General features: G+C 55.6%; 108 protein-coding genes, 4 tRNA genes and 10 pseudogenes (2 of these 122 running past the window's edge). 71 read left to right on the plus strand and 51 right to left on the minus strand.

Annotated features, from left to right (window positions below; translation table 11 throughout):
• The 14 genes from BFP96_RS04200 to BFP96_RS04250 all read left to right on the plus strand — a co-directional run.
• Window positions 1–25, plus strand: partial view of an ATPase, T2SS/T4P/T4SS family gene (locus BFP96_RS04200; RefSeq protein WP_065935664.1) — the 3' portion only. 917 nt of this gene lie to the left of the window's left edge; 25 of the gene's 942 nt are visible here — the last part of the coding sequence; the start codon falls outside the window, past its left edge; it ends in the stop codon at window positions 23–25.
• Window positions 15–1,331, plus strand: a complete 1,317-nt coding sequence (gene pilV / locus BFP96_RS04205; protein ID WP_065935665.1) for a shufflon system plasmid conjugative transfer pilus tip adhesin PilV — start codon at window positions 15–17, stop codon at window positions 1,329–1,331. Before BFP96_RS04200 ends, pilV (BFP96_RS04205) begins: the two co-directional genes overlap by 11 nt.
• Complete coding sequence (locus BFP96_RS30045; protein WP_139113342.1) at window positions 1,264–1,701, plus strand: hypothetical protein; 438 nt, start codon at window positions 1,264–1,266, stop codon at window positions 1,699–1,701. Before pilV (BFP96_RS04205) ends, BFP96_RS30045 begins: the two co-directional genes overlap by 68 nt.
• A gap of 57 nt (window positions 1,702–1,758) precedes the next feature.
• On the plus strand, window positions 1,759–2,199 hold the full coding sequence (gene pilM, locus BFP96_RS04210; protein WP_065935666.1) for a type IV pilus biogenesis protein PilM: 441 nt from the start codon (window positions 1,759–1,761) through the stop codon (window positions 2,197–2,199).
• Window positions 2,200–3,131: 932 nt separating this feature from the next.
• Window positions 3,132–3,431 carry a hypothetical protein gene (locus BFP96_RS28770; protein WP_083216578.1) on the plus strand — a complete coding sequence of 100 codons (300 nt, stop codon included), beginning with the start codon at window positions 3,132–3,134 and terminating at the stop codon, window positions 3,429–3,431.
• A gap of 304 nt (window positions 3,432–3,735) precedes the next feature.
• Window positions 3,736–3,987, plus strand: coding sequence for a hypothetical protein (locus BFP96_RS04215; protein WP_065935667.1), 252 nt, complete (start codon window positions 3,736–3,738; stop codon window positions 3,985–3,987).
• Between the two features lie 96 nt (window positions 3,988–4,083).
• Complete coding sequence (locus BFP96_RS04220) at window positions 4,084–4,587, plus strand: STY4534 family ICE replication protein (RefSeq protein ID WP_065935668.1); 504 nt, start codon at window positions 4,084–4,086, stop codon at window positions 4,585–4,587.
• Window positions 4,588–4,683: 96 nt separating this feature from the next.
• Window positions 4,684–5,001, plus strand: coding sequence for a hypothetical protein (locus BFP96_RS04225; RefSeq protein WP_065935669.1), 318 nt, complete (start codon window positions 4,684–4,686; stop codon window positions 4,999–5,001).
• Between the two features lie 286 nt (window positions 5,002–5,287).
• Window positions 5,288–5,623: a hypothetical protein gene (locus BFP96_RS28775; RefSeq protein ID WP_083216579.1), complete on the plus strand. Its 336-nt coding sequence runs from the start codon at window positions 5,288–5,290 to the stop codon at window positions 5,621–5,623.
• 77 nt (window positions 5,624–5,700) lie between these two features.
• Window positions 5,701–6,306 carry a DUF3275 family protein gene (locus BFP96_RS04230; RefSeq protein WP_065935670.1) on the plus strand — a complete coding sequence of 202 codons (606 nt, stop codon included), beginning with the start codon at window positions 5,701–5,703 and terminating at the stop codon, window positions 6,304–6,306.
• Between the two features lie 84 nt (window positions 6,307–6,390).
• Window positions 6,391–6,672, plus strand: a complete 282-nt coding sequence (locus tag BFP96_RS04235; RefSeq protein WP_065935671.1) for a hypothetical protein — start codon at window positions 6,391–6,393, stop codon at window positions 6,670–6,672.
• A 72-nt stretch (window positions 6,673–6,744) separates the two neighbouring features.
• The gene (locus BFP96_RS04240) at window positions 6,745–7,344 is read left to right on the plus strand and encodes a hypothetical protein (RefSeq protein WP_065935672.1); all 600 of its coding nucleotides are present in this window, start codon (window positions 6,745–6,747) and stop codon (window positions 7,342–7,344) included.
• Window positions 7,345–7,366: 22 nt separating this feature from the next.
• Window positions 7,367–8,824: a DUF6094 domain-containing protein gene (locus BFP96_RS04245; protein WP_065935673.1), complete on the plus strand. Its 1,458-nt coding sequence runs from the start codon at window positions 7,367–7,369 to the stop codon at window positions 8,822–8,824.
• Between the two features lie 104 nt (window positions 8,825–8,928).
• The gene (locus BFP96_RS04250) at window positions 8,929–11,169 is read left to right on the plus strand and encodes a DEAD/DEAH box helicase (protein ID WP_065935674.1); all 2,241 of its coding nucleotides are present in this window, start codon (window positions 8,929–8,931) and stop codon (window positions 11,167–11,169) included.
• 497 nt (window positions 11,170–11,666) lie between these two features.
• Here the strand turns inward: BFP96_RS04250 and BFP96_RS04255 are convergent, their stop codons facing one another.
• The 4 genes and pseudogenes from BFP96_RS04255 to BFP96_RS04265 form a co-directional block, all read right to left on the minus strand.
• Entirely contained in the window at window positions 11,667–12,218 is a 552-nt protein-coding gene (locus tag BFP96_RS04255) for a GNAT family N-acetyltransferase (protein WP_065935675.1), read from the minus strand.
• Window positions 12,219–12,651: 433 nt separating this feature from the next.
• Complete coding sequence (locus BFP96_RS31665) at window positions 12,652–13,515, minus strand: methyl-accepting chemotaxis protein (RefSeq protein ID WP_371914761.1); 864 nt, start codon at window positions 13,513–13,515, stop codon at window positions 12,652–12,654.
• Window positions 13,513–14,292, minus strand: a pseudogene (locus BFP96_RS31670) (MCP four helix bundle domain-containing protein); the annotation flags it as partial. The gene BFP96_RS31665 and the pseudogene BFP96_RS31670, both read right to left, overlap by 3 nt.
• 77 nt (window positions 14,293–14,369) lie before the next feature.
• A complete protein-coding gene (locus BFP96_RS04265; RefSeq protein WP_130138602.1) occupies window positions 14,370–14,810 on the minus strand; it encodes a hypothetical protein in 441 nt (146 codons plus the stop codon).
• A 529-nt stretch (window positions 14,811–15,339) separates the two neighbouring features.
• Here BFP96_RS04265 and BFP96_RS28780 point away from each other — a divergent pair.
• The 12 genes from BFP96_RS28780 (at window position 15,340) to BFP96_RS04320 (ending at window position 25,271) form a co-directional block, all read left to right on the plus strand.
• A complete protein-coding gene (locus BFP96_RS28780) occupies window positions 15,340–16,320 on the plus strand; it encodes a helix-turn-helix domain-containing protein (protein WP_083216580.1) in 981 nt (326 codons plus the stop codon).
• Window positions 16,321–16,710: 390 nt separating this feature from the next.
• The gene (locus BFP96_RS04270; protein ID WP_065935678.1) at window positions 16,711–17,427 is read left to right on the plus strand and encodes a methyl-accepting chemotaxis protein; all 717 of its coding nucleotides are present in this window, start codon (window positions 16,711–16,713) and stop codon (window positions 17,425–17,427) included.
• Between the two features lie 40 nt (window positions 17,428–17,467).
• The gene (locus BFP96_RS28785; RefSeq protein ID WP_130138608.1) at window positions 17,468–18,220 is read left to right on the plus strand and encodes a TIGR03759 family integrating conjugative element protein; all 753 of its coding nucleotides are present in this window, start codon (window positions 17,468–17,470) and stop codon (window positions 18,218–18,220) included.
• Window positions 18,205–18,762, plus strand: a complete 558-nt coding sequence (locus BFP96_RS04285; RefSeq protein ID WP_065935681.1) for a lytic transglycosylase — start codon at window positions 18,205–18,207, stop codon at window positions 18,760–18,762. Before BFP96_RS28785 ends, BFP96_RS04285 begins: the two co-directional genes overlap by 16 nt.
• Entirely contained in the window at window positions 18,759–19,262 is a 504-nt protein-coding gene (locus tag BFP96_RS04290) for an integrating conjugative element protein (protein ID WP_065935682.1), read from the plus strand. The genes BFP96_RS04285 and BFP96_RS04290 overlap by 4 nt, the downstream gene beginning before the upstream one ends.
• A 7-nt stretch (window positions 19,263–19,269) precedes the next feature.
• A complete protein-coding gene (locus BFP96_RS30050; protein ID WP_130138601.1) occupies window positions 19,270–19,554 on the plus strand; it encodes a hypothetical protein in 285 nt (94 codons plus the stop codon).
• Window positions 19,514–19,924 carry an HNH endonuclease gene (locus BFP96_RS04295; protein WP_065935683.1) on the plus strand — a complete coding sequence of 137 codons (411 nt, stop codon included), beginning with the start codon at window positions 19,514–19,516 and terminating at the stop codon, window positions 19,922–19,924. The genes BFP96_RS30050 and BFP96_RS04295 overlap by 41 nt, the downstream gene beginning before the upstream one ends.
• Window positions 19,925–19,927: 3 nt before the next feature.
• Window positions 19,928–22,144, plus strand: coding sequence for a type IV conjugative transfer system coupling protein TraD (traD, locus tag BFP96_RS04300; RefSeq protein ID WP_065935684.1), 2,217 nt, complete (start codon window positions 19,928–19,930; stop codon window positions 22,142–22,144).
• Window positions 22,145–22,162: 18 nt separating this feature from the next.
• A complete protein-coding gene (locus BFP96_RS04305; protein ID WP_065935685.1) occupies window positions 22,163–22,918 on the plus strand; it encodes a TIGR03747 family integrating conjugative element membrane protein in 756 nt (251 codons plus the stop codon).
• A gap of 397 nt (window positions 22,919–23,315) precedes the next feature.
• On the plus strand, window positions 23,316–23,909 hold the full coding sequence (locus BFP96_RS04310) for a fasciclin domain-containing protein (protein WP_012724510.1): 594 nt from the start codon (window positions 23,316–23,318) through the stop codon (window positions 23,907–23,909).
• A gap of 55 nt (window positions 23,910–23,964) precedes the next feature.
• Window positions 23,965–24,600 carry a sigma-70 family RNA polymerase sigma factor gene (locus tag BFP96_RS04315; protein ID WP_043205415.1) on the plus strand — a complete coding sequence of 212 codons (636 nt, stop codon included), beginning with the start codon at window positions 23,965–23,967 and terminating at the stop codon, window positions 24,598–24,600.
• The gene (locus BFP96_RS04320) at window positions 24,597–25,271 is read left to right on the plus strand and encodes an anti-sigma factor (RefSeq protein WP_012724508.1); all 675 of its coding nucleotides are present in this window, start codon (window positions 24,597–24,599) and stop codon (window positions 25,269–25,271) included. The genes BFP96_RS04315 and BFP96_RS04320 overlap by 4 nt, the downstream gene beginning before the upstream one ends.
• Window positions 25,272–25,475: 204 nt before the next feature.
• Here BFP96_RS04320 and BFP96_RS04325 read toward each other — a convergent pair whose 3' ends face one another.
• From BFP96_RS04325 to BFP96_RS04335, 3 genes are read right to left on the minus strand one after another with little or no spacing between them, the layout of a single operon-like run.
• Window positions 25,476–26,321 carry an SDR family NAD(P)-dependent oxidoreductase gene (locus BFP96_RS04325; RefSeq protein WP_015371099.1) on the minus strand — a complete coding sequence of 282 codons (846 nt, stop codon included), beginning with the start codon at window positions 26,319–26,321 and terminating at the stop codon, window positions 25,476–25,478.
• Window positions 26,318–28,750, minus strand: coding sequence for a flavin-containing monooxygenase (locus tag BFP96_RS04330; RefSeq protein WP_043205928.1), 2,433 nt, complete (start codon window positions 28,748–28,750; stop codon window positions 26,318–26,320). The genes BFP96_RS04325 and BFP96_RS04330 overlap by 4 nt, the downstream gene beginning before the upstream one ends.
• Window positions 28,737–30,398 (minus strand): GMC family oxidoreductase, encoded by a 1,662-nt coding sequence (locus tag BFP96_RS04335; RefSeq protein WP_065935686.1) that lies wholly within the window; start codon window positions 30,396–30,398, stop codon window positions 28,737–28,739. The genes BFP96_RS04330 and BFP96_RS04335 overlap by 14 nt, the downstream gene beginning before the upstream one ends.
• Before the next feature lie 209 nt (window positions 30,399–30,607).
• On the opposite strand from BFP96_RS04335, the gene BFP96_RS04340 reads away from it, so the two are divergent.
• Together BFP96_RS04340 and BFP96_RS04345 are read left to right on the plus strand one after the other, a co-directional pair.
• On the plus strand, window positions 30,608–31,630 hold the full coding sequence (locus tag BFP96_RS04340; RefSeq protein WP_043205926.1) for an AraC family transcriptional regulator: 1,023 nt from the start codon (window positions 30,608–30,610) through the stop codon (window positions 31,628–31,630).
• A 574-nt stretch (window positions 31,631–32,204) separates the two neighbouring features.
• Complete coding sequence (locus tag BFP96_RS04345) at window positions 32,205–33,413, plus strand: hypothetical protein (protein WP_065935687.1); 1,209 nt, start codon at window positions 32,205–32,207, stop codon at window positions 33,411–33,413.
• Window positions 33,414–33,517: 104 nt separating this feature from the next.
• On the opposite strand, the gene BFP96_RS04350 is transcribed toward BFP96_RS04345, so the two are convergent.
• The 4 genes and pseudogenes from BFP96_RS04350 to BFP96_RS30055 form a co-directional block, all read right to left on the minus strand.
• Window positions 33,518–34,138 carry a tyrosine-type recombinase/integrase gene (locus tag BFP96_RS04350; RefSeq protein ID WP_065935688.1) on the minus strand — a complete coding sequence of 207 codons (621 nt, stop codon included), beginning with the start codon at window positions 34,136–34,138 and terminating at the stop codon, window positions 33,518–33,520.
• A 376-nt stretch (window positions 34,139–34,514) separates the two neighbouring features.
• Window positions 34,515–35,378, minus strand: coding sequence for a methyl-accepting chemotaxis protein (locus BFP96_RS31675; RefSeq protein WP_371914762.1), 864 nt, complete (start codon window positions 35,376–35,378; stop codon window positions 34,515–34,517).
• Window positions 35,370–36,152 (minus strand): annotated as a pseudogene (locus tag BFP96_RS31680) (MCP four helix bundle domain-containing protein); the annotation flags it as partial. The gene BFP96_RS31675 and the pseudogene BFP96_RS31680, both read right to left, overlap by 9 nt.
• Window positions 36,136–36,453, minus strand: coding sequence for a hypothetical protein (locus BFP96_RS30055; RefSeq protein WP_130138594.1), 318 nt, complete (start codon window positions 36,451–36,453; stop codon window positions 36,136–36,138). The pseudogene BFP96_RS31680 and the gene BFP96_RS30055, both read right to left, overlap by 17 nt.
• 160 nt (window positions 36,454–36,613) lie before the next feature.
• On the opposite strand from BFP96_RS30055, the gene BFP96_RS04360 reads away from it, so the two are divergent.
• The 13 genes and pseudogenes from BFP96_RS04360 to BFP96_RS04415 form a co-directional block, all read left to right on the plus strand.
• The gene (locus tag BFP96_RS04360) at window positions 36,614–36,925 is read left to right on the plus strand and encodes a hypothetical protein (protein WP_065935689.1); all 312 of its coding nucleotides are present in this window, start codon (window positions 36,614–36,616) and stop codon (window positions 36,923–36,925) included.
• A 151-nt stretch (window positions 36,926–37,076) separates the two neighbouring features.
• Complete coding sequence (locus tag BFP96_RS28790) at window positions 37,077–37,391, plus strand: integrative conjugative element protein, RAQPRD family (protein ID WP_242522257.1); 315 nt, start codon at window positions 37,077–37,079, stop codon at window positions 37,389–37,391.
• Window positions 37,388–37,627, plus strand: coding sequence for a TIGR03758 family integrating conjugative element protein (locus BFP96_RS04365; RefSeq protein ID WP_032877922.1), 240 nt, complete (start codon window positions 37,388–37,390; stop codon window positions 37,625–37,627). Before BFP96_RS28790 ends, BFP96_RS04365 begins: the two co-directional genes overlap by 4 nt.
• Before the next feature lie 18 nt (window positions 37,628–37,645).
• A complete protein-coding gene (locus BFP96_RS04370; RefSeq protein ID WP_065935690.1) occupies window positions 37,646–37,984 on the plus strand; it encodes a TIGR03745 family integrating conjugative element membrane protein in 339 nt (112 codons plus the stop codon).
• A gap of 12 nt (window positions 37,985–37,996) precedes the next feature.
• Window positions 37,997–38,377 (plus strand): TIGR03750 family conjugal transfer protein, encoded by a 381-nt coding sequence (locus tag BFP96_RS04375; protein WP_065935691.1) that lies wholly within the window; start codon window positions 37,997–37,999, stop codon window positions 38,375–38,377.
• On the plus strand, window positions 38,374–39,027 hold the full coding sequence (locus tag BFP96_RS04380; protein ID WP_065935692.1) for a PFL_4703 family integrating conjugative element protein: 654 nt from the start codon (window positions 38,374–38,376) through the stop codon (window positions 39,025–39,027). The genes BFP96_RS04375 and BFP96_RS04380 overlap by 4 nt, the downstream gene beginning before the upstream one ends.
• Window positions 39,027–39,929, plus strand: a complete 903-nt coding sequence (locus BFP96_RS04385; RefSeq protein ID WP_065935693.1) for a TIGR03749 family integrating conjugative element protein — start codon at window positions 39,027–39,029, stop codon at window positions 39,927–39,929. The genes BFP96_RS04380 and BFP96_RS04385 overlap by 1 nt, the downstream gene beginning before the upstream one ends.
• Window positions 39,919–41,409 (plus strand): TIGR03752 family integrating conjugative element protein, encoded by a 1,491-nt coding sequence (locus tag BFP96_RS04390; RefSeq protein ID WP_065935763.1) that lies wholly within the window; start codon window positions 39,919–39,921, stop codon window positions 41,407–41,409. The genes BFP96_RS04385 and BFP96_RS04390 overlap by 11 nt, the downstream gene beginning before the upstream one ends.
• Window positions 41,387–41,815 (plus strand): TIGR03751 family conjugal transfer lipoprotein, encoded by a 429-nt coding sequence (locus BFP96_RS04395; RefSeq protein WP_065935762.1) that lies wholly within the window; start codon window positions 41,387–41,389, stop codon window positions 41,813–41,815. The genes BFP96_RS04390 and BFP96_RS04395 overlap by 23 nt, the downstream gene beginning before the upstream one ends.
• Window positions 41,815–44,751: a conjugative transfer ATPase gene (locus BFP96_RS04400; protein WP_065935694.1), complete on the plus strand. Its 2,937-nt coding sequence runs from the start codon at window positions 41,815–41,817 to the stop codon at window positions 44,749–44,751. The genes BFP96_RS04395 and BFP96_RS04400 overlap by 1 nt, the downstream gene beginning before the upstream one ends.
• A gap of 23 nt (window positions 44,752–44,774) precedes the next feature.
• On the plus strand, window positions 44,775–45,071 hold the full coding sequence (locus tag BFP96_RS04405; RefSeq protein ID WP_065935695.1) for a hypothetical protein: 297 nt from the start codon (window positions 44,775–44,777) through the stop codon (window positions 45,069–45,071).
• Window positions 45,068–45,727, plus strand: coding sequence for a DsbA family protein (locus BFP96_RS04410; protein ID WP_065935696.1), 660 nt, complete (start codon window positions 45,068–45,070; stop codon window positions 45,725–45,727). Before BFP96_RS04405 ends, BFP96_RS04410 begins: the two co-directional genes overlap by 4 nt.
• 85 nt (window positions 45,728–45,812) lie before the next feature.
• Window positions 45,813–46,317 (plus strand): annotated as a pseudogene (locus BFP96_RS04415) (transposase); the annotation flags it as partial.
• Between the two features lie 119 nt (window positions 46,318–46,436).
• On the opposite strand, the gene BFP96_RS28795 reads toward BFP96_RS04415, so the two are convergent.
• Both BFP96_RS28795 and BFP96_RS04420 read right to left on the minus strand, forming a co-directional pair.
• Window positions 46,437–47,477 (minus strand): bifunctional transcriptional activator/DNA repair enzyme AdaA, encoded by a 1,041-nt coding sequence (locus BFP96_RS28795; RefSeq protein ID WP_242522256.1) that lies wholly within the window; start codon window positions 47,475–47,477, stop codon window positions 46,437–46,439.
• A 150-nt stretch (window positions 47,478–47,627) separates the two neighbouring features.
• Complete coding sequence (locus BFP96_RS04420) at window positions 47,628–48,449, minus strand: isocitrate lyase/PEP mutase family protein (RefSeq protein ID WP_065935698.1); 822 nt, start codon at window positions 48,447–48,449, stop codon at window positions 47,628–47,630.
• 809 nt (window positions 48,450–49,258) lie between these two features.
• On the opposite strand from BFP96_RS04420, the pseudogene BFP96_RS31685 reads away from it, so the two are divergent.
• The 6 genes and pseudogenes from BFP96_RS31685 to BFP96_RS28800 form a co-directional block, all read left to right on the plus strand.
• Window positions 49,259–50,122: pseudogene (locus BFP96_RS31685) on the plus strand (cache domain-containing protein); the annotation flags it as partial.
• Window positions 50,123–50,434: 312 nt separating this feature from the next.
• Window positions 50,435–50,980: pseudogene (locus BFP96_RS31690) on the plus strand (methyl-accepting chemotaxis protein); the annotation flags it as partial.
• 429 nt (window positions 50,981–51,409) lie between these two features.
• Entirely contained in the window at window positions 51,410–51,904 is a 495-nt protein-coding gene (locus BFP96_RS04430) for a GNAT family N-acetyltransferase (RefSeq protein ID WP_065935699.1), read from the plus strand.
• Between the two features lie 25 nt (window positions 51,905–51,929).
• Window positions 51,930–52,741 (plus strand): annotated as a pseudogene (locus BFP96_RS04435) (methyl-accepting chemotaxis protein); the annotation flags it as partial.
• A 357-nt stretch (window positions 52,742–53,098) separates the two neighbouring features.
• Entirely contained in the window at window positions 53,099–54,280 is a 1,182-nt protein-coding gene (locus tag BFP96_RS04440; RefSeq protein WP_065935700.1) for a GAF domain-containing sensor histidine kinase, read from the plus strand.
• 89 nt (window positions 54,281–54,369) lie between these two features.
• Window positions 54,370–54,549 (plus strand): annotated as a pseudogene (locus BFP96_RS28800) (IS66 family transposase); the annotation flags it as partial.
• 12 nt (window positions 54,550–54,561) lie between these two features.
• Here BFP96_RS28800 and BFP96_RS04445 read toward each other — a convergent pair.
• On the minus strand, window positions 54,562–54,963 hold the full coding sequence (locus tag BFP96_RS04445) for a tautomerase family protein (protein ID WP_065935701.1): 402 nt from the start codon (window positions 54,961–54,963) through the stop codon (window positions 54,562–54,564).
• A 102-nt stretch (window positions 54,964–55,065) separates the two neighbouring features.
• Here BFP96_RS04445 and BFP96_RS04450 point away from each other — a divergent pair, with 102 nt between their 5' ends.
• On the plus strand, window positions 55,066–55,908 hold the full coding sequence (locus tag BFP96_RS04450; protein WP_065935702.1) for a LysR family transcriptional regulator: 843 nt from the start codon (window positions 55,066–55,068) through the stop codon (window positions 55,906–55,908).
• 368 nt (window positions 55,909–56,276) lie between these two features.
• Here the strand turns inward: BFP96_RS04450 and BFP96_RS04455 are convergent, their stop codons facing one another.
• Both BFP96_RS04455 and BFP96_RS04460 read right to left on the minus strand, forming a co-directional pair.
• Entirely contained in the window at window positions 56,277–56,645 is a 369-nt protein-coding gene (locus BFP96_RS04455; RefSeq protein WP_065935703.1) for a response regulator, read from the minus strand.
• 23 nt (window positions 56,646–56,668) lie between these two features.
• A complete protein-coding gene (locus BFP96_RS04460; RefSeq protein WP_164420286.1) occupies window positions 56,669–58,111 on the minus strand; it encodes an ATPase domain-containing protein in 1,443 nt (480 codons plus the stop codon).
• A gap of 340 nt (window positions 58,112–58,451) precedes the next feature.
• Here BFP96_RS04460 and BFP96_RS31105 point away from each other — a divergent pair, with 340 nt between their 5' ends.
• Window positions 58,452–58,670, plus strand: coding sequence for a hypothetical protein (locus BFP96_RS31105; RefSeq protein ID WP_065935705.1), 219 nt, complete (start codon window positions 58,452–58,454; stop codon window positions 58,668–58,670).
• A gap of 624 nt (window positions 58,671–59,294) precedes the next feature.
• Here the strand turns inward: BFP96_RS31105 and BFP96_RS04475 are convergent.
• Window positions 59,295–59,663: a hypothetical protein gene (locus BFP96_RS04475; protein ID WP_065935707.1), complete on the minus strand. Its 369-nt coding sequence runs from the start codon at window positions 59,661–59,663 to the stop codon at window positions 59,295–59,297.
• 138 nt (window positions 59,664–59,801) lie between these two features.
• On the opposite strand from BFP96_RS04475, the gene BFP96_RS04480 reads away from it, so the two are divergent.
• Together BFP96_RS04480 and BFP96_RS04485 are read left to right on the plus strand one after the other, a co-directional pair.
• On the plus strand, window positions 59,802–60,353 hold the full coding sequence (locus BFP96_RS04480; protein WP_065935708.1) for a GNAT family N-acetyltransferase: 552 nt from the start codon (window positions 59,802–59,804) through the stop codon (window positions 60,351–60,353).
• Between the two features lie 28 nt (window positions 60,354–60,381).
• Window positions 60,382–61,325 (plus strand): annotated as a pseudogene (locus tag BFP96_RS04485) (tyrosine-type recombinase/integrase).
• Here the strand turns inward: BFP96_RS04485 and BFP96_RS04490 are convergent.
• The 5 genes and pseudogenes from BFP96_RS04490 to BFP96_RS04510 form a co-directional block, all read right to left on the minus strand.
• Window positions 61,322–61,522, minus strand: a complete 201-nt coding sequence (locus tag BFP96_RS04490) for a hypothetical protein (RefSeq protein WP_065935709.1) — start codon at window positions 61,520–61,522, stop codon at window positions 61,322–61,324. The pseudogene BFP96_RS04485 and the gene BFP96_RS04490 overlap by 4 nt on opposite strands.
• Window positions 61,523–61,527: 5 nt before the next feature.
• On the minus strand, window positions 61,528–61,830 hold the full coding sequence (locus BFP96_RS04495) for a hypothetical protein (protein ID WP_065935710.1): 303 nt from the start codon (window positions 61,828–61,830) through the stop codon (window positions 61,528–61,530).
• A gap of 478 nt (window positions 61,831–62,308) precedes the next feature.
• Window positions 62,309–62,539: a hypothetical protein gene (locus tag BFP96_RS04500; protein WP_065935711.1), complete on the minus strand. Its 231-nt coding sequence runs from the start codon at window positions 62,537–62,539 to the stop codon at window positions 62,309–62,311.
• A 436-nt stretch (window positions 62,540–62,975) separates the two neighbouring features.
• Window positions 62,976–64,892 (minus strand): methyl-accepting chemotaxis protein, encoded by a 1,917-nt coding sequence (locus BFP96_RS04505; protein WP_043205934.1) that lies wholly within the window; start codon window positions 64,890–64,892, stop codon window positions 62,976–62,978.
• A 209-nt stretch (window positions 64,893–65,101) separates the two neighbouring features.
• A pseudogene (locus tag BFP96_RS04510) lies at window positions 65,102–66,094 on the minus strand (IS66 family transposase); the annotation flags it as partial.
• 198 nt (window positions 66,095–66,292) lie between these two features.
• Here BFP96_RS04510 and BFP96_RS04515 point away from each other — a divergent pair.
• Entirely contained in the window at window positions 66,293–66,982 is a 690-nt protein-coding gene (locus tag BFP96_RS04515) for an Abi family protein (protein WP_207225380.1), read from the plus strand.
• Between the two features lie 3 nt (window positions 66,983–66,985).
• On the opposite strand, the gene BFP96_RS04520 is transcribed toward BFP96_RS04515, so the two are convergent.
• Genes BFP96_RS04520 through BFP96_RS04530 form a run of 3 tightly spaced genes read right to left on the minus strand, consistent with a single transcriptional unit; the run spans window position 66,986 to window position 69,172 of the window.
• The gene (locus tag BFP96_RS04520) at window positions 66,986–67,429 is read right to left on the minus strand and encodes an SOS response-associated peptidase family protein (RefSeq protein WP_065935712.1); all 444 of its coding nucleotides are present in this window, start codon (window positions 67,427–67,429) and stop codon (window positions 66,986–66,988) included.
• Between the two features lie 26 nt (window positions 67,430–67,455).
• On the minus strand, window positions 67,456–68,754 hold the full coding sequence (gene umuC / locus BFP96_RS04525) for a translesion error-prone DNA polymerase V subunit UmuC (RefSeq protein ID WP_065935713.1): 1,299 nt from the start codon (window positions 68,752–68,754) through the stop codon (window positions 67,456–67,458).
• Entirely contained in the window at window positions 68,744–69,172 is a 429-nt protein-coding gene (locus tag BFP96_RS04530) for a LexA family protein (RefSeq protein WP_065935714.1), read from the minus strand. The genes umuC and BFP96_RS04530 overlap by 11 nt, the downstream gene beginning before the upstream one ends.
• Window positions 69,173–69,380: 208 nt before the next feature.
• Between BFP96_RS04530 and BFP96_RS04535 the strand changes: the two genes are divergently transcribed.
• Genes BFP96_RS04535 through BFP96_RS04555 form a run of 5 tightly spaced genes read left to right on the plus strand, consistent with a single transcriptional unit; the run spans window position 69,381 to window position 74,050 of the window.
• Window positions 69,381–69,809 carry a TIGR03757 family integrating conjugative element protein gene (locus BFP96_RS04535; RefSeq protein WP_083216585.1) on the plus strand — a complete coding sequence of 143 codons (429 nt, stop codon included), beginning with the start codon at window positions 69,381–69,383 and terminating at the stop codon, window positions 69,807–69,809.
• On the plus strand, window positions 69,806–70,747 hold the full coding sequence (locus BFP96_RS04540; protein ID WP_065935715.1) for a TIGR03756 family integrating conjugative element protein: 942 nt from the start codon (window positions 69,806–69,808) through the stop codon (window positions 70,745–70,747). The genes BFP96_RS04535 and BFP96_RS04540 overlap by 4 nt, the downstream gene beginning before the upstream one ends.
• Complete coding sequence (locus BFP96_RS04545; protein WP_371321885.1) at window positions 70,744–72,129, plus strand: integrating conjugative element protein; 1,386 nt, start codon at window positions 70,744–70,746, stop codon at window positions 72,127–72,129. Before BFP96_RS04540 ends, BFP96_RS04545 begins: the two co-directional genes overlap by 4 nt.
• An 8-nt stretch (window positions 72,130–72,137) precedes the next feature.
• The gene (locus tag BFP96_RS04550; protein WP_065935716.1) at window positions 72,138–72,518 is read left to right on the plus strand and encodes a hypothetical protein; all 381 of its coding nucleotides are present in this window, start codon (window positions 72,138–72,140) and stop codon (window positions 72,516–72,518) included.
• Window positions 72,515–74,050, plus strand: a complete 1,536-nt coding sequence (locus tag BFP96_RS04555; RefSeq protein WP_065935717.1) for a conjugal transfer protein TraG N-terminal domain-containing protein — start codon at window positions 72,515–72,517, stop codon at window positions 74,048–74,050. Before BFP96_RS04550 ends, BFP96_RS04555 begins: the two co-directional genes overlap by 4 nt.
• A gap of 43 nt (window positions 74,051–74,093) precedes the next feature.
• On the opposite strand, the gene BFP96_RS04560 is transcribed toward BFP96_RS04555, so the two are convergent.
• Window positions 74,094–74,438 carry a DUF3742 family protein gene (locus tag BFP96_RS04560; protein ID WP_065935718.1) on the minus strand — a complete coding sequence of 115 codons (345 nt, stop codon included), beginning with the start codon at window positions 74,436–74,438 and terminating at the stop codon, window positions 74,094–74,096.
• Window positions 74,439–74,675: 237 nt separating this feature from the next.
• A complete protein-coding gene (locus BFP96_RS04565) occupies window positions 74,676–75,164 on the minus strand; it encodes a hypothetical protein (protein ID WP_065935719.1) in 489 nt (162 codons plus the stop codon).
• 204 nt (window positions 75,165–75,368) lie between these two features.
• Here BFP96_RS04565 and mobH point away from each other — a divergent pair, with 204 nt between their 5' ends.
• Together mobH and xerC are read left to right on the plus strand one after the other, a co-directional pair.
• On the plus strand, window positions 75,369–77,252 hold the full coding sequence (gene mobH / locus BFP96_RS04570) for a MobH family relaxase (protein WP_065935720.1): 1,884 nt from the start codon (window positions 75,369–75,371) through the stop codon (window positions 77,250–77,252).
• On the plus strand, window positions 77,249–78,568 hold the full coding sequence (gene xerC, locus BFP96_RS04575) for a site-specific integrase (RefSeq protein WP_065935721.1): 1,320 nt from the start codon (window positions 77,249–77,251) through the stop codon (window positions 78,566–78,568). Before mobH ends, xerC begins: the two co-directional genes overlap by 4 nt.
• A 169-nt stretch (window positions 78,569–78,737) precedes the next feature.
• Here xerC and BFP96_RS04580 read toward each other — a convergent pair.
• The 7 genes from BFP96_RS04580 to rluD all read right to left on the minus strand — a co-directional run bounded on the left by BFP96_RS04580 (window position 78,738) and on the right by rluD (window position 83,949).
• Window positions 78,738–78,814, minus strand: a tRNA-Pro gene (locus BFP96_RS04580).
• Window positions 78,815–79,002: 188 nt separating this feature from the next.
• Window positions 79,003–79,078, minus strand: a tRNA-Lys gene (locus tag BFP96_RS04585).
• Window positions 79,079–79,083: 5 nt separating this feature from the next.
• Window positions 79,084–79,160 (minus strand) — tRNA-Pro (locus BFP96_RS04590).
• 9 nt (window positions 79,161–79,169) lie between these two features.
• A tRNA-Asn gene (locus tag BFP96_RS04595) sits at window positions 79,170–79,245 on the minus strand.
• 319 nt (window positions 79,246–79,564) lie between these two features.
• Window positions 79,565–82,129 carry an ATP-dependent chaperone ClpB gene (clpB, locus tag BFP96_RS04600; protein WP_065887998.1) on the minus strand — a complete coding sequence of 855 codons (2,565 nt, stop codon included), beginning with the start codon at window positions 82,127–82,129 and terminating at the stop codon, window positions 79,565–79,567.
• 135 nt (window positions 82,130–82,264) lie between these two features.
• Window positions 82,265–82,990: a peptidoglycan editing factor PgeF gene (gene pgeF, locus BFP96_RS04605; protein WP_065935722.1), complete on the minus strand. Its 726-nt coding sequence runs from the start codon at window positions 82,988–82,990 to the stop codon at window positions 82,265–82,267.
• Entirely contained in the window at window positions 82,987–83,949 is a 963-nt protein-coding gene (gene rluD / locus BFP96_RS04610) for a 23S rRNA pseudouridine(1911/1915/1917) synthase RluD (RefSeq protein ID WP_065888000.1), read from the minus strand. Before rluD ends, pgeF begins: the two co-directional genes overlap by 4 nt.
• A 149-nt stretch (window positions 83,950–84,098) precedes the next feature.
• On the opposite strand from rluD, the gene BFP96_RS04615 reads away from it, so the two are divergent.
• Entirely contained in the window at window positions 84,099–85,124 is a 1,026-nt protein-coding gene (locus tag BFP96_RS04615; protein WP_065888001.1) for an outer membrane protein assembly factor BamD, read from the plus strand.
• Window positions 85,125–85,251: 127 nt separating this feature from the next.
• Entirely contained in the window at window positions 85,252–85,485 is a 234-nt protein-coding gene (locus tag BFP96_RS04620) for a PP0621 family protein (protein WP_065888002.1), read from the plus strand.
• On the opposite strand, the gene thiO is transcribed toward BFP96_RS04620, so the two are convergent.
• The 5 genes from thiO to pilV (BFP96_RS04645) all read right to left on the minus strand — a co-directional run bounded on the left by thiO (window position 85,472) and on the right by pilV (BFP96_RS04645) (window position 88,781).
• Window positions 85,472–86,581 (minus strand): glycine oxidase ThiO, encoded by a 1,110-nt coding sequence (gene thiO / locus BFP96_RS04625; protein ID WP_065891890.1) that lies wholly within the window; start codon window positions 86,579–86,581, stop codon window positions 85,472–85,474. The genes BFP96_RS04620 and thiO overlap by 14 nt on opposite strands.
• Before the next feature lie 62 nt (window positions 86,582–86,643).
• Entirely contained in the window at window positions 86,644–87,045 is a 402-nt protein-coding gene (locus BFP96_RS04630; protein ID WP_065891870.1) for a type IV pilin protein, read from the minus strand.
• Between the two features lie 11 nt (window positions 87,046–87,056).
• Entirely contained in the window at window positions 87,057–87,587 is a 531-nt protein-coding gene (locus BFP96_RS04635; protein ID WP_065935723.1) for a pilus assembly PilX family protein, read from the minus strand.
• Between the two features lie 4 nt (window positions 87,588–87,591).
• Window positions 87,592–88,299, minus strand: coding sequence for a PilW family protein (locus BFP96_RS04640; RefSeq protein WP_065891868.1), 708 nt, complete (start codon window positions 88,297–88,299; stop codon window positions 87,592–87,594).
• Window positions 88,296–88,781, minus strand: a complete 486-nt coding sequence (pilV, locus tag BFP96_RS04645) for a type IV pilus modification protein PilV (RefSeq protein ID WP_065935724.1) — start codon at window positions 88,779–88,781, stop codon at window positions 88,296–88,298. The genes BFP96_RS04640 and pilV (BFP96_RS04645) overlap by 4 nt, the downstream gene beginning before the upstream one ends.
• Window positions 88,782–88,985: 204 nt before the next feature.
• Here pilV (BFP96_RS04645) and BFP96_RS04650 point away from each other — a divergent pair.
• Window positions 88,986–89,562, plus strand: a pseudogene (locus BFP96_RS04650) (GspH/FimT family pseudopilin).
• Here the strand turns inward: BFP96_RS04650 and ispH are convergent.
• From ispH to murJ, 6 genes are all read right to left on the minus strand, one after another.
• Complete coding sequence (gene ispH, locus BFP96_RS04655; RefSeq protein ID WP_057725850.1) at window positions 89,516–90,463, minus strand: 4-hydroxy-3-methylbut-2-enyl diphosphate reductase; 948 nt, start codon at window positions 90,461–90,463, stop codon at window positions 89,516–89,518. The pseudogene BFP96_RS04650 and the gene ispH overlap by 47 nt on opposite strands.
• 101 nt (window positions 90,464–90,564) lie before the next feature.
• Window positions 90,565–91,005, minus strand: a complete 441-nt coding sequence (locus tag BFP96_RS04660; RefSeq protein WP_170875978.1) for an FKBP-type peptidyl-prolyl cis-trans isomerase — start codon at window positions 91,003–91,005, stop codon at window positions 90,565–90,567.
• 7 nt (window positions 91,006–91,012) lie between these two features.
• Complete coding sequence (gene lspA, locus BFP96_RS04665) at window positions 91,013–91,525, minus strand: signal peptidase II (RefSeq protein ID WP_065891865.1); 513 nt, start codon at window positions 91,523–91,525, stop codon at window positions 91,013–91,015.
• Complete coding sequence (gene ileS / locus BFP96_RS04670; RefSeq protein WP_065935725.1) at window positions 91,518–94,349, minus strand: isoleucine--tRNA ligase; 2,832 nt, start codon at window positions 94,347–94,349, stop codon at window positions 91,518–91,520. Before ileS ends, lspA begins: the two co-directional genes overlap by 8 nt.
• 14 nt (window positions 94,350–94,363) lie before the next feature.
• Complete coding sequence (ribF, locus tag BFP96_RS04675; protein WP_065935726.1) at window positions 94,364–95,302, minus strand: bifunctional riboflavin kinase/FAD synthetase; 939 nt, start codon at window positions 95,300–95,302, stop codon at window positions 94,364–94,366.
• Between the two features lie 119 nt (window positions 95,303–95,421).
• Complete coding sequence (murJ, locus tag BFP96_RS04680) at window positions 95,422–96,960, minus strand: murein biosynthesis integral membrane protein MurJ (protein WP_065935727.1); 1,539 nt, start codon at window positions 96,958–96,960, stop codon at window positions 95,422–95,424.
• Between the two features lie 253 nt (window positions 96,961–97,213).
• On the opposite strand from murJ, the gene rpsT reads away from it, so the two are divergent.
• Window positions 97,214–97,492: a 30S ribosomal protein S20 gene (gene rpsT / locus BFP96_RS04685; protein ID WP_003171647.1), complete on the plus strand. Its 279-nt coding sequence runs from the start codon at window positions 97,214–97,216 to the stop codon at window positions 97,490–97,492.
• Window positions 97,493–97,780: 288 nt separating this feature from the next.
• Here the strand turns inward: rpsT and BFP96_RS04690 are convergent, their stop codons facing one another.
• Window positions 97,781–98,266, minus strand: coding sequence for an FKBP-type peptidyl-prolyl cis-trans isomerase (locus BFP96_RS04690; RefSeq protein WP_003171645.1), 486 nt, complete (start codon window positions 98,264–98,266; stop codon window positions 97,781–97,783).
• On the opposite strand from BFP96_RS04690, the gene BFP96_RS04695 reads away from it, so the two are divergent.
• The 3 genes from BFP96_RS04695 (at window position 98,265) to BFP96_RS04705 (ending at window position 101,634) form a co-directional block, all read left to right on the plus strand.
• A complete protein-coding gene (locus BFP96_RS04695) occupies window positions 98,265–98,555 on the plus strand; it encodes a DUF3565 domain-containing protein (RefSeq protein ID WP_122561932.1) in 291 nt (96 codons plus the stop codon). The genes BFP96_RS04690 and BFP96_RS04695 overlap by 2 nt on opposite strands.
• A gap of 79 nt (window positions 98,556–98,634) precedes the next feature.
• Window positions 98,635–100,734 (plus strand): phosphate acetyltransferase, encoded by a 2,100-nt coding sequence (gene pta / locus BFP96_RS04700; protein WP_065888013.1) that lies wholly within the window; start codon window positions 98,635–98,637, stop codon window positions 100,732–100,734.
• The gene (locus BFP96_RS04705) at window positions 100,735–101,634 is read left to right on the plus strand and encodes an acyltransferase (protein ID WP_065888014.1); all 900 of its coding nucleotides are present in this window, start codon (window positions 100,735–100,737) and stop codon (window positions 101,632–101,634) included. It begins immediately after the preceding gene.
• A 497-nt stretch (window positions 101,635–102,131) separates the two neighbouring features.
• Here BFP96_RS04705 and cysN read toward each other — a convergent pair whose 3' ends face one another.
• The 3 genes from cysN to BFP96_RS04720 form a co-directional block, all read right to left on the minus strand.
• Window positions 102,132–104,030 (minus strand): sulfate adenylyltransferase subunit CysN, encoded by a 1,899-nt coding sequence (cysN, locus tag BFP96_RS04710; protein WP_065888015.1) that lies wholly within the window; start codon window positions 104,028–104,030, stop codon window positions 102,132–102,134.
• Window positions 104,031–104,039: 9 nt separating this feature from the next.
• On the minus strand, window positions 104,040–104,957 hold the full coding sequence (gene cysD / locus BFP96_RS04715; protein ID WP_017137614.1) for a sulfate adenylyltransferase subunit CysD: 918 nt from the start codon (window positions 104,955–104,957) through the stop codon (window positions 104,040–104,042).
• 258 nt (window positions 104,958–105,215) lie between these two features.
• Complete coding sequence (locus BFP96_RS04720) at window positions 105,216–105,974, minus strand: Nif3-like dinuclear metal center hexameric protein (RefSeq protein WP_065891506.1); 759 nt, start codon at window positions 105,972–105,974, stop codon at window positions 105,216–105,218.
• A gap of 101 nt (window positions 105,975–106,075) precedes the next feature.
• Here BFP96_RS04720 and algW point away from each other — a divergent pair, with 101 nt between their 5' ends.
• Together algW and BFP96_RS04730 are read left to right on the plus strand one after the other, a co-directional pair.
• Window positions 106,076–107,236, plus strand: coding sequence for a Do family serine endopeptidase AlgW (algW, locus tag BFP96_RS04725; RefSeq protein ID WP_057725862.1), 1,161 nt, complete (start codon window positions 106,076–106,078; stop codon window positions 107,234–107,236).
• 111 nt (window positions 107,237–107,347) lie between these two features.
• Window positions 107,348–109,444, plus strand: a complete 2,097-nt coding sequence (locus BFP96_RS04730) for a TonB-dependent siderophore receptor (RefSeq protein ID WP_065935728.1) — start codon at window positions 107,348–107,350, stop codon at window positions 109,442–109,444.
• Between the two features lie 532 nt (window positions 109,445–109,976).
• Here BFP96_RS04730 and hemH read toward each other — a convergent pair.
• Entirely contained in the window at window positions 109,977–111,002 is a 1,026-nt protein-coding gene (hemH, locus tag BFP96_RS04735; RefSeq protein ID WP_065891703.1) for a ferrochelatase, read from the minus strand.
• A gap of 14 nt (window positions 111,003–111,016) precedes the next feature.
• Window positions 111,017–111,916, minus strand: coding sequence for a TIGR01777 family oxidoreductase (locus BFP96_RS04740; protein ID WP_065891704.1), 900 nt, complete (start codon window positions 111,914–111,916; stop codon window positions 111,017–111,019).
• Between the two features lie 212 nt (window positions 111,917–112,128).
• Here BFP96_RS04740 and BFP96_RS04745 point away from each other — a divergent pair, with 212 nt between their 5' ends.
• From BFP96_RS04745 to BFP96_RS04755, 3 genes are all read left to right on the plus strand, one after another.
• Window positions 112,129–113,115, plus strand: coding sequence for an NAD(P)/FAD-dependent oxidoreductase (locus BFP96_RS04745; RefSeq protein ID WP_065891705.1), 987 nt, complete (start codon window positions 112,129–112,131; stop codon window positions 113,113–113,115).
• Window positions 113,112–113,327, plus strand: a complete 216-nt coding sequence (locus BFP96_RS04750) for a TIGR02450 family Trp-rich protein (protein WP_065891706.1) — start codon at window positions 113,112–113,114, stop codon at window positions 113,325–113,327. Before BFP96_RS04745 ends, BFP96_RS04750 begins: the two co-directional genes overlap by 4 nt.
• A 114-nt stretch (window positions 113,328–113,441) precedes the next feature.
• Window positions 113,442–113,468 carry the 5' portion of a YbgA family protein gene (locus BFP96_RS04755; RefSeq protein WP_065891707.1) on the plus strand. Its footprint extends 933 nt past the window's final position, so the window shows 27 of its 960 coding nt (coding positions 1–27); its start codon is at window positions 113,442–113,444; the stop codon falls past the right edge of the window.

Here is a 113,468-nt window from a genome sequence, read left to right on the forward strand (position 1 = left end):
AAGGAGTCTCTGGAATGACCAGTAGGAACAAGCAGCGGGGCTTCTTAAGCTTGGACATGGCGATCGGATTGGCGGTTTTCTCCGTTGTCGTCACTTTGGCGATCGCATGGCAAATCAAGCAGATGGACTCTCAGGACTATCGAATTGCTGCTGATCAACAGAGAACCATTTCAGAGGCATTGGCCAAATATCTGAAGGATAACTACAGCGTGGTGCTGGCCAACGCGGCAGCAACCGTACCGGTGCAAATAACCGTTCCGATGCTCGTCAACACCAACTACCTTCCTGCAGGTTTTAGCGCCACTAACGCTTTTGGGCAGACCATTCTCGGCCTCGCGCGGAAACCCAACCCCAATCAACTGGAAGTGATTGTGGTTACTACTGGTGGGCAGACTATTCCAGAAATGGGTATTCGAACCATCGCTGAAAATCTCGGAGGGCCTGGTGGCTTCATCTCTTCAGCCAACCCGAACATCGTCCAGGGCGTGCGGGGTGGATGGCAAGTTGCACTAAGTAACTATGCTATAGCTCCTGGCCCAGGACATACAGCTAGCGCACTTTTCCTTATGGATGGTGCGTTGGCTAATGACTATCTGTATCGAAACGCAGTGCCAAACCATCCAGAATTCAACACGATGAATACTGATATCACGATGGGTAACCACAATATTAACAACGCAGGAAATATCACAGCATCGGGCAACATAACAGCTAACGCCGACATTACAGCTCGAAACGTCAGCGCCACAGCCAATGTAAATGCCGCTACTGCAACCATTACCGGTGATACCAGCACAGGTGGTTGGTTCAGAACACGTGGTGACACAGGCTGGTACAGCGAAAAATGGGGAGGCGGAATTTATCAAAATAGCCCCAACTGGGTCCAAGTTTATAACAACAAAAACTTTTCAACCGGTGGTGAACTATGGGGTGGAAAGATAACCTCGACTGGCAAGATAACGGCCTATGATCGCATTCAGACAAATGAATATTTGTCCCTGGGAGGCTTAGCTAACGAGGGGCAACAATGCAGTGACCGAACCCTTCTTGCAAAAAGCGCCGTGGGAATAACGTTGTCCTGCGAACAAGGCATATGGAAAAGACCAGGTGGATGGGAATTCCAGCTGATCCAAGGCACCTGCCAGGCGCCTGCCAGAGGAAGTGTGACCTGCTCCCTCGGCGACACTACATGGAAGTCATGCTCTTTAACTGGCGCTTTTGGCATCGGAGATAGCGAGACTGGGTACATCTTCAGAAATGCAAGTGGATGGTTTCTCTCCACATCTCGACTTTCCTGGCCAGGTCTTTTCTATTGGAGCTGCTTCAAATAAAGCATCCATTTATAAAATTTCAAAAACGTTTTATTGTTTATTTATGGGGATTATGGCAGTGCAGACGCTTGAAAATAACGTTGAGTATAGCGCTGGAGAATTACAGACCTGGCTAAGCACCCGAAGCAGGATATGCTCAACTGTGTTATGGCGTCGCGCATTAGAAGGAAAAGAGGCATTCGAGGTCGGCGAGTTCACTTACAAGTTACACCCAACGGCCTCTGGTCGTTATTTAGTGAAAAAGATCGCCACTATGGAATTAATCAATCCACAACGCAAACCAATGAGCATCAAGCGAGCCGCAAAGTGGACTGTCATTGCGCTTGGCCTAGTAGGGATTTGCTTAACATTGATTATCCTAACGAAATAGTTTTGCTATTGACGCGTAGGTGGTAACAACCACCGTTCTGTGGATGGAGCTCTTATCATGACAATGCAATGGCTCGTTTTGATGATTGTGCTCATTGCCTCCAGCATTTTCATGGAGAACCAACATCAGGACCAACGTATATCCGACTACGCTACCCTCGACTCGCTGGGTCGCAGCTTTCTGGTGTACCGATCTGCCGCTACCGAATATGCCCAGGCCAACCCGGGCTTCAGCGGGGTACCGAGCGATTCTGCGCTCAACCTACCTGGGTGGTTTGTGAAACCTGTGGGCTTAGGTTCTTACATCTCATCAGGAACGGCCTATACTTATTTTGATGGGGTTGCACGGTCAGGCTTGCCTTCTGTGCTGGTAGACCTGACAAAGACAACTACCGTTGGTTTAAAGCATTCAGGAATGCTGATTTCACAGATAACTGGGGCAACCGGTATTGCAATTCCGTCCCCCGTTCCCGAGGGTGCGGTCGTCGCCGTCAATTAGTCTCAGTCGACCGACTTTGAAAAGCGCCGGGTTGCATAAGCTCCGGCCTATCAACATAATGATCACAACAACGTTTCCACCCCGTTGGCTACTGGCGGTCATCAGTAGCGCCCGGTGATGCGGCTTGCCTCATCACCAACCCCAAAGCACGCATAGCTCCGGGAAGGGCGTGCGGACCTGGTTCAGAGCTCTCCCTGTGTCTCCCTGTTCAAGCCAGACACGCAGCCGTCTAACTCGTGAATTGCGAGTTCAAAGGCACATAGGGCTCTGTTGAGGTTCGAAGCACCGTAGTCTAAGGGCCACACTGGTGTTGTGGCCCACACTTTTTAAAGCTCACACAATAGGTAGCCTGATCATCTTGCAAAGGATGATCAGGCTACCTATTGGTAGCTGCTTTTCCTTGCCGGTGGCCCGCCGGCGAAACGCAGGGCTCCCTTTGTGCGCGGATGCGTGCCTTATGCTAGCTGGCCTCAGCCACGATAATCGGCCAGGTGTTGGAAGTAAGACGTTCAGATCACAGCCCAGGGATCAATAACGCCTTCATCCCGCACAGGTGGTATTTTTTTCTTAAAGACGCTTCTTACTACATCCGAGAGTGACTGTTGACCCAGCTACTCTCGGTAGCTTCTCCTGTCGACCTGAACCTGCTTTGCCCTCCCCGAAATATCCCTCCCCGCTTGACACATCACCATCCCCCCTTCGATGATATGGACGTGCTTTGCTGACGTCGTCAGCATCATGCCCAGGCAGTTAGGATCTTGAAGACTGCGATACGATGTTCGTGTCAGATCCGCCCAAGACCGCTGAGCTTCTGGTAGCGCGGTCGGTCGACAATCGTCGATGGAAGCACCTTATGCAACTCACCTCGCGGGGAAATCACTTCCCCAACAGGGTCAGTGGGTTCTCCGCATTCATCCTGCAGGAGAATCACCATGTCCAAACTTGCTAATGGCTTCGGCTTCGCGCTTGGCACCATCACGCGACAATTTCTGCGTGCGGTAAAGAAAACCAGCGCTGCGCCCACAGCTATCCATACCAAAGCAGCTCCGTTGCTTCCACCGCCTTGCGTACCTGAGCGTCTCGTACGTGAGATGGATCATGTACCGGCAATAACTCGTAAAGGTGTCGACCTGAACCTTTGGTACGCGGCGAACACTCGAGTGGTCCAAAAGCCTGCTCGTAAATCGCGTAAGAAGCCGGCTGCTCCCTCGTTGGTGCCAGCAACTTGCTAAGTCTGCGCCCTTCGCCTCTGTAGGGAGCCTTCCCAACGGGAAGGTTTCCTCGGAGTTTTCCCGGTAGGGGCTTGACAAGCGACAATCGTATTTCCATGATCTGCACATGTATCGCTGACGTCGTCAGCAACATGCCCAAGTAGTCTGGATCCGCAAGACTACGATGCGGTTTTCCGCATTGATCCACTCCCAAGATCGCCATAGCTTCCGGTAGCGCGATCAGTCGACTTAGTCGATGGAAGCACCTTTCCCACCCATGACGGGCCTATCCCGTCAGGGCAGGCCTCTCACTTTTGGAGGTCTGATGAAAACTGAACTGGCTCTCTACCAGGCGTTGATTTCGATTAACGTCCCGGAACAGAAGGCAAATGCTGTTATTGAAGCTTTGGAGACCGACATGCTTTCACGTTTGGCTACCAAGGCAGATTTAACTGCTCTTGCTGCAGAGTTCAAATCTGAAATTTCTCAGCTTGAAGTCAAGCTCACCATTCGCATGGGCGTCATGTTGTCTGCAGCTGTCGGTGTAATGATCACTGCAATGAAGCTGATGCATTAAACAACCTTAAGCTCCACCCACCCTCGCGGGGAATACTTTCCCCCCTTGGGCGAAGTGTTTCTCCGCTTTCTGTTATTTCGAAACTGGAGAATCACCATGAGCACTAATCAATCCAACGAAGCAAAATTCTTCGACCTTCACACCACTGGTATCGGTTATCTCAACCGTATCCGTGAAGTGAAACCTCGCGGCAAAGGTAAGCCATTCATGGCAGTTACCGTTGCGGCACTGCGCGGGTCGATGGATGATGCCGAGTATTCCTATATCGACTGCAACGTGGTCGGCGCTGAAGCTGAAAAGCTGATTCGTCGCAGCCAAGCAGCCGTTGAAGCCGGAAAGAAGGTCCTTGTGAGCTTCCGCATCGGTGATATCTGGACCGACGCATTTACCTACGAAAAAGGCGATAAAAAAGGTCAACCTGGAGCAAGCCTCAAGGGACGCCTGTTGTTTATCGGCTGGATCAAGGTGGATGGGGTAACTGTCTATGAAGCCAAACCGAAAGACTCTGCTGAGCCCCTTCCTGCCGAGGATGGTGCTGCTGGAGATTATTCGGATGACGCCCATGGACAACCAGAACCTGAACAACGTCAATCTGCATGATTGAAATCATGGCGCCCCCTGGGCGCCTTTCAATATTCGTACCGAAGGGAACGCCTCCCTTCGGGATTGGTGATTTCCGACCCCTGGAGATAAACCATGATGATGAATCCTCAACGACTGCCGCTGCTGACCGAAATTGGTCTTTTAGCTGCTCAAGCTAGTGTTTACAGTGAGCTGGATAAACTACTTCCGAGCAACCCGGCGCTCGATCCCGATGACGACCCGCGCTACACCCTTACTTCTGACCTTTGGTTAGAGGTCCTGGATGGCGTTATCTCATTGGCAAAGATGGACCATCGAGATGAATTCACTCCCAAAAACAGCCTACTGTTATCGGAGTACGGACTTCTCAAGGAATATCGAAGAGCTCGCTGGGAGTTGGAAGATGAACTTATTCATCCCGAATACTACTAACTCGCTATTAACACACTCTGCAAACTCTGCATCAACCCCTTCAACTGCTACTTGCGCAGCGGAAATGGAGAAGGCGCAGAAATCAATTAACCTCTGGCTTTCTCAAGGGGCAGAAGCGGAAAGGATGGGCGACACGTTCTGGGCAGAGTTATCGGCCGAGAAGGTGACTAAGTACCAATCGATTCTAGCAAGCCTTCAAAAGACAGCATAAATCACACAGCTGACAATACCCCGCCGGGAACCATCTCCCGAACGGGCCAGGTGGTTTTCGCACCTGGAGATAAACATGCAAACCACCACTAACCTCGTGTCATCTGACCTGCTCAAGCTCCCGGTCGTTTTAACACCTCGGGCCTGGCAGGAAGCGGTGCATATTGAAAACCCACAGGATGCAAGTGTTGTCAGTGAGCGACTGGGCGAAGTTGTCCTGGAAGCCTATCGAGAACTGCATTTGCAACCTGACAGCACACAGATCCATTTCGGCCTCTATCGTTTATTGCCTGCCGGCAATAGCACTGATCGAGTCTGGCTGGACCTAAAACTTGACCGCATAGAATCACCGCCAGGCGTTTTCTATCTGTACATCTCACTCAATGAAGAAACTCATACTTCTTGCCCGTAATCCTTCGACATTCACAGCACTACCCAAAGCCCGACACCTGTCGGGCTTTTTTCGTTCGTAGCAGTGTGGAGCTGCCCATGATCAACATCCCCGGCCAACTGGCCATCCGTACCATCAGCGGCCGTAATGGCGAATTCAACGTCGGACGGCTTTCGACCTCTATCGGTGAGTTCGTGATCAAAGACGCACTCCTTGATCAGTACGATGAAGGCAAATACCGAGGCGACTTTCTGATAACGGAGATCCGTCCTTCGTATTACTCCACAGCAGGCCGCCTGGTCGTTGAGATCCGTGCAAAGCTGGAAAGCATGAGCCTCGACGACGTCGACAATCTGACACCAGAAGACGCCGCCAGGCTCTCGCCAAACGAGCCTGACCCTATGGATGAAGAGTCTTCTTCCAACCTCTCCAAGCCTGTGCAGCGGAATAATCTGCCCGCCGTACCGGCTACCAATAAACAGGTATCAAAAGAGGATGCCCCGTTTGGGATGACCCCGACCGGCGGAACCAACGACCTCGAGGCAGATGCCGAGTTGTTCGGCACAATCTGGCCTCTAAGCGATACAGTCAGGCTGGACACAACTGTTGATCGTCAGCAACTACGCCAACAGTGCAGTCGGCTCTCTGAGCTCGGCTATGTACACAACTTCAAACTGCAGGTATGGAATATCTCCAATACCTGACGATGCTCGCGATACGGCAAGCCAATCGGCACAACCCATGAGGGGCTCCCTCCTGGGCGCTCCTCTACTTAGCAGGAGCAGCACATGAATCCAATCTTCAATAACCTAACCCAAGAAATCCTTGAAAACATCGAAGATCAGCTCGCCAATAACGAGGTATCGACGAATGAGGAGCTTTGGGACTTCTTCGTAGAGGAGCTCGAAATGACGGCAGAACAAGCCGATGCCGCCGTTGCCCTTCGCCCCAAATACCCGGGGCAAATCTTTCTCACTGGGCACAGCCCTCTATTTCAAGACGAGACGGTCTCGTTTGACCCGAACGAAAAAACGTTCAAATCGGACGACCAGCTGTTTCCCAAGCAATAAAACTTACTGCTAACACCCCCGAGGGGCTCACCGCCCCTCGGGGCGGGTTCCCCCTCCATTATGGAGGTTCCCATGCCCAGCCCTACCCCGCTCTTCCCAATCGAGGAGTGCAATGATCTCTTCGTCGACGCTTGCGCGTGTGACGAACAACGCAACCTGGTGTTCCTCTCTGCATGGGGTCGAGACACGGCGCTGCAGGAGTTCCTGGCCAGGCTGACCCTCGGCACGACAGAAGATGGTCTAAGCCAGTTTCACATCGTTGTAGATGGCCAAAGTCTTCCTGTCTTTCCCAACATCGATCTGTTGGAAAAGCGCACCACGCGACAATTGCGCGGTACGTTATTCGGCAGCTTGATTCACCTCTGGTTGTTTGACCGACGCTGCGTACAGCCGGATCGGGCCAACCACTTCGCCTACGCCCTTCTTGAGAATGGGCAGTCACCTCATCAACGGCTTTGGCCGTTGATACAGGACACCTGTCCATTACCGCTGCTGCCCCATTGGCAGGAGCAGGTAATGGGGTTGCTCACCCAACACGACATGCTGCAGCTGTTACCAGGAACGTCCGGCGCTGTAGCGGCATGGCGTTTGTCGTTGCAACTCGACGTCCTCGAACCTGCTTTAGGCGATCTCATTCGCCAAGGGCAACTCTCAACCCACGCTCAGTTTTGAGCCTTGATCCAGGAGCCTCATCATGGCCTTGATGTTCCCACGCTTGGCGCGCAACTTCGCTCGCAATGGCTACTACCCCACTGACGAAACGACGCTGGAACGGACCCTGCAGGCGCTGGCACCCTCTCCAACCGGCAAGATGCGGATTTTTGATCCCTGTGCTGGTGAGGGTGTTGCACTGGCTGAAACGGCTCATGCGCTCGGACGTGACCGCGTAGAAACCTACGCAGTCGAGTATGACCAGGAACGTGCCAATCACTGCAAGACACTGCTGGATCGCGTGCTGCATAGCGATCTGATGGACACCATGATCAGTCGACAGGCCTTTGGCTTGCTCTGGCTCAACCCACCCTACGGTGACCTGGTCGCTGACCATGCAGGTGCCTCACAGTACCAAGGTAACGGCCGTCGGCGCCTGGAGAAGATGTTCTATCAACGGGCGCTTCCACTGCTGCAGTACGGCGGGGTAATGGTACTGATTGTTCCGCACTACGTGCTGGACGATGAGCTGTGCGGTTGGCTCTGCAATCACTTCACTGAACTGCGGATCTACAATGCCGCTGATCCAACCTTCAAGCAGGTGGTGATTTTCGGTATACGGATCCGCCGCCAGGACCTGGCTCGACCGCAAGAGGTCAAATACGTACGCGCACGGCTTCAGGCAATCGGCGCCGGCACATTGAGTGCGGAAGCGTTACCAACGAGTTGGCCATGGGAGCCCTACAGGGTTCTCCCAACATCCACTGAGCTGGAACACTTCTACCGTATTAGCCTTGAACCTGAGCAGCTAAGCGATGAGGTCAAACGCCTTCGTGGCATGTGGCCGGACTTCACACTGCATTTTGGTCAAAGCGGCGCTCAGCCACGACCTCCGGTAAGGGAACTCTCGCGTTGGCACTTGGCGTTGGCCTTGGCTGCCGGCGCGATATCCGGCGTGGTGACATCCAAAACCGGCCGAGTATTGGTGCTCAAAGGCGATACCTACAAAGATAAGGTCCGCAAGACCGAATTCACCGAGGACCAGGACGGCAACGTGTCTGAGGTAAGGATCCTGACTGATCGTTTCGTGCCCATCATTCGGGCATGGGACATGACGCCAGGCTCTGCCAACCAAGGCCGCGTGATCACTATCAGTTCATCGGCGGACACGCCGCATGAACCTGATGAGGCGGTGACACAGCCAACACTGACCCCACCACCACGAGTGACATTTGAACCGGGCTGCTTAGTGCTGACCCAGTCGGTGCACCATCTGGTGGAGCATGGACATCTCGATCCAAGCACTTACTTGCGACGGCATTTCTCCGGCGACTGGGGGGAACTGCCCAATGAAGACTGGAGCAGTACCCAACGGGCTCTGACCTCCGGGGATCGATTGTTCTCCTGTTATGACATATGCGCCGGCGATGAGACCCGGCTCTGGATCATCACCGAAGCTGACCGAAGTGCAACAACCGTGTTGCTGCCATCGGACTACTGACCCACCACGCCAACCTGGCCATCCATAAATCAACCCGCAGGGTATTCACAATACCCGTCGGGGTGTCGTGCATGCCCTGTTTCATTCCTTACGGAGAAACAAACATGAACGACCTATCAAACACCGCACGCCCACCTTTGACTATCGGCTTAACCGAATTCATCGACGAATTCGGTGATAGGTTGCTGGATTCGCTCAACCGCTCTAACCCACCGGTTTACGCTGGCAACATCAACGAAATCCGCCAACGGATCATGAACACGCTCAAACGCCAACCGTTCCCGGCGCAAGCCGAGGTTGTCCAGGCCGTCACCGCACTGCTGCTGGACCGCAACGAGCAAGCCGCTGTCATCAACGCCGAAATGGGCACAGGTAAAACCATGATGGCCATTGCTATTGCGGCCGTGATGCACGGCACTGGCTACCGTCGCACGATGGTCGTTTCACCTCCTCACCTGGTCTATAAATGGCGGCGAGAGATTCTTGAAACCATCCCAGATGCTCGGGTTTGGGTGCTCAACGGCCCCGATACCCTGGTCAAGCTGCTCAAGCTGCGTGATCAACTGGGAGATCCCTACGATGGTCGACAAGAGTTCTTCATCCTAGGGCGCGTGCGCATGCGGATGGGGTTTCACTGGCGTCCCGCGTGTTGGTCACGTCGCTCTGCTGGCGGACACCGCTTTGCAGGCTGCCCAGATTGCGGTCGACTTCTGGAGGATCTAGAAAGCAACCGGATCACTGTCGAAGAGTTTCACCGAGAGGAACGCCGTCAAAGCTGCCCTCACTGTCATGGCCAACTCTGGACGCTGATGCGTCCAGGCAAGGCTGAAAACGGAACGCGTCGGGCAACCATACTGAAGTCGATGTGCCGAATTCCGACCATCGGCCCAATACGAGCAGACAGATTGCTGAATGACTTCGGGGAGGATTTTCTCGCCTCGATGCTGATCGATAACGTCAGCGAATTCATCAACCTGATGGACGTCAAAGGCAACTTCATCTTCAGCGATCGCCAAGCCAAACGCATGGAACGTGCCATGGCCAACATTGAGTTTGGTTTTGGTGAGGGCGGTTACCAACCCACCGAGTTCATTAAGCGCTACCTACCAGACGGATATTTCGACCTGCTGGTGGTGGACGAAGGACATGAATACAAAAACAGTGGCTCGGCCCAGGGTCAGGCCATGGGTGTATTGGCAGCGAAAGCACGTAAAACCGTGCTCCTGACCGGTACCCTCATGGGTGGCTATGCCGATGATCTGTTCTACCTCCTGTTCCGAATACTTACCCGGCGCATGATCGAGGACGGTTACAAGCCAAACGCGCGCGGAAGTATGGCCCCGGCCGCGATGTCATTCATGCGCGACCACGGCGTATTGAAGGACATTTACACCGAGCGGGACAACGTGTCACACAAAACAGCCAAGGGAAAAAAACTCTCGGTGCGGACGGTGAAAGCCCCAGGCTTCGGCCCTAAAGGCATTCACCGCTTTGTGTTGCCGTTTACCGTGTTTCTGAAACTTAAAGATATCGGTGGAAACGTGTTGCCGGCGTACCAGGAAGAATTTGTCGATATCAGGATGTCTGCAGAACAAGCGTCGGCTTATCAGCAATTGGCAGGAAAACTGACACAGGAACTTCGACAAGCATTGGCCCGTCGAGACACTACCTTGCTAGGGGTAGTACTCAACGTGCTGCTGGCTTGGCCTGACTGCTGCTTTCGACCGGAGATCGTTAAGCACCCTCGTAGCAAAGACACCTTGGCGTTCCTCCCCTCGATCTTTGCAGATGAGCAAATAATGCCGAAGGAGAAAGCATTGCTCTACCTCTGCCTCATGGAGAAAGCCAAAGGCCGAAAGGTTTTGGCCTATACCGTGTACAGCGGCATTCGTGACACCACCTCTCGTCTGAAACGACTGCTGGAGCAATCTGGTTTAAAAGTAGCGGTCCTGAGGGCGTCAGTGGATACCGCCAGACGCGAGGATTGGATCCTCGACAAGGTAGACAGAGGAGTCGACGTACTGATCACTAACCCGGAGCTGGTCAAGACCGGGTTAGATTTGCTCGATTTTCCGACCATAGCTTTCCTGCAGACGGGGTACAACGTGTACACCTTGCAACAGGCAGCTCGACGGTCATGGAGGATCGGGCAGAAACAACCGGTACGAGTCGTTTTTTTTGGCTACGCACAAAGCTCGCAGACTACCTGCTTGCAGTTGATGGCAAAAAAGATCGCGGTAGCTCGCAGCACCTCGGGAGACGTACCTGAATCAGGTCTCGATTCGTTGAACCAGAATGGGGATTCGATAGAGATGGCACTTGCTAGACAATTAATCGCTGTATGATCTCAAGGCTACCTCCGGGTAGCCTTTTTCATCACATTGAGGCAACTTACCAAAAACGGCATTCAGTTTGATCCAACTGACTCGGCATCCTGCAAAGAGTCAGCCAGCTATCCACATAGTTGAGTTTTGACCTGGGAATAAGCGAAATCCCCATTGGTCGATTTAGCCTTTGCCTTTGGCGTAGTGGGCATCCCTACGACCAGGATACGCTCAGTAAAAAAATGTCACACTCGCCAAATGTAGGAGTTCAACTTTGCCATCTCAAAAAATTAATCGCGCAGTCGGTAGACAGCAATTTCTCTGCCTTTTTCCAAATCGCCCATTAGGACCGTGCTGACATCTTTCACTGTAAAAGCTGATGTAATGAGCGCATCTGTACGCCTCGATAGAAGCGCCAACGTCCACCCCCTTCAAAGGATGATATTTTTACGGCATCTTATTAGCGAGGCTATCGTTAATTAAAAGTATAAAAAAAAGCGATCGGGCATTGAGAGAGGTTATAGGTCTTTCCAGGTTTCAAAACGCTCTTGGATCTTGGGCCATTCCGGAGACGCTTTGAGCTCCAGGATAAGGCGTTCGTGTAAAGTTGCTTGAACCAGGTGTTGCCATCGCTGCTTTTCCAGTTTCACATGCATGGTGCTGCGCAAATCTTCCATGATTACTGCGCCAGCTGCTGCAAAGCGCCGGCGAGCCCTGCACCAAAATTTATCGGATGAATTGTATTGATATAGCGGCACAATCGGTAACCGGTGCTTACACCACAGATGCCACAGTGCGCCCAAGCCTATACCCTTTCGCTGCAGCGCTGGAATGACTTCGATCATATTGATGTACAGCCGATCACCGAGCGGATTGATGCAGTAATTTATGTAGCCGACGTAACTTTCACCCATTTCAATATCATCCAAATATTCAATACCTGGAAAAACAAAATGATCTCGCTGGGAGGTTTGTCGACGATTTATTAAATGCACACAAGCAGCCTGCTTATCTAAAACCTTTGACGCACGCGTTTGAATAAAAACGCGAACCGGCTCAAAAATCGACATACTTTCTATTTTCCTGAGAACTCGTGACTATAATTTGTTAGCATTTATCAAGTATTGCTTAAGGCACTTCAGAAAAAGTCGTTAATTGATCAAACTAACAAAAATTTTTGGATATCAATTAACACCACCAAGAACTATATTTAATTGAGAGCCTTAGAGAGATCATACCCATAACCCACCTCAATTAGACGAAAAGCAATGAGCAATAGGTAATACGTAGTACAATGGTTAAATCCCTCATATATCTATATGCAATCATGGCCTCCTAGCGAGGAAATAAATATTATTCCCTCTAAAGAAATGACACTCAAAATACACAATTGAATTTGAGACTGATGGTAAATAGCTAATAAAATTTTATCACCGGATCAAAACAACTTTCCGTGACGGATCATGATTTGCATCAACCTGCAAATGCGATTAAATCGCTGCGTTATAATTTAAAATGGCCAACAAGCTTGTTGAAAGATATTGCCAGCTTCGATAGTTCCTGACTCGAGGCGCTAGTTTGATTTGCTCCAGCTGCAGTCTGAGAAGATAAGTCCTGTATGTTAACAAGATTCCTGTCGATCTCTCTAGCAACTTGTGCTTGTTCTTCGGCTGCGCTTGCAATCACTAAGTTTTGTTCATTTATTCTATTCACACCTTCACTGATTTTCTCCAGCGCTAATCCTGCTTCAGTCGCTAAAGACTGAGTGCTCAATACAAGACTGCGGCTCTTACCCATAGCGCTGACAGCCTCATCGGCACCATCACGTACCCGACTGATCATAAGCTCAATTTCTCCAGTTGATGCCTGAGTCCGATGTGCTAGGGCTCGTACCTCATCGGCAACTACTGCGAAACCTCTACCCTGCTCACCAGCACGAGCTGCTTCGATAGCGGCATTCAATGCGAGAAGATTGGTTTGCTCAGCTATTCCTCGGATAACGTCTAAAACTTTAGTTATCTCATGTATTTGAGAGGCTAGGTCTTCTACAAGTTTGGTGGAATCAGTAATTACGATGGTGACGCTATCAATGCCAGCTACTGCTTGTTGGACCTGTTTTTGACCCTTGCTAGCTTCATCAGCTGTCTGACTTGAAATCATAGATGTACTTACAGCGTTGCGAGCAACTTCTTCGACTGCGGCAGTCATCTCTGTCACCGCAGTTGCTGCTTGCTGGATCTCACCGTTCTGAGTTGCAAGACCTCGAGTACTATCGTCTGTAACGGCTGTTAGCTCCTCAGCCGCGGATGCCAACTGAGCGGCGGCATCTGCAATCTGACGGACAGTTCCGATAAGATTATCTTGCATATTTGAAAGAGACTGCAAAAGCTGGCCGGTTTCATCTGTACTACTGTACTCGATAACTTGCGTTAGGTCTCCCTTAGCTACTCGACTCGCACCTGCTACAGACTTGTATATAGGGCTTGTGATTAATTTCGTCATAAACACACCCAATCCAATAGCGAGCATGACTGCAATTAGACAGCCTACAGCCCGAGCCCAAGTAAGATCCGAATAAACCTTATTAATATTCTGTCTAGATTCAGCCATCTGGCGGGTGTTGGATGCAAATATGTCAGCAATATCTTTATTTACTTTAACAAATTGCTCCGAAACATCAGTTAAAACGATTTTTTTTGCGAGATCAATGTCACCCTTTTTCAGCGCGGCAAAACTACTTTCAACAGCTTTGGTGTAAGCGGGCCAGTCGCTATCATAATTCGATGCAGCGATAGTCTCATCTTGCTGCATTGGGGTTGCTCGGTATTTTTTAAATGACTCCTCAGCTTGCGCCTTATTATTTTTATAAGCTTTAAAAAGTGACTCTAGTTCATCGGCACCAGAGCTCGTAGATGCTAAAGCAATAGCTTTGTAAATATCACGATTGGTGGCGACAGCATTTATATTAGTCTGCTGGACGAATCCCACAGACACAACAATATTCCCAACAATATTGTCTACCTGAGCATTCAGCGTGGAAAGGCCAGACTGACCCAAAACAGCCATTACGATTGTAATGATTGCACATGCGCCAAATGCCGATAGTAATTTCGCCTTTAATTTCATGTTCTTTATTACTGACATATATTTGCCACTCTTTTTTTAAAAAAGCCTTATAGGCTACTATTTAGTTCAGCATGCATAGATATGCACATAAAAACCTATTGCCTGAATCGATCAGAATTAAGCATGCCTCGCTCCACATCTTTTAAAACATCAAGCTTTGCAATAAGCTCATTCTTTGCGAGGTTGTACTCAGCAGCGTTATAACCCTCACAATCCTCAATGCAGTGTGTAAGACTTAACGCGGCCTCAACATTCTGGATTAAAAGCTTAATGCTTTCCGCTAGAAGCTTTTCCATTCGCAACGTCTGCTCCAGCACGCGACTCATATCTCTACGTGCAATCCTATGCATCAACCTACGTCTGACTACGTTATCAACATCAACATCATCATGAGTTTTCGATACAGCTAATTCAATTTTTTGATATGCCAGCTCTAAACTTTGGACAGTGATCAATGCCGAGTTCACATGTACAGAAAAGTCCTTCGACAAATCAATAAACTGCTGAACTGTATTCTCACAGCGCTGTACGTTCACAGTAAAAGCCTCACTAAGCATCACCGGTATGACTAATAAATTTTTTGCACAGATGACATTGAATAATTGAAATCATCAAATACATGTATAAGGCTAGGTACGAGAATAATTTCGTCAGACAATTTTCTTTAAAATTTTCGCTCTCTGGCATTGCGGTGAGACTAAACGACTTCAGCGTATGTCATTGCGACAGAGGAATAATATTTTTGCGTTTTTTTTAATTTTGCGCTTTTTTTGAATTACCTGTTCGATCTAAAGCATTTTAAGGCGCCCCTTACTCCTTCCTATCCAATGCTGGAACGAGTGCGCACTTGTGCAAACACGGCTGATTTGCATTCTCGAAATCACGTCATGCAAGAGTTTTTCTTTGAAAAACCTATGAAAATTGGATCCAAAAACCATGCCTTATCGCGCGGATATGATTTCAACAACATGCAACAATTTTCTTCGTTTCTTAACAAAAATTTAATTGACACGCGACCATCTTGACTATTACCTGAGAACTCACTAAGGCTTTGAGCTATAGAAAATGAACGATGCGATTTTCTCTGCATGTAGATTATCTACAGAGGATTCAGCAAGTGAATTCTTCAGCAAATTTCGCTGCAAAATTGACATAATCAAATCTTCGAACAAATTTGATTATTCTACAGCAACTTGCAAAATTGGTAATACTAGTGTCAGTCGCTCTTCAAGTTTGACAGGTTGGAGTTTCGAACAAAAGCCTGAGTTTGACGGGTTATTAATACAAACACTTGACGCAGGACGTTTAACTTGGGGCACACCGAAAAACAAATATGAGTCGAGGATAGGCTCTGTTTTCGTGATTGATCAAAGAGATCTCATTTTTTCGAAGTTTTCCCCTATGTCTAATTACACTACTATCTTTATTCAGCATGAAGATATTTTTCAGTGCCTGAAAACCTTGCTTGATCACCCCCCTAAGTCAAAAATACATTTTAAGAACTCTATTACTGCTGATTGGGTAGGAAGGTTTTTAGCTAATCTTGCCGACACTGCATTATCGCTCTCAGGAAATTATTGCTTAGCTGAAGGTCCATTTCTCTCCCACCTCAAAGAAAGCCTGATTAGCTTCGCCATTTACAATATTGAAAACAACTACTCTCAGTTAGTGCGTTCACCTGACAGTGCTGTCATACCTAAACCGCATAGCATTAAGAGCACTATCGAATATATTGACTCACACTATTCAGAAGCGCTAACCAGTCATCAACTTTCTACGCAAGCCAATATTAGTATACGAGGTTTGCAGGCGGGGTTCAAAAAATACCAAGGAACTACAATTAACAGTTACATACGTGAAGTCCGACTACTTAACGCTAGGAAAATGATTTTTGACTCAAGTTTGCTTTTGACCACTAAACAAATCGCTTTAGCTTGCGGTTTTTCAAACTACTACCTTTTTTGCAAATATTATTCATTAAGATTTTCTGAGCATCCTCAGGACTCCAACAAGCGACTGCGCGCGTCAAGTCTATTGTTAGAGTGACAATAGTTGATCTTGAAGCAATAGAGCGCTTAAGAAGTTAGACTTAAGAATATAAAACATGCAGGTCACCCCCCCCGTGACCTGCATGAAGTTGCAACTTCAGTAACTTTGCTTATCCGAGTTGTGAGCGGCAAGCTGAAAGTGGAAGTAGGTCATATATTGTAATTTACGCAACCAGTCAATGTAATCTAAGTCTGCCTGGTAGTTTTCTGACTTTGCTCCGTTAGCTCGCAGGAGTCCTTCAGAAAATAATTAACGAAGATTAGCGCCTATCCAAGGAGGCATTGAGGGCTGGCAGACGAAAAAACCATGTGTATTGGAATATGTATTTTCTACTGCGTTTAACCGAACGATCTGGGAGGGTGTTCTCGTTTTCGCGCGAGGATACCCATGAAGCTATCACGCCCATCTCGAACCATTTCAATACTCGGTGCCTGCCTGGTCGTTCTGGCGGGCATGCTGGGCTATGAGCATCATCAACTAACCAAACTCAGCACCAGCTTGGCTGCGACTGCAGACAAAGAGTCGCTCGATGCGTTGTTGACGCGGCTGGGCAAAGTCGATGAGCGACTGGACACGGTAGCCGGCAAACACCTGGTGACCAATGAGGACTTCCGAGCCGGGCAGCAGGCTTTGTCGAATCGAATTGATGCCGCACAAGCGTATGCGAAGCAGGCAACGGAGGCAGCGAAAGATATCTCTCAAAATGCTGCGTCTGCTGGGGAATTGGTAGTCCTCAAAGCTAGCGTCGAAACACTCGATAGCCGTCTTCAAGAACTCAGTCAGTCACGAATCAAACAAACCACTGCTGCTCCCCTCAAGCCCAAACCTAAGCCCGTTGTTCGCCAAACAAAGCGGCCAACACCGCCCGCTACCACCACTGTCACGCCGCAAACACCCCCTTTTACCGTTGTCGGTATCGAGTATCGCGGCGGAGAACGCTTTTTGTCCGTAGCACCGCCTGGCAGCACGCAGTTGAATCAAATTTACCTAATCCGACCTGGTGACGCTGTGGCGGGCACCGCCTGGCGCCTCAACGCTCTGGACGGAAGATCCGCACGCTTTGACGTGGCCGGAACACCTCAAACCGTAACCGTCGCGCAATAGGACCTCCTTTATGCACTCCCCTACCACTTCCTCGAAAACAATGAAGCCCAGGAACATTTTGGGTTTCATTGCAGGCTTGGCCACCTTCGCGTTTGCACACGGCTGTAATGCGGCCTCGGGGCAATCAACGTCGATCTCGAACAGTCAGAACAGTGAAGTTCACACCTCTTCTCAAGGGGCCAGTCAGACAGAAATCGCCCGCGAATGGGGTTTAACCCCCCAAGAATGGTCCCGTTTTCAAACTCTGATGGAGGGTCCTCGCGGAATCTATTCGCCAGGCCTGGATCCTCTGACAGCACTTGGCATCGAAGCGAAGTCGGAGGAGGAGCGCCGACGCTATGCAGAGCTGCAGGTGCGAGCCGAGCGGCAGCGTATCGATAAGGAACTGGCGTACCAGAGAGCCTATGACCAAGGCTTCGCACGTCTTTACCCCAATGAAAAAGTCATCCAACTATCGTCCAACCCTGCATCTGCTCCTGGCTCGGGAGCGTTAAGTGCTGTGAAAGGCACTGGACGACTGGCCGTTTTTGTTCAAGACAGTTGCAACGCATGTATTGACCGCGTCAAAGACTTACAAAACAAGAAACAGTCCTTTGATCTGTATTTCGTTGGCAGTCAAGGTGATGACGAAATAATTCGCCGCTGGGCCATCTTGGCCGGCGTCGAACCCGCCAGCGTGCGAAGCCGACAAATCACACTGAATCACGATGCAGGTCGATGGCTTGGCCTTGGACTCGGCGGTGAGCTGCCGGCCGTGGTACGCGAGGTGAATGGACAATGGCAGCGTTTGTAATTCGCGCGGCTTTAACGGCGGGGCTACTGCTTACTGCGGCATTTGCTAACGGTGCCGAGGTTCCGCCGCCGGCCTATCAGTTGATTGCCCTGCCATCTGGCGTTCCGTCCGAGGTCCTGTACTCCGTTGCACTGCAAGAGAGCGGCACCCGACTTCGCGGCCAGATCGTCCCCTGGCCCTGGACGTTGAATGTCGCCGGCGCCGGATATCGCTTTGCGACACGCAGCGATGCTTGCAGAGCGTTGATGATCGCCCTTCAGACCGCAGGGCCAAATAGAGTCGACGTCGGGCTTGGACAAACCAACATCGGTGCCAACGGCCACCGTTATAGCTATCCCTGCGAAGGGCTGGATCCGTACAAAAACCTCTCGGTTACGGCCCAGATCCTGGCTGAGCAAAAAGCCAAAGGAGGCGACTGGATCACCGCTGCTGGTCGATACCACCGCCCTGCCGGAGGCGAACCCGCTGCCCGATACCGACGAGCTTTTGCCAAACACCTCAGCCGGGTCACCGGTATCAACCTGATGGCGAATAATCCATGAATAGATTGCTGCATCTGCCTGTTTTGCTGTCTTTGGCCTCCCCCATGGCAGTGCATGCCACCTCGCTGATTGTTGTTGAAGACCGAGGGGGGGTTTCCGCTCTGCCCTACTACCAGGACTTGGCTCCAGAACCTACCGAGCAGTCAGCACAGTCAGAGAATATTGGTGTGCGTGGGCAAGGCTCGTTTCCAGTGCGCTCTGACCAACTGACACCCGGGCAGGTCCAGGGCCGCGTAATCAATGCACCTGGCCTGCAACCATTGTTTCTTGTAGGCGACGATGAAAGCTCCAGAAAGTGGTTATCACTGCGTCGCGATCAGTTACAGCAACTGCAGGCAGTTGGCCTTGTGGTTAACGTGGCCAGCGCCGAGCGGTTTGCCGAAATCCAACGATTGGCAGGAAATCTACAGTTGGTCCCGGCACCATCAAATGATCTGGCACAGCGCCTGGGAGTCCAGCATTACCCGCTGCTGATCACTGCCACAACGATCCAGCAGTGACCAGAGTATGGCCTCTCTTACGCACATCACCTTGGTTATCAAGCAACCGGATGACCCACGAGCAGGCCAGTTGCTTTTTGAACAAGTCACCTATGTCGCCAAGCTCTATGGCGGCACCGTCATCGCTCGCGTACCTGGTGACGAGGTGGAGCTATGTCAGCGGCTGAAAGAACGCCTGCCCGAAGCAGTTGAGCAAGCGAGGCAAGAGTTGGCCAATTCATCATCACGCATCAAAGGAGGATCCCGGCCACATGAAACTGACCAAGAAGCAACGCTGCGAGCTTCACGCTAAATTCGCGGGCCATTGCGCATACTGCGGTGTGCTGTTGGGTGACCGGTGGCATGCGGACCACAAGGAAGCAGTATGGCGAGAACCTGAAAGGGTGAACGGCAAGTACACCGGCGCCATCATTTTGGGGCTGCCGGAGAACCACTCCATCAGCAACATGATGCCCGCGTGCGTGCCGTGTAACTTGAGCAAGGCAGCGATGCCATTGGAGGTCTGGCGAAAGCGCATTGCTGATCACGTCAACTCCCTCAACAGCTACCACCCCATATACCGCCTGGCAAAGTCCTATGGGCTGATCGTTGAGACAGGCAAGCCAGTCGTTTTCCATTTCGAAACAGTGGGGCCACTGTCCCCGTTCACTCATAGGAAGTGATCCATGGCCACCTCCTACACCATTGAGTCGTTACTACGCCCTGCCGTCGAGCTGTACACAGTTTGCGTATGTGTCGCTGCGGCGTTGCTTTGTATTTTCGCGCCATGGGCGGTCGCTCTGACGCCATTATTCGGCATGGTTGCCGGTACAGGCTTTCTGGGTCTGGGATTCGTCCGCCTCAAGCAGGCATTGGTGGTGCTGCGTTACCGACGCAATATTCGGCGCCTGCCCCACTACACCATGACCAGCAAAGACATGCCGGTCAGCAATGAGCGGCTATTCATCGGTAAAGGCTTTCGCTGGACCCAAAAACATACTCAGCGGCTGATGGAGACTTACCTCCCAAAATACGCCGAGTATGTCGAGCCCACCTCTATCTATACCTTTGCTCGCAGAATTGAAGAGCGTTTGGAGTTCGCGCCCTTTCCACTCAAATTGCTGTCAAAGGCTACCTTGTGGGATGTGCCATTCAACCCGGCGCGTCCACTCCCTCCAGTCGGGGGCCTACCGCGCTTGCACGGTATAGAGCCGAACGAAGCGGATGTCAGCCTGCCACTGGGTGAGCGGGTTGGACACTCCCTTGTATTGGGGACTACTCGTGTTGGAAAAACCCGCCTGGCAGAGTTGTTTATCACCCAAGACATCAGACGTACCCGCCGCAGCTCCCGGCGCCGCGTTCGGATGGGGCGTCGTGTGCAACCCGTTCATCGAAGCCAGCGCAATGTAGAAATGAACCTGGACCGCGAAGTGGTGATTGTCTTCGATCCTAAAGGCGATGCAGACCTCCTGAAGCGCATGTACATCGAATGCAAGCGCGCAAACCGATTGGAGGAGTTCTACGTGTTCCACCTAGGCTGGCCCGATCACTCCGCGCGCTACAACGCCGTCGGCCGGTTTGGTCGGATCTCGGAGGTTGCAACCCGCATTGCCGGCCAACTTTCCGGGGAAGGCAATTCCGCGGCATTCCGGGAATTCGCCTGGCGTTTCGTCAACATCATTGCGCGCGCCCTAGTGGCACTGGGACGTCGGCCGGACTATGAACAGATCCTCAAGCATGTGACAAACATTGACGCGCTGTTCATCGAGTATGCGCAGAAGCACTTTGCTGAAAATGATCCCAAAGCCTGGCAAACCATCGTTGAGCTGGAAGGAAAGATCGATCGTAAGAATCTCAGTTTCGCCATGAAGGACCGACCGCTACGCGTGGTGGCCCTGGACATGTACCTCACTCAGCAACGCATCTCCGACCCAGTGATGGAGGGTCTGCGATCAGCCGTACGCTATGACAAAACCTATTTCGACAAGATCGTGGCCAGCCTTCTGCCATTGCTGGAAAAACTGACCACAGGCCGGATTGCAGAGCTGCTATCTCCCGACTACATGGATCTTGAGGATCCACGCCCAATCTTTGACTGGATGCAGATCATCCGCAAACGGGCAGTGGTCTATGTAGGCCTGGATGCCTTGTCCGATACCGAGGTTGCTGCGGCCGTGGGCAACTCGATGTTTAGCGACCTGGTGTCAGTAGCGGGCCACATATACAAATTCGGCATCGATGATGGCTTACCTGGGGCCACCGGTGGCAAGGTGGCGATTAACGTGCATGCGGACGAGTTCAACGAACTGATGGGCGATGAATTCATACCGATGATCAACAAAGGCGGTGGTGCCGGCCTGCAGGTCACGGCCTACACCCAAACCATGAGCGATATTGAGGCAAAAATCGGTAACCGGGCTAAAGCTGGCCAAGTCATTGGTAACTTCAACAACCTGTTCATGTTACGTGTACGTGAGACTGCAACCGCCGAGCTGCTGACTAACCAGTTGCCCAAGGTCCAGGTGTTTACCAGTACACCTGCGAGCAGTGCAAATGACGCTATTAACGGCAACACCGCTTTCACCTCTAACACTCACGATCAGATCCAAAGTGTCAGCGTACCGATGATCGAACCGGCGCATGTGGTTGCCCTACCCAAGGGGCAATGCTTTGCCCTGATTGAGGGCGGGAATTTGTGGAAGATTCGTATGCCGTTGCCGGCAAGCGATCCCGATGAAGTGATGCCCAAGGATCTTCAGGCTTTGGTTGAGGGCATGCGTAAAGGATCCGGAACCAGCAGCGACTGGTGGCAAGCGCCGGGATATGACGCATTAAGTGAGTCGCTTCCTGATGACTTGGTAGACGACTTCCGCCAGATGGCCAATAACGGAAAAGCCGCATAGGCTTGAAGGTACAGAGCAATGGCCGATATCGCGGAAAAAGCCCAGCGCCAACAGGAAGGTCAAAAAAACTTCCTGGGTATGCTGTTCTCTACCCCTTTTCATTTCCTGGGGGTGATGTTCGGTTCCTTGCTCGGGGCCATCGTCGTTGAATGGCTTTGCATGTACACGTTTTGGCCGGATGCCGGCTGGAAACACGCTCAGCAGATGTTCCAACACGAACTGGGCTGGCTGTCTCAGGATCTGCTGCACAGCGTTGTCATCAAAGAACCGGGGCGTACGGCAACCTGGCTGGCACAAACGGTCTATGACTGGCTGATGGTGAAAACCGGCATGCAGGACAACATAAATGCATTGACACAGTACGCTCGCTCAACATCACCACAACAAACGGGAACCTTGAACCTTCGCTTCGAACTCGGTCGGGCGATGATCAAATTCCAGGATTATGGCTTAGCCGCGCTATACACAGTCCTGACCTTCTGCGTGCGGATGGTCATTCTGACGTTGACGATTCCACTGTTCGCCCTGGCGGCGTTCACTGGCTTGGTCGATGGCCTGGTGCGGCGTGATCTACGAAAATTCGGCTCCGGCCGCGAGTCAAGTTACCTGTATCACAAAGCCCGGGGGACGATCATTCCGCTGACCATCGTGCCCTGGACGGTCTACCTGGCCATCCCCATCAGCATTAGCCCCCTTTTGATTCTGTTGCCCTGCGCCGTGCTGTTGGGTGTGTCCGTTTACATCACCGTCTCAAGCTTCAAAAAATACCTTTAGGGGCTGCCCATGCAGTGGACTCAAGAACAGCAGCCCATCACCCATTCCACGGCTGACAAGCTGCTGATTCTGGCTTTTGCCGGTACAGGCAAAACCCACACCTCACCATGCGTCCCCTCCCTCCGAGAAGTCCCCTAGTAATGGTGGTTCCTGCGAATGGTCGCAATGGATCGACTGTAGCCATTTGCGACAGGCAGCAATCGGCCAAAAGCAGCCGTGCACAAAAAACACCTTCTAGCTGGAATATGGCCACCTTGCTTAAGAAGCAGTGGTCACTGGATCGCGTAATTTCCAGATCACAAAAAAACTGAGGTACTGCATCCATTCCGAACGCCGCCACGTATATCAAACACGGACAGACCTTCCTGGCCGAATCTCCTCATAAAGGATCATCGCGATGAAAAGCATTTCGATCAAAACGCCATTGATAGTCGGCCTCCTGACCTTGGCGGCAGGTAGCGGCTTAGTGTTCAACGCGGCACAGGCAGCGACGATGAGCCACGACAGCGTAATGGTAGGCGGGCAAAGCATGTTGCCGAGCAAGGACATCGTTGATAACGCAGTAAATTCCGCAGATCACACGACCCTGGTCGCCGCTGTCAAAGCTGCCGGTCTAGTCGACACTCTCAAGGGCAAAGGTCCCTTTACCGTGTTCGCACCGGTCAATTCAGCCTTTACTGCTTTGCCCGCCGGAACCGTCGATACGTTGCTGAAGCCGGAAAACAAGGCAACCCTTAGCAAGATCCTCACTTACCACGTTGTGAGCGGCAAACTGGACATGGCCACCCTTGCCGAAAAGATCAAGGCCGGTGGCGGTAAGGCCGAACTTACCACTGTCTCAGGAGGCAAGCTGTGGGCAATGATGAATGGCCCGCACAACATCACCATCAAAGACGAGAAGGGTAACGTCGCCGACATCACCACCTATGACGTGTACCAGTCGAACGGTGTGATACAGGTCATCGATAAGGTGCTGATGCCGAAAAGTTGACTGACATCGCCGCTCGCCATCCGCAGGATTGGCGAGTTTTCCGAGGAGCCCACCCGTGAATGGAACAACAGCGCGCTGTGGGCTAACCTCTGGCTGCAATCGACATTTAGCACCTCACGACTTAATCGTTTGGAGAAAGGCTATTCCAATCGCCGACATCGACCAACTCAAACACCTTTTAGCCCAGTGCTCCCTGGGTGATCGACGCGCATTTGAAACGCTGTATCGTAGCGTGAGTCCGCGCTTGCACGGAGTGGCTTTGCGGCTCATGGGACGTTCGGATCTCGCTGAAGAGGTGCTGCAGGAAAGTTTTGTGCGCATTTGGAACAATGCTTCACGCTACCAATCCCACCTGTCCGCGCCGATGACCTGGATGATCAGCATAACGCGAAACCAGGCCATCGACCAATTGCGAAAATATCGCGACCGTCCGCTGAATGATCTCGACGCGCAGATGTTGGTCGATGACAGCCCCTCGGCACATGAGCAACTGAACAGTTCCCGTGAGGCCAGCACATTACATCGGTGCCTGGATAAGCTAGAAGGGATGCAACGCCAGTCGATCACCATTGCCTACTTTGGGGGACTCTCCTGTTCAGAGTTGGCCGAACACCTTTCAGCACCGCTAGGGTCGGTGAAGTCTTGGATACGCCGGGGCATGGAGCATCTGCGCAGGTGCCTTGAGTCATGAACTACCAAACTCCAAGTATGCGTCGCGCACTTGCCGCCGACTATGCCATCGGGTTGATGCCGCACACCGCACGCCGGCGCTTTGAGCAACTTTTACTAAAAGACTCGGAACTTCGCGCGGAACTTGCGCAATGGCAGGAATGCCTCATGAGCCTCACTGAGGCTCTGCCTGAACAACCTGTACCGGATCGTGTTTGGCGCAAAGTTACGGCTCGCATAGATCCGCAAACAATGCAGCTGCCTATGAAACGGCCTCTCTGGAACTGGCTCCGAATGACGATCGCAGCATGTTCACTCGTAGCAGCAGTATCGCTAAGCGTTATCTACAGCCGTGACGATGTACGCTACGGTGCCACGTTGTATAGCGCTGACGCACAGTCTTGGATGAGCATTGAAACGCGAGAGGACTACCTGAGAATCAAACCGCAGGCGTTAGCGAAAGTTGAAAAGGGTCGTAGCCTGCAAATGTGGCTTATTCCGCTAAGTGGCAAACCCGTGTCCCTTGGGGTGATACCGCCAGGTGGAGATGGGGAGATTAAGTTGGCCAGCGCGCAGAAAGCTCTCATGGGTGAGTCAAGCACTTTGGCCGTCAGTCTTGAACCCGATGGCGGATCGCCGACAGGACAGCCGACAGGTCCGGTGCTTTACCAGGGCGCGCTTACGGTACTGTAACTCCGTGGCGGTAAGTCTTTAAATCTTTTCGTGAGTAAACGACTCAATGATCGGTCGTCCAGAGTTCGAAGCCAGCTCAACCGACTCATGAGTAGTGAACGGCAGCTTCTGGCCGATTGCTGCCTGTCGTAACTGGCAGCAATCGGCCATCAGCAGTCATTGGTATCAAGATATTGGTTGGGGTCAAGAGGAAATTAAGCTTTCCTATTTTCCGCCGCGTGCTTGCTGGGCGAGTCGGATGGTCTCGACAATATCCGCATCCTTGAAGCCGACTGCTTCGACCACACGGCGAAATATGCCTGGCAACCATGCAACTAAAGTATTGCGCTTGGGAATAATCACAGTGTCACAACGACGCTCGATACCCTTGACGATGCTGACGATGACATCATCGAGTCCAATCATTTTCCATAGCCCCCTCTCGTTTCCGCCCCAGACCTTGTTCCCGACTGGATCAGCTTGTACAGCATCCATCATTGGGGTCCTGAAAAATGTCGGGTGCACGCATCCTACGCCGACCCCAAGATGACGTACCTCAAGTCGGACACTGTCGCACAGCGCCCAGACCCCCGCCTTGCTAGCCGCATAGTGACCGCTGAGCGGGCCATGGATGAATGCAGCCATTGATGAGATCGCCATGAGATAGCCCTTACGCTCCTTCACGTAAGGCAGCACCGCACGGAACGTACGGAAGACACCATTGAGGTTGATGTCGGTGTGGCGCTCGAATAGACGAGGTTCCATAGTGGCCATGGAGTCGACGACGTAGATGCCTGCGCCGGCAATCACCACATCGATTCCGCCAAAATGCTGAACGACCGAAGCCATGGCTGTTTCGACGCTATCCAGAGAACAGACATCTGCTTGCCAGCCAGCTGCGACATCGGTTCCGCCCAGCTCACGAGCCTTCTCATCTACAACCGCGCCATCGAGGTCAAGCAGCGCGATCCGGGCGCCTTTGGCGCGAAGCGCCTTGGCCAGAGCCAACCCAAGGCCGCCGGCACCGCCCGTGATAGCCACCACGCGGCCGTTGAGCACGTAGGGTTTCATTGCTGCTCTCCTGAGCGGGGCAGTTGCCCCTGCGCAAAACTGCCTATGGCCTGTAGCGCATTTGCCGCTGAACGCAGGTAGAACGCTTGCAATTGAAAGACGTGCCACCGCGTCATGTAGATCTCCACACGACAATCGACTCCGCTACAGATGGCGTGCTCGGCTAAGCGAGTGGAGTCGGACAGCAGCAACTCATCGTCGCCGACCTGAACCATCATCGGCGGTAGCCCTTTCAGGCTGACCTGCAGCGGCTGCTCCATCAGCTCACCGGCATACCACCTCAACCCCTGCTCCAGCCAGCCTCGACTGATCATCGGATCTTGCTTTTTGCGCGAGGACATAGAGGTGCCGCTAAGACGTGGGTCGACCATCGGCGACATCAATAACAGCGCGCCGGCAAAGCGAACGTATATGTCGCGTAGTTTTAGCGCCAGGCACAGCGCCAACGAAGCTCCGGCTGAATCACCCGCCAGGAAAATCCGTGAGGGTGTATAGCCCTGAGCCCTCAGCGCCTCGTAGCAGAGCAACGCATCATCGAGCCCCGCAGGACACGGATTCTCCGGTGCCAATCGATAATCAACCACCCACACCGACATACCCGAGCTCCTGGCAAGACGGCTTGTAATGCTCCAGTGAGTATGCGGCGACCCCACACAAAACGCCCCACCGTGCAAATACAGGATCACCCCACCGTTTTCGCCTTGCTTAGGAGCAACTACTTGCACCGGTACGTTATTGACCAATTGACGATACTGAAACACACCTTGCGTACCCGGCATCAATGCCGACAACACGCGCACCACTTTACGCTGCGCCGCAGCGCTCAAGCCCGGACCGATCAGTGAACGGAATGTGGTGCGCAAAAACAGCCTTAAGAACCCAGCACTCAGCTTTTCCTTTAGCCCCGTGGGGGCTGCTATGGTCGAACCACCGTCGAACGGACGGCTGAAACGATAGGTGTGCAAGCCTGAAAAACGAGTTAACCCGCGATAGCTGAGTGTGAAACCCGGCCAGTTAGTGCTGTTATTACCGGAGGCATCGACGTACCAGCTTTTGCAGCCGCTCCATACCGTAGCGGCCAGGCGCTGCTGAGTACGCCTGTGGAAGCGTTGATACACGCTCGAATCAACTTCGACAGTATTGGCACCCGTGTCCTTGAGCATACGCCAGCAACGCATGACATGAGAAATCTGACTCTCCAGCATATAAACGATTGAGTTGTGCCCCAAATTGGTGTTCGGTCCGTACAACATGAAGAAGTTCGGAAACTCGGGCACAGTCAACCCAAGATAGGCACGCGTACCATTGCGCCAGGCATAGTTCAGGTCCACCCCCCCACGTCCGACGATACGCATCGGCGCCAGGAACTTGGTTGCCGCAAAACCGGTGCCGTAGATGATCGCGTCCACCTCATGTCGCTCACCGTCAACGGTCTCAATACCGCTCTCGTTGACCCGCGCAATTCCCTGCGTCACCAGCTCCACATTGGACCGGCTCATGGTCTTGAAGTACTCGCTGGACAGTAGAATACGTTTGCAGCCGTACGGATAATCCGGCGTCAACTTCTGTCGCAACGACGGATCGCGCACTTGCTCGGCCAGTAATCGACGAAACGGGACCCCCACCGCCCACTTCATCAGGCCTTTGAAACGGGTGAAGGCCAGCGCGCGTGATTCGTAGCGCAGATAGATTAGAGCGCGGTAGGCGCGCATAAACCCCGGCATTCTGAGAAAAAGCGACTTTTCCCTTTCGGAGTAGGCGCGGTCCGGCCGTGGCATCAGGTGCGCCGGCGAACGCTGGAAGACTTTCAGGTGCCCGACAGTTGCGGCAATCGCCGGTACGAACTGAATCGCCGACGCACCGGTACCGACCACCGCCACCCGCTTACCGGCCAACGGATAATCATGGTCCCAGGTCGCTGAATGGAACACATGGCCCTTGAAGCGCTCCATACCCGACAGCGCGGGGAATGCCGGACGGCTGAGCTGGCCGGTACCACTGATCAACAGGGAAGCACTCAGCACCTGGCCGTCTTTTAGAATCACACGCCAGAGCGAGTTGGCTTCATCGAATTCAGCGGACAACACTTCAGCGCCAAAACGAATGGAGGGATGCAACCCGTACTTCTCTGTGCAACGACGCAGATAGGCATGAATTTCGGCCTGGGGTGCGAACACCCGGCTCCATTCCGGGTTCGGTTCGAACGAGAACGAGTACAAATGCGAAGGCACATCACACGCGGCACCGGGGTAACTGTTGTCCCTCCAGACGCCGCCAACATCGAGTTTCTTCTCCAGGATCAGAAAGTCCTTCACCCCTGCCTTTTGAAGGGCCACGGCCATACCTATGCCGGCAAACCCCGTACCGATGATAATGGCGCTCAGGGGCTTGTCCGCTTGATTATCGACTTGCGCTTCAGGCTGTGACATGAGGCACCTCTTTAGCAGCGACGGAGTTTTCGAAACGGGCGGACGAATGCGTCTGCGGGAGACCACGAATCAAGTCCACGGCCTTCTCGGCGATCATGATCGTAGGCGCATTGGTGTTGCCGCCAATCAGGGTCGGCATAATTGATGCGTCGACGATGCGCAGAGCTTGCAAGCCGTGTACGCGCAGTTGAGCGTCGACCACGGCCAATGGATCATCGCCCATTCGGCACGTGCCCACGGGGTGATAGACGCTATCGGTGCGCTCACGCAGCAGAGTGCGAATCTGCTCATCGGTTTCGACCCCTTCGGTGTACAGGGTCCGTGTGATCCACTTGGCCAGTGAAGGAGCCTGCATCAGACGACGGGTGAGTTTGAATGCCGCGACCATGTCTTCGAGATCCTGCGGATCTTTCAGAAACGCCGGATCGATCAGCGGTGCCGCTTGTGGATCGTTACTCGCCAACGTAACGCTGCCGCGACTACGCGGGCGTAATAGACAGACGTGGCACGATAACCCGTGCCCCATGCGCAAGGTACGCGCATGGTCTTCGACCGGGGCAACGACAAAATGCAATTGGATATCCGGTTTGTCTAATGTGTCGCAGGTTTTGAGAAACGCTCCCCCTTCAGCGAAGTTAGAGGTGAGCATGCCGCGACGCTCTTGGCGAAATCTCCAGATCTCCTTCAATATTTTCAGGCAGCCGCCCAGGGAAACGCCCATGGCGTCGAGGCTGTTTGTCTTGTAGACGAAGACAAAATCCGGATGATCCTGCAGGTTTTGCCCGACCCCCGGCAGTTCGTGCAACAACGGGATGCCATGGCGCTGCAACTCCACCTTCGGCCCCACGCCGGAGAGCATCAATAACTGCGGGGTCTGGAACGCACCTGCGGCAAGGATCACTTCACGCCGAGCTCGAAGGACGTAAACCTGTCCGTGTTGCAACACCTCCACACCCACAGCACGAGTACCTTCGAACAGAATGCGTTGCACTTGGGCGCGGGTTTCAACGCTCAGGTTATCGCGCACGCCAATGTGGGGCAGCAGATAAGCGCGTGCCGCACTGTAGCGCTCGCCATGTTTTTGCGTGACTTGATAGGCACCGACCCCCTCCTGCTCTGCCCCATTAAAGTCGTCGTTGAGCGGCAACCCGGTCTCGCGGGCAGCCTCCAGAAAACGTTGCTGAAAGGGGTTGTCGGAGCGCAAATCGCTGACCCATAGCGGCCCGTCTCTGCCGTGCCAGGCATCATCAAGGCGCTCGTTATGCTCACTGCGCAGGAAATACGGTAAGACGTCCTTGTACCCCCAGCCAGGATTGCCCAGAGAAGCCCAATGGTCGTAATCCCACTGATGCCCACGCACGTAAATCATGGCGTTGATCGACGAAGAGCCGCCCAACGTCTTGCCTCGCGGCTGATACCCCGTACGTCCTAGCAGCGCGGCCTGCGCAACAGTGTCGAAGGCCCAGTTGTTCACCTTGGTCGGTACCATGGCCACTGTCGCAGCAGGAATACGGACCAGACTGGACCGTCCCTCCCCTCCCGCTTCCAGCAAGCAGACGCTGGTGTCCGGATCTTCGGACAACCGTCCGGCCGCCACGCAACCAGCGGAACCTCCGCCGACGACAATGAAATCGAAAGTCTTTTTCATGGTTGTTATTCCTTGGGCAAGGCAGAGCGGCGTTTGCGGCTTCGCAAACGCGCGACCTGGCTTGACCAGGCGCTGCGGTGACCTTTTATTGTTGTTGGAACGGCGAACCGTGCGACTCAATGGTGACGCGCCTTGTTAAAGATCCGAATGCTGCAACGGGACAACTACTTTATTATTTGGGCCAATGTTTTCATCGAAGGCACCTCGGTATGAGCTTTAGGAATTTTCTTCGGGGTCCGACCAGTACCTTGCTGATGGTTGAGTTCGGCGATGAAAAAGGTTTTCGGGCTGAAAAGATTTTGCTCGGCTCGGGACTGACGTTGGCTCAATTGACCGATCCGAATTTGGAGTTAACTGCCGACCAGGAGCTGCGCGTTGCCGAAAACCTGTTGCGTTTATCAGGCCATGCTGCGGGGCTAGGTTTCGAAGTCGGCACGCGCTATCACTTCTCGACCTACGGCCTATTCGGTTACGGTCTGATTAGCAGTGCAACCGTCGGCGATGCGCTGGCCCTGGCGCTGCGCTTTTTGCCGTTGACCTACGCGTTCACGGTGGTCGCCTATGAGGAACAAGGCGATGAAGGAGTGCTGACCTTTGCCGTTCTAGGATTAGCACCGGACCTACGCGAATTTCTATTGACCCGCGACATGTCAGCGGCTGCGCTGTTGCTAAAGGAACTGGGCGGCAATGACTTCTCGTTATCACGCTTCTGCCTGAGCAAGCAGCCGCCGCCTATCCCTGACAATGTGAAAGTGCTGGGGTGTGCCCCTTCGTACGCGGCTAATAGCAACAGCTTGGCCTTTAATCGCTCTTTTCTCAGTCTCCCTTTACCTCAAGCCAACGCGGTGACTGTTTCGATGTGCGAACAGATGTGCACGCAACTGATGCAACGTCGCATCGCACACGCCGGGATGACGGCATTGGTGCAGCACTACCTGAACACCCCGGATAATGGCATGCCCGATCTATCCAGCATTTCCGAACTACTACATGTGAGCCCGCGCACACTCAAACGCAGATTAAAAGAGGAAGGGACAACATTCCGAAAACTGCTCGCCGACGTCCGCAGTCGCAACGCCATCAATCTGCTGAAGGACGGTCACAACCTGACTGAGATCGCTGAACGCTTAGGTTTCAGCGACCTGTCAAGTTTCTCCCAGGCATTCAAGCGCTGGCATGGCATATCGCCAAGTCAGTTTTCACAGCAAAAAAATAACTTTGGTAATTATTAGACAGACGAACTGTAAACACCCCAGAGCGCTTTCACGAGAGTGAATACCCACTTCTGACCGATTTTGTTGAAGACTTTGGTTTTATAAACTATTGGTATACCAACCGCTGAAAGTACCTTTTGGGCACACCGCTGCACAAAACTTAAGCTCGGCCCCCTCAAAATAATGAACTGCCCATGGCTGTATAGACAGATCCAAGCGTCAGCTTCCTCAGCTAGGACCAGACTGACCGGATGCTTTTGGCCGATGACTGCCAGTCGTCACCGGCAGCTATCGACCCTTAGCTGCCGATCAGCACCGGCAGAGTTCGGCCAGTCTCTGCTGCTCACGACAGGTGGCAGCCGGCCAAGAGCGTTCACCAAAAGCCGTCAAAATCCGAAGGTGACTCTCACGCATGGCTTTACCTTGCAAATTGAGAAAGTTTTGAGCTACCGTCACAACTGCGCTGGTGCGGCGCATTGAAACCTGAGAGGGACGCACTTTTGTACTAATGGCCCCTGTATGAAAGTCCCATTTCTATGCGGGCCGATTTTTCTGACCGTAAGGTGCCCAAGTAGGCATCAAAGGCTAAAAAATGGCGTTTTCTCTAATTCGCAGTCTTACTGCGTCCGTTGTTCGTAACGTCTCGGCATTGAAGCGTGATGCCAAGCGTCTCCAAAAAAACTCCCAGCTGGTTTTTGGTACCGAGTATCCACTCAAGGTCTGCCAGCACGCCGTAGCGGTATCTCGCGGATTCCGCTCACTTACCGATGTTGAAAATATCTCTCGACGGTTGGGACTGGATAAGAACGCACCGTTCTGGACGATTCTTGGGCGAAGCGATAACCATCAAGCAGCATTGAGTGCCCTGTACCAGCTTGGCCTTGAGTACTCAGAGAACGGCCCTGTGGTGTTCACTGGCAATCAACGACACTCTATTGTTCCAGCCCTGACATTACTGTTTGAGGAAATGAGTACACGAAAGTTGCCGGGCCTAATCCTGGTAGAAACACAGGCAGAATCAGTTCAGGAAACCCTGGTTTACGACGGGGTTAAGGCGCTAGGGTTCGACGAAATCTTTGAAGGGTTCCGCTCACTGGATTTGCGAGAAAAAAATCTTCCTGTATCGCTATGCACAGGGTCCAGATGCTGGGTTTTGGCAATTCTGAATGCTTTTGACCTCGAGATTCAGTCAAAGCTGCAACGGACTGACTGGGCAATATCTCTAGAAACGAGCGCTTTTGAAAATGCCAAGTCGCGCAGACAGGTAACCCAATCAAAGAACTTTGATGCCATTCCGTTCTACTCGGTAAAAGAGGCGGCATATCAACTGGTCTATGGTTGCGGGTGGCCTTTATGGATAGACGACAATGCTAAAATGGCTTCCTTCCCCGAAAAGCTGGATGAGGATACAGCCAAAGTTTTGCTACATCTGATTGGCGAGCTAGCAGAGCGTAACTTCTCACTTGGTGTTTCTTGTGAACATGAGAGCAGTTGGCGCCCGTACGTTGTCCTCTTCTCAAGAAACGACCCAGCCAGTGAGGTACTAGCTGGCGTTGTTCACTCATATTATTCTTGGTGTCAACCTCGCGAAAATCCAACTCCGATACTTTATGTATCAGACGGGGCATCGCCTTATGCCCCCCGATTTTTGTCGTTCGGTGGCAACACGGCAGTAGTTAATGGTCTTGACGGGATTCCTGATGGAAAGCAGCCAGGCCAGTTCTATGGCTACAAAAATGCACTTAAAGTTGTCGGCTCGCCAGAAGGTCTGACGTACATGGGTAAGCGCGTTTCTCTGTAGGGCTGAGAAGCATATGGGCTAGGTTTGGGTCGAAAAGGGACGCTCGTGAGCGTCTGTTTTTGGCCGGTTCGCGACGGTCTGACTTCGACCGTCGCTATACATGGTCAAACCTCAGTCTGTTCCGCCATTTCCAGGGCGTCATCGACCTCAATCCCCAGGTATCGCACAGTGCTCTCCAGTTTTGTATGTCCGAGCAGCAACTGAACCGCCCGCAGGTTCTTCGTCCTGCGATAGATCAGTGATGCTTTCGTACGTCTCATTGTGTGTGTGCCATACATCGCAGGATCAAGGCCTACGGCTTTAACCCAGCCTTTGACGATACGAGCGTATTGACGAGTAGATAGATGGTCTGAAGTATGCAGCCGGCTAGGAAAAAGGCAGTCCTCGCTGTGTAGCTGGGCCCGGTGTATCCAGGCCGCGAGAGCAGACCGTGTTTGCTCAGTGATCTCAAACTGCACAGGCCGCTGCGTTTTCTGCTGCATCACCATGGCTCGTGATGATACGTGCTCGCCATGAGCGACATCGCGCACGCGGAGCTTGGTTAAGTCGCAGGCTCGAAGCTTGCTGTCGATGGCCAGATCGAAGAGAGCCAGATCTCGGGTTCTTTCCGCAATTTGAAGCCTTACTCGGATGGCCCAGATATCGCTCAGTCGGAGTGGGGTTTTCTGCCCGACCAGTTTTCCTTTGTTCCAGGGCTGACGGCTGCAGGTAGCGATGATGTTCACGACAAGTCCTCCACGTGGTGAAGGACAAGGATGACTAATCAGAGCAACGGTCGCTAACCGGCCAAAAGCTGCCTCTGTTGAACGGCAGCAGCCGGCCGAGGCTGTGTAAAAACGCTTTTGAGCGCGACAGGTACTCAAAACCGGACTGTAAATCGCGCTTCTACGCCAAATTCACATCTACTGACGTGCCGATAAATTTTAGATTTAACGTAGACGCGTACACTTCAATTTTGGCCAAACGTGTCTTACACACTCTGGGCCATAAGCGGACGCATGCAAGCGACCGCTACCGGCCCTTTACGACAGGCAGCAATTTACCGGTTAGTGGGGCTTATCCGATACGAGTATGTACGGAACAGAAAGGACCGCTCATTACTCAAACTTTAAAGCGACTGATTAACACGCCAAACGATGTAGCCAAACGCGACAGTTCGTAGCTAGAGGCATTGGTTTGATGTGCTCCGGCTGCAGTTTGTGTGGAAAGATCCTGAATGTTGACCAAGTTACGATCAACCTCACGTGCAACCTGCGCCTGTTCTTCAGCGGCACTTGCGATTACAAGGTTCCTTTCACTGATGGTAGAAACACCCTCAGTTATTCGGTCAAGAGCCTGGCCAGCCTCAACGGACTGCGCCCGCGTATCGGCTGCCAGCTCTTTACTTTTATTCATCGCGAAAACGGCTTCATCAGCTCCAGAACGCACCTGTTGCATCATCGACTCGATGTCCGCCGTCGATGCTTGGGTCCGATGGGCAAGCGCGCGCACCTCATCCGCTACAACAGCGAACCCACGCCCTTGCTCCCCCGCCCTGGCCGCTTCGATGGCTGCGTTCAAGGCCAAGAGGTTAGTCTGCTCGGCAATGGCTCTGATCACATCAAGAACTTTAGTGATCTCGTTGATGCGGGTGGCAAGCACCTCAACCTTGGCAGTTGAATTTGAAATCTCATCCGCCATCAATCCAACTGAATTAACAGCTCTGCGTACCTGATCACGACCTTCTACCGCATTGCGGCTAGTTTGCTCTGAGGCTTCAGAGGCCCCCGCCGCATTTCTGGCTACTTCATCCACCGCCGCAGTCATTTCGTTCACCGCCGTCGCAGCTTGCTGAATCTCATCATTCTGCCGCGTCAAGCCGCGTGAGCTTTCTTCAGTAACCGCGTTTAGTTCTTCAGATGCAGAGGCCAATTGGTCAGCAGCGCTGCCAATTTCGCTTACCGTAGTTCGTAGGTTATTCTGCATTTTATCGAGTGCGCTCAGCAGTACACTGACTTCATCTCGTCCACTGATTACAATTTGTTTAGAAAGGTCACCATCAGCCACTTCTTCAGCGCTTCGTAACGCGATGGATAGAGGTCGAGTGATCGAACGTGTGATAATCAGTCCCAAAGCGATGGCTGCTAGGAAGGCAATTATTACTCCTATACCCAATATCCAGTAAGCACTTGTTGTCTCTGCCTTTGCTGCATCTGCTACCTCACCGCTTTGGCGATAGTTGGAAGCAATAATAACTTGAAGATTATCACTGACTCCCTTGAATGCCGGCGAGACTTTCTCCTGGAAAAACTTAGTAGCGCCATCAATATCACCTGCTTTAGCTAATTCGATTACTGTGCGTGCATTCTGCAAATAGGCTGGCCAGTTCTTTTCGAACTGATCACCTGCCGCACGCTCGTCATCAGCGAGAGAAGTCTGTCGGTACTCCTTGAAAAGTCGGTCAGCCTCTTTCTCGTTTTCAGACATGGATTGAACAGCAGCGTCGAATTTAAGATCTTCTTTTGCGTACTTATAGAGTAGAGCAGCGTGTAAAGACCTGGAATACGAAAAAACACTTGCTCGGGCATTAGCTGTATTATAAACAGAAATTAAATTATTACTCACAATGCCTTCTATTGCTTCTTTTTGCTTAGTGATACCTGAATAGCCTAAGAATCCCACTCCTAAGGTGATCATTGCGCACACTAAAAATGCAGAAATTAGTCGTGAGGAAAGCCTGGTTCTACGTAATGCGTCCATAAAGTTCTCGAAAATTATTAATTGGTTGTCCAAGCAGGGTTGGTGCAATTACTGTATCTGAAGAAAAAACCATAACTATAATTTTTATTTTATGGTCCTGGTAAATAATGTTTTTTAAGGTGGAGGCTGGGTTTTTATAATAATCAAAAGCTGAGCGAGACAACACAATAGAATTTCTATCGAGTCGATAGCGCATGCATAAATGACAGGGTTTAAATAATTTAACCCAGATTTTTAAGCGAATGTAATCCAGGTGATTGCCTACTTCAACGGCCGTAAAGGGTCGGAAGTCGTCGCTCATGAACGTCTGCTTTTGGCCGATTTCTGCCGTTCGTTACGGGCTGCAATCGGATCTCTCCAGCCAAACCTCAGAAATCACGCGCTTAGCAACAAACTATTTTAGATTGCTGGCACGCACTCATTATTGAAATCCTGGTACCTCTCTACAGTGGGTTGTCACTATGGGCCGTCAGAAATTTGAATACCACACTGAGTTCTCTCCCTTTCAGTACGTTGTCAGAACCAAAAAGCTCTTCATGTTCAAGTCCGAAGAGCCCACCACTGAACCCGACACCCAGGGTTTTCTGGAAGATTCTGAACGTCAAAGCCGCCTTGCTCAATTAGGCAGCAAAGGCTGGGAGCTGGTCAGCGTGCAGCCCGTGGTCAAAGGAGAAGTCAAGGTTGGCAATCAAAACGCCCAAGGCTGGGCTTACGGATTCGCCTTGCCCATCGGGTATCTGCTGTTCTTCAAACGCCCTATCCGCTGTGATTGATGGTGTCAGTACCGCCAGAAGAAATCCTTACAGTCCTGAATATGGTTTTCTTGCGGCGACCATAGCTTGATCACGGCAAGCTGACGGCATCAGGAATGACTAGAGCCCAGCCGTGATCCAGTACCCGCGTCTCACTGCACTCACTCGCCGAATTGCCTTGCCAGGTCTCATCGTAATTATCGGATGCAGTCTGCCTGTCTCTCATGCGGCCGCTGCTTCAGCCTCTGAACAGGCCAACTTGGACGTGATGATCCGCCAGTTAAATGCCTTGGAGGACACCGCACGTCGTAGCGCTCAAGTGGCCGACGAACCTGGCAAGCGTTACTTCTTCGATTACCAGCGCCTAGCAGGTGATATCGCCCGAATTCGTCATGGGTTGGAGGGCTATCTAACCCCATCCCGAGCCCAGCCTCGTGATCCTGTTGAGCTGTCAGGCCAATACACGACAGAAGGACGCAAGCCATGAGCATGAGCGGCGCTCAGGCTGCTGCGTTTCAAGCGGCGGGAGGGTTCCCTGCCTCGACGAGCTACCTGTTTTTCGTCGGCGTCGCTGTAGCCATCATCTTTATGTGGGGCGCCTGGGCTATCTGGAGCTGCTACCGAGGATGGGCCACTGGCAACCTTGATCGAACGATTGCCTCGACCTCGGTCGTCCGCATCCTGCTGCTTTGCATGATCCTCACCACATTTGTTCTTAGTTGACCCTATGGGAGATACACCATGACTTCATTATTAAAACCGGGCCGCATGCTGATCGGGTTGCTTGCTCTCCCCCAACTGGCCATGGCGGCTCTTCCGCAATCTCAGCCTCCTACCCGGGGGGAAGGCTCTAACCTGATGCAAACCATGCAGAACTACGCCTTTGACGGTTTTTCTTTGCTTGGCCTCATTATCTGCGCCGTCATTTTCAGTGGTGTTGCTTGGCATGCCTTCGGCACCTACCACGAAATTCAACTTGGCAAGAAGAAATGGGGAGATCTGGGGGCGACGGCCGCAGTCGGTGTCGCCATCCTCGGTGTCGCTATTTTTCTGGTCACCAAGGCTACAAATATTCTTTAAAGAGCCGTGGCCATGACAGAACTCTCAGACGATGGGACCCTGATTTTCCTTCCAGTGCGATTGAACAATCAGCCAGTCATCATGGGCGGCCTTACCGCTGATGAAATGTGGGCCACCTTGGCGTTAAGTACCGGCGCAGGGCTGTTGATCGGAATTCCGGCCGCGATATTGACCCAGATTTGGGCACTTATCATCGGCGCAGCCATGCTCTTTGCAGTCCTTGGGCTGTTTCTTGCCAGTCGTTTCTTGCGTCGGTGGAAACGCGGCAGGCCTGATACATGGCTATACCGCCAAATGCAATTGAACATCGCACGGTTTTTTCCGACCTGGAACAAAGCCCTGCTGATCACACGTTCAGGTGCGTGGACCTGCCATCGAACGGAGGTTCAATGACTTACCGTAAAAAAGTAGACGCCCAGTTGGCCCACATCAACAGCCTGCGCATGGTCATTGGCCTGCTTGTTGCCCTGGGTCTGTACATGGCTTATGGCTGGCAGAGCGCACCGCGTGACCTGACTGTTCATGTGCCTCCAGATCTGCGTTCAGGTAGCACCCGCAAGTGGTGGGATATTCCACCGGAGACGGTATACGCCTTTGGGCTGTACATTTTTCAGCAGATGAACCGTTGGCCCGTTGACGGTGAAACCGACTACGAGGACAACATTACCCGCTTGGAAAGCTACCTAACTCCCAGTTGCAAAGCCTATTTACAGAAAGATTTCGAGCTACGCCGCAATAGCGGGGAACTGCGCAAACGTGAGCGGGGTGTATTTGAAATTCCAGGCAGAGGCCTCGACGATAAGTCTGAGCAACATATTGAACAGCACAGCATCAATGACTGGACCGTCAACCTGGATATCACCGCTGACGAGCACTACGGCGGGGAGCGCGTAAAGCGGGCTTTAGCTCGCTATCCGTTAAGAATTATCCGATTCGACGTCGATCCCGAAAAAAACCCCTTCGGCCTGGCCTGGGACTGTTATAGCAGTAATCCACAACGCATCGAAGTCTCCGAAGAAACGACCAGAGCAGGAGGCAAATGATGACACGCCGCCTACTGATCATCGGGCTCTTAGCCCTTAACTTCTGCGGGTTGGCCAACGCCGTCGAAATCCTGCGCTGGGATCGTATCCCTATAGCACTGCCCTTGATCGTGGGTCAGGAGCGTATTGTCTTTGTGGACCAAAACGTACGGGTGGGTGTGCCTCGTAACCTCGTCGACAAACTGCGCGTGCAGAGCACCGGTGGTGCCCTCTACCTGTTGGCGAAAGAGCCGATTGAACCGACTCGCTTACAGCTGCAGAACATGAACTCCGGTGAGATCATGCTCGTGGATATCATCGCAACGGTAGGGAAACCGAATCAGGTCGCATCCGAGCCGGCTAAAATTGTAGCCGGGGACATTCCCGCCCCGCGTTACGGCCAAGTCAACGCCAAACCTACAAGCAACCATGCAACTTCTTCCACGGCCCAAGCCAGCGCTCAAGCCGAGGAGGATGAGGACGCGCCGAAACCGCGTCGTGAGACCCCACTTCCGGTGGTCATGACGCGCTATGCCGCACAGATGCTTTACGCGCCACTACGCACCGTTGAGCCCGTGGAGGGGATTGCTCAGATCAATCTGAAGCACGGTTTGGACCTCGCCACCCTACTGCCGACATTGCCGGTCGAAGCCTCTGCGTTGGGGTCGTGGCGGTTAGACGAGTATTGGGTCACGGCGGTGAAGCTACGTAACACAAGCGCCCAAGACCTCACATTGGATCCGCGTGACCTGATGGGTGACTTTGTCACCGCGACTTTTCAGCATCCCTACCTTGGCGCCAAAGGTGATTCCAGCGACACCTCGACGGTCTACCTGGTGACCCGTGGCCATGGTCTAGCCGAATCGTTATTGCCGGCCGCCATCAGCCAGATCGATCCGAAGGGTGGTCGTCGTGAAGAGTAATCCACTTGTTAAATACCTGGTCATACCGTTCGCGATCCTGGCGCTATACGTAGTGGTTAAATTATTCAATCGCGAAAGTGCCGATCAACAGGTTCATGCACCGGAAACGGTTGTACTTAGTACGAAGGAGGCTAAAAAGCTTGGGGTTGACGGAGATACACCCAGCGACACATTACGCACCATTGTCGTGGAAAGCAGACAACTCAAGGACCAAGTCTCCAATGCTTTGAAGAACAATGACGAGCTAAAGCAACAGAACATCGAGCTGCAAAAACGCCTGCAGAACATCGACCTCAACGTCGATAACAAACTGCAGAACGTTCAGCAAACGATGAAGCAGGAGGCGCAACAACAGAGCCAAACCCTCTTGGACACACTGCAGCAGCAGTACAATACCCTGAGCAGCAAATCGGGAAGTGGCAATGAGTCTGGATCTGATTTGCCGATCGGCTTCGGTGTTCAGCCAGGTGACGGTCAAGGCTTCAAAGGCGGACCTGGCGCGGACGTTGTTTGGATAGAGCCGCAGGACGCAACGCCGGTCGATGTCAACGGCAAGCCCATCGCTGCTGGGTCAAATCAAACGGCAAGCGGCTTTAACTTCCCGACCTCTTTTGGCGAGTCCGTGGACCGAGGACAAAATGCACTGCGCACGGGCGCTCAAAGTGTTGCGAATGAAATCTCGCCACAGGAGGCCCGCAAACAGTTGCGTAAGGTCTATACCTTGCCGCAGAACTCGACATTGATGGGTTCGGTGGCCATGTCCGCGCTGATCGGCCGGGTGCCCATTGACGGCACTGTCAACGACCCCTACCCGTTCAAGATATTGATTGGGCCGGACAATCTCACGGCCAACGGCATCGACTTGCCCGACGTCGCCGGCGCGGTGGCCAGCGGAACGGCTTCCGGCGATTGGACCCTGTCTTGCGTACGCGGTCAGATAAAAAGCCTGACGTTCGTCTTCAATGACGGCACTGTGCGCACGCTGCCACAACCTCAAGAAGAAATGAATAGCAGTCAAAATAGTAACAACCAGAACAATGGCAACCAAACCACCATTCAGGGTGGCCTGGGCTGGATAAGCGATGCCTATGGCATTCCTTGTATCAGTGGCGATCGCAAAAGCAACGCCTCGCAATACATTGGCTCGCAGGTACTGATTACCGCCGCCGGCGCAGGTGCTGCCTCCCTCATCAAGTCAGATGGAAACAGCGGCTCTTTTATAAACCCTCAGTCCGGGACCATCGGTTCTGTCGGCGGCTCGGGCAGTGAAGCCATGGGCAAAATCATTGGCCAGGGCGTCAATGACGTCTCCAGTTGGGTCAACAAACTCTACGGGCAAGCCTTCGCAGCGGTGTATGTACAACCCGGGGCAAAGATAGCTGTGCACCTGGACCTGCAACTGACCATCGATTACGAACTCAATGGCCGCAAGGTCAACTATCGCTCAGGAGCCCGTCATGTCTCGACTGCGCTTGACTAATCATGGCTTAAAACTAGGTGCATACCTGGCCATCGCCCTACTCGCCTCGGCCTGCTCCACCAACAAAGACGAATTACTCCCCCATGGGGATCGCACAATGATGGACGTTTGGGATCAAGGTTCCAGCGGCTCAAACAGCTCGAGCAGCCGCCAATTGCTCGATGCACGCCAAGATCTTCGTCGGCCTCTGGAGACGAGGGAAACAGACAACACCATGTTCACACGTACCGCACAAAACGAGATCTACAGCCAATTTAAACGCCTACCCAATCCCGACCTGGTGATGTACGTCTTTCCTCATTTAGCGGGTTCAGACCCGGCACCGATCCCAGGCTACACCACGGTGTTTCCGCTGTATCAGCGGGTGCAATACGCCATGCCTGGCGAACGCACGGAGGCATATTGATGGGTTTTTTTGAACGATTCAAAACGCGACGGGCGACAGAGCACGTGGAATCTGGCGTAACACCAGGTTCGCCGTTATCTGACGATGTGCAGGGACCAGCAATCGAGACGTTTGAGGCTGCGACAGAGCGTTACTACGAACGCCTTGCTGCCATGGGTATTCCCTCGCCGAGCGATTGGCGTAACCCAAAGAAAAAGCCAGCCACAACCGCTGATGCTGACCGTCTATACGACGTCAACCCCTCTTTCGTAGACCTACTGCCCTGGGTAGATTACCTGCCTGCAGAAAAAGCCATGCTATTGGAAGACGGCGTGTCACGCGCTGCTTTTTTTGAGCTGACACCGATTGGTACCGAAGGTCGGGATCCCGAATGGTTACGCAAGGCCCGCGACGCCCTGGAAAACGCCCTCCAGGACTCCTTCGACGAGCTTGAAACCTCACCCTGGGTGGTTCAGCTCTATGCCCAGGACGAAACCAGCTGGGACGTTTACCTTCAGCAATTGCATGACTACGTTCAACCACGCGCACAAGGCAGTGCATTCACCGAGCTTTATTTGAAGCTGATGAAGCAACACCTGGAATCCATCTCCAAACCAGGCGGGCTGTTTGAAGACACCAAGGTCAGCCAACTGCCCTGGAGGGGCCAGCAGCGCCGCGTCCGTGTTGTTGTCTACCGTCGTACCCAAGGCGCGCAAGCGGATGTGCGAGGCCAGGCGCCAGGTCCTTACCTGAAAATCATCTGTGATCGCTTGGTGGGCGGCTTGGCGAACGCCGGCATTAAAACCCATCGAATGGATGGCCACGCCATTCGCCATTGGCTGATTCATTGGTTCAATCCACGTCCCGATCATCTTGGCCCTGCCGATGCGGATATTCGCCGCTTCTACGAATTGGTGTGCAAGCAAGCACCTGCTGTTGCAGAGGGCGAGCTACCGCTCGCCAGCGGCACTGACTTCTCGCAAAACCTGTTTTATCGCGAACCACTGTCAGATATAGAGAAAGGTCTATGGTATTTCGACGGCCTTCCCCATCAGGTGGTGATGCTTGACCGCTTGCGGGATGCTCCCGAGACCGGGCACTTAACCGGTGAAACCCGAAAGGGCGGTGATGCCCTCAACGCGCTGTTCGACAAAATGCCAGAGGACACCATTCTCTGTATCACTCTCGTGATCACCCCGCAGGACATTCTCGAAGGGCATCTGGAACAACTTTCACGCAAGGCGGTTGGAGACACTCAGGCCTCGATCCTGACACGCGAAGACGTCGCCACCGCCCGTCAGTTGCTCGGGCGCAAGCACAAGCTGTACCGAGGTAGCGTAGCGTTTTACCTGCGGGGTAAAGATGATGCCCAGTTGCATGAACGCAGCTTGCAACTCAGCAGCGCATTGCTGGGTGCGGGCATGGAGCCGGTGGAGCCTCGGGATGAAGTGGCACCGCTGAACTCCTACCTTAGATGGCTACCCGGCAACTTCGACCCCAATGCGCGCAAAGCACTGGAGTGGTACGCACAACTGATGTTCGCCCAACACATTGCGAACCTGGCTCCCGTCTGGGGTAGGTCGACCGGAACCGGACACCCGGGTATTACCCTGTTTAACCGTGGGGGAGCGCCGATAACCTTCGACCCGCTGAACAAGCTGGACCGGCAGATGAACGCGCATTTGTTCATTTTCGGGCCTACGGGTTCAGGTAAATCGGCCAGCGCGACAAACATCCTTAGCCAAATCATTGCCATCTATCGGCCACGTTTGTTCATTGTGGAGGCTGGCAACAGCTTCGGCTTACTCGGTGATTTCGCCAAAAAGTTGGGGTTGACGGTAAACCGGGTTCGACTTGCCCCTGGATCGGGTGTCAGCCTCGCGCCATTCGCTGATGCCGTGAAACTCATCGAACCCAGCCAAAACGTGAAGATTATCAAAGCTGATGATCTTGAGGCGTCGGACGAACATCTGACTAGCCAGACCGAGGATGAACAACGCGACATCCTGGGCGAGATGGAAATTGCGGCCAGGCTGATGATCACCGGTGGTGAAGAAAAAGAGGATGCCCGCCTAACTCGTGCCGACCGTAGCGCCATCCGTCAATGCATACTGAATGCAGCGAAAAAATGCGTGACGGAGCAACGTATCGTTTTGCCGGAAGATATCCGTGAGGCGTTGCGAGAAATGGGCCTCGAGCCGGGTATCCCAGACGCTCGAAGCACACGATTCTTGGAAATGGCGGAAGCCTTGTCCATGTTCTGTATGGGCACCGAAGGCGACATGTTCAACCGTCCTGGAACCCCATGGCCAGAAGCGGACATTACCATTGTCGACCTGGCCACCTATGCGCGAGAAGGCTATAGCGCACAGATGGCCATCGCTTATATTTCCCTGCTCAACACGGTTAACAACATTGCCGAGCGTGATCAGTTTAAAGGCCGTCCGCTGATCTGCTTCACCGACGAAGGCCACATCCAGCTGAAGGTCCCACTCTTATCCCCATACTCCGTCAAGATCACCAAAATGTGGCGAAAGCTCGGCGCCTGGTTCTGGATGGCCACCCAGAACGTTGACGACGTGCCGCCAGAAGCCTCAGCCCTACTCAACATGATCGAATGGTGGATGTGCTTAAACATGCCGCCTGATGAGGTGGAGAAGATCGCGCGGTTTCGTGAACTGACTCCTGCACAGAAGTCGATGATGCTGTCAGCGCGTAAAGAAAGCGGCAAATTCACCGAGGGCGTCGTGTTGTCCAAAAGCATGGAAATGTTGTTCCGGGCGGTACCACCGAGTTTGTACCTGGCCCTCGCCATGACCGAGCCGGAAGAGAAAAAGCAACGCTTCGACATCATGCAAGCCAAAGGCGGCAGCGAGCTCGATGCCGCCATTGAAGTTGCTGCAACGCTTGACCGCTATCGCGGTATCGAACCTCACATCATTACTTTCCCCGAGTAAGTCACGGCCTTGGAGCGCCAAGCATGAGAGCATTGAATTCCCTGACCCAGAACCTGATAGAAAGTCTGACCCAGTTGCTTGAACAACCGGGTGAAGATGCCCTTCAAACCCTTGAGGTATGTGCCCCCGTTCTGATAGAGCAACTGCAACAGGTTTTGGTTCGCGCGGTGGATCGTCGTGACATCGAGTCCCAACTTCACGCGGTGTTAGCCAACTGGCTGCGACAGCATCCACAACCTGAAAATGCTGAGAGCGCTCTTCTTGAGGCCCTCCGTAATCAAGCGCTGCTTTCATCGAAGCCAGCCGAGGCTCGGGCATGACAGGCCTTCGCAAATACTGGGTGATGCTGGGGTGCGTTTTGGCAGGCACATCGATGGCCTGCTTAGCCCTCACTCGAAGTGAGATACCAGCCCAGCACAACACAGGCCCGTGGTTGTTTGGCCCTTCCGAAGCACGCTGGACTGTGACTGAGTTCGCGGACCTGGAGTGTCCCTACTGCAAGACGTACACACCTGCGTTGAAAACCTGGATACAGCAACAGAAGAATGTAAACCTGCAGTGGCATCACCTGCCCCTGGATGTACACGGTTCGGCAGCAGTACACGAAGCCAAGCTAGCTGAATGTGCGGGCGTACTTGGTGGCGCGCCTGCATTTTGGCAAGCCATTGACCAAATCTTAGACCGCACCAGTAGTAACGGTCAGGGTTTCAAAGGGGATCTGAACGTTGTTGGTGTTACTAACCAGACCCTATTGTCCTGTGCAGCCACCGACAAGGTGATCTCCCAGCACGTCGTGCAGCAGGCCGAGGAGGCCATCAAAGCCGGGGTTACGGCGACCCCTACTGTCATAATTAGAGACAACACGACAGGCCGCTCTATAAAGCTTGAGGGACCAAGTGATGGGGTGTTGTTGTTATCCGCTATTGATTGGCTAGCTCAGAAAAAGCAGCAGCACTCTGAAAAAGTCGACCGTTAAATCACAGATCTTTACTCCAGACGAATGTGCCACATGAGTCGATTCAACGATGACAAGACGCCGGCACTCGGTGACGACCAGGCTAAAAAGCCTGTTGGCAGAGCAGGTACTTCACTCGATTGGCGGCCTGTATGAAGTCGAGCGAAACGCCAAGGAAATGAGCGAGGAAGATCGCTGGCGATTACACCAGGAAACATCCGCGCCCATTGCTGAAAAGCTGCATGAGTGGATGTTGGCTCAGCGTGAACTTGTGCCCGAAGGTTCGGCCACGGCCAAAGCTCTGCATTACAGCCTCAAACGCTGGGTAGCGCTGACGCGCTACCTGGAAGATAGTGCTGTGGTCGTCGACAATAGCCAGATCGAGAACTTGATCCGGCCGTGGGCGCTTGGGCGGTCGAACTGCTTGTTTGCGGGGTCCCTACGCAGCGGCAAGCTGGCGGCGGCGGCGATCGTGAGCTTGATCCAGTCTGCGCGGGTCAATGGTCATGACTCGTACACCTATTTAACAGATGTTCTCACGCGCCTGCCGACGCAGCGGGCGAGCGAGCGAGATTGATCAGTTGTTGCCGCATAACTGGCAGCCGGTTTAATTACCCAAGGCGTGATGCGCGGACGCATATCATTGGTTCAGTTGGCAAATGAGTGCCGACGGACCTTTACAAAAGACGCTCTGAGGAGTCGTTGTGTCTGCGTATATTCTGCTCAGCAACTAATTCAACTGGAATTCGCTCTGTTGAGTCATTTGCAAAGCAGTCTTCTCCAAACGCAGTAAAAATTCTTTCCTGGGTTGTCCTCCGCCATATCCGGCGAGTGCACCATTTGTCGCTATGACACGGTGACAGGGCACGACAATAGATAAGCGATTGTGTCCATTTGCATTGCCCACTGCTTGGCTTGCACCTGGCTTGCCTATGCCCCTAGCGATGGCACCGTAGGTTGAAATGGTTCCATAATCGATTTTTAGAAGCTCTGCCCACACAAGCCTGTCAAAAGAGCTGCCTGGCATATGGAGCGGTACTGAAAACCTTTTTAGTTTTCCATTAAAATAAAGTTTTAATTGAGCTTCGATCTGCTTGATGTAGAGATGCTCGCCAGGCGCAATTGAATACCCATAACGTCCACGCAGTTCGTTTAATTCAGCGGTTAGGGCCGGTCGGTCAAGAAATTCGAGGAGTACCAAACCTCGTTCCTCTGCCATGGCAATCATTGGGCCCAACGGTGTAGTCAGATGGCGATAAAGCAGGAGCGACGTTCCAGTTGCCTTACCGGGGGGCATTTGAAATGTTTTTTTGAAAGCATCTCTAAAGCCACTCAATGACTCGTATCCTAAGTCAAATGCTGCGTTATCCAGCGTTTCGCCCAAAGAAATCCGGCCTAGGGCGACACCGAGCCTTCTAGAACGCATCCATGCATGAAAAGTCATGCCAAAATTTTGTTTGAACCACCTGCGTAAGCGTAACGGATCGATACCACGCGTAGTTAGTTCAGCATCACTCCAGCGAGCGTCAGGTGATGCAGATACAGAGGCCAGTAGCCCCTTGACCCAGTCTGGCGCAGAAGCCGCGAGATCCAATGGTTTGCATCGTAAGCAAGGCCGATAACCTGCTGCCATCGCTTCGTTGGCATGCGAAAAGAACTCTACATTTTCGGGTTTTGGCTTACGTGCACCACATGTAGGGCGGCAAAAAATACCTGTAGTTTTGACAGCCGTGAAAAAAACGCCCTCATAGGCGGTGTCGCTGCATAGCATCGCATTCACCATCTCGCTTCTGGGCGGAAGAGCGTGATTGTAAGATCTCATTAGAGCGTAGCCTCGTCGTCGAATGGATGTGAAGATCGCTTTCGGGATGCGAAAAAGAGCGGCGATTTTCATGCGAATTACAGATTAATAGGGCAAAGATTACTTTTCGCTTAGGTGTTTTTTTGCTGCCATAAGGCTATTCAGGTTGCTGTAGGTATATGCGTCCAATGGATACTCGAAAAGCTTCCCCGTTCGCAAGAAGCTCTTGGCTATCGCCTTGTTGGCCGCGTATAGGAATTCAGCAATGCTGGAACCGGCGCTTAGCCGTTTGACGCCTAGACTCGTTAATTCATCAATGCCGGGTTGGCCTTTTAAGGCAAGCAAGTTGATGGGTAGCCGCGTTGCCTCGCACATTGTAGCAATGTCGTTTTCCTCAACCATTCCAGCCGCAAAAATGCCGTCTGCACCTGCTTGCTCTAACAGCGATGCACGAAAGAGGGTCTCTGCCAATTGTCGCTCTGGTTCTACCAAACATCTCAGATAAACGTCAGTTCGTACATTCACGAACAGGTCGATTCCATGCTTGTTGGCTACCTTCTTTGCGACTTCGATTTTTCGCAAAATCAGATCGGTGCTGCCTGTTCCGTCCTCAATGTTAATTCCAACGGCTCCGGCCCTAACTACGCAGTCAACAACTTTAGCAACCGACTCAAGGTCGTCGGAATAGCCCCCTTCGACATCGACCGTGAGGGGGACTGTAAGCACTCGAACCATTGACTCAACAGTAGTAGTCAGCAGTTTCAGGGGAAGTTGATTGCCATCTTGGTATCCATGCGCCCAAGCAACGGCGGCGCTGCTGGTCGCGACTGCCTTACTCCCTAAGCTCTCGACAATACGTGCGCTGCAAGCATCGCTCACGTTGGCGAGTACCAACAAATTATCTTGGTGAAGGTCGCGGAAAACCGCACTTAGTGGCGTCATTCAATGGTACCCCGGTGAGAGAAGACAGATGCAGATCGCGCTATCGTAAGCTGACTACACCGACGTCTCCACCGAGAAATCGACAGTGATTTAAGAGCTAGAGAATATAGTTTTTGCGGGCTAGGGGTGGGTGAATACCTACTCAAAAGCCTGCTGAAAGACGTTGCCGTACACATCAAGTCATCGCAGGGATCGGGTAGATGACTTAACCGGACGCTAACATTTCGGTGACCTACAGAGCGTAAAAAGCGCAAAAATTAAATAAAAGCGCAGGAATTAAATAAAAGCGCAGGAATTTCGTGCTCCCTCGAAACGAAACTATCTTCTTGGTAGTAGTGAGGCTATATTTTTCTTCAAAAAAAACCCTCAGTTAGACAATCCAATGATTATTTGCCGAACAAAATCACTCTGCAGCATATTAAGGCAGATTCGAACTGTCCGAGCCTTAGGTATTTGACGGTCTGAGTGAATAAATTTCCCATTTGCCCAACCTCCTGCCGATACATACGCCTTTATATAACTCTCTCTGATCGAGGATGTTCCTAATCATGTTACAAACCATTCAAGCACGCTATGCAGCAACTTTTATCGGGTTCGTTTTACTGGTAGCAATATTGACTGCATCCGGGATTGCACTCTTTATCACCCCTGGTCTGACCAGCACAGACGAGAGTAAACTTGTCACTGAAGCGGCGGAGATTAGTGCGGTCATCAAAGGAGAATTAGCCCGGGTGCAATCCCAGCAGCGCGTGATTACGGAGGTGGTTCCTGAACTCGACAGTGACAGCATTGACCGCTTGTTACCCAGTATGATCAACCAATATGGTGAGCTTAAGGTTTTTGGGGGTGGAATCTGGCCCCTTCCTAACAAACGTACTGTAGGGCTAGCCAAGCAAAGTACCTTTTTTCACCGAGACGCGAGCGGCAAACTTATACTCAACACCCACTGGAATACGCCCGAATCACAAAACTATTTTGACCAGCCCTGGTATCTCGGCGGGCTAAAAGCGCCGGCAGGCCAGTGCAACTGGGCCGCTGCCTATCGTGATGATGCGAGCCCTGAGCCACGCACCAACTGCGCAATGGCGATTAGCAAAGATGGCGCTCCATACGGCGTAGCCACTGTGGACATTACATTAGGTTTTTTCAACGAACTGGTAGCGCAGAAAGAACGTGATCTACATGCCGAGCTGATGATTGTTGAAAACGACGGCAAGATACTGAGCAACCAGCCTGAAATTCCAGGTAACAACGTACTCAAGAATCTAAGCGATTTGGCGGGCAGCTATCCGTTCACGGCGGCGGTGCTAAGTATGCTCAAAACCCCCGGCTCCCTGCGCACTACCTTTATTGGCAGTAATGGGAAGGAATACACCATGTTCCTTATCCCTGTTGAAGGCACTCCTTGGCAACTGGCAGTGGCGCAGTCTACAGAGCTGTTGACCGCGCAGAGCAGCAACGTGCTCAAGATGTTGGCGAAGCTGCAGATCCCAATGGTTATAGTAATGTTGCTAGTCATCGTGTTTGCGCTAAGGCAACTGATGAAGCGTCTAGCAGTGCTCAAAGCCAATATCGATAACTTGTCGGCCGGTGATGCGGATTTGACCCAGCGCATTGCAATTCGCCAAGAGGACGAGGTTGGTGCAGTAGGTCAGTCTATCAACAGGTTCATCATCTATCTGCAAAAAATGATTACTGAGGTATCCGATTCTTCCTCGGTCATCGCTCAGGGTATAGAACAGCTACGAGGACAATCGCAAGGTACGAATGGCATCCTTAATCGCCATGCGACCGAAACAGATCAGGCGGTAACTGCGATTACAGAGATGAGCTCAACCGCCAATGACGTGGCCCGTAACGCGGCTCAGACTGCGAGCATGACTCAGGTTGCCAGCGAAAAGGCGCGGCATTCCAAAATAGTGGTGGAAGATGCATCAAGTAGTGTTCGAGAGCTGATTTCGGAGGTGGAGGATGCGACCAGTAAGGTGCGTGCGATGGAGCAGGACGCCCAGCGAATCAATGCCGTGCTCGCTGTGATAGGCGAGATTGCGGGACAAACCAATTTGCTTGCACTCAACGCAGCCATCGAAGCAGCGCGCGCCGGAGAACAGGGCCGAGGCTTTGCCGTTGTCGCCGATGAGGTCAGAGCGCTTGCAGGAAGAACGCAAGCCAGCACTTCTGAAATCAACGAAATGCTAACCCGACTGCAGCGCGGCGTTGACGCCGCCGTCGTGGCTATGGAGCACACCAAGGACCGTTGTCAGGCTACGGTAGATAAGACTTCCAAGGTCAATGAAGGTCTGGACGAGATGACTGATTCGGTCGTGCGTATAAATGACCTCAGCACCCAGATCGCAACAGCAGCAGAGGAGCAAAGCGCAGTGACGGAGGAGATCAATAGCAATATGGTTGCGGTCCAGCATATTGTCGACGAGTTGGTCGCTGGGGGGATGCAGAGCGAGAAGAGCACGGCTGCGCTTGCGGCCTCGAATAATAAGCTGATCGCTGTCGTAAGCCGTTTCAAGGTTTAAGCTTTTTTTATACGCTCTGGGCGGGTAGCGGACGCCGATTACCGGTAACCGTCCGGCCAAATCACCTACCGAATTCCAGCATTAGTGGCGATAGTGTCCGTGTATTTTAAGCGGACGCGATCGCCCTTATCGCCAGATTTTCCACGCGACAACGAAGCCCTTATCCCAAACCATTTAGAGCCAGGTCGTCCAGGAATGCCTGCAATCCGGAGCGACGATTTCCAGCGTAGCCATCCATTACGGCATCAATGTCAACGTGATTCGTAACCGTCCGGGAAATACGCCTTTCTGATCCAAGCCCTTAGTGCCAATGTTCGGAAGGTATTGCCTTTAGGCTTATCCAAGGCTCAGAAGCAAATGCTTAATGCGCTTGTCGCCAAAACGTAATGGAGCGGGCATTGTTAGGGTTTGATCGAACACTAAAGAGCAATGACTATGCATGACATCAAAGTTAATCGATACGCGCCAGGCGATGAGCAAGACGTAATGGCTTTGATCGTACATATCCAACGTGAGGAGTTCGGAATTGAAATTTCAGCTGAGGATCAGCCAGACTTAATGCAAATCCAGTCGTTTTACCAGACCGGTACAGGTGACTTTTGGTTAGCCCGTAGACAGGGTGAAGTGATCGGAACAATTGGTCTGAGGGACATTGGCAATGGCGAAGTCGCTTTACGGAAGATGTTCGTTGCAGCGCCTTGGCGAGGGCGGGACTTTGGTGTGGCTAAACAGATGCTTGAACTCTTAATTGAAGCCGCGAAAGCGCGGGGCATAAAACGGATTTATTTAGGTACCACGGAGAGGTTTCTAGCTGCTCATCGTTTCTATGAAAAGCACGGCTTCGAGCTGATAAAACAGCAGGATCTGCCCGCCAGTTTTCCTTTGATGGTGGTCGATACACGCTTTTATGCGTTGGCATTGTAAGTCTGCTGGCACGGGATCGTAAGCAGCTCGCGGTACGGCTGACCAGTCTTCGGCCATTGCGCGCCAGACCAGCGAAGGCATGCAGGTGCAATTTCGCGAGATAGACCAGGTGGCCACCGCGTCCAATGAAATGAGCGCCACCGCACACGACGTCGCAAACAGCGCTTCCAATGCTGCCAGCGCGGCACGCGGCGCGGATCAGTCGGCACGCGAGGGGATGTCGATCATCGAACAAAGCACCCGCGATATCACCTCGCTTGCCCAGGAAGTCAGCAAGGCAGTTGGTGAAGTCGAGGAATTGGCCCTTAATAGCGAACAAATCGGATCAGTACTTGAGGTGATCCGCAGCATTGCCGAACAGACCAACTTGTTGGCGCTGAACGCGGCGATCGAAGCGGCACGTGCGGGGGGGAAAGCGGTCGCGGCTTTGCGGTGGTAGCCGATGAGGTCCGTAACCTGGCCAAAGGCACCCAGGACTCGGTGGAAGAAATTCGTGTAGTGATTGAGCGTATCCAGAGCGGCACCCGTGGCGTTGTGGCGACCATGCACTCGAGCCAGCAACAGGCCCAAAGCAATGCCGGGCAGATCCATGAAGCGGTGAAAGCACTGGGCAAGATCAGCGACGCCGTGACAGTGATCAGCGACATGAACCTGCAGATTGCCAGCGCTGCGGAAGAGCAGAGCGCAGTAGCCGAAGAGGTCAATCGCAACGTCTCGGCGATCCGTACTGTAACCGAAACCCTCACCGGGCAGGCTACCGAGTCCGCGGCTATAAGTAGCCAGCTCAATGCATTGGCCGGCCAGCAGATGAAACTCATGGATCAGTTCAAGGTTTAAATAACCACAAAGGTCTACTGTGGGGGATTGCCCTAAAGACAGCTATTCAAGCTATGGGGCAATCCTCTTTGGTTGAGACTCGAATCCTGATGCAGGTACTCATTCTCCAGACTTTTTTCAGATATCGCCGGTATCAAAGCCGAACTTGAGGCGCTGCAGCGTGGCTTCCGGCAATCACACTTTGCTCGCTGAGCGAATAGTTGGCCGATTGAGCATTGCAAGCGAACTGATGCTGGCGCCGTTGACAGGCGAGTTCCTAATTCAGACGGAGGATGAAAGTATTCGCGCCTCATGGGATACGAGTCATACAGGAATTTTGTATAGTCTCGTTTTTCCGGCTGATCGGATTCCAGATACATGCCTACCGTGAATTTTGCTCCCGACATTCGAGCCGTCACCCAGATCCAAGCCGTTCCAATGATCTTGCGCTTGGTCAAGCACCTCACCGGTCTACGTTTCGCGGCTGTCGTGCGGGTTACGGAAAAGCATTGGGTTACCTGCGCTGTAGATGATTCCCTCAGCTTTGGCTTGCAGCCGGGTGATGAACTGGAATTGGAGTCCACCATCTGCCACGAAATCCGGCAACACCGACAGCCGGTAGTCTTTGGCGATGCCAGTAATCATCAGGTTTACGCGACACACCATACCCCTCTTAAATATGGTCTACGTAGCTATATTTCGGTACCGATCATTCGCGCAAACGGTGAGTTTTTTGGCACTCTGTGCGCGATCGACCCAGAGCCTAGCGAAATCGAGAGGCCAGAGATACTACAGAATCTGACGTTGTTCGCTCAGCTAATAGCCGCCAATCTTGACATCCAAAACTCTCTTGATGCTACTCGGACAGAGTTGGAAGACGTGCGCGAAACCGGTCGTCTCAGAGATCAATTTATTGCGGTGCTGGGACACGACCTGCGCACTCCTTTGAGCGCTATCCGCATGAGCGCAGAGTTGCTGGAGACAAAGCTCACTGAACGGTCAACCCGCAAGTTGGTTCACGCAATCCATAGCAGCACGCAGCGCATGGGCGTGTTGATTGAAAACGTACTCGATTTTGCGAGGGGCAGACTTGGCGGCGGCATACCCGTCAGCCGATCCAAAGTCGATAACCTTCAGGCCGAGATACATCGAGTCATCAATGAAGTACGAAACTCCAAACCAGACGCCCAGATCGAACAGTCCATAGATGTTCCCACTGGCATTAAGTGTGACCCTGTAAGGGTGGGTCAATTGCTTTCCAACTTATTGGGCAACGCCATCACTCACGGCGACATAGCCTTTCCCATCCAGGTGCGTGCCTATGTCGACCGCGAGCACTTGATCATCTCAGTCACCAATGAAGGCGAACCAATCGAACCGGCCCGATTACCCCTAATCTTTCAGCCATATACTCGATTTGAGGAAAGTGGATTAGGTGGTGGCTTGGGGTTAGGTTTGTACATCGCCTCCGAGATCGTCAAAGGGCATCAGGGGTCTATCACCGTGACCTCTACGGCAGACGAAGGCACCTGTTTCCGGGCCTGCTTCCCGCTGATTTGATTCGTGAGGAGTGCCGCGGCCAGTTGGCAATGGCACTGGTAGAATTTCTTTTAGTCCTATTAAAGTGATTGGCCTATAGAGCTTCGATAGTACGTCAGCAACCCAAGCGCGCACCGCTGCCACCGCAGTTTCCTTGCATATTGATTCAGCACGAAACAGACAACAGCCACTGGCGTTGCGGGTACGCCCTCAACCGTCTTGGCGAAGATGCAAGCGAAAAGCTTGACTACAAGTCCGGCTTGTCTACCGCCGAGCGCCGGTTCCTTGGAAATCCGGCATCGCTAGATCTTTTTTAATCCCCATAGTTTCTCCGCTTGCGGCACTCCGCCATAGCCATACGCCGTAGCACGCACGTCTATGATGTGGACGTTCGAATGAGGGTGTACATTCCCAATGCTTTCTGAGAGCAAATCATACGACTCACGCTGATAGCGCAGTTTCTGCGCCACTGTGGTCGTCTCGTCGGTAATCGTGATCTCCAGGCGAAAGCTATTACGCCCCAAGATCTCAAGCGATTTACTGTCGATAAACCACAAACTAGGGTCAACGAACCCAACGATCACCATCGTTTGCGATGGCTGCTTGTCCAGAACGCGTGCAGTGAGTTCAGTCAGCTTCTGGCTGAGTTGGGACGCTAAGGCAGCATCAGGCGCCCCAGATAAGGTCAGAGTGATACCCGGCATTTCAGTAATCCTTGTAAGTGATGTACCGGTAACTTAGCCTTTGAACATCGTCCTAAAAAGCGGGAAAATCAGTGCTCATCTTCCTGTTTATCCGGAACTTGCATGTACCACTTCGATCTTACCCAGCTCCGCGTCTACTTGGCTGTCTGTAACGCAGGCAGTATCTCTGCAGCCGCTCCGGCCCTCTTTCGCTCGACCTCCGCCATCAGTGAACAACTGCGGAAGCTGGAAGATGCCGTCGGGGTCGCGTTGCTCATTCGAAGCAAGCAAGGCGTCCGCCCCACCCCTGCGGGTGAACGACTCATGCGCCACGCCAAGCAGATCCTCACCCTGGGCGAGCTGGCGCTGTCCGATGTTCGAGGCGAACAATTCGAAGGTGAGATACGCTTGGCGATAACCGATTACTTCCGCCCCGACGACATCGCCGGACTACTGAAAAAACTGCGTGAGTGGCATCCACGACTTCGACTTCATGTGGTGATGAAAAAGAGTCTGGAAATTGACCAGGCAAGTGACTACCTGGACATTGGCTTAGCCATGCGTTTCAGCGAGCGCGTGTTCGCATCCAGCACCTTTGATGTGAGGCGGGAACCACTCCACTGGGTAGCCGCTTCTGGATGGGCTCCAGAGCCTGGGCAGCCGCTGCCACTGCTCGCGATCAGCGGGTGCGGATTGTCGGAGTACAGTTGCCAAGTGTTGGAACGCGACCATGTCGGATATGAGATCGTTTACTCGACCTCGGGGGTGGCGGGGCTGCAATCGGCATTAAGGGCAGGGCTTGGCATTGCGTGCCTAAACGCGAGTGCCATACCGCTTGGCGTCGAGCCCTACAGAGCTGGCCTGCCTGCGTTGGCACAAGCCAGGTTCCTGCTACTTCCTCCGCGTAAGGGGGAGTCTGCGCTAGTGGAAAATGTGCGGCAATTGTTGCTGGGTTATCTCGCATAAGGTCAGAGATAAGACAATCCTCGTATCAGGCACATCCATATGCCTACCTGTAGGATGTGCTGACGCTGTTGTCGACGCAGCGGGCAAGTAGGATTTTAGGACTGATGCCACAGGTGGCGTCGCCGTGCAAGACGACTTGCCCGGACGCATACCTTAGATCGATCTCCATAGATGGATGAGTCAATCAACTGATGAGGACATTCGCGCGGACCTGGGCAAAATGAAATCGTTGCGAGTGAATGTCCTCACGTAGCGCAAATTTAGCTTGGTAGGTAACACCGAATATCGCTGTTGGCCGGCAGCCCTTAACAAAAGGCAGCACTGGGCAAATAGCGATCATAGCTGTCTGTAATAGCTTAAGCGACTCATCATCTGCACTCTGGGCCCAAGAGTTTTCTAACCTCGGCAATGATCAAATCGATGTTGAATGGTTTTACCAATACAGAATCAAACAAGTCCGATCTCTGCATTCCGATATGTGCCTGGGCACCGCTCATCAAAATGATTGGCAAACTTTTCGCGGAAGGAAGCGCTCGCACAGCTGTGGCAAATTCTAGCCCATCCATGCTCGGCATCATAAAGTCAGTAATGATCAAGGCTGGACGCTCCCTCTCCAGCACCTCGAGCCCTTTTCGACCATTGCTGGCCGTAACTACCATGAACCCCTCATCCTCCAGCGCGAAGCAGAGGATGTCAGCGATCAAATACTCGTCGTCGACGACCAGGATGGTAGTCATGTTATTTCAACCCATTCAAAAGCTTAAGAAATTGAACCGGGCGATGACTCAGTGGGAACTGATGGTTCATGTCTTGAAGCCTTTCTCAGGAAAACGCCTTGATCACGGATGACGACCTCAAACCTCGAAGGGTCGTAAGAGCTATCGCGTACTTTAAGAATGGAAAGCGTCCTGCTTAGTTCAGAGTGATTCTCAGAGAAACGCATCAGCATCAGGTTGTCGACGATGCTGGACAAGTCAGAGTTGGGTGCGCTGACCTCGGACCCAAAAAGATCACGCATCTCCCAAGATGCAAATACCGTAACGCCCCTGGCGCGCAGCTCGTTCATCAGCGCACTGAAGAAATCAGTAATCCGGGCGGGGTTTGTCGACACTCGTGTCATACCACTAAGGCTATCGATGAACAGGCGCTTGATGCCCTTTTCTTCAACGATATTTAACAGTCGTGCTCCCAACCCATCCAGAAGGCCTTCAGTAGTAGGCTGCCAGGCAATGCTAAGCGCGCCGCTGTCTTCCATACCTTTGATGTCGATACCAAGTGACTGACCTTTGAGTCGCAAACGTTGTGGGCTCTCGTAGAAGCCGAAATGCAGTCCTGGAGCATCCACCGTCGACTCGGCCAGGAATTTCAGGCCCAGAGTTGTTTTTCCAATCCCAGAAGGGCCCATCACTAGAGACACGCTGGAGCTGTAAAGGCCTCCGCCCAATATGGCGTCCATTGATCCTATGCCACTGCCAATACGCGTCATGTCTGCGCTGTCTTGGGCAGACGGGTGGCTGTAGAGACTTTCGAGGCGTGGGTAAACCACCAATCCGCTGTCGGTAATTTCGCACTCATGCAGACCGGTCATCGCTCCACTACCACGAGTTTTGCGCAGTTGAATTCGGCGTGCAGAGCGAGTGCCAAATAACTCCTCACCCATCTCAATTACACCATCAACCATAGTGTGCTCAGGGCTTCCGTCATCGAGTCGGGAGCTGGTAAGAAATAGCACGGTGCAACCCGCAAACGCAGCATGTCCTTGCAACTCTGAAATGAACTTCTTGGTGTCTATGGGCGAATCTGCTTTAGAGCGTGCATTGAGCAAGCCGTCTACTACCATTACGGTGGCTTTTTGGCGGCTAATCTCACGCCGAAGCAGCTTTACTACCTCATCCAGCCCGTCGTTTTCCAGAGTGTCAAACGCGCTTACAAATTGGATTTCGGCGCCGACTTTGGAGGAATCGAAAAAGGTCATAGTAGAAAGAAACTGGAAAAGACGATCATGTGATTCGGCCAGCAACGTGGCGACCAGCACGCGACCTCCATTCTTCGCATGATGGAACCCAAGCTGGTTGGCGAGGATCGTTTTTCCAGACCCTGGGCGCCCTTGAATTATGTATGAAGCGCCTGCGACCAGCCCTCCCTTGAGCAGAGCGTCGAGCCCTTGTATTCCACTTTGGAGGCGTTTTAGCTTTTCCACGATGCGACCCTGATCTGAAAGCAGGCTGTTTTAAGCCCTATGATGCGGAATCCTAACGCCATTTTCGCTCGGGGGCCATTCTCGCCTAGAGCTTGGTTAACTCAGAGCGATATATGAATCGTCCCAGATTTTTTAAACATTGAGCGACCGCTCCTTGCCATTCAATGTCGATAAAGGGTTGCTGGGGGATGGTTCAAATTCGTTGCAAATTGCTGTTTAGGTCGATTACAAATTAGACGTCAAGTCAGTGCAATATTCAGGTGTCAGCGGGCATGATGAAGCGCCTCTTGCCATCGGCGCGTTGAGCTAATCATCACACGCTCATTACTCAAGGACGATCCCAATGCCAAATAAATCTGAAGCCAACATAGCTATAGCGGACGCTCTCACACTGCTCCTGCACAACCAACACGCCCTAGCAGCGGCCCTTGAAGAAGTGACCAAATGGGTCTCAGAGAATGGAGTGGTGAATGTCGCTGCTAACGCAATGGGAGCTATGGAAACGCTAGACGACAATGCACGAGGCATCACCAACGCGATTATGCACCTACGCCAGTTATAGACCCATCTGGCGCTCGCGGCGTCCTCGCAAGTGCGAGCTGAAGGGCCGGTAGCTGGCCGGAAGCATCATCCTGCGCAAACTGGCGCTGGCGGTCATCTGCTCACCCCTTCCCGAAGAAAAACGCGGTCGGCAGCGGCAATACCGTACAAAAGGTCAAACGGCTCCGGATTGAAACTAACGAAGGCGAGACGCCATCACTTGAAGGTCATCAGGCTAAATTACTGCTAACGACGCCGGCCAGCTGGACGTTGAGGGGAGTCCGGGACCGTGTAATTTGGTCGTGCTGCTGTACCAGGAGCTAGGTAGGGAAGAAGCCGCGCGGCTGATAACTGGCAACCTGCTGGAGCGGCGCGCATCAAACACCTTCAGGTGAGAAGAAAGGGCGGCAAGCCCGCTATTTGCCATTGGCGCAGAAACGGTCAATTTTACGCACGGACTGCAGCAGCTGCCGCTTGAACGTCTCGGTCGACTCATGCGCATCAGGGTCGGTAGTCTTGTGTTCACCGGTATAGAACACATGCCCCTTGATCTTCTTAATATGGCTCAGCAGTCGAAAGGTTGAGCGCCTTAACTCCATGTACTTTCGGACATTCCAGACCGCGTACGACTGCGAGCCCTTCTTTCCTATTTACACAGCTGCGTTGCGATGCCATCAAGCTCGCGGTCGAAACTAGCTTTCTCACCTGCGCTCAAGAAGCCTTGCTGGCTTACAAAATCGTCGGTCTCGTTTCGGATGGCTTGGACACGTTTGATCATACGGTCAGCTTCAACTTGAGTGATATTGCGGGCTTTTCGTGAAGTACCGATATCGGCACTCAAGATATTCGCTCGCGCCGATATGTGAGCTTGTCCCAGGTCACTGATCTGACCTCCTGTTTCACCAACCACTGCCTGCTGGCCTTGAATGTCACAACTCGGCAGATCGGTGCTCTGCTCTGCAGCTGCGGCGTTCAGACTCAAAGCTAGCAAGGAAATCAAGACTCTGTATCTCATGTTTTTTTTCCTAAGATTTTCGCACTGGGAGCTGCGCAATGATGCACTGACCTACATTTCAAAGAGCGCGGTGTTGCTCGTAGTATTTATTAGGGGTGATAAAATAGGTTATCACCCTATTTCAGCCGAGCAGGCCGTATGTCGATTTTTGAGCCGGTGCACGCCTTTTTCCGTAGACGTGCGGTAAAAACCCTGAATGACGCGGCCGCTTGCGTGAACTTGGTTAATCGCCGCCAAGAATCCCCCCGGGGCAACTTCGTGTTTCCCGGTACCGACTACTTGGACGACATCGAGGTCGGTGGCCATCGCGTTGGCCACGTCGATTACGGCATCAATCCGCTGGGCGATCGGCTGTATATCAACATGCTTGAAATTGTGCCGGCGCAGCAGGGTCAGGGCATCGGCCTCGGCGTGCTGTGGCAGTTGTGGTGCGCGCACCATGTGCCGATTGTGCCGCTGTACCAGTACACCTCATCCGACGGGTTCTGGTACCGGGCCCGCCGGCGATTTGCTGCGGCTGGCGCCGTGCTCGAGGACGAGCTGCGCGGCGTCCAGGAAATGGAGCTGGAACAGCAGCGCTGGCAGCACCTGGTGCCCGAGGCTGAGGACAAACGCTTGATCCGTGAATACTGGGAATGGGTCGCCGCTGAACACGCGGCAGGTCGACCCGCAGGGCCGGGCATTCCATGAACGGCCTCACTCCCCCCAGTCCACGGCCGTGCTGTTGCCGGCCGGCGAACGACGGCTGAGCGCCGTGGAGTTTCAGCAGCTGGCCGGTGTGCAGGCAGCGGTAGAATGGTTCGCCAATATCGACAACCCGCGCACCCGCCGCGCCTATCAAAACGACCTGGAAGACTTCCGCAGTTTTGTCGGCCTCACCGGCGCCGAGGAATTCCGCGCCGTCACCCGCGCGCACGTGCTGGCCTGGCGGGCCCAGCTGGAAACCCAGGGACTGGCCGGGGCCACCATCCGGCGCAAACTGGCGGCGCTGGCCAGCCTGTTTGATCACCTCCTGGAGAACAACGCCGTCGCCGGCGGCAACCCGGTGCACGGGGTCAAACGACCCAGGATCGAAACCAACGAAGGCAAGACGCCGGCACTCGATGATGACCAGGCTAAATTGCTGCTCGATGCTCCCGGCGTGTCTACGCTCAAAGGCGTGCGGGACCGCGCGATTTTGGTGGTGCTGCTGTACCACGGTCTGCGCCGTGAAGAAGCAGCGCAGCTGATGACGGGTCATCTGCAGGACCGGCGCGGCATCAAGCACCTGCAGCTGAAAGGGAAAGGCGGCAAGACCTGCTATTTACCGCTGCATCCTGTTGCGGCCGAGCGTATTCATGAGTACCTGGAGCGCGACAGTCAACGCGAACCGGGCAATGGCCCGCTGTTCCGCTCGATCCGTGGTCGCACTGCCGGCGGCGCAGTTACGGGTAACGGGATCTACAAGGTGGTGGCCCAATGGCCCACGCGGCGGGCATCCAGGTTGACGGCCTGGGCGTGCACGGGCTGCGCGCGACGGCTGCAACCAATGCCCTTGAGCATGATGCCGATATCGCCAAGGTCCAGGTCTGTTTAGGGCATGCCAACATCAGCACGACGCGCCTCTACGATCGGCGAGGCAAGCGGCCGGAGGATTCACCCACGTACAAGGTGAAGTACTAAAGCGCGGGTACCGGCTTTTGCTGCACCGCCAGAAAGGTGGCGCGCATCAGCTGCGTGACCTGCAGCTGTAGATCCTCACAGGCTTCAAAAAAAGCCAAGGGCGCGTCGTCGGTACCGTCCTCGAGCAGGTTGGCCATTTCTTGGACGAGTTCACCCATTTCCTGCAGCTGCTGTTTAATTTGAGCGGTGTTGAGCATGGTCGTTATCTCCAGCGGGGTTTATGTGTCGGTACCGCTTCGGTAGTTTCCAACCTGGCCAGCCAGAACGCGCCTGCTGCAGCGCCCCCCAGGATCAACGCAGTGACGCAATGCGATACCACTGAGGCCCAATATTTAAACGGTTCTCCGGCGAGGGTGTAAGCCGTCCGGGGGCCCCATTTGTTGGTCGACAGGGTGCTACCGCTCAGCAATTCCTGGGCAATGCTGAAGATCAGTAACGCGGTGGTGGCTACCAGCAGGTAGCCCACGATGCGGGACGCCCAGGCGCCGAGCTTTGGCTTCGACATACGGATTTCCGTGGCGGCAGTGAAGGTTTACTTAAGCACGTAGTTACGTTTCAGTTCGACGATGCGCACTCTGTTGATGGGCCTGGGCGGTGGCCTGATCCGCCTCAACAACGCCGTAGGCGACTGCTGCGGTGTACAGTTCGTCAAGCTCCACCAGGTCAACAAGTTCCTGGAGCTGAGACTGCATTTCTTCATAAATGGCCTTCTTATTTTCCTACCTTAGTGGGACTGATGCTTCTCCATATAGCGAAGCACCTCGAATCGATCAGCATGAACCAAGGCGCATGCTGAATAATCACCTTCCCAAACAGCCGTAGCCCAAGTTCCCTCTAGCCCTGCATTCCAGAACGCTCCCCATTTCCCATTTGGTAGCTCCAGCAAAAGCCATTCTGGAAATGGACACTTCCGTGCCAGGCTCAAAACATATTCGTCATGATGCGGTTCGCTCGGCATTCCCATACAGTGTTGCTCCTTTTTCCTAGAGTGATTCATCCCACTCGATTTCAGGTGCACTGTAGTCAAAGCTGTAATTGCCCAACGTACCGGTCTGCTCACCTTTGGTAATCTTAGAGAGAGCCTGCTGATACCCGTCATCGTCCGTACTCCTTAACTTGAGCTCGAACAAAGCCTGATCCAGAAGCTTCTCTAAGGCCTTTGGAGAACTAGCTTCAACTGTGATGATGATTTTTCCAGGTGCAATTACTTTCATATCTGCTTTCCTACCTATTATCGGTCACACCAGCCGCGACCAGTAAGTTCGCGTCAGTTAATTTGATCACTGCCTTGGCCGCTCCCAAGCAAAATACGGGGCCGTTTGGGTGTCCGCCCTCTATCCTTGCATCCGAAAAGCTTTCAGGGCAGAACGACACTTCGTCGATCTTGATGATCCCCGCGCTCTTGTAGATCGTTAGTAAGCGTCTGCCAAAGTCACCTTGTATGACTCAGAACGGTATAAGCAGTCCTTCAGAAAGCCGTAGGACGGCTGATAATCCATGGCCTGACCTCATCCGGCGTCATGAAAAGCCTCGTTTATCGCGTTGAGCAAAGTAGCCCTTATAGGCGCGTCACCCTCTCACCTACCAATCCTCAAATACCCGAAAGTCATTCTCTCGGGCATTTGAGCATCCGGTAAAAAAACTTGTAACTCAGTTCACCTTGAACCGTCCCACCAGCCCCTGCTGTTGCTCGGCCAAGCGGGCTAACTCGCGGCTGGTGACGGCGGTTTGTTCAGCACCGGCGCTGACCTGGATAACCAGAGTGTTGATGTCGTTTACGTTGCGGTGGATCTCCTCGGCAACCTGACTCTGTTGTTCTGCCGCCGAGGCGACCTGTATGTTGCTGTCGCTGATGGTCGCGATGCCCTCGGCTATTTCTTCTAGCAACTCCCCTGCGCGCACTACGTTGCTCGCGCCTTCTTGAGCCTTCCCTAGAGTTTCCTGCATGGAAGTGGCGGCACGGTCGGAGCCGGATTGCAGATTGGCGATCATCTTCTGGATACTGACGGTGGAATCCTGAGTCTTTTTGGCCAGATTCCGCACCTCATCGGCGACCACGGCAAATCCACGACCCTGCTCACCGGCACGGGCAGCCTCAATGGCAGCGTTCAAAGCTAGCAGATTGGTTTGCTCTGCTACACCACGAATCACATCCAAAACCGAGGAGATGGAATAGCTTTCACCCTTGAGCTCCTCAATGATTCGGGATGTTTGTTCGGCCTGAACCTCAAGCCCTTTGATCAAGCTGATGGTGTTCTCGATTTCAGCCTTGCCCTGCATAGTGCTGGCATTAACGCGCTGCGACATCTCTGCGGCGTCGGTAGTGCTGCGCGCCACGTCTTTGACCGTGGCGCTCATCTCGCTGATGGCAGTGACCACCTGATCGGTGCCTTGACGCTGCTGGACGACGTTATTGCTAGTTTGCAGGGCCACAGCCGAAGACTGCTCGGCGGCGGTCGCGACCTGCGCCGTGGCACTCCCGATCTCACGGATCACTTCACCGATCTGTATGGCCATGTTATCCAGGTTACGCGAGATCTCGCCAAACTCGTCTCTGCCGGTGTAACGGGTTCTGGCAGTTAGGTCACGCGTGGATAGCGAAATAAGGGTGCGGTTCACGTCGACCACAGCGATTTTGATATTGCGAATAATCACCGAAGCGAGCCACAGCACCGCAATCAACATCAGAATGACGGTGGCTATTGCGACATACAGACTGCGCTGGGCATCGGTACGCGCGACATTGGCTAGGCTCACGACCGTCTGGCCCAGTTCAGCCTCGACCTGAGCCATCATGTCGATACGGCTGGTGGAAAGGTTGAACCAGTCTTCGGGTTTGATATTAAGCGGATCGCCTAGAGGCGTATCAAATCCGAGTTTTTGCAGGCGAGCTACATCGACGGATGCGGGCTGTTGTAGAACCGCATCCAGCTTATTTTTGAACACGGCAGGAGCCCAGCGTTGAAAGGCCTCGAAATAGCCGGAGAACTCGCCCATGTTGCGGCTGAAACGTGACAACAGCGGCGCATCAAAACGGTTTTGGTTGAATGCCAGGCCAAGCAGTACACGCTCTCGACCAGAGCGCTCTTTCATGTCTACGAACTGATTGAGTGAACTCAGCCCACGCAGGATTTCCGGATCCTCAATGCTGGTTTCCAGTGAGTAAGAGAAGCCGATCAAATTTTTGATAAGATCGGTGAATCGGGTGCCGGACTCGCCGTTATTGATTGCGAGCGTGTCCACCTGCTGACGCAGTCCGGCCAAACCATCAATTGCGCGCAGCATCTTGTCAGGCGCGATAAGACCCTCGGTCGATTGCGCATGCATCGCGCTCACCGCACGGTCGGTTTCTTGGCGTAAGACTTTCAACTTGTCCTGCATCGTCTTACCACCGCTGCCCAGAAACACGCCGCTTGCGCCGCGCTCACGCTGGATAGTGGTTACTACGTCACTGAGTTTCTGCGCGGTGCCGGTAGCGGTGACCGCTCGGTTCATCTCGCTCAGTGTCTCTCGTTTGTCAGCTACAAAAATCCCGGCGAAGACCAGAAAGCCCAACAGGGGAAACATCAAAATAAGCAGTAGCTTTGTACTCAAAGGAGCATTTCTAAGCATGGCAGGCCTCAGGGCTTGAAGATGTTGTTTAAAGCTATCCAAGGCGAACGTTCTATGAAGTCGACGTCTGATAGAGCCCAGGATGGTTCAGTAGTAGCCTGCCGTAGCCAGTTTTTTCTCCGTTCGGAATGTTTCGGCTGAAACCAGCAAAGCTTTACCTGTAGCTAAGCAGGCGCCCAGCTATGTGGTAGCAGTCGCTCGATCTCGCTGGCCCGCTGCGTCGGCAGCTGCGTCAGCACATCCTTGAGATAAGCATACGGATCATGCCCGTTCATACGTGCCGACTGGATCAGGCTCATGATCGCCGCCGCCCGTTTGCCGCTGCGCAGCGACCCAGCAAACAACCAGTTCGACCGCCCAAGCGCCCACGGCCGGATCAAGTTCTCGATCTGGTTGTTGTCGATGGGCACAGCACCATCGTCCAGGTAGCGCGTCAGCGCTACCCAGCGTTTAAGGCTGTAATCCAGGGCCTTGGCCGTAGCAGAGCCCTCGGGCACAAGTTCGCGTTGGGCCAGCATCCACTCATGCAGTTTTTCAGCGATGGGCACCGCCGTTTCCTGGCGTAATCGCCAACGGTCTTCGTCGCTCATTTCCTTAGCGTGTCGCTCGACTTCGTACAGCCCGCCAATCGAGTGAAGCGCCTGCTCAGCCAACTGGCTTTTATTCGCGACGTGCAGGTCGAAGAACTTGCGGCGCGCGTGGGCCATGCAGCCGATTTCGGTGATGCCCAGCTCGAAGCTTGCCTTGTAGCCGGCAAAGTCGTCACAGACCAGCTTGCCGCTCCACGTGCCCAGGAAGTTACGCGCATGTTCGCCGGCACGGCTGGGGCTGAAGTCGTAGACCACGGCCTTGAGTGCCGAGAATGGCGTGCTGCTATAGGCCCAGACGTAAGCGCGGTGGGTTTTCTTCTCTCCTGGAGCCAGCATTTGTACCGGTGTTTCATCGGCGTGGACTACGCGCTGGGCCAGCACTGCTTCGCGCAGCGCATCGACCAGCGGCTGAAGCTGCACGCCGGTTTGACCCATCCACTGCGCTAGTGTCGAGCGCGGGATGGCAAGGCCGGCACGGCCGAAGATCTTTTCCTGTCGATAGAGCGGCAGGTGGTCGGCGAATTTGGCCACCATCACTTGCGCCAGCAGGCCGGCAGTGGGGATGCCTGGCCGTTTGCCGCTTACAATGCAGGACCCAGCAGTTTTTTGTACCACAAACAAAAAGCCCACCTTTCGGTGGGCTTTGTGTGTACTGTCGTACATCCCTCGGCGAAATCAATCCTGCTGTAGGTTGACTCCTATCCAAGTGGTTAGTGGCACAATAATATGGCTAAATGACGGCTTCGTCAACTTGGGTCCAATTTCATGTCTTTCACGTCGCCTGATCTTGCCAAGCAGACTGCCCTTTCCATGCCAAGGATGGGCACCTACTTGATCGCTTGCAGCAACAAGCCTTCGCCTCTGAGCGCCGCCATCCACTTATACGCTTGGAACGCAGCGATTTCGGCTGCTTTCATCCATCCTCTTCATTTCTGTGAGGTTGTGGTCCGAAACGCCGTATCTGAAGCTTTGACTGCCACCTATGGCGCTCACTGGCCCTGGAGCCAAGGTTTTTTTCTGAGTTTGCCTGACCCAGCCGGTTCAGCGTTCAAGCCGCGTCAAGCTCTGTTGGCAGCTAGGCAGAAAGCAGAACAAAGCGCTGGTGGTAACCCGCCGTCTACGGACAAGGCGATTGCCGAAATGAGTTTTGCTTTCTGGGAGTCCATGTTTACTGCACGTTACGATCACGGGCTCTGGGATAACCATATTAAGCGCCTGTTCCCACACGCTCCGGCTGCTCTTCCTTATCACAAGCTACGCGCGGAAATTCGAAACGCCTTGGAGGCGACCCGAAAATTTCGCAATCGCATTGCCCACCATGAGCCCATCTTCGCACGCCAACTCGCGCAGGACTACGCGCGAATTCATAGGGTCGTCAGATATCGCTGCGACCAGACTGCTGCCTGGATGTCCCAGACTCAGACGGTCAATACGGTATTGGCTACCAAACCCTGACGATCACATCGTAACTTTCATCCGGTCTGCCGGGTACTCACGCATGAACTCCATGCTTTCGCCTGTAGGCGCTTTAAGCCAATCTCCGTAAAGTCCCTTGGGCAGGATAATCACCATGCGCTTTTCATCTTCGGGTTTATGAATGCAGTGTCGGGCCTGACGCCAAGCGGTGCGAAAAGACGGCTTCGCACTCGCGGTCTCTGATCGGCAATTGTAGGTTTTCCGTGCGATTTTGGTGTCTTTGCTCCAGCAAGGGATTAGGCCGAACGAACCAACCAGTACTTCATTCGACGCCGGCGACTCTGCCTCGAGGTCGACGTGTTCCGCGCTGCGGATGAAGGGCCCAATGTAACCTGGCCATAGATTCAGCTTCCCCTGTTCATAAGGTTCAACGCCGAAGGTATCAGCTACCCGCTGCGGCGCCGGTGCTTCGTAATGACTGCACATTCTGAAACTCCCTCAATTCTGACGCCTCAATTAGCATTTACCGTCCAGAGCTGATCAAGTCTGGTGGTGTAGTTCGGGCTCATCAACTCACGACGCATCGCCCAGGCCGGCGCCGCTGGTACAGCTGCCGCGCGCAACGTTCCACGGCCCCACCGGCTGTTGATTTCATCGAGAACGTTCATCACCTTGTCCGCTGCAGCTGGTTGCGCGTGTGCGAACAGATCGTCAGTGAATTCACCTGGTTGACGAAGATCCATCAACAAAATCTCAGCCTTGCTGTATCGGAACCCTGGGCGGAACAGGCGTTCCACCGCCTGTGTCGCGGCCTTGGTGATCAAACGCACGTCATTGGTAGGGTAGGGTAGCTCCACGACCACGCCGTTAGCGTAACGAGCCTCATCGGGGTTAAACATGCCGGTACGAATGCTCACGCGGATCTTTTTGCACAGTGAATGCTGAGCCCGCAACTTCTCCGAAGCCCGCTGCGCGTACGTGGCCACCGCCTCTTTAATCGGCTCGATCGTCTCCAGGCGCATGCCGAACATTCTGCTGCAGCAGATCTCCTGCTTGGCCGGTTCCGCCTCTTCCAGGACCAGGCACGAAGTGCCGGCGAGCTCGCGCACGGTTTTCTCCAGGACGACGCTAAATTTGCGGCCGAGCAAGAGCGGATCCGCCTTGGCCAAGTCCATGGCCGTGCGGATACCCAAGGCCTGCATGTGCGCGGTCATGCGTCGACCGATGCCCCACACCTCTTCTACGGCGGTGTTGCGCAACACCCAGTCGCGTTTGAACGGATTGCACAGATCCACGACACCGCCGGTTCGCGCCTGCAGGCGTTTTGCCGTGTGATTGGCCAGTTTGGCCAGGGTTTTGGTGTGGGCAATCCCCACACCCACCGGGATACCGGTGTGCTTTAGGACCTTGGCACGGATCTTTCGTCCGAATTCTGTGAGGTCGCCGGGCATACCGGTCAGGTCGCAGAATATCTCATCGATGGAATAGACCTCGCTGTCGCTCACCATCGATTCAATCAGCGTCATGACTCTTTCGGACATTTGCCCGTACAGAGCGTAATTGCTGCTGAAGGCCACAATGCCTTGTCGGCGCAACGTGTCCTTGATCTGGAAATAGGGCGCGCCCATTTTGACGAAAGGTTTGGCGTCGTAGCTTCGAGCAATCACGCACCCATCGTTGTTGCTCAATACCACGATCGGCGTGCTGGCCAGATCCGGACGGAACACGCGCTCGCAACTGGCGTAGAAGCTGTTGCAATCCGCTAGCGCAAATATTGGCAAAGCAGGAGTGAGGCCGGCCTTAACCCTCATGGTCGCGTACGCTGTAGTTGACCACCCCCCATATCACCAGCTCGTCGCCTTCCATTACGCACCTGGGGGGATATTTAGGATTTTCGGCCATCAAAATCACTTGGCCACCGCGACTGTGCAGACGCTTGCACACGCATTCAGCGTTGAGCGCCGCAATAACGATATCGCCATGACGAGCTGTTTTGCTTCGGTCAACGATCACCAGGTCACCGCTGAAAATGCCGACACCTTGCATACTGTCGCCCTGGATCTTGGCCAAGTAGACATGTGGTGCACGGATTTCAAAAAGCTCATCCAACGAAATCATTTTTTCCAGGTGATCTGCAGCCGGCGATGGAAAGCCGGCCGAGACAGGATTGGAGTACATCGGCAGGGACTGACCGTCGGCGGCGATGGGACCAAGAAGGGTCGCGCTCATAAACTTGGCCTGGATAATTACTGTATGGATAGCCAGTTAACTGCGTGCTCACCGTGTCGTCAATTTGAGCCGACCAAGTGTCATCTTCAATCCAATCCTCACGAATTCGCCGCTCTCAAATACCCAAAGCCTCCAAACTCCTATTTCTTACTGCGCTCAGGACGACCATCCGGTCTTCTGTACCTGAATCCATATCAGGTACGGTGCCATGCTCGAAATCCTTATCCACCTTAGCGAGACGCGGCGCTGGCTGTTTTCACTGCTACTGTTCTTGTCCACTGCGTCCCACGCGGAGACGTGGGTCATTACAAACCGAGCACATCCAGTATCCGCACCTTCTGGCGCTCGCGTCATCTTCTTGGATGATCAGCAGCGCCTTGAAGAACAAATTTCCAACCAGCTACCAGCCGACCCACGCCAGGCAGAAGCGGCCATTCAACGCTACCTGATCAGCCCTGCAGGGAAGCATCTGCAAAACGAACTGGCCCAAGCCCAGCAGGGCGTCACAGACGCCTGGAGCCTGCGAGTCGAAAAACTCCCAGCCGTGGTCGTAGATCGTCGCTACGTCGTGTACGGCGAGCCTGACGTAGATAAAGCCGTCGCGTTGATTGAACGAGCGCGGAGCCTGTCACGATGAGACGCTCACGTTTTGCGATCCGGCCTTTGTCGCTGGCTATCACTTTCAGCCTGTCATTCAGTGCATCGGCTGCGATCAACTCGGCAGCGATTATTGCCTCGACCCTGTCACCAACCTGCCTGGAGTACAAAGTGGTCGGCATCTGCTATTGGCTGCTCTGCACGCCATTCGGATGCAAAGTCAAAACCTCGACCAAGGTTCGTCACTACGTACCGGACGCTGTGGTGTCTGCATATGCGAATACCGGGATGAACCCTTGGATAGAGATGTCACCTCTTGGCACCCCGAATCCGATGGCCCAAGCGGGCAACGACGGCACTACCAATCACGTTGCCGAGAACAACATCATCAAATTTAAGGAAGCCGATGTCATCGGCCATCCAGGTGGTGCGGCGTTAAGTCAGTTTGCCAGCGCCTCGGGCTATGTATGCAAAGGCGCAACCTTACCGCTTGTGCCTTACTTTCTGAGCACCCTTGACCCCATTGCTTGGCGATACGGCGTCCCGGAATCCGTATACCCCGAAGCACTCATTCCGGGCATGCGTGAAGTCGGCAGCCTGCTCTCAGCAAGCAGCTGGGGGAACGTCTATCCGCGTAGCGGCTTCCTTAATCAGACTGACGACTACAAAACGGGCGCAGTTATTGCGCAGCGTGCCGGCGACGTAGTTACCCGCCCAGGCCAGGTCCATGTCTACTTGCCGATGCTCGCCCTTCCCTACCCCGGCTACTGGCCTGCAGGGCCGCTACGCGAAGGTGACGACTCCACTGGTAAGTGGCAAGAGCTCACCCCAGTCCTCAACCTGACTTGCGCAACCTTTCCCACCATCGGTCTGAACATTGATGCGCAGGATGGCGGCTACGCCTGGGCACTCTGGCGCCCTTATTCGTGTTGCCAGCGTCGTGGCCAGACCTTCCTCGGCAGTACGGACTTCCAATGAAACAGCGATCGGAGCAAAGCATGAAACTCACTACCTTGGCGATAGGACTCGCCTGCAGCCTCAGCAGTGCAATAGCGCTCTCTGCTGATCCAATCAACGTCTCATCCTCCGGAAGCGTCATTGGGGATAACGTGCTGTATAGCATTGGCGGCGGCAACGCGGTCACCATGGGGAGCGCAGGCAACATGGATAGTATTTCTGTGGGAGGCGGTTGGAATACCAATCTAATCTGCGGAAACATGAGCCTGAGCACAACCCTTGAAAACCAATTGAATGGTGCCACTTCCGGCTTCAAAAACATCATGAGCTCGGTGGTACAGAGCGCCACCAGCGCTGTGGCTTCGCTGCCGGCACTGATTCTTCAACGTGCGAACCCGGCGCTATACAACCTCATCACCAACGGCATTTTGCAGGCCCGCCTGGACTTCGACCGCTCCAAAGGCACCTGCCGCGCCATTGGCGAAAAGATGGCGGATATCGCCGGCAACCAAATGGGCTGGGGCAAGCTTGCTGAAGGTCAGGCTATGAGTCAGGCGCTAACATCCAACACGGACGCAGTATCGGCGGTGGAACAAGTCGAAAAGAAAGGTGGCAACGATGGCGTCACTTGGGTTGGTGGTGATAGAGCAGGTGGTTCCGGTCAGAAGCCAATTCGTATCGTAGGTGACGTCACCAAGGCGGGCTACAACCTCCTGAACAAGCGCGCGGCCGGCGACACCGCATCCATCAGCAAAGCGAACTGCAACAACGGCATGGTATGCAATGTCTGGTCATCGCCCCAGGAAGCCACCACCTTTGCCAATCGTGTGCTGGGGGAACAACAACAGCAGACCTGTGACAGTTGCCCTAAAACGGTGACAGCCGCAGGCGTCGGCCTCACGCCGCTGATCCAGGAAACGTACGACACCAAGCTGAAGGCCCTGCAGGAACTACTGAGCGGAAGCAAAACGCTGTCACTAGAAAACCTGGAAGCAGCGAGCAGCAACTCGTTACCCATCACCCGAGGCGTTGTAGCAGCACTCAAGGATGAGCGCGACCAGGACGTACTCGCTCGCCGGCTTGCCTCCGAAGTCGCGTTGTCCGATGTGTTGGAGAAAGCTCTGACCCTGCAGCGCACCTTGATGGCAGGCAGTCGGGAACCGAACGTCGCGGCTAATGACCTCGCCGTCCAGGCAGTCGGCCAGCAGAGCTCCTCGCTGCAACAGGAGATCGGCAATCTCAAAATGGAACTGGACATGCGTCAGCAGCTCGCGAAGAACTCGCCTCTGACCATCATTGAACGCAGCAAAGCACGGGCAGAAGACTCTCGTGGTGTGTCCTCGGGGGCACCAGAAACGGATCGATTGGACCAGTTGCAGTCACCCGCCCAGAACAAACAGTGAGAAAGGCCATGACCGATATGCCGGAGCCTGTCACCGCCCCCAACCGCTCGCTGGTTAGACGAACCGGGAGGAGCATTCTGCTTGTTCTGGGTGTTTTGCTCGCGACTACCGCCCTCGTAGTACTACTCAGCGCTGCCTTGATGAACATGTTCGACAGCGCTGAACAATGGCAAGCCTGGCGTACCGACCACTACTGGTCGCTCTTCACCTGGCGCCTGATGCTTTATATCGCACTGGCCGTTGCCTGGTTCAAATTCAAGGCTCGATTATCGAACTCAGAACGCTCGAAACGGCGCAAAGGCCTGTTGAAAATCGAGGTGATGGTGATCCTATTATTTCTGATGGTTGAGCTGAGCAAGGTGCTGTATCAGGCAGGGGGTGACTCGTGACGCTCTACACCAATGATTATTTGGAGTACTACCTGACGTTGGTCGGTTGGATCATCAACAATGGTATCTGGGCGATGATTTCAGATACTGGCCTATTCGCTCTTCCCTTCTGCATCATCGTTATTCGAGAGTGGCTGAAAGTCCGTGGTGAGGGGGCCGATGAGGGCAACAAAGGAGTTCTCTCACTGGCACGTATCGAGACCAATATCTACGTTGGCTACATCGTCGTCGCATTCTTCGCTGTACCAGCCGTCAATGTGAGTTTTGATACCCTGGCATTTGACCAGAGCAGAGCTCAGCAGTGCCAATACAACTTACCTAAACCCACAGACACAGGCTGGAACACTACATTCAGCTCGCTGGCAGGAAAGAGTGCCCAGATGCCCATGTGGTGGGCATTAATGCATGCGTTATCAAAGGGATTAACCAGTGGCGCTGTAGCAGCAATCCCCTGCGGAACTGATCTACGGCAAGTACGCATGGAGGTTAGCAACACCAAGATAAACAACCCGCTATTGGCTCAGGAAATTGGCGACTTCACGCATGATTGCTATGGACCCTCCCGTGCCAGATTATTCATGCGCCAACCCGAGTTGGGAGCGCAAGGGAATGACCCTCGTTTTGCACAAGAACTCAGCTGGATTGGTTCGCACTATTTATTGAACACCTCGGGGTACTACGACACGGACTACTCCAAAACTCCAAGGGCCTCATGGCCCTATAGCGCATCTCGCGATGTGGGTCTACCACAAGTGAGTGGAGGTGGAGGCTATCCTACTTGCAAACAATGGTGGTCGGATAGCGGAGTGGGACTGCGGGATCGTATCAAGGCTCAAGTGTCGCCGGACCTCATGACAAAAATGCTCGGCTGGGCAAAGTGGCTATCCCCGGAAGATGTGACTGACTCGCTTGTTCGGCAGCTGGTCTCGCCGTCGAACCAGGTGAAAGGGGATGTTTATACGGATTACGGGGGGCAAATCAATGGAACCGTGTGGAATGGAGCAGCCCGGGCAGCGGGGACTCTCGGAGTTGCATTAGGATCTATGGCCTATTTCCCAGCCATGGACATGGTTCGCCAAGCGCTACCGATGGTCATGGCTTTTTTGAAAATGGCGATGGTGATCTGCATTCCGTTGGTATTGATCGTCGGAGCTTACCAACTTCAAGTTGCCATGACCTTGACCGTGACGTTTTTTGCCCTGATCTTCGTGGACTTCTGGTTTCAACTAGCAAGATGGGTAGACAGCACAATACTCGATGCATTGTACGGAGCAGGATCACCATATCTTTCATTTGATCCAGTAATGGGATTGAACACTGCCACTCAGGATGCAATCTTGAACTTTGTGATGGGAGCAATGTTCATTATTCTGCCAGTGTTTTGGATGGGCGCCCTAGGTTGGACGGGAGTTAAGGCAGGCTCAGTACTGGGCGGGCTACAAACAGGTACAGATGGGGTTCAAAAAGCTGGCTCCCAAGGGGGTGGACTAGCGAAACAGGCCCTGGGGGACATTTCAAGCAAAAAAACTTAGAAGATTGGTCAAGTTAGTGAGGATGTGTTAGCGGCATCCTCAACTATTCATCATCAGAGTCAATCCGTGCACCGTTCGAATATTGGCCATAACCGGATAGGCCGTATCGGAAGCCATCTTCCGACTCAACGGCCCCATGCTGACCGTCTAGGATAGAAGAATCCCCTTTCACAATTGCATGCAAAATCAGCACTGTAACCAGGACACCCATGAATACACTGGCAATCCAATGAAACATCCCCACTGAAAAATACAGCAGCACCAACGCCACCGCGAGACGCTTGACCCAACGCAACGTGCGGTTCTGACTGCACCAAACGAGGCGCACAGCCTGACCCAGGCCATAGCCTAAGCGACTTGCTACCCCCTGAGAGGTCTGCGTGGTCATGGGGCGTCTCCTTCCAACCCCATCTAGGGGCGATATGACATTACTTATAATACCGATTTTTCTCTGCCGCAAGATCCTGAGACAAACGGCCGTTACCCTCGGTACCTAACGCCCGCTCGATTCACTGCAGAAATGGCCCAAAAGGTAAAAGGTTCTGTAAAAGCGAATGGAATGGTTCACAAGGGTAAAAGCCTTACCCGAAAGGGCCGCTTTCAGCGGGGAAAAGGACCAATCCCATCAACGCATCTCCCGAGTCGAATGCATTTCAACTAACTCGTCTTCTGTAAAATTACTAAGCAAAGAAAAGTATTCAGCTCTGGACTCAACCGTCAACGGCTGGATAGAACCTAAATTAATAAGAGTTGAAACCGCCTCGTCAGGAGTCATTTCGCTAGTGAGTGGAGCTCTTTGCTCAGAGTAATAAACCTTGTCAGACGCAACAGCTACATCCAGCAGTTCACGTACTTCACCATAACGAACGGAACGCGCAGCGGTTAGAAACACTCCATCAAAAACGACCAAGACGCTATCGACGTGAGGAATAATATATTTAGCTAAGGCGACAACCAGAGGAAGGTTGTTGTTCCACCTTGCTTCTTCATCGTCAATATCATTCCCTACGCTAGCAAAAAGAACGATCTCGTCACACTTATTGTCACGTATCAAATCACAAAGTGCCCAAACATTATCTGAGGTTGATTTCGTAGCGTAGCGAAGTGAAACCATCATTTTTTCCTCACATGGTCGATCCACGGCACCGTGCCCTTAGACCGAAACGACGATAATTCTGCATTCCTTTCTCCGTCACCACCATAGAAAGATGGCTCTTCGCCAAAAGAAATACCCGAGACCACCAGTGATCCTTTCCCCTTGATCGCCCCCCTTTGATAGGAGAAAAGCCTGCCCCATGAATCATTTACGGAGCAGGCGATGTTCTCTATTTTCCGCCGCAATAAAGCGCTACCCGCCCAAAGCCCCTCCCCTAACGGTTTTATACAGCCGGCCTCTAGCCAAGCACTACTGGCATCGCCGCGCCGTCAGAAACTACTGGAGAACATTTGGCAGCGCGCATCGTTATCTCGCTCACAGTTTGTCGAGCTCTATAGGCGTCCACTTGAGCGCTACGCGGAGTTGGTCCAGCAGCTCCCTGCTTCGCAAAACCACCATCATGCACACCCTGGCGGCATGCTGGATCACGGGCTTGAAATCGTCGCCTACGCCTTGAAAATTCGACAGAGCTACCTGCTACCTATAGGCGCACCGCCAGAGTCGCAATCAGCACAGGCTGAGGCCTGGACTGCCGCCGTGGCTTACGGCGCTCTGATACACGACCTCGGCAAGATCGCCGTCGACGTGCACGTCGAGCTGGCAGGAGGTAAAACCTGGCACCCGTGGCACGGCCCAATCGATCGTCCCTATCGATTCCGCTACGTGAAAGGACGCAACTACCAACTTCACGGAGCCGCTGCCGCACTGATTTACGCGCAGATACTCTCCTCAGAAATCTTAGATTGGCTCAGTAATTTCCCCGAAGTGTGGTCGCAGTTAATCTTCATTTTGGCTGGTCAGTACGAACATGCCGGCATTTTGGGCGAGATTGTAGTCAAGGCCGATCAGGCGTCCGTCGCACAGGAACTTGGTGGGAATCCAGCCCGCGCGCTGTCCGCGCCCAAACAGTCTTTGCAGCGTCAATTGGCAGATGGGTTGCGCCACCTGATCCGAGATACATTCAAGTTGAATCAACCCGATGGACCGTCAGATGGCTGGCTGACACAGGATGCTCTTTGGCTGGTTAGCAAGCCGATTGCTGATCAATTGCGAGCCTATTTGCTGACCCAAGGCGTTGAAGGTGTACCCAGTTCGAATGCGCCTTTTTTCAACATGCTGCAAGATCAGGGAGTAATCCAAACCAATACACAGGACAAGGCAATCTGGAAAGCTACGATAGACAGTGGTCGTGGCTGGCGAAACACCTTCACGCTGCTGAAGCTCTCACCGGCACTGATCTGGAATGATCCAAATGATCGGCCCGCCGCTTACGCGGGGACTGTTGAGATAGAAGCCGGCAACCCGGCAGAAGACTCTGCTGCAGAAAATAACGTCGCGACACCGACAAAAAAGTTGCCTTCTGAGATCCAATCCAGCCCTGTGCCGCCTTCAGCACCCGCACAGCCATCCCCCCCCCATCCCCCACAGCACACCTCAAACAGCACAGATGAATTTGACGAGCTACTGGCTCTCCTTGGTAGTATCAATGAGCCATCAGAAGACACCAAAAACAAAGAGGTCTCAGCGGCATATACCGCGCCTCCGAAGCTGGATGACATCCAGCCTTCCCAAACCTCCAATCAAGGAGGTGCGCCTTTAGCAATAATTGAAGAAGTCACTCCGATGCCGAGCAATAACGCCGAGATCGGTCAGGGATTTGTTGAATGGCTTAAGAAAGGCATCGCTTCCCGGACCATCATTATCAACGATACCAAAGCGCTGATTCATACCGTAGCAGGGACCGCTATGCTGGTAACGCCTGGAATATTCAAGCGCTACGTCCTTGAGTTCCCGCACATCGAGCAGCAAGCCAAAGTACAGCGAGTCAGCGCCTGGCAGCTGGTTCAACGTAGTTTCGAGAAACAGAAACTTCATCGAAAAACACATAAGAGTCTGAATATTTGGACCTGCGATGTAGTTGGACCCAGAAAATCCAAGCAGCTCAAGGGGTACTTGCTTCTGGATCCGCTGACAATCTTCTCTGAGGTCCCCTTCGACAACATCAGCCTTTCCTTGAAGTCAGAAATACCGGAGCCGCCACAATGACGACCCCTTCGAATCTGACGGAGGAATACATCTTTGCCCATGATCTACGACCTGCCAGTGCAAAGATCTATCGTGCATCGACCAAAGCACTGCTCAAGCATTTCCGAACTGCCTCAGCTGAGGAGATCGATCATCGTGCGGTTCTGATATGGCGAAAAAAAGTCCTTGAGAATGGATTATCGAAACGCAGCTGGAACACCTATTCAAATCACCTTCGCACTGTTTGGGGTTACGCCATAGAGCACGGCCTGATAACCCATACAACGATCAACCCTTTCAAGAAAACCAGCGTTATCCCACCAAAGCGAGCCAGCAAGACAATCAACGGAGACGCCATCCAACGAGCACGCAACTGGCTCATATCCCTTGTAGGCCAAGAACGTTGTACGCATGAACGTAGCCAAATAACGCCAGCATGGTTTTGGCTCAGCGTTTTCGAGATGTTTTATTACACAGGCATACGCCTGAATGCACTGCTGTGCTTGCGCTACAAGGATATCGACTGGGGCAACCAGATGATCTTGGTCCGCGGTGAAACAGAGAAGACCCATCGGGAGTTTTTCCTACCCATTATGGAAGGACTAGCTCCGCACTTATCCAGGATACTGGGGGAGGCCGATAAAATTGGATTTTCACCAGACGATCAGTTGTTCAACGTCAACAGATTCTCCCGCCACTACCATGGCAAGGAAATGAACATTGACCAGGTGGAGTCGATGTACGGCAAGCTCACCGATAAGATCGGCGTGCGCATGACTCCTCACCGCTTCAGACACACATTAGCAACAGACTTGATGAAGCAGCCGGAGCGAAACATCCATCTCACGAAAAGCCTGCTGAATCACTCGAATCTCGCCACAACGATGAATTACATTGAGGCGGACTACGACCATATGCGAGCCGTTCTGCATGAGCGAAGCCTGGCTCAAGGCGCTCTAAGCCGGGTAAGACGAGTCGATTCAAGTGGCACACCTCCTATCCCCTTACCCGCCAAGGTAGGCGTGCATCCACAGGAAATCCCCCAACCGGAGCCCAAGAAACTGCCACCTCCACAACAATCTGGAAGCACAGAGGTCAGCATTGATCGGCCTACCAAGTCGACTGGCCGAAGCGCGCTACAGATGGCTCTCGAGTTCGCATCGGCGCAACTGCATCGCGAGTCAATGACATGCTCAACCACCCCACCAGAAGATCAGGTAGAGCAGAGCCTATTATTGACGCTGATGGCGAGCGGGCTTGCCGTCGGTACATTCAGGAAACGCACCTCAACTGAGCATTCAATGCGAAGCTCATCATTTTCTCGGGCATCGCCCTAGTACGCTGATAATCGAAGCGCACTGGCTAAGGGGAATTCTGGTTTGCCAGAGGCATTCGCCTACCCGGAATAAAGCCTCATTTTGAAAAACGGCCGCTTTCCGACGAACGGTAAACTCTAATGCAATGCACAAAAAAAGGCGCCATAAAGGCGCCTTTTTTCATCAAATATGGTCGGGGTAGGGGGATTCGAACTCCCGACATCCTGCTCCCAAAGCAGGCGCGCTACCGGACTGCGCTATACCCCGGAATGTGCATCGCAAGACCGATGCACATTGACATCATGACGAACCGAAATTACTGTTCGCCTCAGACGGCTGCATGTCTACGGCGATATCTAAGTGCTGCAACACTTTCCAAAACCGTAAAACCGCCTCTATCAGAGCTAGAACCTCTGATTCTAAGATTTGATTCCAGCGTGAACTGGTCTCAAAAATGGTGGGTCGTGTGGGATTCGAACCTACGACCAATTGGTTAAAAGCCAACTGCTCTACCAACTGAGCTAACGACCCAAATATGGTCGGGGTAGGGGGATTCGAACTCCCGACATCCTGCTCCCAAAGCAGGCGCGCTACCGGACTGCGCTATACCCCGGTTTGAAATTGGCTCCGTGACCAGGACTCGAACCTGGGACCCAATGATTAACAGTCATTTGCTCTACCGACTGAGCTATCACGGAACTATATATTTCAAAGTACAACATATTTCAAACTACAACATTTACCGCTGTGTAGCTTCTCTTCGACCCTGTCCGTATCGCTACGTTAGCGTCTCTGAGGCGCGCTATTCTACAATCTTAAAAACCCCTGTCAACCCTTTAAATTGCTTTTAAGACAATGATTTGCGCTTCTTTCTGATTTCTTCTTGGGGAGAAGAAACCCGTGGGCTGACGTTGCTGCGGGGCGCACTTTACAAGCCTTTGCCTTACAGTTCAACGCCCTATCGAAAAAAAAGGCCCCGCAATGCGGGGCCTCCTCTTATCGCACTGGCCGCAGGGCTTAATGGAAGACGATTTCGTCGTTCTCCACCGTCGCCTCGACGCTGGTGCCCGGCATAAAGCTGCCCGACAGGATCAGCTGTGCCAGCGGGTTCTCGATCCAGCGCTGGATCGCACGCTTCAACGGCCGCGCGCCGTATACCGGGTCGTAGCCCACCGCAATCAGCTTGTCCAACGCCTCGCTGCTCAGCTCCAGGGCCAGCTCGCGCTCGGCCAGACGTGCTCGCAGGCGTCCGAGCTGGATCTCGGTAATGCCGGCTATCTGATCCCGCGCCAACGGCTCGAAGATCACCACTTCGTCCACCCGGTTGATAAATTCCGGCCGGAAGTGGGTGGTCAGCGCGTCCATGACAGCGGCCCGCTGTGCCTCGCGATCGCCCACCAGCTCCTGGATCTGCGACGAGCCCAGGTTGGAGGTCATCACGATCACAGTGTTGCGAAAATCCACCGTGCGTCCGTGGCTGTCGGTCAGGCGACCATCCTCCAGCACTTGCAGCAGGATGTTGAACACATCCGGGTGCGCCTTCTCGACCTCATCCAGCAGGATCACCGAGTAGGGCTTGCGCCGTACGGCTTCGGTCAGGTAACCGCCCTCCTCATAGCCCACGTAGCCTGGTGGGGCGCCGATCAGGCGAGCCACCGAGTGTTTCTCCATGAACTCGGACATGTCGATGCGCACCATGGCCTCTTCGGTATCGAACAGAAATTCAGCCAGGGCTTTGCACAGCTCGGTCTTACCCACGCCGGTAGGCCCAAGGAACATGAACGAACCACTCGGGCGATTCGGGTCGGACAACCCGGCGCGGGAACGCCGCACCGCGTTGGACACCGCCACCACCGCCTCTTCCTGACCGATCACGCGCTGATGCAGCAGGCTCTCCATCTTCAGCAGCTTGTCGCGTTCGCCTTCAAGCATCTTCGACACTGGAATACCGGTCCACTTGGAGACCACCTCGGCAATTTCTTCCTCGGTCACCTTGCTGCGCAACAGCTGGTTCTCGCTGTGGCCATGCTGGTCGACCATCTGCAGGCTGCGTTCCAGGTCCGGGATTACCCCGTACTGCAACTCGGCCATGCGGTTCAGGTCGCCTTTACGGCGCGCGGCTTCCAGTTCCTGGCGTGATTGCTCGATCTTCTGCTGGATCTGCGCAGAGCCCTGCACCTCGGCTTTCTCCGAGGTCCAGATTTCCTCGAGGTCCGAATACTCGCGTTCCAGGCGCACGATTTCTTCCTGGAGTTTCTCCAGGCGTTTCTTCGCCGCGTCATCCTCTTCTTTTTTCAACGCCTGGGATTCGACCTTCAGTTGAATCAGGCGACGGTCCAGGCGGTCGAGCACTTCCGGCTTGGAATCGATCTCCATACGGATGCGGCTGGCCGCTTCGTCGATCAGGTCGATGGCCTTGTCGGGCAACTGGCGATCAGTGATATAGCGATGGCTCAGCTTGGCCGCCGCAATGATTGCACCGTCGGTAATCGCGACTTTATGGTGAACCTCATAGCGCTCTTTCAGGCCACGCAGGATGGCGATGGTGTCTTCTTCGCTGGGCTCTTCCACCAGGACCTTCTGGAAACGTCGCTCAAGCGCCGCATCCTTTTCTATGTACTGGCGGTACTCGTTAAGCGTGGTCGCACCGACGCAATGCAACTCGCCTCGCGCCAGGGCAGGCTTGAGCATGTTGCCGGCATCCATGGACCCCTCGCCCTTGCCCGCGCCGACCATGGTGTGCAGTTCGTCGATAAACAGAATGATCTGCCCTTCCTGCTTGGACAATTCATTAAGCAGGGATTTCAGGCGCTCTTCGAACTCGCCACGGAACTTGGCGCCGGCGATCAACGAGCCCATGTCCAGGGACAGCAGGCGCTTGCCCTTGAGCCCGTCCGGCACTTCACCATTGATAATGCGCTGGGCCAGGCCCTCGGCGATGGCGGTTTTACCCACGCCAGGCTCACCGATCAGCACCGGGTTGTTCTTGGTGCGACGCTGCAGCACTTGGATAGTGCGACGGATTTCGTCGTCACGGCCGATGACCGGGTCAAGCTTGCCCTCTTCGGCGCGCTTGGTCAGGTCAACGGTATATTTATCCAAGGCCTGGCGCGATTCCTCGTGATTGGGGTCATTCACCGCCTCGCCGCCACGCAGGTTGTTGATGGCGTTTTCCAGGGCTTTCTTGCTTACGCCCTGGCCCAGCAACAACTTGCCGAGCTTGCTGTTGTCGTCCATGGCGGCGAGCAGCACCAGTTCGCTGGAGATGAACTGGTCACCTTTCTGCTGGGCCAGGCGGTCGGCCTGATTCAGCAGCCGCGCCAGGTCCTGCGACATATTCACGTCGCCGGTGGGATTCTGGATTTTCGGCAGTTGGTCGAGCTCTTTGCTCAACTCCTTGCGCAGGCTGTTGACGTCAAAGCCCACCTGCATCAACAAGGGTTTGATAGAACCACCTTGCTGCTCGAGGAGCGCCTGCATCAAGTGCGCCGGTTCAATCGCCGGGTGGTCGAGACCGACGGCCAGGGACTGGGAGTCCGATAAGGCCAACTGCAATTTGCTGGTTAAACGATCAATACGCATTAGTCACCTTCCTTTTGAGCAGGCCGGAGCTATGAACAAACACATCCTGAATGAAGAAACCTGCCAGATACCCCTATAGATGGGGTGGATTCTGCGGGATTCAAGCAGTGGATGGTTGATACAGATCAGGACAGTCTAGCGGTCAAGCCAGACAAGGGAGGCGAATCGGCCCGTACGCGGGCTGCGTCGATAGGAAAAGAAACGCGGGTCGGTCACGGTGCAGTAGCCGCCACCGTAGACAGCGGTGACACCCCGCGCGGCAAGGCGCAGGCGTGCAAGTTGATAGATGTCGGCCATGAATTTGCCGGGATTACGGCTGGGAACAAAGGCTTGGGCAGTTGCCGGCAGTTGCTGCATGAACGCTTCACGCACCTCGGGACCGACTTCAAAGGCCTGCGGGCCGATGGCCGGACCGAGCCAGACCAGAACGTCGGCGGGCTTGCTATCAAGGCTTCCGAAGGTTGCCTCCAGCACCCCTGCCGCCAACCCACGCCAACCGGCATGAGCCGCCGCAACACGGGTGCCCGCTCGATTGCAGAACAATGCAGGCAGGCAATCGGCCGTCATGGCGGTGCAGGCGATGCCCGGTGTGCTGGTCCAACTGCCATCGGCTTCGGCGATCCGGCCCGGATCGGCCTCGACCACCGTGGTGCCGTGGACCTGACGCAACCAGGCCGGCTGGATATCGAACGCTGCGGTAAGGCGACGACGATTTTCGAGGACAGCCTCAAGGCTGTCCTCCACATGGTCGCCCAGGTTGAGGCTGTCGAACGGCGCCACACTGACGCCGCCCGCACGGGTGGTGACGCAGGCTTTGACCTGAGACGGCGCGGGCCAGTCAGGTATCAGCCAGTCACTCATCCGACAAACGCCTCGCGATCCTGCTTGAGCAGCGACAACAGCCAGACCAGATCGTCCGGAAGCGGCGATTCCCAGCTCATGCGCTGACCGCTCGTCGGATGATCCAGCTCCAGGAAGCGTGCATGCAGCGCCTGGCGCGGGAACGTCTTGAGCGATTCGACCATGGTCTGGCTGGCCGCAGGCGGAATGCGGAAGCGACCACCGTAGGCCGGATCGCCGACCAACGGGAAGTTGATGTGGGCCATGTGCACGCGGATCTGGTGAGTTCGACCGGTTTCCAGCTTGACCCGCACATGGGTGTGGGAACGGAAACGCTCCAGCACGCGATAGTGGCTGACGGCCTGCTTGCCGCCCTCCATCACCGCCATGCGCTGGCGCTGCTGGCCGTGGCGACCAATGGGTGCATTGATCTTGCCACCGGCCACCACGACGCCGATCACGATGCATTCGTAGATCCGGCTGACGCTGCGACTCTGCAATTGAGTAACAAGTTGCGTCTGCGCCTGAATGGTCTTGGCCACCACCATCAAGCCGGTGGTGTCCTTGTCCAGACGGTGCACGATGCCGCAGCGCGGCACGTTGATGATGTCCGGCACGTGGTGCAACAGGGCATTGAGCAAGGTGCCATCAGCGTGCCCGGCCGCCGGGTGAACCACCAGGCCTGCGGGTTTGTTGATGACCAGGATGTCATCGTCTTCATAGACGATATCCAGCTCGATGTCCTGGGCGACCCATTCTCCCTGGGCTTCCTGCTCGGCAGTCAGCTCAAGAATCGCACCGCCATGCACTGTGTCTCGCGGGCGGATAACCGCTCCATCCACAGTCAGGCGGCCGTCTTTGATCCAGGCGGAAAGGCGCGAGCGCGAGTGCTCAGCGAATAATTGTGCGGCGACTTGATCGAGGCGTTGGCCGCCCAATTCGGACGGCACCTCTGCGCGAAGTTCAATTTTATCGGACATGCTCAGACTAGGCGTGGCACAGCCTTTGGTTTCGGCTGCGCGCTTGTGGTTAAATACGGCGTCTTTTGCCCCGAGGCTTTCAACGGGGCGCTCATCATAACAGGACGGCCCCGCCCAAGACAGCGGCCGTCATAGGGACGCAAGCCGCCATGCAAGTGAAACACCTGCTGCTGATCGCCATCCTCGCCATGACTGCTGCTTGCTCGTCAACCAAGGACGTCGTCGACGAAAACCTGAGCGAAGTCGAGCTTTACCAGCAAGCTCAGACAGACCTGGATAACAATAGCTACACCAGCGCCACAGCTAAGCTCAAGGCACTGGAGTCGCGGTATCCGTTCGGACGCTATGCCGATCAGGCCCAGCTCGAGCTGATCTACGCCAACTATAAGAACGCCGAGCCGGAAGCTGCCAAGTCCGCTGCCGAGCGTTTTATCCGCCTGCATCCGCAGCATCCGAACGTGGACTACGCCTACTACATGAAGGGCCTGACCTCGTTCGACCAGGACGTTGGCCTGCTGGCGCGCTTCCTGCCGCTGGACATGACCAAGCGCGACCCGGGCGCGGCACGCGACTCCTACAACGAGTTCGCCCAGCTGACCAGCCGCTACCCGAACAGCCGCTACTCGCCGGACGCCAAGCAGCGCATGATCTACCTGCGCAACCTGCTGGCTTCCTACGAGATCCACGTGGCCCATTACTACCTGACCCGTCAGGCGTACGTGGCTGCTGCCAACCGTGGCCGCTATGTGGTGGAGAACTTCCAGGAGACCCCTTCCGTGGGTGACGGCCTGGCCGTGATGACCGAGGCTTACCAGCGCTTGCACCTGGATCAGCTGGCGACCACCAGCCTGGAAACCCTGAAGCTCAACTACCCGGACCACCCGAGCCTGAAAGACGGCCAGTTCGTGCCTCAGGTTGACGAAGCCGACAACCGTTCGTGGCTGAGCAAGTACACCCTGGGCCTGATCGAGTCCCGTCCGCCGCTGCCGCCAGGCGAAACACGCGCCAACCAGGACGTGATCAAGCAGTACCAGGACGCCAAGGACGCGATTCCTTCGGACCTCAAGCCGCACGACGAGAACGGCGACGTGATCGAAGAAGAAGAGCCGCAAGCCCTGGGTAACAACCAGGACCGCTCGTGGTTCAGCTACATGACCTTCGGCGTGTTCGACTGACCGTTCGACGCAACGCAAAAAGGGAGCTCTCAGGAGCTCCCTTTTTCATGGGCGAGTATTTATTGCGCTGTGCGCCCATGGCCACCTTGGCTAAACTGGCGCATTCCTTATCGAGAAACTGCCCATCATGCTTCGTCTATTGTTCTGGATCGCCGTCATTGCCGCCGCGGTATGGCTCTGGCGCAAATTCAAAAACCCTGCCGCCAGACAACCGCGCACCGGCGAACCCAATGCCGCCTTGATGGTACGTTGCGCCCATTGCGGCGTGCACGTGCCGCAGGATCGGGCGCTGAGCTCGGGCCAGCAATGGTATTGCACCCAGGCGCATCTGCAGCAGGGGCCGAAGTCTATCCAGCGCTGACTCGACCGGCGGGCGCGTAAGGTGCAGGGTCGATGATCGGCGCATGCCCCAGCAGCAAGTCGGCAAATAGCTGGCAGGACGCCGGGGCAAGCACCAGGCCATTGCGGTAATGCCCGCAATTGAGCCACAAGCCGTTGAAGCCGGGTACCTCGCCGATATACGGGATACCTTCCGGCGAGCCGGGCCGCAACCCCGCCCAGTGCCCCACCACCTCGGCGTCCGCCAGGGCGGGAAGCAGTTCCACCGCCGAGGCCTTGAGACTTTCCAGCGCGCTTATCGTCGGCGTTTTGTCGAACCCCTCATGCTCCAGGGTGCTGCCAATCAAAATATGCCCATCCCGCCGCGGGATCGCATAGCGCCCTTTAGCCAGGACCATACTCGACAAGAAGTCAGACGCGCATTTGTAGAGGATCATCTGGCCCTTGACCGGCTCAACAGGCAGTGCCAAGCCCAGTTTTCCCAGCAAATCCCCGCTCCAGGCACCCGCTGCGAGCACGACCTGATCACCCGTCATGGCGCCAGCGCTCGTATTCACGCCGACCACGGTGTCGCCCTGCAAAATAAAGCCATCGACTTCGCACTGCTCGTAAATCGTCACATCGGGCAGCGCCGACAACGCCGCCTTGAGGGATTTGACCAGGCGCGGGTTGCGCACATTGGCCACATCGGCCATGAAGATCGCCTGCGAATATCCGCCGCCCAGCGCCGGAACGGCATCATGGGCCGCCGATACGTCCACTTTGCTCAAGGGCCTGCCCTCACGCGCAGCCCAGGCCAGGGCATCGGCTTCGTCATCCAGGTCGAGCCAGTACAAACCTGTGGTGTGAACCTCGGGATCGACGCCGGTCGCAGCGAACAGCCGTTGTGCCAGTTGCGGGTAGAAATCCTGGGACCAATGGGCCAAGGCGGTCACCGCCGGGCTATAGCGCCATGGATACAACGGCGAAACAATCCCGCCGCCAGCCCATGAGGACTCCTGCCCAAGCCCACCGCGCTCCAGCAATATGACGGCCTGCCCCCGGTTCGCCAGGTTGTATGCCGTCAACAAACCAATCACGCCGCCGCCGACAATCACTACTCGCTGTTGCTTAGCCATCATTTGATCCAGCCGATAAAAAGGGAAAAGCGCGCCCGGCGCCCATTCATCCAGCACTCTCATCACTGCCCCCAGCATGCCTTGAGCGGCATTTGCGGCACCGCTCCCGGATTGCTGCGCATACCGGTGCTGGTCAAGCTGAATTGGCCGCAGGCGTCGTCCGCCATGACTGAGTGCGGGGCAGGCGTGGCGAGCAAGACAAAATCATGAGGGTTCAATACGGCGCTGATTCTATAGTGATCATTGCCTGTACTGACGCCGCCTGCATCAATAAAAGTGCCGTTGCGCGTGTAAAAACGCTGCAGATGTTGAGCCTGCTCGCTCAGCAGCGCGACGACTTGCACCCGATACACCTTTTTTACCTGGCCGGTGTATCCGGGGTAAGCGATCCCGGCCAGCAACGCGATGATCGCCACCGCGATCAACAGCTCGATCAGGGTAAAGCCCTGGCTATCCATGCCCATTGAATTGCTCCTTATTGAAGTTGCCGCCATAAGATTCGCCGAAACCGCGCGCCGTCGCCCTCCCCCACCCGCGCATACACCGTCTCAAGCACCGTGCGCGACTGGCCACCCAGCCCCACGGCCGTCACCCGAAAGAGCGCGGCCGGGATAAGCGGCGGTAAATGCGCCTGGCCCATCCCCACGCCCAGGGATTGAATGCCATATACCCCGTCCTTGAACGCCACCCAATTCACCGCAGAGACCGGATTTGGCCCAGGGCCAACCACCGAAAATGCCTCCGCGGGCGGCGCGCAGTGGATGATCGAGTGGCAAAGTGGCAGCGCAGGTCCGCCCCTGCGCACTGCCGACTCCCCCAGCCGCAGGCCACTTTCGGCCGTCTGGAACGATTGATTACGTTGCCACAGGCTACCGGCGACCTTCTGCTGAGAGATCGCGGCCTGCATGGATGACAACCCCACCAGTGACAGCAACAGCAGAAAGACCAGGCTGATCAGCAATACCATTCCCGCCTGGCGCACAGGGCTCCCCCCACTCAGGATCATCGCCCTACTCCAGCCGGTTGCGCAGTGCGGCCACGACGCTATAGGCCTGATCCTTCACGCGCCCGGTCGGGTCCTGCAGGGTCATGCGGATGCGCACGCTGCGGATCAACGATGCGTCGGCCGGGTGGCTGTCGTAGCGCGCCACGTCCGTCGATTCAGGCCTGGCCGCTACCCCGAAACTGATCTCGAAGGCCCGTACGTTATCTATCAGCACCGCCTTGGCCGGTGCCGACGGCGTACTGATTTTCAACTGCCCCGCCTCATGGGTGTAGGTGAGTTCTCGTATGGCAAACCGAATCTGGCCGGGCGCGATCACAGGCGGCGTGCCGGCGTAAGCCTGTGCCGCATCCCTGCAGTCGGACACTACGGTCCAGTCTGGCTTGCCGGCACCGTCGCCGGTATTGGCGGTCACCAGCGTCAGTGACGTTGCGCTTGCCGACATTTGCCAGCCAATCGGCCGATCAAAGGCCGCCGGGGCGTTGTCGATAAACGCCGGGGCCAAACATCCCAGCATGCCTGCCTGGCGAATATCCTGGACCAGCTTGTTTAGCACGAATCGCGCATCATCCTGCAGCACCGTAGCGGCCTGCTGGCTGGCCTGGGTCAGCCGCGTACCGATCAGCACCTGGCTCGCGCCAAGGATCAGCACCAGCCCGACGGCCAGCGCCAGCAGCAACTCCACCAGCCCGAAACCACGTGCGGGACGGTTCATTGCGATCGGCCTTGCCCACTGGCGATACGGCTGCTCAGGGTGAAGGTTTGCCGCGCGCCCAGGCTGCTCTCCAACCTGGCGTCTTCCCACGTGATGCTGATAGTGACTTCATTGCCGCTGACCGCCACGGCACCTTTGGCGTCTTCGCCGGCAAAACCTACGATATTGGCTTCGAAATCGTGCAAGTCCAGGTCACGCACGCTGGCGGTCGAGGTGCTCGGCGGCGCGCGCTCGGCTTGGGCCCAGGCGTAATCGACCCCGGCATTGGCGCGAATTCGATCGAGCATATCGTAGGCAATGAAACTGGCCTGGCTGGTCATCCGTGCATTGTCGGTGTATTTGAGCGCGTTGAGCTGGAGAGCCGCGGCCCCCAGCAGTCCGATAGCCAGGACCAGCACCGCTACCAGTACCTCGATCAGGGTCATGCCGGCTTGAGGTCGATGAACTGCGCGTAGAAATAAGGTGTTGCTGCACAAAGGCATTACCGTCGTCGTCCATGTCGAGGGCCGGAGAAAAACAGCAGAACCCTGCTGTACGCCCCAAGACTAGCGCCGGTTTTCGGCGGCTGCTGCTATCGGAACAAAGGGAAATACATTGGACGTAAAGGCCATCATTCAGCATCAGGGAGCAACCGCTATACCTATGCCTGTCACTTAAAGATCAACCGCATCCACGGAGGGACGCACATGACACAACGAGGGTTCACCTTGATCGAATTACTGCTGGGGCTGATCGTCACGGGCGTTCTGGCGCAACTGGCCATACCCGGCTTCAAGGGTTTGCTGGAATCGCAGCAGCAGCAAAGCGTGGCCCGGTCACTGGCCGACGGGCTGCGTTATGCGCGCACGGAGGCGATCGCACGCAGTCGTGCAGTGGTCATCCATGCGCGCGGGCAAGACTGGAGCCAAGGGTGGCGGGTGATCCTGGATATCAGTGGTCGCGGCCATCTGGATGACGAGAATCCGGTGCTATTGGAGCGACAGGACAGCGGGCGCGTGCCGGTGGCCGGTAATGGCCCGGTCAGCAGCCAGGTACGTTTCAGCGCGTTGGGGGAGCCGGTGTTTGCGGGCGGCGGGTTTCGTGCCGGCACCGTGCATGTGTGCGACACGACGCAGGCACAAAGCCTGTATCAGATAGTGCTGGCGCCAAGTGGGCGCGTCAGCCTGCGCAGTGACAAAACCGAGCAGGCGTTATGCCGTGGTTGAGCGAAGCGGGTTCAGAGCAGCGAGCGCACCCGCAGTTCCTTGGGCATCGAAAACGTAATGTTTTCTTCGCGCCCCGCCAACTCATCGGCACCGGTGGCCCCCCAGGCGTGCAATTGCTGGATGACGCCACGCACCAGGACTTCCGGGGCCGAGGCGCCCGCCGTGATACCGATGCGCTCGACACCGTCGAACCAGCTACGCTGCATATCCTCGGCGCCGTCGATCAGGTACGCCGGTGTCGCCATGCGCTCGGCCAGCTCACGCAAGCGATTGGAGTTGGAGCTGTTCGGGCTGCCGACCACCAGCACCACATCGCACTCATCGGCCAGTTGCTTGACCGCGTCCTGGCGGTTTTGCGTGGCGTAGCAGATGTCGTCCTTGCGTGGGCCGCCAATGGCCGGGAATCGCGTGCGCAGAGCATCGATAACGCGGCTGGTGTCGTCCATGGACAAGGTGGTCTGGGTAACGAACGCCAAGCGCTCCGGGTTCTGCACTTGCAGGTTGGCGACGTCTTTTTCGTCTTCCACCAGGTAGATGGCGCCGCCATTGCTGGCGTCGTACTGGCCCATGGTGCCTTCGACTTCCGGATGACCGGCGTGGCCGATCAGAATGCATTCACGTCCATCACGGCTGTAGCGCGCCACCTCGATGTGCACCTTGGTCACCAGCGGGCATGTGGCATCGAATACTTTCAGGCCACGGCCGGACGCTTCGGTGCGCACGGCCTGGGAAACGCCGTGGGCGCTGAAGATAACGATGACATCGTCAGGCACCTGGTCGAGTTCCTCGACGAAGATGGCGCCGCGAGCACGCAGATCTTCAACCACGAACTTGTTGTGGACGACTTCATGCCGCACGTAAATCGGCGGGCCGAAGACTTCCAGGGCGCGGTTGACGATTTCGATCGCCCGGTCCACACCGGCACAGAAGCCACGGGGGTTGGCGAGTTTGATTTGCATGCTGTGCCTCGTGTCTTGCAGCCACATTGAGTCAATATTAACGCTGACTCAACAGATAATGGAGATCAAAGGTGGGAGGGGAGCAAGCCCCCTCCCACATTTTAGACCAGCGCCTTGACGTTGATGATCTCGACGTCAAAGGTCAGTGTCTTGCCGGACAACGGGTGGTTGAAGTCGATGGTCACTTGCGTGTCATCGAAGGCTTTGACCACGCCGGGCAATTCCGTATTCGCCGCGTCATTGAAGATCACCAGCAGGCCTTCCGACAGCTCCATGCCTTCGAACTGCGAACGCGGGATGATCTGCACGTTTTGCGGGTTGGGCTGGCCAAAGGCGTTTTCCGGCAGGATCTGCAGGTTGCGCTTGTCGCCGGCCTTGAAGCCGAACAAAGCCGCTTCAAAACCGGGCAGCAGATTACCGTCACCGACCTTGAAGGTCGCCGGGGCTTTGTCGAAGGTGCTGTCGACCGTGTCGCCATTCTCCAGGCGCAATGCGAAATGCAAAGTGACTTCCGTGTTCTGGCCGATGCGTTGCTCAGCCAATACCTGATCAGTCATTGACGGTCTCTCCGGTTTTCTTGCTCTTGAACATGTCCAGCGCCAGCATGATTGCGCCGACGGTGATAGCGCTGTCGGCAAAGTTGAACGCCGGGAAATAATGGCGGTTCTGCCAATGCACCAGGATGAAATCGATCACGTGGCCCAGGGCAACGCGGTCGTACAGGTTACCCAGCGCGCCGCCCAGCACCAGGGCCAGCGCGATGGCCAGCCAGGTGTCGTCACGGCCCAGGCGCTTGAGCCAGACCACCAGCACCGCACTGACCACCACGGCGATCACCGCGAACAACCAGCGCTGCCAGCCACCGCCATCAGCGAGAAAGCTGAAGGCCGCACCGGTGTTGTAGGCCAGGGTCCAGCTGAAGTAATCCGGGATCACCACGATCTGCTGGAACATTTCCAGGGTGCCTTCGAAATGAGCCTTGCTGACCTGGTCGATGACCAGCACCAGCACGCTCAATACGAGCCAGCCCAGGCGTCCGAAACGACTGGCAGAGTTAGGCATAGTGACGAACCTCGCCTTCACCGCTGATGTTATCGACGCAACGACCGCAGATTTCCGGATGCTCGGGGTTCACGCCGACATCTTCACGGCAGTGCCAGCAACGGGCGCATTTAGGGAAGGCCGACTTGACCACCTTGAGCTTCAAGCCCGGCACATCGGTGGCCACGGCATCTGCCGGAGCCTGGGCGAAAGGCGCCAGGCTTGCGGTGGAGGTGATCAACACAAAGCGCAGTTCGTTGCTCAGCTTGGCGAGGTCGGCGGTCAGGCCGTTCTCGGCAAACAGGGTGACTTCGGCTTGCAGGTTGCCACCCACGGCCTTGGCCGCGCGCTGCACTTCCAGCTCCTTGTTCACCGCAACCTTCACGGCCATCACGCCTTCCCAATACTCGCGGCCCAGTTCGAAGTCGGCCGGCAGTTCGGTCAAGCCTTCATACCAGGTGTTGAGCATGACGGACTCGTTACGCTCGCCCGGCAGGTACTCCCACAATTCGTCGGCGGTGAACGCCAGGATCGGTGCGATCCAGCGCACCAGCGCTTCGCTGATGTGGTACAGCGCGGTCTGCGCCGAACGGCGCGCCTTGCTGTTGGCACCGGTGGTGTACTGGCGGTCCTTGATGATGTCGAGGTAGAAACCACCGAGTTCCTGCACGCAGAAGTTGTGGATCTTGGAATAGACATTCCAGAAGCGATACTCGCCGTAATGTTCCTGCAACTCGCGCTGCAGCAACAGGGCGCGGTCCACGGCCCAACGGTCGAGGGCGAGCATGTCCTCTGCCGGCAGGATGTCGGTGGCCGGGTTGAAACCGGTCAGGTTCGACAGCAGGAAGCGCGCGGTATTACGGATGCGACGGTAGGCATCGGCGCTGCGGGCCAGGATCTGGTCGGAGACGGCGATCTCGCCCGAGTAATCGGTCGAGGCGACCCACAGACGCATGATGTCGGCGCCCAGGGTGTCGTTGATCTTTTTCGGCTCGATCACATTCTTCAACGACTTGGACATCTTGCGGCCGTTTTCGTCGACGGTGAAGCCGTGGGTCAACAGCTCCCGGTACGGCGCGTGGTTGTCGATGGCGCAACCGGTCAGCAGCGACGAGTGGAACCAGCCACGGTGCTGGTCCGAACCTTCCAGGTACAGGTCGGCACGCGGGCCGGTCTCGTGGCCCATCGGGTGCGAACCGCGCAGCACGTGCCAGTGGGTGGTGCCCGAGTCGAACCATACGTCGAGGGTGTCGCTGATCTTGTCGTACTGCGGCGCTTCATCACCGAGCAACTCGGCAGCGTCCATCTTGAACCAGGCTTCGATGCCTTCCTGTTCAACGCGCTGGGCCACGAGCTCCATGAGCTCGACGGTACGTGGGTGCAGTTCGCCGCTTTCCTTGTTCAGGAAGAACGGGATCGGCACGCCCCAGTTACGCTGGCGGGAGATGCACCAGTCCGGACGGTTGGCGATCATCGAGTGCAGGCGCGCCTGGCCCCAGGCCGGGACGAACTTGGTGCCTTCGACGGCCTTGAGCGAGCGTATGCGCAGGGTTTCGCCGCGGGTCGGCTCTTTGTCCATGCCGATAAACCACTGCGCGGTCGCGCGGTAGATCAACGGGGTCTTGTGGCGCCAGCAGTGCATGTAGCTGTGCTGGATGGTAGCGGTTTGCATCAGCGCACCGACTTCACGCAGCTTTTCGATGATTGCAGGGTCGGCCTTGAAGATGAACTGGCCGCCGAAGAACTCCAGCGACGGCACGTACACGCCGTTGCTCTGCACCGGGTTGATGATGTCATCGTTGACCAGCCCGTATTTCTTGCAGATCACGAAGTCGTCCACGCCGTAGGCAGGCGAGCAGTGAACGATGCCAGTACCCGAACCCAGTTCGACGTAGTCAGCCAGGTACACCGGCGACAGGCGGTCGTAGAACGGATGACGGAAGTTGATCAGTTCCAGCGCGGAGCCGGTGGTGGTGGCGATCACCGAACCTTGCAGCTCGTAACGCGCCAGGCACGGCTCGACCATTTCTTCGGCCAGCACCAGCAGGCGATCGCCAACGTCCACCAGCGCGTAGGTGAACTCGGGGTGCACGTTCAGCGCCTGGTTGGCAGGGATGGTCCATGGCGTGGTGGTCCAGATCACGATGGCCGCCGGCTTGGCCAGCGATGCCAGGCCAAAGGCCTCGGCCAGCCTGGCCTCATCGGCAATCGGGAAGGCCACGTCGATGGTCGAGGACTTCTTGTCTTCGTACTCGACTTCCGCCTCGGCCAAGGCCGAGCCGCAGTCGAAGCACCAGTTCACGGGCTTGAGGCCCTTGAACACGAAACCGCCCTTGACGATTTCGGCCAGGGCGCGGATTTCACCGGCTTCGTTCTTGAAATTCATGGTTTTGTAAGGGTTGTCCCACTCGCCCAGGACACCCAGGCGGATGAATTCGGACTTCTGCCCTTCGATCTGCTCGGTGGCGTAGGCACGGCACAGTTCGCGGGTTTTATCCGCGCCCAGGTTCTTGCCGTAGGTCACTTCGACTTTGTGTTCGATCGGCAGGCCGTGGCAATCCCAACCCGGGACATACGGCGCGTCGAAGCCCGACAGGGTCTTCGAACGCAGGATCATGTCCTTGAGAATCTTGTTCAGCGCGTGACCGATGTGAATGGTGCCGTTGGCATAAGGAGGGCCGTCGTGCAGGACGAATTTCGGACGATCCTTGCCAATTTCGCGCAACTTTCCGTACAGGCCAATACTGTCCCAGCGCTGCAGGATCTGCGGTTCGCGCTGTGGCAGGCCGGCCTTCATTGGGAAGGCGGTGTCCGGAAGGTTTAGCGTGGCTTTATAGTCGGTCATTTAAGGCTCTTCGGTTAGCGATGGGCGCTAGGTGCGGCTAGTGCACGGGCGGCGGCGACATCCGCATTGATCGCCGTTTTCAACGCCTCAAGGGAGGCGAAACGCTGCTCTTCACGCAGCTTGTGGTGGAAAACCACCGTTAAACGCCGGTCATACAAGTCACCGGCAAAATCCAAAAGGTGAACTTCCAGGTGGGCCTTGCCATCACCTGCAACCGTGGGCCTGACGCCTATGTTGGCGACTCCCGGCCACGATTGGCCGTCGATGTCGACACTCACCAGGTAAACCCCGGTCAGCGGCACACGACGGCGCTTGAGTTGCACGTTGGCGGTTGGCGTGCCCAGTTGGCGCGCCAGCTTCTGGCCGTGCAGTACCCGCCCGGCGATGCGGAACGGGCGACCGAGCAAACGCTCGGCCAAGGCGAAGTCGGCAGCCGCCAGGGCGTTACGCACCTGGGTACTGCTCACGCGCAGGCCGTCCAGTTCGACGGTTTGCGCGGCTTCGACGGTAAAACCCTGGTTGACGCCGGCGTGTTGCAGGAAATCGAAATCGCCTACCCGGTCGCAACCAAAACGGAAGTCGTCGCCGACCTCCAAATGCTGCACGCCGAGACCATCGACGAGGATGCGGTCGACAAACTCGGCGGCGCTGAGGCTTTGCAGGCGCTGGTTGAAAGCCAGGCAGAGGACGCGGTCCACGCCTTCTTCAGCCAACAGTTGCAGTTTGTCTCGCAGGCGGGCCAGACGGGCCGGCGCCGTTTCCGGGGTGAAGAACTCCCGCGGCTGTGGCTCAAAAATCACCACGCAGCTGGGCACGCCCAACTCGACCGCACGCTCGCGCAGCCTGGCCAGGATAGCCTGGTGGCCACGGTGAACACCGTCAAAGTTGCCAATGGTGGCGACGCAGCCCCGGTGCTCGGGGCGCAGGTTGTGGAGACCTCGAACCAGCTGCATAACGCGCTTCTTGCTCATAAAGTGGTCGATTATAACCACACCCGGCCCCGGACGACAGGCAACAGCGCAGGCCAAATGGATCGATTCGATAAAACAGCCGTTTTATCGCGGCAAACTCTCTACCCCAGCGACTTGCGATTGAAATCGCGCAGGCGGAAACCCTGCAGCAGCAACATCCCGAAGTACACCACCACGCCAGCCACTACCAGCACGCCCAGGCGCATGAAGCGCTCCAGCATATGGCCCTGGTCCCAGGCCGGCATCACGTGCATCAGCCCAAACAGCACGGCCGACATCGCCGCGACCGCCACGAGCAACTTGAGGGTAAAGGCGCCCCAGCCGGGCTGCGGTTGGTACATCTGCTGCTTGCGCAGTTGATAAAACAGCAGGCCGGCATTGATACAGGCACCGGCACTGATCGCGAGCGCCAGGCCGGCATGGGCCAGCGGGCCGATAAACACCAGGTTGAGCAATTGCGTGACGATCAGTGTGAAGATCGCGATCTTCACCGGTGTGCGGATGTTCTGCTGGGCATAGAAACCCGGCGCCAGCACCTTGATCACGATAATGCCGAGCAACCCCACGGAGTACGCCACCAGCGCATGCTGGGTCATCAGGGCGTCGTGCGCGTCGAATTGACCGTATTGAAACAGCGAGACCGTCAAGGGTTCGGCCAGGATTCCCAGGGCCAGGGAGCACGGCAGCACCAGCAGGAAGCACAGGCGCAGGCCCCAGTCGAGAATGCGCGAGTATTCCTGGCGGTCCTTGCTCGCATAGGTGCGCGCCAGGGTCGGCAGCAAAATGGTGCCCAGGGCCACCCCGAGCACGCCGGACGGCAATTCCATCAGGCGGTCGGCGTAGTACATCCACGACACCGAACCGGATACCAGCAACGATGCGAACGCCGTATTGATAATCAGGGAAATCTGACTGACGGACACACCAAGGATCGCCGGCAACATATTGCGCATCACGCGCCAGACGCCGGTGTCCTTGAGGTTCAGGCGCGGCAGCACCAGCATGCCGATCTTTTTCAAATGCGGCAGTTGGTAGAGCAGTTGTGCCAGGCCGCCGGCCAGGACGGCCCAACCCAGGGCCATTACCGGCGGATCGAAGTACGGCGTGAGGAACAGCGCGAAGATAATCATGCTGACGTTAAGCAGCGTCGGCACGAAGGCCGGCACCGAGAAACGGTTCCAGGTATTGAGAATCGCCCCGGCAAGCGATGACAGCGAGATCAGCAATATATAAGGAAAGGTCACGCGCAGCAGATCAGTGGTCAGTGCGAACTTTTCCGGGGTATTGGCAAAGCCGGGGGCCGTAGCCCAGATCACCCAGGGCGCGGCGAGCATGCCGAGCACGGTCACCAGCATCAACACCAGTGTCAGAAGGCCCGAGACATAGGCGATAAAGGTGCGGGTCGCCTCCTCCCCCTGTTGAGTCTTGTATTCGGCCAGGATCGGCACGAAGGCCTGGGAGAACGCGCCTTCGGCGAAAATCCGGCGTAACAGGTTGGGCAGTTTAAAGGCAATGAAGAAGGCGTCCGTGGCCATGCTGGCGCCAAAAATGCGTGCCAGCAGGGTGTCACGCACAAACCCCAAAACCCGGGAGATCATCGTGATAGAGCTGACGGCAGCCAACGATTTGAGCAGATTCATTGAAAGAGTTTGCGCCTATAGATAAAGAGCAGGCGAACAAAGCGCCTACTTATGCGATACTGCGCGCCTGCAACAGCACAGCGCCAAAGCTCGCGAGTTTACAGGTCAAGCGCCGGAAATAAATCACCCGCCTCTTCAGATCGACCACTCAGCAGTTCGCATCAGCCGCTCTTGACAACCCATCAAGTCATCGGCATGATTCGCGGCCTATTTTGTTTGCTATTTCCTAAAAAGTCTTTCGAGGAGCTCGACGGTGGCCAACACACCTTCCGCCAAAAAACGTGCAAAACAGGCTGAGAAGCGTCGCAGCCACAACGCCAGCCTGCGTTCCATGGTTCGTACCTACATCAAGAATGTAGTTAAAGCCATCGACACCAAAGACGCTGAAAAAGCCCAAGCTGCTTACGTTCTGGCCGTGCCAGTTATCGACCGTATGGCCGATAAAGGCATCATCCACAAGAACAAGGCCGCTCGTCATAAGAGCCGCCTGAATGGCCACATCAAGGCTCTGAACGTTGCTGCTGCAGCCTAAGTGGTAACAACTGCCACGTGACCTCAGGTTGCGTAACAGTTAAGAAATGCCCCGTACCGAAAGGTCCGGGGCATTTTTGTTTTCTGGAATGCACACCTATCCAAATGTGGGAGGGGGCTTGCCCTCGATGGCGGTGTATCAGTAAGAAATACTTTGACTGACACACCGCTATCGGGGGCAAGCCCCCTCCCACATTGACCCCATGAGTGTCAGGTAGATATTTTCAAGCACAAAAAAAACGCCCCGAACCAGTCGGGGCGTTTTTGCTACCGATTGATCAAACCACAATCAATGGTGATGACCGCCTTCACCGTGGACGTGACCGTGAGCCACTTCTTCCTGGGAAGCGTCGCGAATGGCAACGATCTTCACCTGGAAGTTCAGGCGCTGGCCAGCCAGAGGGTGGTTACCGTCAACGGTCACGTCGTCGCCGTCCAGGTCGCGGATGGTCACGATCTGCATTTGGCCGTCCGGCGCGGAAGCGTGGAACTGCATGCCGACTTCCAGCTCATCAACACCTTCGAACATGCTGCGGCTCAAGGTGCTGACCAGTTCGGCGGAGTATTCGCCGTAGGCATCTTCAGGCTCTACGGCAACGGTCAGTTCATCACCGACTGCCTTGCCTTCCAGCGCCTTTTCCAGGCCTGGGATGATGTTACCCGCGCCTTGCAGGTAGACCAGCGGCGCGCCGCCGGCGGAGCTGTCGATGACCTCACCAGCGTCGTTGGTCAGGGTATAGTCGATGGAGACAGCCTTGTTAGCGGCGATCGTCATGGGGCGAGACCTTTTGCATAAGAATGAAGAACGGACAAGTCTAAACAAGGATTTGTCCGAAAGCGAACAGAACCCGGACGGACGGGGCCGACCAACGGTCTCGACGATAACCGGATTCCACCAGGACGACGACCTGCACTGGGTCGCCGAGCTGTCCTGCGGCCACACCCAGCATCTGCGCCACCAGCCGCCGTGGCAGTCGCGCGCCTGGGTGCTCGACCCCGCGCAACGCCTTGAAAAAATAGGCCAACCCTTTGCCTGCGGCTGGTGTGCGCAACAGCACGAATAACGATAACCTTGGCGCCTGATTCGCGGTAGGCGCTCAAGCATAGAGCGCCACCCCAGCCATGCACCTCCAGAGAATTCGCATGCAGACTTTTTTTATCGCGCCCACCGATTTTGGTGTGGGCCTGACCTCCATCAGCCTTGGGCTGGTGCGTACCCTGGAACGAGCCGGGCTGAAAGTCGGTTTTTTCAAACCGATTGCCCAGCCACACCCTGGCGATACCGGCCCCGAGCGTTCCACCGAACTGGTGGCGCGCACCCACGGCCTGAAACCGCCCCAACCCCTCGGCCTGGCCCATGTCGAGCGCATGCTCGGCGACGGCCAGCTGGATGAGTTGCTCGAAGAAATCATCACGCTGTACCAGCAAGCCGCCGTGGGCAAGGACGTGCTGATCGTCGAAGGCATGGTGCCGACCCGCAGCGCCAGTTATGCGGCCCGGGTCAACCTGCACCTGGCCAAGAGCCTGGATGCGGAAGTGATCCTGGTCTCGGCCCCGGAAAACGAAGTGCTCACCGAATTGTCCGGTCGCGTGGAACTGCAGGCTCAACTGTTCGGCGGCCCGAAAGACCCGAAAGTACTCGGCGTGATCCTTAACAAGGTGCGCACCGACGAAAGCATGGAGGCGTTCTCGGCGCGTCTCAAGGAGCACTCGCCGTTGTTGCGCAGCGGTGATTTCCGCCTGCTCGGCTGCATTCCCTACCAGCCCGAACTCAACGCACCGCGTACCCGCGACGTGGCCGACCTGATGGGTGCGCAGATCCTCAATGCCGGTGACTACGAAACCCGGCGCATGACCAAGATCATCATTTGCGCGCGCACCATGCGCAACACCGTGGAGCTGCTCAAGCCCGGCGTACTGGTCGTAACACCCGGCGATCGCGACGACATCATCCTCGCCGTCAGCCTGGCCGCGATCAACGGCGTGCCGCTGGCCGGCCTGCTGCTGACCAGCGACACCCTGCCCGACCCGCGCATCATGGAGCTGTGCCGCGGTGCATTCCAGGCCGGGTTGCCGGTGCTGTCGGTGAGCACCGGTTCCTACGACACCGCCAACCAGCTTAATAGCCTCAACAAGGAAATCCCCATCGATGACCGCGAGCGCGCGGAGATCATCACCGACTTCGTCGCCAGCCACCTCGATGCACGCTGGCTGCACCAACGCTGCGGCACGCCCCGGGAAATGCGCCTGTCCCCTGCGGTATTCCGCTACCAGTTGATCCAGCGCGCCCAGGCCGCCAACAAGCGCATCGTGTTGCCCGAAGGCAGCGAGCCGCTGACTGTGCAAGCCGCTGCGATCTGCCAGGCGCGGGGCATCGCGCGCTGCGTGCTGCTGGCCAAGCCGGCGGACGTGGAAGCCGTCGCTCGCGCCCACGGCATCGATTTGCCCGAAGGCCTGGAGATTCTCGACCCGGACCTGATCCGCCAGCGCTACGTCGAGCCCATGGTGGCACTGCGCAAGAGCAAGAGTTTGAACGCACCGATGGCCGAGCAGCAGTTGGAAGACACCGTGGTGATCGCCACCATGATGCTCGCCCTGGACGAAGTGGACGGCCTGGTCTCCGGCGTCATCCACTCCACCGCCAATACCATCCGCCCTGCCCTGCAGCTGATTAAAACAGCGCCGGGCTGCACCCTGGTGTCGTCGGTGTTCTTCATGCTGTTCCCCGAGCAGGTGCTGGTGTACGGCGACTGTGTAATGAACCCGCACCCCAGCGCTGCGGAGCTGGCTGAAATTGCCTTGCAAAGCGCCGACTCGGCGGCCGCGTTCGGCATCGCCCCGCGCGTGGCGATGATCAGTTATTCCAGCGGCGATTCGGCCAGCGGCGAGGAAGTCGAAAAAGTCCGCGAGGCCACCCTGCTCGCCCACGAACAGCAAAGCTCACTGCTGATCGACGGCCCGCTGCAATACGACGCCGCCGCCAACGAAAGCGTGGCCCGGCAATTGGCGCCCAACAGCCAGGTCGCCGGCAAGGCCACGGTATTCGTGTTCCCCGACCTGAACACCGGCAACACCACCTACAAAGCCGTGCAGCGCAGCGCCGATTGCGTGAGCCTGGGGCCGATGCTCCAGGGCCTGCGCAAACCGGTCAACGACCTGCCACGCGGCGCCCAGGTGGACGACATCGTATACACCATCGCCCTCACCGCGATCCAAGCCGCCAACCGACCTATGGATATCTAAATGCTGGATTTTCTACCTGCCGCCGTACGTGGGGTGATCGCGTCCCTGCTGCTGGCACTGAACACGATCCTGCTGTGCTCGTTCCTGTTTATCGTCGCGCTGTTCAAGGCGCTGCCCTTCGCCAAGCGCTTCAGCGAATGGTTGATGAATCACACCCACGAAGCCTGGGTCACGAACAACAAGGGCTGGATGAACCTGGTGCGGCGCACGCGCTGGCACCTGAGCGGCCTCGAAGGCCTGGATTACCAGCATTCGTATCTGGTCACCAGCAACCATCAGAGCTGGGTCGACATCATGGTGCTGCAATACGTGCTCAATCGACGGATTCGCCCGCTGAAGTTCTTTCTCAAGCAGGAACTGATCTGGGTCCCGGTGATTGGCCTGGCGTGGTGGGCCCTGGGCTTTCCATTCATGAAGCGCTACAGCAAGGCTTACCTGGAAAAACACCCGGAAAAGAAAGGCAAGGACCTGGAAACCACGCGCAAAACCTGTGCGAAGTTTCGCGACAACCCGGTGGGCATCTTCAACTTCGCCGAGGGCACGCGGTTTACGCCAGGCAAGCACGCGCAACAGAAGTCACCGTTTCGCTATCTGCTCAAGCCCAAGGCCGGCGGAATCGCGTTTGTGCTGGATGCCATGGGTGAGCAATTGAAGTCACTGGTGAATGTGACTATCCACTATCCGGCCGGGCGACCGGGGTATTGGGATTTGCTGTGCGGGAATGTGAAGGACGTGGTGGTGCAGTTCGAGGAAGTGCGGATTCCGGCCGAGTTTATTGGCAGCAATTATGAGCAGGATGGGGAGTATCGGTTGGCGTTCCAGGGCTGGATCAACCAGCTGTGGGAAGACAAGGATGCCTTGCTGGACAAGCTGCACACCGATTTCCCAGACCGCAACTGATCAAAAATGTGGGAGGGGGCTTGCCCCCGATGGCGGCCTCTGGGCCGACCAGGATGTTGGATCAGACTGAGTACATATCCGTTTCTGCGGTAACGGCTGCTTAGGGTTCCGCCCTGACGGCGGCTCACTTTTGAAAAGCGCAAAAGTAAGCAAAACGCTCTTGCCCCACCACTCGGCACCTCGCTTAGGCTCGGTGTGCCCTCTCTCCGGCTTGAATCCGTGGGCCGCCGCAATGGGCCATCCATGGCCCAGTGCGGCTAACCCGGCGTCCTGCCGGGTTACCCACGGATTCAAGCCTGCGTTCGGCCAGCGTGGTTTAACGGGGCGCCTGAGATCAAGATCAAAAGCAGATCAAGAGCGGCTCGCTTCGCATCGTGGTTACGGTTGGGCGCTGCTGAGTTGTGTAGATACCGATAGCAGAGTGTCAGGCTCAGCCTATTTGACTGACACACCGCTATCGGGGGCAAGCCCCCTCCCACATTTGACCGAGTACTGGTTTAGATTGCGCCGCGCTGGCGCAACAGTTCCAGCACTTGCTTGACGCTGTCTTCCAGCGACAGGGCCTGGGTGTCGATCACCAGGTCGGCATTCAATGGCACGTCGTACGGGAACGACTCACCCGGGATGTTATCCCCACCGGCAGCGTACAGCCCTTGCGGATCACGCTCGGCGCACACCAATGGCGACGCTTGCACGTACACCGTCAGCAGGCGATCGCTGCCAATCAGCGCCTTGGCCTGTTCACGGCCTTCGGCATCCGGGGCGACGAACGCGGCCAGGGTCAGCAGGCCGGCTTCGTTGAACTGGCGCGCCACGTGAGCGGCACGCCGCCAGTTTTCGGTACGCCCGGCGCGGTCCTGCGGCAGCCCTTTGTTCAGGTCGTGACGCAGGTTCTGGCCGTCCAGTACGAACACCGCACGGCCCATGTCGAACAGCTTGCGTTCAACCGCATAGGCCAAGGTGCTCTTGCCGGCGCCGGACAGGCCGCTGAACAACACCGTGGCCGGCTGCTGGCCGAAGCGCAGGGCACGTTCCTCGGTGGCCACATGGGCCAACTTGCCGTGCTGCGCCGCGCTGCCATGGGTCACGGGCGGGGCGATGATCATGCCCGCCGCAACGGTGCCATTGGTCAAACGGTCGATGACGATAAAGGCGCCGGTGGTGCGGTTGCTGTCGTAACCGTCCAGGGCGATGGCGGCGTCCAGGCTGACCTTGACCCGGCCAATCTCGTTCAACTGCAGGGAACTGGCCGGGCCTTCGGCCAGGGTGTTCACGTCCACACGGTGCACGATGCTGGTGATGGAACCCGGCACATAGCTGGTGGCGCGCTTGATGTCGTATTTCTTGCCCGGCAGCATCGGCTCCTCGGCCATCCACACCAGCATGGCGTCGAAGGCGTCGGTCACTTGCGGCACGTTGTCGGCGTGTACCAGCAGGTCGCCACGGGAGATATCGATCTCGTCTTCCATGGTCAGCGTCACCGCCTGACCGGGACCTGCGTGCTCCAGCTCGCCCTCGAACGTGACGATGGATTTGACGCGGCTGCTCTTGCCCGACGGCAGCACCACGACTTCGTCGCCCTTGTGCACGATGCCGCTGGCCAGGGTGCCGGCAAAACCACGGAAGTTCAGGTTCGGACGGTTGACGTACTGCACCGGGAAACGCAGGTCGGTGTAGTTGCGGTCGTTGGCGATCTCGACGGTTTCGAGGATCTCCATCAGCGACTGGCCGGTGTACCAGGGCGAACGCTCGCTCTTGTTCACCACGTTGTCGCCCTTGAGCGCCGACATCGGCACAAAGGCCAGGGTGCTCGGCTTGAAGGCGATGCCCTCGGCAAACTTCAGGTAATCGGCCTTGATCGACTCGAACACGCTTTGGTCAAAGCCGTTGATGTCCATCTTGTTGATGGCGACCACGATGTGCTTGATACCCAGCAGCGAGGCGATGAAGCTGTGGCGACGGGTCTGGGTCTGCACGCCGTAGCGGGCGTCGATCAGGATGATCGCCAGGTCACAGGTGGAAGCACCGGTGGCCATGTTGCGGGTGTACTGCTCATGGCCCGGGGTGTCGGCGATGATGAATTTGCGCTTGGCGGTGGAGAAGTAGCGGTAGGCCACATCGATGGTGATGCCCTGCTCACGCTCGGCCTGCAGGCCGTCGACCAGCAAGGCCAGGTCGATGTCATCGCCAGTGGTGCCGGATTTTTTCGAATCGCGGGTGATGGCTTCCAGGTGATCTTCGTAGATCATCTTGGAGTCGTGCAGCAGGCGCCCGATCAGGGTGCTCTTGCCGTCGTCGACGTTGCCACAGGTCAGAAAGCGCAACATTTCCTTGCGCTCGTGCTGGCCCAGGTAGGCGAGGATGTCCTCGCTGATCAAATCAGATTGATGCGACATGACAGCCCCTTAGAAATAGCCTTGACGTTTTTTATCTTCCATGGAGCCAGCGCCATCGTGGTCGATGACACGGCCCTGGCGCTCGGAAGTTCGCGTCAGGAGCATTTCCTGAATGATGTCGGTCAGCGTCTCGGCTTCGGACTCCACCGCGCCCGTCAACGGGTAGCAGCCAAGGGTACGGAAACGGACTTTCTTTTTGACGATGCGGGCTTTGTCTTCGTCGGACAGGTGCTCGAGGATGCGGTCGTCGTCGATCATGATCAACGTGCCGTTCTTCTCGATCACATCGCGCTCGGCGGCGAAATACAGCGGCACGATCGGGATGCCTTCCAGGTAGATGTACTGCCAGATGTCCAGCTCGGTCCAGTTGGACAGCGGGAACACACGGATCGACTCGCCCTTGTTGACGTTGCCGTTGTAGACGTTCCACAGCTCCGGGCGCTGGTTTTTCGGGTCCCAGCGGTGCTTGCTGTCGCGGAACGAGTACACGCGCTCTTTGGCACGGGATTTCTCTTCATCGCGACGCGCGCCGCCAAAGGCAGCGTCGAAACCATGCTTGTCCAGGGCCTGCTTGAGGCCCTCGGTCTTCATGATGTCAGTGTGCTTGGCGCTGCCGTGGGTGAAGGGGTTGATGCCCTGCGCCACACCGTCCGGGTTGACGTGGGTGATCAGGTCCAGGCCCAGTTCCTCGACCATTTTGTCGCGGAACTTGTACATCTCCTGGAATTTCCAGCGGGTGTCGACGTGCATCACTGGGAACGGCAGTTTGCCCGGGAAGAAGGCCTTGCGTGCCAGGTGCAGCATCACGGCGGAGTCTTTACCGATCGAGTAGAGCATCACCGGGTTGTCGAACTCGGCGGCGACCTCGCGGATGATGTGGATGCTTTCCGCCTCCAGCTGTTTCAGATGCGTCAGTTTGTCGACCATGGCTACTCACGGAAAAACGATCTTGTGGACGGCCAGCGGGCCGTGTTCGAGCGGGGCATGCTAGCACAGCACCTGCTTCTATTCAGGGCGCCAACTAGATCGAAACGGTATATGAATATACCCCTGAGTTTGGCCTGCAATGCGGTCAAGTGTGGGAGGGGGCTTGCCCTCGAGAGCGGTGGATCAGTGAAATAGGTACTGACTGACACACCGCAATCGGGGGCAAGCCCCCTCCCACATTGAGTCCCGCTGTATGGCTCAGATCGGGTTCGGGCAATCGATGAACAGGTGCTCCAGGGCGAAGCGTCGCGCCAGGTAATCGCCCAGTGCCTGCACGCCATAACGCTCGGTGGCGTGATGGCCGGCGGCAATGAAGCTGATGTCGTTTTCGCGGGCGCTGTGGAAGGTCTGCTCGGACGCTTCGCCGCTGATAAACAGGTCGACGCCCGCGGCAATCGCATTGTCGATATAGCCCTGGCCGCCCCCGGTGCACCAACCGACGCGGCGGATCATCTCGCTGCCTTCGATCAACAGCGGCTCGCGGCCCATCACGTCCTGCACGCGACGGGCAAAGTCGCGCGGTGACAGCGGCTCGGCGAGCGAGCCGACCAGGCCAACCACTTTGGGGTTGCCGGGGTCCAGCGGGCCTTCGACGGTGATGTCCAGTTGCCTGGCAAGCTGCACGTTATTGCCGACATCGGGGTGCAGATCCAGGGGCAGGTGGTAGGCCAGCAGGCTGATGTCGTGCTTGAGTAAGGTTTTCAGGCGACGCTGCTTCATGCCGGTGATGCAGGGGTTCTCACCCTTCCAGAAATACCCGTGGTGCACCAGGATCAGGTCGGCCTGGGCTTCGACGGCGGCGTCCAGCAGGGCCTGGCTGGCGGTGACGCCGCTGACGATGCGCATCACCTGGGGCCGGCCCTCGACTTGCAGGCCGTTGGGGCAATAATCGGCGATTTTCAGGCTGCCAAGGTAGCGGTCCGCTTCCTCGACGAGGGTGGTAAGGGGGACGGCCATAAAAGACTCCTAAATATCCGGTTCGCAGGCGTCACAGCCTCGTATAATGCGCGACATTATGGGCGCTCCCGCGCCCCCTGCAACCTGTCAGGACTTACTTGATGCTCAAGGCACTGCGTTTTTTTGGATGGCCATTGCTGGCTGGCGTGCTGATCGCGATGCTGATTATTCAGCGTTATCCCCAGTGGGTTGGCCTGCCCAGTCTGGATGTGAACCTGCAACAGGCCCCGCAAACCAGCACCGTGGTGCAAGGCCCGGTGACCTATGCCGACGCCGTGGTCATCGCCGCCCCCGCCGTGGTCAACCTGTACACCACCAAGGTGATCAACAAGCCGGCGCATCCCCTGTTCGAAGACCCGCAGTTTCGCCGCTATTTCGGTGATAACGGGCCCAAGCAGCGCCGCATGGAGTCCAGCCTCGGTTCCGGGGTGATCATGAGCCCGGAAGGCTACATCCTCACCAACAATCACGTGACCACCGGCGCCGACCAGATCGTGGTGGCCCTGCGTGACGGCCGCGAGACCCTGGCCCGCGTGGTGGGCAGCGATCCGGAAACCGATCTTGCGGTACTGAAGATCGACCTGAAGGATTTGCCGTCGATCACCCTCGGCCGCTCCGACGGCCTGCGCGTGGGTGACGTGGCGCTGGCCATCGGCAACCCGTTCGGCGTCGGCCAGACGGTGACCATGGGCATCATCAGCGCCACCGGGCGTAACCAACTGGGCCTTAACAGCTACGAAGACTTCATCCAGACCGACGCGGCGATCAACCCCGGCAACTCCGGCGGCGCGCTGGTGGATGCCAATGGCAACCTGACAGGCATCAACACAGCGATTTTCTCCAAGTCCGGCGGTTCCCAGGGCATCGGTTTTGCGATCCCGGTGAAGCTGGCGATGGAGGTGATGAAGTCGATCATTGAACACGGCCAGGTGATTCGTGGCTGGCTGGGCATTGAAGTCCAGCCCTTGACCAAGGAACTGGCCGAGTCGTTTGGCCTGACCGGGCGCCCGGGCATCGTGGTCGCTGGGATCTTCCGCGACGGCCCGGCGCAGAAAGCCGGCCTGCAACTGGGCGATGTGATCCTCAGCATCGACGGCGCACCCGCCGGTGATGGCCGCAAGTCGATGAACCAGGTGGCGCGGATCAAGCCGACCGACAAGGTGGCGATCCAGGTGATGCGCAACGGCAAGGAAATCAAGCTGTCGGCGGAAATCGGCCTGCGCCCGCCGCCGGCCACGGCACCGGTGAAGGAAGAGGAATAAGCGGCAGCGCACCCGCGCCCGTTCGCGGGCGCTGGTGCATTGATATGACATAGCAATCTTTCTCATTAGACATGTTATATTGTTTCAATATCGACATTGGAACGCTCTATCATGCCGTCTCGAAAATTTGCCCCCCTGGCCGGCCTGGCCCTGGGTTTGCTGCTCGACCCTGCCTACGCCGAAGAAAACACCCTGGAACTGGACACCATCAGCGTCACCACCGACGCCTACGAGTCGGCGACCGGCCCGGTGCAGGGTTACCGCGCGACCCGCTCCGCCAGCGCCACCAAGACCGACACCGCCCTGCGCGATATCCCGCAATCGATCAGCGTGATTCCTGCCACGGTACTTAAGGACCTGGGCAGCACCAGTGTGGAACGCGCCCTGGAATTTGCCGGCGGCGTCTCCAAGCAGAACAATTTTGGCGGCCTGACCCTTTACGAATACAGCGTGCGCGGCTTCACCACCTCCGAGTTCTACCAGGACGGCTTCAGTGCCAATCGCGGCTACCCGAGCACGCCGGACGCGGCAAACATCGAACGCATCGAAGTGCTCAAGGGGCCGGCCGCCAGCCTGTACGGACGTGGCGATCCAGGCGGCACAGTGAATATCGTCAGCAAGAAACCCCAACCCGAAGCCTTCACTACGCTGCAAACCAGCGCGGGCAGTTGGGATCGCTACCGCACCGCGCTGGACGTGAATACGCCGCTCGACAGCGAGGGTCGCGTGCTGTCGCGGGTGAACCTGGCGGTTGAAGACAACCACAGTTTTCGCGATCACGTGGACGCCAAGCGAGTGTTCGTCGCACCGTCCTTCAGTTGGGAACTGGACCCGGATACCACTCTGCTGGTGGAAAGCGAATTCGTGCGCCACGCCTCCACCTTCGACCGCGGCATTGTCGCCAACACCGGCATGTCCCATTCCACGTTCCTTGGCGAGCCGGACGACGGCAATATCCGCAACCACAACAACCGCATCCAGGCCGCGCTGGAACATCACCTCAATGATGCCTGGAAGCTGCGCCTGGCCAGTCATTACAAGCAAGGTAGCCTGTGGGGCGACGCTTCGGAAAGCCGTGCGCTGAACGCCGACGGTCACACCGTCAACCGCCGCTACCGCGAGCGCTCTACCGGCTGGCACGACAGCATCACCCAACTGGAACTGCGCGGGCTGTTCGATATTGGCAGCTGGCAGCATGAACTGCTGGTCGGCACCGAGTACGAGGACTACCGCAAGAAGGAACGGGTGACCGCTATCGGCGGCAGCAACTACCCCATTGATCTCCACAACCCGGTCTACGGCCAGCCAAAACCCAATGGCACGCGCACCGGTACCGATTTCTTCGAGCAGACCCAAAGCCATGCGCTGAACCTGCAAGACCAGATCGTCTTCACCGACCGCCTGCGCGGCATGGTGGGCGCGCGCTTCGAGCATTTCGACCAGAGCACCGACGACTTCACCCGCAACCACGCCAAAAGCCGGCAAACCCACGACGCCTTCACCCAACGCGCCGGCCTGCTCTATCAACTCACACCGCAGGTTGGGGTATTCGCCAACGCCTCCACCTCATTCAAGCCCAACAGCGGCCTGGATGCCGGTGGCAAGACCTTCAAGCCCGAAGAAGGTGTGGGGTATGAAGTCGGGGTCAAGAGCGAGCTGTTTGACGACCGCCTCAGCGCCACCCTCGCCGCCTTCCATATCGAAAAGGAAAACGTGCTGACCCTGGACCCGGCGACCAACACCAACCGCGCCATGGGCAAGGCGCGCAGCCAGGGCCTGGACCTGCAACTGACCGGGCAGGTCACCGACGCCATCCGCGTGATCGGCGCGTTGGCCTACATCGACGCCGAAGTGACCAAGGGCGATAAAACCATTCCTGCCGGCAGCCGTATCCTCGGCGTCGCCAAACGCAGCGGCAGTCTGTTGGGGGTGTACCAATTCCAGGACGGCGCATTGCGCGGTTCGGACCTGGGGGCGGCGTTTACCTATGTCGGTGATCGCTCCGGTGAGGCGGGAACAGGTTTTGAACTGCCGGCTTACCACACCGTCGATCTGCTCGCGCATTACAAAGCGACGGAGAATGTCACCGTGGGGCTGAACCTCAACAACCTGTTCAACGAGAAGTACTACGAGCGATCCTACAGCAGCTACTGGGTCAACCCCGGCGAGCCGCGCAACTTCACCGTCAGCCTGAGCCTTAACCTCTGACAGACATGAGACTAAATGTGGGAGGGGGCTTGCCCCCGATGGCGATGTGTCAGTCACTGATGTACTTACTGACTCTCCCTCATCGGGGGCAAGCCCCCTCCCACATTTGGATCGCGGACCGGCAAATGATACCGGTCGGCTCTAAGGCCACCGCGCTTTTGCTTTTGATCTCAGGCGCCCCGTTAAACCACGCTGGCCGAACGCAGGCTTGAATCCGTGGGTAACCCGGCAGGACGCCGGGTTAGCCGCACTGGGCCATGGATGGCCCATTGCGGCGGCCCACGGATTCAAGCCTGCGTTCGGGCACACCGAGCCTAAGCGAGGTGCCGAGTGGTGGGGCAAGAGCGTTTTGCTTACTTTTGCGCTTTTCAAAAGTGAGCCGCCGTCAGGGCGGAACCCTAAGTGGCCGTTACCGCAGAAACGGATATGTACTCGATCAGATCCAACATCCTGGTCGGCCCAGAGGCCGCCATCGGGGGCAAGTCGAATCGTCGCACCGCCCCTCCCACAATTGGATCACCGCAAGGCGTGATTACAGCGTAACCGGCGCTCTTTCGCAGAGGGTATTGAGCGCCGCCGCCCACTGCGGGTCATCGTTCAAGCACGGCACCAATATCAACTCCTCGCCTCCCGCCTCACGGAACTGTTCCAGCCCGCGATCACCGATTTCTTCCAGGGTCTCGATGCAATCGGCGACAAACGCGGGGCACATCACCAGCAGTTTTTTCACGCCTTGCTGCGCCAATGCCTCAAGACACGCCTCGGTGTAGGGTTCGATCCACTTGGCGCGGCCCAGGCGCGACTGGAACGCCACCGACCACTTGCCATCCGGCAGCCCCAACCGCTCGGCCACATCGCGGGCAACGCTGAAGCATTGCGCGCGATAACAGGTGGCAAGCACCTCAGGCGAGGCATTTTTGCAGCAATCGGCATCCTTGAAACAATGCTGGCCGGTCGGGTCGAGTTTGGTCAGGTGACGCTCGGGCAAGCCGTGGAAACTCAACAGCAGGTGATCGTAAGCCTGTTCCACATGCGGCCGTACACTGGCGGCCAGGGCATCGAGGTACTCAGGCTGGTCGTAGAACGGCTGCAGGATGGAGAATTGCACCTTCAGTTTCTTGTCACGCACCACGCGCCTGGCTTCTTCTATCACCGTGGTCACGGTGCTGTCGGCAAACTGCGGGTACAGCGGCGCCAACGTCACTTTCTGAATGCCCTGGGCGGCCAGGCGCGTCAGCACCGTTTCAAGGGATGGCTCGCCATAACGCATCGCCAGTTCTACCGGGCCCTGGGTCCATTGCGCGGTCATCTGCTGCTGCAGGCGACGGCTGAGGACCACCAGCGGCGAGCCTTCGTCCCACCAGATGGACGCATAGGCATGCGCCGACTGCTCGGGGCGTTTGATCAGGATCAGCGACACCAGCAAGCGACGCACCGGCCACGGCAGGTCGATGACATAAGGGTCCATCAGGAACTGATTGAGGTAGCTGCGCACATCGGCCACCGAAGTGGACTTTGGCGAGCCCAGGTTGACCAGTAACAACGCGTGATCGGTCATGCAACATCCTATCTTTAGAGGCGGCTGGACAAGTCGTCCAGGGCCGCACGCAATTCAGTGAACTGGAAAGTGAAACCTGCGGCCAGCAGCCGCTCAGGCAGTGCCTTTTGCCCGCCAAGCAGTAAACCCGACAACTCGCCCAATCCAACCTTCAGCGCAAAGGCCGGCATCGGCATGAACGCGGGACGGTGCAGCACCTGGCCCAGCGTCTTGGCAAACTCGCGGTTGCGCACCGGGTGTGGCGCGCAGGCATTATAAGGACCACGGGCGTCAGCCTTGTGCAGAAGAAAATCAATCAGGGCGATTTGATCGCGGATATGCACCCATGGCATCCACTGGCGGCCATTGCCGATCGGCCCGCCCAGCGCCAGTTTGAACGGCAGCAACAGGCGCGACAAAAAGCCGCCCTCGGCCGCCAGCACCAGGCCGGTACGCACCAGCACCACGCGAATGCCCAAGGCCTCGGCACGCGCGGCGGTTTCTTCCCAGGCGATACACAACTGACTGGGAAAATCATCCTGCACCGGGCCGCTGTCTTCAGTCAGTTCGCGCTCGCCGCCGTCGCCATACCAGCCCACGGCGGAACCCGAGATCAGCACCGCCGGTTTCTGCTCCAGGCGTTCCAGCCACGCCAGCAGACTTTCGGTCAGGCTGATGCGACTGCTCCACAGCAATGCCTTGCGCTTGTGAGTCCAGGGACGGTCGGCAATCGGCGCACCGGCCAGGTTGACCACCGCGTCCACCGCGCCGATCACGTCCTGCAGGCGCCCAACGCCCAGCACCTGCGCGCCGCAAATACGCGCCACGGATTCAGGGGTACGACTCAACACGGTCAAGCGATGGCCCTGGGCAAGCCAGTGCCGGCACAGTTGACGGCCGATCAAGCCGGTACCGCCGGTCAGCAAAATATGCATGGGACTCTCCTCATGTAACGTTCGCGGCCGCTCACTGGTCTATTTTATAAGCAGGGATCGATTTGATATTCGAGCGTGACGATCGTTTAGCCTGTTGGCTTAACCATAGGTCACGCCACACAATCAGGCACGCCAAAACTTATACCAAAAAACAATATTGTACAGCTATTGGTGTCGGCGTAGTCTGTACCCAAAGGTAAACGAGGCCTCCCATGACTGTCCCCATCGCGATCATAGGTGCCGGCATTGCCGGTCTCTCCGCCGCCCGAGCGTTACGAGACGCGGGGCACGTTGTACACCTCTTCGATAAAAGCCGCGGCAGCGGCGGCCGTATGTCCAGCAAGCGCAGCGACGCCGGCGCGCTGGACATGGGCGCTCAATATTTCACCGCCCGCGACCGGCGCTTCGTCAACGAGGTGCAGCGCTGGCAAAGCCATGGCTGGGCCGAACAGTGGAAACCCCAACTGTACAATTTCAAGGCCGGCCAGCTGACGCCCTCCCCCGATGAACAGATCCGCTGGGTCGGTACCCCGCGCATGAGCGCCATTACCCGCGCCCTGCTCGATGACCTGCCGGTGGAGTTCGGTTGCCGAATTACCGAAGTATTCCAGGGTACCCAGCACTGGAACCTGCTCGATGCCGATGGCGGCAGTCACGGCCCGTTCAGCCATGTGATCATCGCCACGCCGGCGCCCCAGGCCACCACCCTGCTGGCCGCCGCACCGAAGCTGGCGAGCGCCGTGGCCGGGGTGAAAATGGAGCCGACCTGGGCCATCGCCCTGGCCTTCGACACGCCTCTGGATACGCCGATGGAAGGCTGCTTCGTGCAAGACAGCGCCCTCGACTGGCTGGCGCGCAACCGCAGCAAACCCGGGCGTGACGTCAGCCTCGACACCTGGGTGCTGCATGCCACCAGCACCTGGAGCAAGGCGCACCTGGACCTGCCCAGGGAAGCCGTGATCGAACACCTGCACGGCGCCTTCGCCGAATTGCTGCACTGCGCCATGCCCGCGCCGTCATTCAGCCTGGCCCACCGCTGGCTCTACGCCAGGCCGTCCAGCAGTCATGAGTTCGGGGTGCTGGCCGATGCCGACCTGGGCCTGTTCGTCTGCGGCGACTGGTGCCTGTCCGGGCGCGTCGAAGGCGCCTGGCTCAGCGGCCAGGAGGCGGCGCGACGGTTGATCGAGCACCTGCAATGAACCGCTTGAATCCGGCCAAACTGCTGCTGTCGAAATGGACCGCGACCGCCCCGAAAAACAAGGAAAAACACTTCCTCGTCACCGAGCTGTTCCGTGACGAGGAAGGCACCGTGCTGGAAATCGAACTGCAAGCGGTGATGACCCGGCGCAGCGAACGCCTCCCATGGCAGGCCCTGCAGAACCCTGAACGCTGGAAAATGGGCTGGACGTAAATCCGGGCGAAAAATACCTATACAAAATTATTGACTTGTACAAGATCAAATCTATGATGAGATTTAGTTGTACAGGGATAAAAAACTGTACAGGAATTTCGCAGAGGTTTACCCATGCCCCATTCCGTGAAACCCAAAATC

The organism is Pseudomonas sp. 34 E 7, assembly GCF_900005715.1.
Classification (GTDB): Bacteria; Pseudomonadota; Gammaproteobacteria; order Pseudomonadales; family Pseudomonadaceae; genus Aquipseudomonas; species Aquipseudomonas orientalis_A.

Excerpts from the sequence above, each read along its gene's own strand:
- pilV (WP_065935665.1), top strand. The coding sequence starts at position 15 with ATGACCAGTAGGAACAAGCAGCGGGGCTTCTTAAGCTTGGACATGGCG.
- pilM (WP_065935666.1), top strand. The coding sequence starts at position 1,759 with ATGACAATGCAATGGCTCGTTTTGATGATTGTGCTCATTGCCTCCAGC.
- BFP96_RS28770 (WP_083216578.1), top strand. The coding sequence starts at position 3,132 with ATGTCCAAACTTGCTAATGGCTTCGGCTTCGCGCTTGGCACCATCACG.
- BFP96_RS04215 (WP_065935667.1), top strand. The coding sequence starts at position 3,736 with ATGAAAACTGAACTGGCTCTCTACCAGGCGTTGATTTCGATTAACGTC.
- BFP96_RS04220 (WP_065935668.1), top strand. The coding sequence starts at position 4,084 with ATGAGCACTAATCAATCCAACGAAGCAAAATTCTTCGACCTTCACACC.
- BFP96_RS04225 (WP_065935669.1), top strand. The coding sequence starts at position 4,684 with ATGATGATGAATCCTCAACGACTGCCGCTGCTGACCGAAATTGGTCTT.
- BFP96_RS28775 (WP_083216579.1), top strand. The coding sequence starts at position 5,288 with ATGCAAACCACCACTAACCTCGTGTCATCTGACCTGCTCAAGCTCCCG.
- BFP96_RS04230 (WP_065935670.1), top strand. The coding sequence starts at position 5,701 with ATGATCAACATCCCCGGCCAACTGGCCATCCGTACCATCAGCGGCCGT.
- BFP96_RS04235 (WP_065935671.1), top strand. The coding sequence starts at position 6,391 with ATGAATCCAATCTTCAATAACCTAACCCAAGAAATCCTTGAAAACATC.
- BFP96_RS04240 (WP_065935672.1), top strand. The coding sequence starts at position 6,745 with ATGCCCAGCCCTACCCCGCTCTTCCCAATCGAGGAGTGCAATGATCTC.
- BFP96_RS04245 (WP_065935673.1), top strand. The coding sequence starts at position 7,367 with ATGGCCTTGATGTTCCCACGCTTGGCGCGCAACTTCGCTCGCAATGGC.
- BFP96_RS04250 (WP_065935674.1), top strand. The coding sequence starts at position 8,929 with ATGAACGACCTATCAAACACCGCACGCCCACCTTTGACTATCGGCTTA.
- BFP96_RS04255 (WP_065935675.1), bottom strand. The coding sequence starts at position 12,218 with ATGTCGATTTTTGAGCCGGTTCGCGTTTTTATTCAAACGCGTGCGTCA.
- BFP96_RS31665 (WP_371914761.1), bottom strand. The coding sequence starts at position 13,515 with ATGCAAGATAATCTTATCGGAACTGTCCGTCAGATTGCAGATGCCGCC.
- BFP96_RS28780 (WP_083216580.1), top strand. The coding sequence starts at position 15,340 with ATGAACGATGCGATTTTCTCTGCATGTAGATTATCTACAGAGGATTCA.
- BFP96_RS04270 (WP_065935678.1), top strand. The coding sequence starts at position 16,711 with ATGAAGCTATCACGCCCATCTCGAACCATTTCAATACTCGGTGCCTGC.
- BFP96_RS28785 (WP_130138608.1), top strand. The coding sequence starts at position 17,468 with ATGAAGCCCAGGAACATTTTGGGTTTCATTGCAGGCTTGGCCACCTTC.
- BFP96_RS04285 (WP_065935681.1), top strand. The coding sequence starts at position 18,205 with ATGGCAGCGTTTGTAATTCGCGCGGCTTTAACGGCGGGGCTACTGCTT.
- BFP96_RS04290 (WP_065935682.1), top strand. The coding sequence starts at position 18,759 with ATGAATAGATTGCTGCATCTGCCTGTTTTGCTGTCTTTGGCCTCCCCC.
- BFP96_RS30050 (WP_130138601.1), top strand. The coding sequence starts at position 19,270 with ATGGCCTCTCTTACGCACATCACCTTGGTTATCAAGCAACCGGATGAC.
- BFP96_RS04295 (WP_065935683.1), top strand. The coding sequence starts at position 19,514 with ATGAAACTGACCAAGAAGCAACGCTGCGAGCTTCACGCTAAATTCGCG.
- traD (WP_065935684.1), top strand. The coding sequence starts at position 19,928 with ATGGCCACCTCCTACACCATTGAGTCGTTACTACGCCCTGCCGTCGAG.
- BFP96_RS04305 (WP_065935685.1), top strand. The coding sequence starts at position 22,163 with ATGGCCGATATCGCGGAAAAAGCCCAGCGCCAACAGGAAGGTCAAAAA.
- BFP96_RS04310 (WP_012724510.1), top strand. The coding sequence starts at position 23,316 with ATGAAAAGCATTTCGATCAAAACGCCATTGATAGTCGGCCTCCTGACC.
- BFP96_RS04320 (WP_012724508.1), top strand. The coding sequence starts at position 24,597 with ATGAACTACCAAACTCCAAGTATGCGTCGCGCACTTGCCGCCGACTAT.
- BFP96_RS04325 (WP_015371099.1), bottom strand. The coding sequence starts at position 26,321 with ATGAAACCCTACGTGCTCAACGGCCGCGTGGTGGCTATCACGGGCGGT.
- BFP96_RS04330 (WP_043205928.1), bottom strand. The coding sequence starts at position 28,750 with ATGTCACAGCCTGAAGCGCAAGTCGATAATCAAGCGGACAAGCCCCTG.
- BFP96_RS04335 (WP_065935686.1), bottom strand. The coding sequence starts at position 30,398 with ATGAAAAAGACTTTCGATTTCATTGTCGTCGGCGGAGGTTCCGCTGGT.
- BFP96_RS04340 (WP_043205926.1), top strand. The coding sequence starts at position 30,608 with ATGAGCTTTAGGAATTTTCTTCGGGGTCCGACCAGTACCTTGCTGATG.
- BFP96_RS04345 (WP_065935687.1), top strand. The coding sequence starts at position 32,205 with ATGGCGTTTTCTCTAATTCGCAGTCTTACTGCGTCCGTTGTTCGTAAC.
- BFP96_RS31675 (WP_371914762.1), bottom strand. The coding sequence starts at position 35,378 with ATGCAGAATAACCTACGAACTACGGTAAGCGAAATTGGCAGCGCTGCT.
- BFP96_RS30055 (WP_130138594.1), bottom strand. The coding sequence starts at position 36,453 with ATGAGCGACGACTTCCGACCCTTTACGGCCGTTGAAGTAGGCAATCAC.
- BFP96_RS04360 (WP_065935689.1), top strand. The coding sequence starts at position 36,614 with ATGGGCCGTCAGAAATTTGAATACCACACTGAGTTCTCTCCCTTTCAG.
- BFP96_RS04365 (WP_032877922.1), top strand. The coding sequence starts at position 37,388 with ATGAGCATGAGCGGCGCTCAGGCTGCTGCGTTTCAAGCGGCGGGAGGG.
- BFP96_RS04370 (WP_065935690.1), top strand. The coding sequence starts at position 37,646 with ATGACTTCATTATTAAAACCGGGCCGCATGCTGATCGGGTTGCTTGCT.
- BFP96_RS04375 (WP_065935691.1), top strand. The coding sequence starts at position 37,997 with ATGACAGAACTCTCAGACGATGGGACCCTGATTTTCCTTCCAGTGCGA.
- BFP96_RS04380 (WP_065935692.1), top strand. The coding sequence starts at position 38,374 with ATGACTTACCGTAAAAAAGTAGACGCCCAGTTGGCCCACATCAACAGC.
- BFP96_RS04385 (WP_065935693.1), top strand. The coding sequence starts at position 39,027 with ATGACACGCCGCCTACTGATCATCGGGCTCTTAGCCCTTAACTTCTGC.
- BFP96_RS04395 (WP_065935762.1), top strand. The coding sequence starts at position 41,387 with ATGTCTCGACTGCGCTTGACTAATCATGGCTTAAAACTAGGTGCATAC.
- BFP96_RS04400 (WP_065935694.1), top strand. The coding sequence starts at position 41,815 with ATGGGTTTTTTTGAACGATTCAAAACGCGACGGGCGACAGAGCACGTG.
- BFP96_RS04405 (WP_065935695.1), top strand. The coding sequence starts at position 44,775 with ATGAGAGCATTGAATTCCCTGACCCAGAACCTGATAGAAAGTCTGACC.
- BFP96_RS04410 (WP_065935696.1), top strand. The coding sequence starts at position 45,068 with ATGACAGGCCTTCGCAAATACTGGGTGATGCTGGGGTGCGTTTTGGCA.
- BFP96_RS28795 (WP_242522256.1), bottom strand. The coding sequence starts at position 47,477 with ATGCTATGCAGCGACACCGCCTATGAGGGCGTTTTTTTCACGGCTGTC.
- BFP96_RS04420 (WP_065935698.1), bottom strand. The coding sequence starts at position 48,449 with ATGACGCCACTAAGTGCGGTTTTCCGCGACCTTCACCAAGATAATTTG.
- BFP96_RS04430 (WP_065935699.1), top strand. The coding sequence starts at position 51,410 with ATGACTATGCATGACATCAAAGTTAATCGATACGCGCCAGGCGATGAG.
- BFP96_RS04440 (WP_065935700.1), top strand. The coding sequence starts at position 53,099 with ATGCCTACCGTGAATTTTGCTCCCGACATTCGAGCCGTCACCCAGATC.
- BFP96_RS04445 (WP_065935701.1), bottom strand. The coding sequence starts at position 54,963 with ATGCCGGGTATCACTCTGACCTTATCTGGGGCGCCTGATGCTGCCTTA.
- BFP96_RS04450 (WP_065935702.1), top strand. The coding sequence starts at position 55,066 with ATGTACCACTTCGATCTTACCCAGCTCCGCGTCTACTTGGCTGTCTGT.
- BFP96_RS04455 (WP_065935703.1), bottom strand. The coding sequence starts at position 56,645 with ATGACTACCATCCTGGTCGTCGACGACGAGTATTTGATCGCTGACATC.
- BFP96_RS31105 (WP_065935705.1), top strand. The coding sequence starts at position 58,452 with ATGCCAAATAAATCTGAAGCCAACATAGCTATAGCGGACGCTCTCACA.
- BFP96_RS04475 (WP_065935707.1), bottom strand. The coding sequence starts at position 59,663 with ATGAGATACAGAGTCTTGATTTCCTTGCTAGCTTTGAGTCTGAACGCC.
- BFP96_RS04480 (WP_065935708.1), top strand. The coding sequence starts at position 59,802 with ATGTCGATTTTTGAGCCGGTGCACGCCTTTTTCCGTAGACGTGCGGTA.
- BFP96_RS04490 (WP_065935709.1), bottom strand. The coding sequence starts at position 61,522 with ATGCTCAACACCGCTCAAATTAAACAGCAGCTGCAGGAAATGGGTGAA.
- BFP96_RS04495 (WP_065935710.1), bottom strand. The coding sequence starts at position 61,830 with ATGTCGAAGCCAAAGCTCGGCGCCTGGGCGTCCCGCATCGTGGGCTAC.
- BFP96_RS04500 (WP_065935711.1), bottom strand. The coding sequence starts at position 62,539 with ATGAAAGTAATTGCACCTGGAAAAATCATCATCACAGTTGAAGCTAGT.
- BFP96_RS04505 (WP_043205934.1), bottom strand. The coding sequence starts at position 64,892 with ATGTTTCCCCTGTTGGGCTTTCTGGTCTTCGCCGGGATTTTTGTAGCT.
- BFP96_RS04515 (WP_207225380.1), top strand. The coding sequence starts at position 66,293 with ATGTCTTTCACGTCGCCTGATCTTGCCAAGCAGACTGCCCTTTCCATG.
- BFP96_RS04520 (WP_065935712.1), bottom strand. The coding sequence starts at position 67,429 with ATGTGCAGTCATTACGAAGCACCGGCGCCGCAGCGGGTAGCTGATACC.
- umuC (WP_065935713.1), bottom strand. The coding sequence starts at position 68,754 with ATGAGGGTTAAGGCCGGCCTCACTCCTGCTTTGCCAATATTTGCGCTA.
- BFP96_RS04530 (WP_065935714.1), bottom strand. The coding sequence starts at position 69,172 with ATGAGCGCGACCCTTCTTGGTCCCATCGCCGCCGACGGTCAGTCCCTG.
- BFP96_RS04535 (WP_083216585.1), top strand. The coding sequence starts at position 69,381 with ATGCTCGAAATCCTTATCCACCTTAGCGAGACGCGGCGCTGGCTGTTT.
- BFP96_RS04540 (WP_065935715.1), top strand. The coding sequence starts at position 69,806 with ATGAGACGCTCACGTTTTGCGATCCGGCCTTTGTCGCTGGCTATCACT.
- BFP96_RS04545 (WP_371321885.1), top strand. The coding sequence starts at position 70,744 with ATGAAACAGCGATCGGAGCAAAGCATGAAACTCACTACCTTGGCGATA.
- BFP96_RS04550 (WP_065935716.1), top strand. The coding sequence starts at position 72,138 with ATGACCGATATGCCGGAGCCTGTCACCGCCCCCAACCGCTCGCTGGTT.
- BFP96_RS04560 (WP_065935718.1), bottom strand. The coding sequence starts at position 74,438 with ATGACCACGCAGACCTCTCAGGGGGTAGCAAGTCGCTTAGGCTATGGC.
- BFP96_RS04565 (WP_065935719.1), bottom strand. The coding sequence starts at position 75,164 with ATGGTTTCACTTCGCTACGCTACGAAATCAACCTCAGATAATGTTTGG.
- mobH (WP_065935720.1), top strand. The coding sequence starts at position 75,369 with ATGTTCTCTATTTTCCGCCGCAATAAAGCGCTACCCGCCCAAAGCCCC.
- xerC (WP_065935721.1), top strand. The coding sequence starts at position 77,249 with ATGACGACCCCTTCGAATCTGACGGAGGAATACATCTTTGCCCATGAT.
- clpB (WP_065887998.1), bottom strand. The coding sequence starts at position 82,129 with ATGCGTATTGATCGTTTAACCAGCAAATTGCAGTTGGCCTTATCGGAC.
- pgeF (WP_065935722.1), bottom strand. The coding sequence starts at position 82,990 with ATGAGTGACTGGCTGATACCTGACTGGCCCGCGCCGTCTCAGGTCAAA.
- rluD (WP_065888000.1), bottom strand. The coding sequence starts at position 83,949 with ATGTCCGATAAAATTGAACTTCGCGCAGAGGTGCCGTCCGAATTGGGC.
- BFP96_RS04615 (WP_065888001.1), top strand. The coding sequence starts at position 84,099 with ATGCAAGTGAAACACCTGCTGCTGATCGCCATCCTCGCCATGACTGCT.
- BFP96_RS04620 (WP_065888002.1), top strand. The coding sequence starts at position 85,252 with ATGCTTCGTCTATTGTTCTGGATCGCCGTCATTGCCGCCGCGGTATGG.
- thiO (WP_065891890.1), bottom strand. The coding sequence starts at position 86,581 with ATGGCTAAGCAACAGCGAGTAGTGATTGTCGGCGGCGGCGTGATTGGT.
- BFP96_RS04630 (WP_065891870.1), bottom strand. The coding sequence starts at position 87,045 with ATGGGCATGGATAGCCAGGGCTTTACCCTGATCGAGCTGTTGATCGCG.
- BFP96_RS04635 (WP_065935723.1), bottom strand. The coding sequence starts at position 87,587 with ATGATCCTGAGTGGGGGGAGCCCTGTGCGCCAGGCGGGAATGGTATTG.
- BFP96_RS04640 (WP_065891868.1), bottom strand. The coding sequence starts at position 88,299 with ATGAACCGTCCCGCACGTGGTTTCGGGCTGGTGGAGTTGCTGCTGGCG.
- pilV (WP_065935724.1), bottom strand. The coding sequence starts at position 88,781 with ATGCCTTTGTGCAGCAACACCTTATTTCTACGCGCAGTTCATCGACCT.
- ispH (WP_057725850.1), bottom strand. The coding sequence starts at position 90,463 with ATGCAAATCAAACTCGCCAACCCCCGTGGCTTCTGTGCCGGTGTGGAC.
- lspA (WP_065891865.1), bottom strand. The coding sequence starts at position 91,525 with ATGCCTAACTCTGCCAGTCGTTTCGGACGCCTGGGCTGGCTCGTATTG.
- ileS (WP_065935725.1), bottom strand. The coding sequence starts at position 94,349 with ATGACCGACTATAAAGCCACGCTAAACCTTCCGGACACCGCCTTCCCA.
- ribF (WP_065935726.1), bottom strand. The coding sequence starts at position 95,302 with ATGCAGCTGGTTCGAGGTCTCCACAACCTGCGCCCCGAGCACCGGGGC.
- murJ (WP_065935727.1), bottom strand. The coding sequence starts at position 96,960 with ATGAATCTGCTCAAATCGTTGGCTGCCGTCAGCTCTATCACGATGATC.
- BFP96_RS04695 (WP_122561932.1), top strand. The coding sequence starts at position 98,265 with ATGGGGCGAGACCTTTTGCATAAGAATGAAGAACGGACAAGTCTAAAC.
- BFP96_RS04690 (WP_003171645.1), bottom strand. The coding sequence starts at position 98,266 with ATGACGATCGCCGCTAACAAGGCTGTCTCCATCGACTATACCCTGACC.
- pta (WP_065888013.1), top strand. The coding sequence starts at position 98,635 with ATGCAGACTTTTTTTATCGCGCCCACCGATTTTGGTGTGGGCCTGACC.
- BFP96_RS04705 (WP_065888014.1), top strand. The coding sequence starts at position 100,735 with ATGCTGGATTTTCTACCTGCCGCCGTACGTGGGGTGATCGCGTCCCTG.
- cysN (WP_065888015.1), bottom strand. The coding sequence starts at position 104,030 with ATGTCGCATCAATCTGATTTGATCAGCGAGGACATCCTCGCCTACCTG.
- cysD (WP_017137614.1), bottom strand. The coding sequence starts at position 104,957 with ATGGTCGACAAACTGACGCATCTGAAACAGCTGGAGGCGGAAAGCATC.
- BFP96_RS04720 (WP_065891506.1), bottom strand. The coding sequence starts at position 105,974 with ATGGCCGTCCCCCTTACCACCCTCGTCGAGGAAGCGGACCGCTACCTT.
- algW (WP_057725862.1), top strand. The coding sequence starts at position 106,076 with ATGCTCAAGGCACTGCGTTTTTTTGGATGGCCATTGCTGGCTGGCGTG.
- BFP96_RS04730 (WP_065935728.1), top strand. The coding sequence starts at position 107,348 with ATGCCGTCTCGAAAATTTGCCCCCCTGGCCGGCCTGGCCCTGGGTTTG.
- hemH (WP_065891703.1), bottom strand. The coding sequence starts at position 111,002 with ATGACCGATCACGCGTTGTTACTGGTCAACCTGGGCTCGCCAAAGTCC.
- BFP96_RS04740 (WP_065891704.1), bottom strand. The coding sequence starts at position 111,916 with ATGCATATTTTGCTGACCGGCGGTACCGGCTTGATCGGCCGTCAACTG.
- BFP96_RS04745 (WP_065891705.1), top strand. The coding sequence starts at position 112,129 with ATGACTGTCCCCATCGCGATCATAGGTGCCGGCATTGCCGGTCTCTCC.
- BFP96_RS04750 (WP_065891706.1), top strand. The coding sequence starts at position 113,112 with ATGAACCGCTTGAATCCGGCCAAACTGCTGCTGTCGAAATGGACCGCG.